At 48.9% G+C, this 115,343-nt stretch carries 81 protein-coding genes and 1 tRNA gene (2 of these 82 running past the window's edge); 44 read left to right on the top strand and 38 right to left on the bottom strand.

The window, feature by feature from the left end; translation table 11 throughout:
• The 5 genes in view from G8759_RS09010 to G8759_RS08990 are tightly spaced (at most 57 nt apart) and all read left to right on the top strand, a layout consistent with a single transcriptional unit that may run on beyond the window.
• Positions 1-1,098, top strand: partial view of an allantoate amidohydrolase gene (locus tag G8759_RS09010; protein WP_167207165.1) — the 3' portion only. 150 nt of this gene lie to the left of the window's left edge; only the last 1,098 of its 1,248 coding nucleotides appear in the window; the start codon falls outside the window, past its left edge; its stop codon occupies positions 1,096-1,098.
• Positions 1,099-1,132: 34 nt separating this feature from the next.
• Positions 1,133-1,879: a (S)-ureidoglycine aminohydrolase gene (gene allE, locus G8759_RS09005; RefSeq protein ID WP_167207163.1), complete on the top strand. Its 747-nt coding sequence runs from the start codon at positions 1,133-1,135 to the stop codon at positions 1,877-1,879.
• Positions 1,876-2,382 carry a 2-oxo-4-hydroxy-4-carboxy-5-ureidoimidazoline decarboxylase gene (uraD, locus tag G8759_RS09000; protein WP_167207161.1) on the top strand — a complete coding sequence of 169 codons (507 nt, stop codon included), beginning with the start codon at positions 1,876-1,878 and terminating at the stop codon, positions 2,380-2,382. The genes allE and uraD overlap by 4 nt, the downstream gene beginning before the upstream one ends.
• Complete coding sequence (gene uraH, locus G8759_RS08995) at positions 2,379-2,714, top strand: hydroxyisourate hydrolase (protein ID WP_167207159.1); 336 nt, start codon at positions 2,379-2,381, stop codon at positions 2,712-2,714. The genes uraD and uraH overlap by 4 nt, the downstream gene beginning before the upstream one ends.
• 57 nt (positions 2,715-2,771) lie before the next feature.
• A complete protein-coding gene (locus G8759_RS08990; protein WP_167207157.1) occupies positions 2,772-4,208 on the top strand; it encodes a DUF6986 family protein in 1,437 nt (478 codons plus the stop codon).
• A gap of 119 nt (positions 4,209-4,327) precedes the next feature.
• Here G8759_RS08990 and G8759_RS08985 read toward each other — a convergent pair whose 3' ends face one another.
• Positions 4,328-5,128, bottom strand: coding sequence for a CHRD domain-containing protein (locus tag G8759_RS08985; RefSeq protein ID WP_167207155.1), 801 nt, complete (start codon positions 5,126-5,128; stop codon positions 4,328-4,330).
• Positions 5,129-5,429: 301 nt separating this feature from the next.
• Positions 5,430-5,903 carry a CHRD domain-containing protein gene (locus tag G8759_RS08980; protein WP_167207153.1) on the bottom strand — a complete coding sequence of 158 codons (474 nt, stop codon included), beginning with the start codon at positions 5,901-5,903 and terminating at the stop codon, positions 5,430-5,432.
• Positions 5,904-6,199: 296 nt separating this feature from the next.
• Between G8759_RS08980 and G8759_RS08975 the strand changes: the two genes are divergently transcribed.
• Together G8759_RS08975 and G8759_RS08970 are read left to right on the top strand one after the other, a co-directional pair.
• Positions 6,200-8,467: an aconitate hydratase gene (locus G8759_RS08975; RefSeq protein ID WP_167207151.1), complete on the top strand. Its 2,268-nt coding sequence runs from the start codon at positions 6,200-6,202 to the stop codon at positions 8,465-8,467.
• 287 nt (positions 8,468-8,754) lie between these two features.
• Positions 8,755-9,366, top strand: coding sequence for a hypothetical protein (locus G8759_RS08970; RefSeq protein WP_167207149.1), 612 nt, complete (start codon positions 8,755-8,757; stop codon positions 9,364-9,366).
• A 114-nt stretch (positions 9,367-9,480) separates the two neighbouring features.
• Here G8759_RS08970 and G8759_RS08965 read toward each other — a convergent pair whose 3' ends face one another.
• The gene (locus G8759_RS08965) at positions 9,481-10,965 is read right to left on the bottom strand and encodes a helix-turn-helix domain-containing protein (protein WP_167207147.1); all 1,485 of its coding nucleotides are present in this window, start codon (positions 10,963-10,965) and stop codon (positions 9,481-9,483) included.
• 280 nt (positions 10,966-11,245) lie between these two features.
• Here G8759_RS08965 and G8759_RS08960 point away from each other — a divergent pair, with 280 nt between their 5' ends.
• Positions 11,246-11,578, top strand: coding sequence for a hypothetical protein (locus G8759_RS08960; protein WP_167207145.1), 333 nt, complete (start codon positions 11,246-11,248; stop codon positions 11,576-11,578).
• 182 nt (positions 11,579-11,760) lie between these two features.
• Here the strand turns inward: G8759_RS08960 and G8759_RS08955 are convergent, their stop codons facing one another.
• Both G8759_RS08955 and G8759_RS08950 read right to left on the bottom strand, forming a co-directional pair.
• Positions 11,761-13,062 carry an aminotransferase class V-fold PLP-dependent enzyme gene (locus G8759_RS08955; protein ID WP_167207143.1) on the bottom strand — a complete coding sequence of 434 codons (1,302 nt, stop codon included), beginning with the start codon at positions 13,060-13,062 and terminating at the stop codon, positions 11,761-11,763.
• Positions 13,063-13,134: 72 nt separating this feature from the next.
• The gene (locus G8759_RS08950; protein WP_167207141.1) at positions 13,135-14,469 is read right to left on the bottom strand and encodes an NAD(P)/FAD-dependent oxidoreductase; all 1,335 of its coding nucleotides are present in this window, start codon (positions 14,467-14,469) and stop codon (positions 13,135-13,137) included.
• 357 nt (positions 14,470-14,826) lie between these two features.
• Here G8759_RS08950 and G8759_RS08945 point away from each other — a divergent pair, with 357 nt between their 5' ends.
• Together G8759_RS08945 and G8759_RS08940 are read left to right on the top strand one after the other, a co-directional pair.
• A complete protein-coding gene (locus tag G8759_RS08945) occupies positions 14,827-15,636 on the top strand; it encodes an AraC family transcriptional regulator (protein WP_167207139.1) in 810 nt (269 codons plus the stop codon).
• A 71-nt stretch (positions 15,637-15,707) separates the two neighbouring features.
• Positions 15,708-17,141 carry an alpha/beta fold hydrolase gene (locus tag G8759_RS08940; protein WP_167207137.1) on the top strand — a complete coding sequence of 478 codons (1,434 nt, stop codon included), beginning with the start codon at positions 15,708-15,710 and terminating at the stop codon, positions 17,139-17,141.
• Between the two features lie 10 nt (positions 17,142-17,151).
• Here G8759_RS08940 and G8759_RS08935 read toward each other — a convergent pair whose 3' ends face one another.
• From G8759_RS08935 to G8759_RS08915, 5 genes are all read right to left on the bottom strand, one after another.
• Positions 17,152-17,493 (bottom strand): hypothetical protein, encoded by a 342-nt coding sequence (locus tag G8759_RS08935; RefSeq protein WP_232074185.1) that lies wholly within the window; start codon positions 17,491-17,493, stop codon positions 17,152-17,154.
• Between the two features lie 15 nt (positions 17,494-17,508).
• Positions 17,509-18,135 (bottom strand): hypothetical protein, encoded by a 627-nt coding sequence (locus tag G8759_RS08930; RefSeq protein ID WP_167207135.1) that lies wholly within the window; start codon positions 18,133-18,135, stop codon positions 17,509-17,511.
• A gap of 40 nt (positions 18,136-18,175) precedes the next feature.
• Entirely contained in the window at positions 18,176-18,538 is a 363-nt protein-coding gene (locus G8759_RS08925) for a hypothetical protein (protein ID WP_167207133.1), read from the bottom strand.
• Positions 18,539-18,786: 248 nt separating this feature from the next.
• The gene (locus G8759_RS08920) at positions 18,787-21,828 is read right to left on the bottom strand and encodes a ligand-binding sensor domain-containing protein (RefSeq protein WP_167207131.1); all 3,042 of its coding nucleotides are present in this window, start codon (positions 21,826-21,828) and stop codon (positions 18,787-18,789) included.
• Positions 21,825-22,592 (bottom strand): LytR/AlgR family response regulator transcription factor, encoded by a 768-nt coding sequence (locus G8759_RS08915; RefSeq protein ID WP_167207129.1) that lies wholly within the window; start codon positions 22,590-22,592, stop codon positions 21,825-21,827. The genes G8759_RS08920 and G8759_RS08915 overlap by 4 nt, the downstream gene beginning before the upstream one ends.
• Before the next feature lie 60 nt (positions 22,593-22,652).
• Here G8759_RS08915 and G8759_RS36160 point away from each other — a divergent pair, with 60 nt between their 5' ends.
• Positions 22,653-22,784 carry a hypothetical protein gene (locus G8759_RS36160; RefSeq protein WP_262890653.1) on the top strand — a complete coding sequence of 44 codons (132 nt, stop codon included), beginning with the start codon at positions 22,653-22,655 and terminating at the stop codon, positions 22,782-22,784.
• Between the two features lie 71 nt (positions 22,785-22,855).
• Complete coding sequence (locus G8759_RS08910) at positions 22,856-23,269, top strand: globin domain-containing protein (protein WP_232074184.1); 414 nt, start codon at positions 22,856-22,858, stop codon at positions 23,267-23,269.
• A 12-nt stretch (positions 23,270-23,281) separates the two neighbouring features.
• On the opposite strand, the gene G8759_RS08905 is transcribed toward G8759_RS08910, so the two are convergent.
• Positions 23,282-24,973, bottom strand: a complete 1,692-nt coding sequence (locus G8759_RS08905) for an AMP-binding protein (RefSeq protein WP_167207127.1) — start codon at positions 24,971-24,973, stop codon at positions 23,282-23,284.
• 337 nt (positions 24,974-25,310) lie between these two features.
• Here G8759_RS08905 and G8759_RS08900 point away from each other — a divergent pair, with 337 nt between their 5' ends.
• Complete coding sequence (locus tag G8759_RS08900; protein WP_167207126.1) at positions 25,311-26,585, top strand: thioredoxin family protein; 1,275 nt, start codon at positions 25,311-25,313, stop codon at positions 26,583-26,585.
• A 52-nt stretch (positions 26,586-26,637) separates the two neighbouring features.
• Here the strand turns inward: G8759_RS08900 and G8759_RS08895 are convergent, their stop codons facing one another.
• Entirely contained in the window at positions 26,638-27,696 is a 1,059-nt protein-coding gene (locus G8759_RS08895) for a PA0069 family radical SAM protein (RefSeq protein ID WP_167207124.1), read from the bottom strand.
• A gap of 154 nt (positions 27,697-27,850) precedes the next feature.
• Here G8759_RS08895 and G8759_RS08890 point away from each other — a divergent pair, with 154 nt between their 5' ends.
• Positions 27,851-28,636 carry a DUF3667 domain-containing protein gene (locus tag G8759_RS08890; RefSeq protein ID WP_167207122.1) on the top strand — a complete coding sequence of 262 codons (786 nt, stop codon included), beginning with the start codon at positions 27,851-27,853 and terminating at the stop codon, positions 28,634-28,636.
• A gap of 78 nt (positions 28,637-28,714) precedes the next feature.
• Here G8759_RS08890 and G8759_RS08885 read toward each other — a convergent pair whose 3' ends face one another.
• Entirely contained in the window at positions 28,715-30,706 is a 1,992-nt protein-coding gene (locus G8759_RS08885) for an ABC-F family ATP-binding cassette domain-containing protein (protein WP_167207120.1), read from the bottom strand.
• A gap of 125 nt (positions 30,707-30,831) precedes the next feature.
• On the opposite strand from G8759_RS08885, the gene G8759_RS08880 reads away from it, so the two are divergent.
• The 5 genes from G8759_RS08880 (at position 30,832) to G8759_RS08860 (ending at position 36,345) form a co-directional block, all read left to right on the top strand.
• Positions 30,832-30,907: transfer RNA gene (locus G8759_RS08880), tRNA-Thr, on the top strand.
• A 156-nt stretch (positions 30,908-31,063) separates the two neighbouring features.
• Positions 31,064-32,074: a bile acid:sodium symporter family protein gene (locus G8759_RS08875; RefSeq protein ID WP_167207118.1), complete on the top strand. Its 1,011-nt coding sequence runs from the start codon at positions 31,064-31,066 to the stop codon at positions 32,072-32,074.
• 530 nt (positions 32,075-32,604) lie between these two features.
• Entirely contained in the window at positions 32,605-32,997 is a 393-nt protein-coding gene (locus tag G8759_RS08870) for a hypothetical protein (RefSeq protein ID WP_167207116.1), read from the top strand.
• A gap of 132 nt (positions 32,998-33,129) precedes the next feature.
• Entirely contained in the window at positions 33,130-34,554 is a 1,425-nt protein-coding gene (locus tag G8759_RS08865) for a GH1 family beta-glucosidase (protein WP_197933110.1), read from the top strand.
• 261 nt (positions 34,555-34,815) lie between these two features.
• Complete coding sequence (locus tag G8759_RS08860) at positions 34,816-36,345, top strand: Gfo/Idh/MocA family protein (RefSeq protein ID WP_167207114.1); 1,530 nt, start codon at positions 34,816-34,818, stop codon at positions 36,343-36,345.
• A 65-nt stretch (positions 36,346-36,410) separates the two neighbouring features.
• Here G8759_RS08860 and G8759_RS08855 read toward each other — a convergent pair whose 3' ends face one another.
• Positions 36,411-36,812 (bottom strand): hypothetical protein, encoded by a 402-nt coding sequence (locus G8759_RS08855; RefSeq protein ID WP_167207112.1) that lies wholly within the window; start codon positions 36,810-36,812, stop codon positions 36,411-36,413.
• A 167-nt stretch (positions 36,813-36,979) separates the two neighbouring features.
• A complete protein-coding gene (locus tag G8759_RS08850) occupies positions 36,980-38,125 on the bottom strand; it encodes an FG-GAP repeat domain-containing protein (protein WP_167207110.1) in 1,146 nt (381 codons plus the stop codon).
• A gap of 72 nt (positions 38,126-38,197) precedes the next feature.
• On the opposite strand from G8759_RS08850, the gene G8759_RS08845 reads away from it, so the two are divergent.
• From G8759_RS08845 to G8759_RS08740, 21 genes are all read left to right on the top strand, one after another.
• The gene (locus G8759_RS08845) at positions 38,198-39,214 is read left to right on the top strand and encodes a glycoside hydrolase family 113 (RefSeq protein ID WP_167207108.1); all 1,017 of its coding nucleotides are present in this window, start codon (positions 38,198-38,200) and stop codon (positions 39,212-39,214) included.
• Positions 39,215-39,439: 225 nt separating this feature from the next.
• Entirely contained in the window at positions 39,440-41,374 is a 1,935-nt protein-coding gene (locus G8759_RS08840; RefSeq protein WP_167207107.1) for a tetratricopeptide repeat-containing sensor histidine kinase, read from the top strand.
• A 114-nt stretch (positions 41,375-41,488) separates the two neighbouring features.
• Positions 41,489-41,962, top strand: coding sequence for a DUF6252 family protein (locus G8759_RS08835; RefSeq protein ID WP_167207105.1), 474 nt, complete (start codon positions 41,489-41,491; stop codon positions 41,960-41,962).
• A gap of 4 nt (positions 41,963-41,966) precedes the next feature.
• Entirely contained in the window at positions 41,967-42,593 is a 627-nt protein-coding gene (locus G8759_RS08830; RefSeq protein WP_167207103.1) for a response regulator transcription factor, read from the top strand.
• Between the two features lie 236 nt (positions 42,594-42,829).
• Positions 42,830-43,444, top strand: a complete 615-nt coding sequence (locus tag G8759_RS08825) for a DUF3575 domain-containing protein (RefSeq protein WP_167207101.1) — start codon at positions 42,830-42,832, stop codon at positions 43,442-43,444.
• Between the two features lie 102 nt (positions 43,445-43,546).
• Complete coding sequence (locus G8759_RS08820; protein ID WP_167207099.1) at positions 43,547-44,302, top strand: hypothetical protein; 756 nt, start codon at positions 43,547-43,549, stop codon at positions 44,300-44,302.
• A gap of 314 nt (positions 44,303-44,616) precedes the next feature.
• Positions 44,617-46,311, top strand: a complete 1,695-nt coding sequence (locus G8759_RS08815; RefSeq protein WP_167207097.1) for a hypothetical protein — start codon at positions 44,617-44,619, stop codon at positions 46,309-46,311.
• 10 nt (positions 46,312-46,321) lie between these two features.
• Positions 46,322-54,055 carry a hypothetical protein gene (locus tag G8759_RS08810; RefSeq protein ID WP_167207095.1) on the top strand — a complete coding sequence of 2,578 codons (7,734 nt, stop codon included), beginning with the start codon at positions 46,322-46,324 and terminating at the stop codon, positions 54,053-54,055.
• Positions 54,052-56,058: a fibronectin type III domain-containing protein gene (locus G8759_RS08805; RefSeq protein ID WP_167207094.1), complete on the top strand. Its 2,007-nt coding sequence runs from the start codon at positions 54,052-54,054 to the stop codon at positions 56,056-56,058. The genes G8759_RS08810 and G8759_RS08805 overlap by 4 nt, the downstream gene beginning before the upstream one ends.
• Before the next feature lie 11 nt (positions 56,059-56,069).
• The gene (locus G8759_RS08800) at positions 56,070-58,910 is read left to right on the top strand and encodes a fibronectin type III domain-containing protein (protein WP_167207092.1); all 2,841 of its coding nucleotides are present in this window, start codon (positions 56,070-56,072) and stop codon (positions 58,908-58,910) included.
• Positions 58,907-59,347 carry a hypothetical protein gene (locus G8759_RS08795; RefSeq protein ID WP_167207090.1) on the top strand — a complete coding sequence of 147 codons (441 nt, stop codon included), beginning with the start codon at positions 58,907-58,909 and terminating at the stop codon, positions 59,345-59,347. Before G8759_RS08800 ends, G8759_RS08795 begins: the two co-directional genes overlap by 4 nt.
• 93 nt (positions 59,348-59,440) lie before the next feature.
• Positions 59,441-60,178 (top strand): IclR family transcriptional regulator, encoded by a 738-nt coding sequence (locus G8759_RS08790; RefSeq protein ID WP_167207088.1) that lies wholly within the window; start codon positions 59,441-59,443, stop codon positions 60,176-60,178.
• A gap of 192 nt (positions 60,179-60,370) precedes the next feature.
• On the top strand, positions 60,371-63,370 hold the full coding sequence (locus tag G8759_RS08785; protein ID WP_167207086.1) for a SusC/RagA family TonB-linked outer membrane protein: 3,000 nt from the start codon (positions 60,371-60,373) through the stop codon (positions 63,368-63,370).
• A gap of 102 nt (positions 63,371-63,472) precedes the next feature.
• Entirely contained in the window at positions 63,473-64,921 is a 1,449-nt protein-coding gene (locus G8759_RS08780) for a RagB/SusD family nutrient uptake outer membrane protein (RefSeq protein ID WP_167207084.1), read from the top strand.
• Between the two features lie 91 nt (positions 64,922-65,012).
• Positions 65,013-66,350, top strand: coding sequence for an endo-1,4-beta-xylanase (locus tag G8759_RS08775; RefSeq protein WP_167207082.1), 1,338 nt, complete (start codon positions 65,013-65,015; stop codon positions 66,348-66,350).
• Positions 66,350-67,543: an enolase C-terminal domain-like protein gene (locus G8759_RS08770; protein ID WP_167207080.1), complete on the top strand. Its 1,194-nt coding sequence runs from the start codon at positions 66,350-66,352 to the stop codon at positions 67,541-67,543. Before G8759_RS08775 ends, G8759_RS08770 begins: the two co-directional genes overlap by 1 nt.
• A 38-nt stretch (positions 67,544-67,581) precedes the next feature.
• Positions 67,582-68,370, top strand: coding sequence for an SDR family NAD(P)-dependent oxidoreductase (locus tag G8759_RS08765; protein WP_167207078.1), 789 nt, complete (start codon positions 67,582-67,584; stop codon positions 68,368-68,370).
• 12 nt (positions 68,371-68,382) lie between these two features.
• Entirely contained in the window at positions 68,383-71,256 is a 2,874-nt protein-coding gene (locus G8759_RS08760; RefSeq protein ID WP_167207076.1) for a glycoside hydrolase family 2 protein, read from the top strand.
• Complete coding sequence (locus tag G8759_RS08755) at positions 71,256-72,512, top strand: spinster family MFS transporter (protein WP_167207074.1); 1,257 nt, start codon at positions 71,256-71,258, stop codon at positions 72,510-72,512. The genes G8759_RS08760 and G8759_RS08755 overlap by 1 nt, the downstream gene beginning before the upstream one ends.
• Positions 72,509-74,164: an SMP-30/gluconolactonase/LRE family protein gene (locus tag G8759_RS35660; RefSeq protein WP_197933109.1), complete on the top strand. Its 1,656-nt coding sequence runs from the start codon at positions 72,509-72,511 to the stop codon at positions 74,162-74,164. The genes G8759_RS08755 and G8759_RS35660 overlap by 4 nt, the downstream gene beginning before the upstream one ends.
• Positions 74,165-74,196: 32 nt before the next feature.
• A complete protein-coding gene (locus G8759_RS08740; RefSeq protein ID WP_167207072.1) occupies positions 74,197-74,910 on the top strand; it encodes an RraA family protein in 714 nt (237 codons plus the stop codon).
• A gap of 107 nt (positions 74,911-75,017) precedes the next feature.
• On the opposite strand, the gene G8759_RS08735 is transcribed toward G8759_RS08740, so the two are convergent.
• The 17 genes from G8759_RS08735 to G8759_RS08655 all read right to left on the bottom strand — a co-directional run bounded on the left by G8759_RS08735 (position 75,018) and on the right by G8759_RS08655 (position 99,764).
• The gene (locus G8759_RS08735; RefSeq protein ID WP_167207070.1) at positions 75,018-75,995 is read right to left on the bottom strand and encodes a DUF4886 domain-containing protein; all 978 of its coding nucleotides are present in this window, start codon (positions 75,993-75,995) and stop codon (positions 75,018-75,020) included.
• Between the two features lie 168 nt (positions 75,996-76,163).
• Positions 76,164-77,180: a zinc-dependent alcohol dehydrogenase gene (locus G8759_RS08730; RefSeq protein WP_167207068.1), complete on the bottom strand. Its 1,017-nt coding sequence runs from the start codon at positions 77,178-77,180 to the stop codon at positions 76,164-76,166.
• An 11-nt stretch (positions 77,181-77,191) separates the two neighbouring features.
• The gene (locus G8759_RS08725; RefSeq protein WP_167207066.1) at positions 77,192-77,593 is read right to left on the bottom strand and encodes a VOC family protein; all 402 of its coding nucleotides are present in this window, start codon (positions 77,591-77,593) and stop codon (positions 77,192-77,194) included.
• Positions 77,590-79,683, bottom strand: coding sequence for a heparinase II/III domain-containing protein (locus G8759_RS08720; RefSeq protein WP_167207064.1), 2,094 nt, complete (start codon positions 79,681-79,683; stop codon positions 77,590-77,592). Before G8759_RS08720 ends, G8759_RS08725 begins: the two co-directional genes overlap by 4 nt.
• A complete protein-coding gene (locus G8759_RS08715) occupies positions 79,683-80,390 on the bottom strand; it encodes an RraA family protein (RefSeq protein WP_167207062.1) in 708 nt (235 codons plus the stop codon). Before G8759_RS08715 ends, G8759_RS08720 begins: the two co-directional genes overlap by 1 nt.
• Positions 80,390-81,091, bottom strand: a complete 702-nt coding sequence (locus G8759_RS08710) for an SDR family oxidoreductase (RefSeq protein WP_167207060.1) — start codon at positions 81,089-81,091, stop codon at positions 80,390-80,392. Before G8759_RS08710 ends, G8759_RS08715 begins: the two co-directional genes overlap by 1 nt.
• Before the next feature lie 9 nt (positions 81,092-81,100).
• Positions 81,101-82,804, bottom strand: a complete 1,704-nt coding sequence (locus G8759_RS08705) for a sodium:solute symporter family protein (protein WP_167207058.1) — start codon at positions 82,802-82,804, stop codon at positions 81,101-81,103.
• A gap of 13 nt (positions 82,805-82,817) precedes the next feature.
• Positions 82,818-84,332: a glycoside hydrolase family 28 protein gene (locus G8759_RS08700; RefSeq protein ID WP_167207056.1), complete on the bottom strand. Its 1,515-nt coding sequence runs from the start codon at positions 84,330-84,332 to the stop codon at positions 82,818-82,820.
• A gap of 109 nt (positions 84,333-84,441) precedes the next feature.
• Positions 84,442-85,950 (bottom strand): GH39 family glycosyl hydrolase, encoded by a 1,509-nt coding sequence (locus tag G8759_RS08695; RefSeq protein WP_167207053.1) that lies wholly within the window; start codon positions 85,948-85,950, stop codon positions 84,442-84,444.
• Between the two features lie 6 nt (positions 85,951-85,956).
• On the bottom strand, positions 85,957-87,108 hold the full coding sequence (locus tag G8759_RS08690) for a hypothetical protein (RefSeq protein WP_167207051.1): 1,152 nt from the start codon (positions 87,106-87,108) through the stop codon (positions 85,957-85,959).
• A gap of 71 nt (positions 87,109-87,179) precedes the next feature.
• Positions 87,180-88,112 (bottom strand): alpha/beta hydrolase, encoded by a 933-nt coding sequence (locus tag G8759_RS08685; protein ID WP_167207049.1) that lies wholly within the window; start codon positions 88,110-88,112, stop codon positions 87,180-87,182.
• A 9-nt stretch (positions 88,113-88,121) separates the two neighbouring features.
• Positions 88,122-90,923: a GH39 family glycosyl hydrolase gene (locus tag G8759_RS08680; protein WP_167207047.1), complete on the bottom strand. Its 2,802-nt coding sequence runs from the start codon at positions 90,921-90,923 to the stop codon at positions 88,122-88,124.
• Positions 90,920-91,621 carry an SGNH/GDSL hydrolase family protein gene (locus G8759_RS08675; protein WP_167207045.1) on the bottom strand — a complete coding sequence of 234 codons (702 nt, stop codon included), beginning with the start codon at positions 91,619-91,621 and terminating at the stop codon, positions 90,920-90,922. The genes G8759_RS08680 and G8759_RS08675 overlap by 4 nt, the downstream gene beginning before the upstream one ends.
• Positions 91,622-91,626: 5 nt before the next feature.
• Positions 91,627-93,039 carry a RagB/SusD family nutrient uptake outer membrane protein gene (locus G8759_RS08670; RefSeq protein ID WP_167207043.1) on the bottom strand — a complete coding sequence of 471 codons (1,413 nt, stop codon included), beginning with the start codon at positions 93,037-93,039 and terminating at the stop codon, positions 91,627-91,629.
• Between the two features lie 14 nt (positions 93,040-93,053).
• The gene (locus tag G8759_RS08665) at positions 93,054-96,179 is read right to left on the bottom strand and encodes a SusC/RagA family TonB-linked outer membrane protein (RefSeq protein ID WP_167207041.1); all 3,126 of its coding nucleotides are present in this window, start codon (positions 96,177-96,179) and stop codon (positions 93,054-93,056) included.
• 694 nt (positions 96,180-96,873) lie between these two features.
• A complete protein-coding gene (locus tag G8759_RS08660; protein WP_167207039.1) occupies positions 96,874-99,141 on the bottom strand; it encodes a GEVED domain-containing protein in 2,268 nt (755 codons plus the stop codon).
• A 446-nt stretch (positions 99,142-99,587) separates the two neighbouring features.
• A complete protein-coding gene (locus tag G8759_RS08655; RefSeq protein ID WP_167207037.1) occupies positions 99,588-99,764 on the bottom strand; it encodes a DUF1059 domain-containing protein in 177 nt (58 codons plus the stop codon).
• Between the two features lie 139 nt (positions 99,765-99,903).
• Here G8759_RS08655 and G8759_RS08650 point away from each other — a divergent pair, with 139 nt between their 5' ends.
• Both G8759_RS08650 and G8759_RS08645 read left to right on the top strand, forming a co-directional pair.
• Positions 99,904-103,080, top strand: coding sequence for a sensor histidine kinase (locus G8759_RS08650; protein ID WP_167207035.1), 3,177 nt, complete (start codon positions 99,904-99,906; stop codon positions 103,078-103,080).
• Positions 103,070-103,714, top strand: a complete 645-nt coding sequence (locus tag G8759_RS08645) for a response regulator (protein ID WP_167207032.1) — start codon at positions 103,070-103,072, stop codon at positions 103,712-103,714. Before G8759_RS08650 ends, G8759_RS08645 begins: the two co-directional genes overlap by 11 nt.
• 22 nt (positions 103,715-103,736) lie before the next feature.
• Here the strand turns inward: G8759_RS08645 and G8759_RS08640 are convergent, their stop codons facing one another.
• The 6 genes from G8759_RS08640 to G8759_RS08615 form a co-directional block, all read right to left on the bottom strand.
• Complete coding sequence (locus G8759_RS08640) at positions 103,737-105,509, bottom strand: hypothetical protein (RefSeq protein WP_167207030.1); 1,773 nt, start codon at positions 105,507-105,509, stop codon at positions 103,737-103,739.
• Between the two features lie 87 nt (positions 105,510-105,596).
• Positions 105,597-107,216: a RagB/SusD family nutrient uptake outer membrane protein gene (locus G8759_RS08635; RefSeq protein ID WP_167207028.1), complete on the bottom strand. Its 1,620-nt coding sequence runs from the start codon at positions 107,214-107,216 to the stop codon at positions 105,597-105,599.
• Between the two features lie 20 nt (positions 107,217-107,236).
• Positions 107,237-110,650, bottom strand: a complete 3,414-nt coding sequence (locus tag G8759_RS08630) for a SusC/RagA family TonB-linked outer membrane protein (RefSeq protein ID WP_197933108.1) — start codon at positions 110,648-110,650, stop codon at positions 107,237-107,239.
• A gap of 11 nt (positions 110,651-110,661) precedes the next feature.
• On the bottom strand, positions 110,662-111,642 hold the full coding sequence (locus G8759_RS08625; RefSeq protein WP_232074183.1) for a FecR family protein: 981 nt from the start codon (positions 111,640-111,642) through the stop codon (positions 110,662-110,664).
• 56 nt (positions 111,643-111,698) lie between these two features.
• Complete coding sequence (locus G8759_RS08620) at positions 111,699-112,385, bottom strand: RNA polymerase sigma-70 factor (RefSeq protein ID WP_167207024.1); 687 nt, start codon at positions 112,383-112,385, stop codon at positions 111,699-111,701.
• Positions 112,386-112,717: 332 nt separating this feature from the next.
• The gene (locus G8759_RS08615; RefSeq protein WP_167207022.1) at positions 112,718-113,566 is read right to left on the bottom strand and encodes a helix-turn-helix domain-containing protein; all 849 of its coding nucleotides are present in this window, start codon (positions 113,564-113,566) and stop codon (positions 112,718-112,720) included.
• Between the two features lie 178 nt (positions 113,567-113,744).
• Between G8759_RS08615 and msrA the strand changes: the two genes are divergently transcribed.
• Together msrA and G8759_RS08605 are read left to right on the top strand one after the other, a co-directional pair.
• Positions 113,745-114,404 carry a peptide-methionine (S)-S-oxide reductase MsrA gene (gene msrA, locus G8759_RS08610; protein WP_167207020.1) on the top strand — a complete coding sequence of 220 codons (660 nt, stop codon included), beginning with the start codon at positions 113,745-113,747 and terminating at the stop codon, positions 114,402-114,404.
• Positions 114,405-114,492: 88 nt separating this feature from the next.
• On the top strand, positions 114,493-115,343 hold the 5' portion of the coding sequence (locus G8759_RS08605; protein ID WP_167207018.1) for an MFS transporter. Its footprint extends 358 nt past the window's final position; only the first 851 of its 1,209 coding nucleotides appear in the window; it begins with the start codon at positions 114,493-114,495; the stop codon falls past the right edge of the window.

Here is a 115,343-nt window from a genome sequence, read left to right as displayed (position 1 = left end):
ATTGGCCTGGAAACGCGCGTTGATTCCATTGGCAATGTGAGAGGCCGATTGATCAGTCCTCAGGCGAATGCCAGAACGTTTGTCATTGCCTCGCACATGGATACGGTCGTGAACGCCGGTAAATTCGACGGGCCGATGGGTGTTATCATGGGCATAGACCTCATCGAACAGCTCATTCTGACGGGTAAACCACTGCCTTTTCACCTCGAACTGATCGCGTTTAGCGACGAAGAAGGCGTTCGCTTTCACACAACTTACCTTGGCAGTAAAGTCGTTGCCGGTTCATTTGACGAAGCCCTTCTCAACAAAAAAGATGAATCGGGTATAACACTAAAGGAAGCTATCCAGACAATTGGTGGGAATTCGGCTCAGCTACTCTCCGATTCGATTGCAGTTGCTAATTGGCTGGGTTATTTTGAAATTCATATTGAGCAGGGCCCCGTACTCTATGAACGTAACGTTCCGGTTGCCGTAGTAACTGATATTGTGGGGCAAAAACGCATAGAAATTACCTTTAGTGGTATGGCCGGCCATGCCGGAACCGTACCGATGACGATGCGTCAGGATGCACTTTGCGCTGCTGCTGAATTCATTCTGGTAGTCGAGCAATTGGCTGTTAGTGAGCCAGATCTGGTGGCTACAGTAGGCAAACTGAACGTAGTCAATTCGGCCAGCAATGTCATTCCCGGCGAAGTAAGCTGTAGTCTGGATGTACGAAGTAATAAGGCATCTACTCTGGCAGTGGCTTGCCAAACCTTGCACGATACATGTGCCGAAATCGGCCGGAAACGGGCAATTGGTACCAATTGGAAACTAATTCAGGAAACTGCATCGGTAGCCTGCGACCCGGTCATCAGTGACTTATTGGCAGAGGCTATAAGCGATTGTGGTTATGAAGTGATACGGCTGGTAAGTGGTGCCGGACACGATGGTGTACCGATCTCGCAGGTTTCGCCGGTTTCCATGCTGTTTGTGCGGTGCTTCAAAGGCATTAGCCACAATCCACTGGAAAACACAGAATTGGCCGATATGGCCGCTACCCTTCAGGTGGCCGATACCTTTATGAACCTCCTTATCGAAAAACAACTGATTATGTGATTTTTGTCAGCCTGACAAAACCTAATATAAACCTATGGAAATATCAGCACTTACCCGATCGGTTGTCAAACGCAATCATGCCATCATTAGCCCCGACGGCTACATTAATAGTCGTGTACCCGACTGGGATAACTGTACTGTCAACGTGATCATCAACGAGCAAATGGGTGCAAACCTGTGTCAGACGCTCATCACGACAACTAAAAATAGCAGGCTTAGGGGTACCACAAAAGCCGCGCAACTGTTTTTCTACGTCATAAGCGGTCAGTGCACAGCAACGGTAAGCGGAGACGAGCAGCCGTTAAAAACTGGCCAGTTTGTCTATATCCCAATCGGTAAAGAGTACCTGATCGAGAAAACAGAAGCCGGTACGCAACTGTTGACGTTCCATAAAGTCTACGAAAGGCTGGAAGGCCATACTATACCGCCCGTTATTTTTGGCGACGCTGCCACCGTAGCGGCTCCGGCCTACCTGGGCGATCCAGCTCTGCGTTTGCAAGTGTTACTCCCCGATGAGCTATCGTTCGATATGGCAGTCAATATTTTCACCTACGATTCGGGTGGTCATTTACCCCTGGTCGAAACGCACATCATGGAACACGGCCTTATTTACCTGCAGGGGCAGGGCGTGTATATGCTCGATCAGAACTGGTATCCTATCAAAAAAGGCGATTCGATCTGGATGGCTCCCTATTGTCAGCAGTGGTTCACGGCGATGGGAAAAGAACCCGCCGTCTATATTTATTACAAGAACGTAAACCGTTTTCCCACAACTGTATGAGCCTGCCCGAATTAAATCAGTTGCCGGTTAACCAGTTAAAAGAAGCCCTGGTTACGTGTTGTGGATCAATGGTCTGGGTGAACGAAATGGCCAGAATCTTTCCGGTCGAGAGCAAAGACAGCCTGTTCGAACAGGCTGAAATCAGCTGGTTTTCCCTGAACGAAAGCGACTGGCGGGAAGCATTTGACCATCATCCGAAAATTGGCGACATCAATTCGCTCCGGGAAAAGTTTGCTAATACAAGCGCCTGGGCTTCCGGTGAGCAATCGGGAGTGTCAACTGCATCACAACAGGTTTTAGAGGATTTATCGGAAGGAAATCGGCTATACGAAGCTAAATTCGGTTATATTTTTATCGTCTGCGCTACCGGCAAATCGGCCGATGAAATGCTGGAAATTCTAAATTCCAGACTACCCAATTCGCCCGAAGATGAAATCCTGATTGCGATGCAGGAGCAGAATAAAATTACCAAAATCCGTCTTGAAAAACTTCTGGTATCATGAGCCAACTAACCACGCATATTCTTGATACAACGCAAGGAAAACCAGCGGTAGCTGTTAGCGTAGTGTTGTATCAGCAGCAACGGGAATGGACAGAAATTGCCCGCGGAATCACCAATTCAGACGGGCGGATCAGTGATTTGTTGCCTAACGAAACCGTCTTACCAACCGGGACTTATAAGCTGCGGTTTGAAACCGGTGCTTATTTCGATATGCTTGACACACCAACGTTTTATCCGTATGTCGAGATTGCGTTCCAGCTCATTACGGGCGAGCATTACCATGTTCCCTTATTACTGAATCCGTTTGGCTATTCTACCTATCGCGGTTCCTGATCGTGAACCATTAAGATTATGCCTACACGACGCCATGTCCGAAAAAAACATATTATTATGAAGTTATCGATTCAGGAAAGCGACAAAAACCGACTACTTGATAGCCTAAAACCGGCCAATCTGGCGTTTCAGGCAACGTATCCCGGCGACAAACCCGACCGGCAGCCCGTTCATACGGTCTACGGTGGAGCCAATCTGTTTAAGTCGGACACCTGCATCCGAATGGGCGAAATCGCGTTGAAAAATCTGCAAACCTACTCACCCAATTTCGTTGTACTGGCGAATGTGCTTCAACTGGATGGGTATGACCGTTTGCCACACTTACGAAAAGACATTGCCGATCTGACCGATCGTTTAGACAGCCTGTCGGAAGCCGAACGCAGACAAGAATCGGCCTGGCTAGCCTATTCTGTTTACAACAAAATTGTCCAGAAACTCCAGACAGAAGCCGTGGAGGATTTTCGGATTGACTTTGAAGATGGCTTTGGCAATCGCCCCGACGACGAAGAAGATGCAACGGCCGTTCAGGCCGCTCTTGAAGTAGCGGAGGGCATGAAAAATAAAACGCTGTCGCCGTTCATAGGCATTCGCATCAAACCGTTTACCGAAGATTTAAAGTTTCGCGGGGTTCGTACGTTAGATATTTTCCTGTCGACGCTGCTCGAAAAAACCGGCGGTGTATTGCCCGATAATTTCGTCGTGATGCTCCCTAAAGTGACCATACCCGAACAGGTAATCACGATGGTGCGTTTGTTTGAAATTTTAGAGAAGGAGAACAATCTCGCCCCCAACACCCTGAAAATGGAAACAATGGTGGAGGCTACGCAGATTGTTATGGACGACGAAGGTCGCAATCCACTAATGCGCATTATCAAAGCCAGCGAAGGCCGGTGTATTGCCGCTCATTTTGGCACATACGACTATACAGCGTCCTGTGGTATTACGGCCAAATACCAGACAATGGATCATCCCGTTTGCGACTTTGCTCACCACGTAACAAAAGTCGCGCTGGGCGGCACCGGTATTTTTCTGTCCGATGGTGCCACCAATGTGATGCCCATCGGCCCACACCGGGGCGACGACCTGACATTCGAGCAATTGGCCGAAAATCGTACAGCCGTTCATAATGCGTGGAAAATTGGGTACAACCACACCATGCATTCACTGATCAATGGGTTTTATCAGGGTTGGGACCTGAATCCGGCTCAGTTGCCAATGCGGTATGCCGCTACGTATAATTTTTTCCTGAGCAGTTACGAAGACGCTGTATTCCGGCTGAAAACGTTTGTAGAGCGGGCGGCCATTTCGACGCTGACAAAAGACATTTTCGATGATGCAGCCACCGGACAGGGCTTACTCAATTTCTTCCTGAAAGCGATGAACTGCGGAGCAATATCAGAAGAGGAAGCGCTGGTAACGGGCTTGACAATAGACGAAATCCGCAGTCGTTCCTTTTACCGGATACTGGAGGGAAGACGAAATAATAACGGGTAATGTAGAATGGATGGTTCATACAGGCCTATCGCTGAGAAGCGTGCCACGGTTACTGATGTTGTTGCTAATAACCGTGGCACGCTTCTCAGCGATAGGCCCATATTCCGTAAAACCTACTGCTACTTAATATCACCCCGAATTTCGCCCGCTGGAAAAACAGCGGTGTGTAGGTTGGCGTAATAAAATCCGTTCAGCAAACTATCGACCCGCGTTGCGGTCGTCAGTGTAGTCGTACCTATAATTGGAGAGGTCAAACTCAAAAATGGAATTTCGACTGGCCCGGTACCATTAGCCGCATTGACTCGATGGAGGTGCCCCGCCACGGGACTTAACCCCGAATAGGTGACTGTGTAGCTCAATACACGTGTCGATGGATCGACCACGCCAACAAACGCACCGGTAGCTGCTGAAGCTACCGGTATGGGCTTTTCGGCAGCTCCGCTCAAAGCTGCCGTTAGTTTAATTGGGCCATCAACACGGACATTCCCCCGAATTTCGCCCGCCGGAAAGGCAGGCGTGTGTAGATTGGCATAGTAAAATCCATTAATTAAACTATCGACCCGCGTTGCCGTTGTCAGTGTCGTTGTGCCTATAATCGGGGAGGTCAGGCTCGCAAACGGAATTTCGACTGGCCCGGTGCCATTGGCCGAATTGATTCGGTGGAGGTGACCCGCTACGGGACTTAGCCCTGAATAGGTGACCGTATAGCTCAATACGCGGGTAGCACGATCAATTACACCAACAAACGAACCTGTACCCGCCGATGCAACAGGAATTGGTTTCTCTCCAGCTCCACTTAAGGTTGACACCAATCGAATTTTTGCATCGGGAGGAAACCCCTGGTGATCATTGCAATTCATCAGGAAAGCGCTTAGTGCCATGAAAACAGCCACTAACAGAAAGGTAGAGTTCTTTGTCATTTTCATTAATTGAGAAGTTAAGAGTTAGCGAAATCTTGTATTGATACGAACAGAATAAACGAGTAAGGCTTTTTAAACCTATGGCAAAATACGTTGTTGACAACAATTGTTCAGAAAAAATGGCTTTATCACGATACTGACCCCGTACACGTTGTTTTACTTGCATATACGTGCTTAAAGGTATAATTAGATTCCAAGAAACTATTGATTTCCTGTACGTTATCTTTATTTTTTTCTCTTTAATGAAAGAGGGGCAGCCTCATCTTGAGACTGCCCCTCTTTCATTACAATATAGCACTATTTACTGTTTCTTGATATCTCCGCGAATCTCACCAGCCGGATAGAGAGTCGTGTGTAAATTGGCGTAATAAAATCCGTTCAGCAAACTATCGACCCGCGTTGCGGTCGTCAGTGTCGTCGTACCACTAATTGGCGAAGTAAGGCTTGAAAACGGAATCTCGACAGGTCCAGTGCCATCTGCTTTATTAATGCGGTGCAAATGCCCCCCCGTCAGTGTTGATGAAAATGGCCCAGTATAAGTAAGCGTATAGCTAAGTACCCGCGTCGTTGTATTCAAATCGCCAACAAAGTTGCCTGTAGCCGTCGACGTTGTCGACGTCGGTTTTTCACCAGCCCCATTTAACGTCGCCACCAGACGTGTGGTTGTTGGCGTGGGTACAGTGGTTGTCGGATTCTCTTCGTCTTTACACGACATAAACGTCGTTCCAAGGGCCAATAAGGCCGCAACAGACAGGATTGCACTTTTCTTGTTCATAAAAATAGGCGTCTATGTGTACAACTGGGTTCAAAAATAGATTGAATTACCCAAAAAGTACGCAGTACTTACAGGTAGAATGGTGAAACAATCGGTTTATTGCTAAGCATACATCAAACCGAGGAAACGGTCGAACTGTTTACCTGCTCATAAGATCTCTAGCGACTCATTGTCAGATTATTTCCAAAACGCGGCAGAATCTTCTAATTTTGACCCGCGAACCGGAATCCATTTTGCGATTTCATTGGTTCTCTCTATAGAGTATACCTTTCAGTAACCCCGTTATCCTATTTGCTATGGCTTTTGATTTAGACATGATTCAGCGCGTTTACGCTAACCTCGGCGAACGCGTCGAAGCAGCCCGGCAGGCAGTGGGCAAACCGCTGACCTTGTCGGAGAAGGTTTTATACAGTCACCTCTTTGCCGGAACTCCGACTCAGGCGTTTGAGCGGGGTAAGGCTTATGTGGACTTTGCACCCGACCGGGTAGCCATGCAGGATGCAACGGCTCAAATGGCTTTGTTGCAGTTTATGCAGGCTGGCCGCCCCCAGGTAGCCGTTCCGTCAACGGTTCACTGCGATCACCTGATTCAGGCCGAGGTAGGGGCCGTTCAGGATCTGGACATCGCCAAGAGCAAGAACAAAGAAGTTTACGACTTCCTGTCGTCTATTTCTAACAAATATGGAATCGGCTTCTGGAAACCGGGCGCAGGTATTATTCACCAGGTGGTGATTGAAAACTACGCCTTTCCGGGCGGTATGATGATCGGTACCGACTCGCATACACCCAACGCGGGTGGCCTGGGCATGATTGCCATTGGCGTTGGCGGTGCCGATGCCTGCGACGTTATGGCTGGCCTGGCCTGGGAATTGAAAATGCCTAAACTCATTGGCGTAAAACTGACCGGCAAACTCAGTGGCTGGGCATCGGCCAAAGACGTTATTCTGCGGGTTGCCGGTATCCTGACCGTAAAAGGTGGTACGGGCTGCATTGTTGAATATTTCGGCGAAGGCGCAGAAAGTCTGTCGGCAACGGGTAAAGGCACGATCTGTAACATGGGTGCTGAGATAGGGGCTACTACCTCCATCTTTGCCTACGATGAGAAGATGGCGGACTACCTCCGGGCTACCAACCGGGCCGACATCGCCGAAGCTGCCGATGCCGTCAAAGCAAATCTTCGCTCAGATGAAGAAGTCTATGCTGATCCGGCATCGTACTTCGATCAACTCATCGAGATTGATCTCAATACGCTCGAACCGCACATCAACGGTCCGTTCACTCCTGATCTGGCCTGGCCACTATCGAACTTCGCCAAAGCGGTGAAAGAAAATAACTGGCCTGCTAAACTTGAAGTTGGTCTGATTGGTTCTTGCACCAATTCCAGCTACGAAGACATGACCCGCTCAGCGTCGGTAGCGGCTCAGGCAACGGCCAAGCACCTGAAAACCAAAGCTGAATTTACGGTAACCCCGGGTTCAGAATTGGTTCGATTCACGGCTGAACGCGATGGATTGCTCACTACATTCGAAGAAATCGGTGGTGTGGTATTGGCTAATGCCTGCGGACCCTGTATTGGGCAGTGGGCGCGCCATATGGATGATCCAACCCGTAAAAACTCCATCATCACGTCGTTCAACCGGAACTTCGCCAAGCGGAACGATGGGAACGCCAGCACCCACGCTTTCGTGGCTTCGCCCGAAATTGTGACGGCTCTTGCTATCGCCGGTGACCTGACGTTTAACCCAATGACGGATACGCTGACCAATGAAGATGGTGAGCAGGTGAAGCTCGACGAGCCGCAGGGTATCGAGCAGCCTATCAAAGGCTATGCGGTTGATGATGCCGGTTATCAGGCTCCTGCAGAAGATGGTTCAGGCGTTTCGGTCATCGTTAGCCCAACTTCCGATCGTCTGCAATTGCTGGCTCCGTTTAGCGCCTGGGAAGGTACCGACCTGACCGGCCTGAAATTGCTGATCAAAGCCAAAGGCAAGTGTACGACTGACCATATTTCGATGGCGGGTCCCTGGCTGAAATACCGTGGTCATCTGGACAACATCTCGAATAATATGCTGATTGGTGCGGTTAACTTCTATAACGAGAAGACCAACAGCGTGAAGAATCAACTCACGGGTGAGTATGGTGAAGTACCGGCTGTTCAACGGGCTTACAAAGCCGCTGGTATTGGCTCTATTGTGGTAGGAGACGAGAACTACGGTGAAGGTTCGTCGCGTGAGCACGCAGCCATGGAGCCCCGTTTCCTGGGTGTTCGGGCGATTCTGGTACGGTCCTTCGCCCGTATTCACGAAACGAACCTGAAAAAACAGGGGATGTTGGCCTTAACCTTTGCTAATCCTGCCGATTACGACAAGATTCAGGAAGACGACACGATCGACATCGAAGGATTGACCGAGTTTGCACCAGGTCGTCCGCTGGAAATCGTTCTGCATCATGCAGATGGCACAACCGACGAGTTTATGGTTAACCATACCTACAACGAAGGTCAGATCGAGTGGTTCAAGGCAGGTGCTGCCCTGAACATCATTCGGATGAAACAGAGTGCATAAATAGCTCAGACAGCTTGTCTGTTATATACTAAATCAACCCGGTTAACTGCTTCCAGCAAGGCAGTTATCCGGGTTGATTTTTTTATATACAATTACCATCAAATTAGACTAGTACTAATCTTTTAGTAAACTACTATCTCGTTTATAAGTTATTTTAACCATAAAAATAAAACACGTATTACCTTAAAGCGTTTTTCGATTAATCTCCACGACCATTAGTTGAATTTGTCATCGTTCTATCTGGCACATCCAGTTTCACCGGCAACCTACTTAAACAAGTATACTTTATGAAAAAGCTACAATCTACGTTCGCCATTCTTACTAGTGTATGTTTGTTTGTGCTGATTACCAATTCGGCGCTTGCACAATTTTCGGTTGGCATTAATGGCTCTGCGGCCTCTTCGGATGTTGAAGGCTCCGAAACATTCTATGGTGGCGGTTTGAATGCCAAAATTTTCCCCACGTCTAACTTTGCTATTGGACTGGGCATCAAAGCCTTTGGTGAATCCCGCAAGTTTAGTGCAGCAGGTCAAACTCTTGAGTACTCAGCGGGAATTATTCCAATTACGGCACTAGTCGACTATTATTTCACCGATGGTTTCTTACGTCCCTATATTGGTGCAGAAGTAGGCGTCTATGCTGTGGCGAGTTCCATTAAGTTTAATGGGCAGGAAAGCAGCAAAGTTAATTCGACGAATGGGGGCGTTGCTCCGAAAATAGGTCTATTACTCGCCATTGGCAACCTGGGTATTTTTGCCGAAGGCGCTTATAACATAATCTTTGGTAACAAAGATGGAAACGCGAATGTAGGCGGACTCAATAATGTCAACTTTGACAAGACCTCGAAGTTTTTTACCGTTAATGTCGGCTTACAAATTGGTATCCCTGGCGGAAAATAATCGCCTGATCGCTTTCAACCGGGTCTTGTAGTTGTCATTCTGGCGTAATAGCTAACCGCCGGAATGACAACTACAGCTTATGACCGGCATTCCGGGAAGGTAATGAATACGCTCCTATCGCAATTTCTCCATTGCCTTCTTCATTCCGGCAAACTGGCGTTTTTTCTGCAACACGGTTGGGGCCGCTACCCGCTCGCGACAATCGAAAATACCGCAACGCTCACAAGCTTCATTGACGATGCGAAACGGTAAATCGCCGGACGGGGAATTCATAAACTTCATTTTGCTTTTCAGGGCATCGTTCACGGCAAAACACATCGAGACACTGATGTTCTGCTGAGTTTGCGGCTGAAAGGGATGGGCAACCGAAATAATCAGGTATTGAAGTCCAGAATCGGCGTATTCAGACAGCTGCGCCCGACATAGAGTTCCGTCAAACTCTTTATTCTGCTGCAACGATTGAAGCTCCTGCAGAATAGTCCAGGCAATCCATCGGCGGCAAAAATGCTCATCGACAATACCGCGCGGCCCCTGTTGCCGCGACAGGTGCATTTCCTTCGTCAGTTGGAATGTTGTCTGGCCTGCAATGTGATTGAAGCGATAGAAAAATAATTGATCGATCCCGAAATGACTGGGTAATACGTTGCTAAGTCGATAGAAGAATCGCTCAGGAGTAGAGCCAAAATCGGTGATGAGTTGCAAAAAGGCTTCGTTGCTCCATGTATCACGAGCAAATAAATCAGTCAATTTTGCCACCAGTGCATCCCGCCGGATCAGGATAGCTCCGGCAAAATAAGATGCTTTATAGTTATTCAGAATCTGCTCGAATGACTCCGCTTCGACCCAGGAGTAAGTATAAGGCCTGTTCTTCAGACCCAGATACTGAAATCCAACCTCCCGTGCTAGAATAAAGGCCCGCTGTTCGGCCGTTAGTGCTGCATTGAGGTGCAATCGACGATGCTCTGGCCGATAAACCGACCGCAGGGATACTAGTTCAGGTTGCGTGAGAGGGTCAAACTGCTCAATGTGAATATCGTAACGTGTCTTAAGTAAGTTTATCAGCAACGCTTCGCCAACAGGCTGACCCTGCTGGGCAAATTCATTCAGGAAGCGTTCGGCATCCGTTTCAATTTCCGGAAAGTAGTTATCATGCATTTCCTGATACGACCGTAACATGGTCAGATACAGGCGTTCGACACTCATGTTGTAGCTCAGGGCAATATCCATGAACGTGCGAATCATGGCACTAACTTTAGCCGGAGCCTCGGCCAGCAATTCGAGAAGATCTGAGGGATCGATCCCAAAGAGTTCAAGTGGAATTTCGGTTAAGAACTTGGAGCGCAATAGATCGGATATTGGCTCCAGCTTCTTACTGAGTTTCAATGAAACAAGTGCATCATAATCTACCTGCATGGCATTGGCCAGGGCAGAAATCTTATCGGCCTTGGGGTATTTTCGCCCCTTTTCGATTTCTGTTACATAAGAGACAGACAAACCTGACTGCTGTGCCAGTTCACTGACTGACAAGCCCTTGTCGAGTCGCATTTGGCGCATTTTCAGGCCAAACAACAGGCGGATATGATCAGCGGGTAGATTCAACGGATACGTGAGTAGTTAATGAGATTATAAACCGTATGGCGTAACAACAGGATAAACGATATACTACAAAAGAATTGGTAAAACTACAAAACTGCCGTGAATGAACCTTATACTCTTAAAGCATCGGCCATATTATACTGAGCCATCGAACCCATGAATAGAACCCGATGGCTATGATTTGGCTAATACGACTACTAAATGCAAAAAACCATAAAAATATTCGCACCCTTTAAGTGACTTTTATTTAATCATAAAGTCAAATAGTAACAAGCCCACGATTATGGATGCCCAGGACGCCATCAGGTATAAATACGAAGAATTAAAATCTGCCAGTGGTTCTCAAGACCTGGAAACAATCAATGAAATAGTTGTTGATATTCTTTCACTTTTACACAAGCAATGGAGCAGTATGGCAGGTACCCGAAAAGATACCTACGAAGAGGCTTATTGCTTAGTCGATAATACATTCACAGCCCACCAGACAACAAAGCAGGACACAACCAATAGTTATTATCTAAACGAAATTGGCCTGCAAATTGGTCGTGATCTGCATCCGGTTCTAGCCACACCACCCCTAAGGCCCTCAAGAGCAAATAAAAGAATCGTGAGTTAATCAGGATACTCATTTTTAGGGCATTCAAGAACAACAAATCCCGCTATCATGCATGATGGCGGGATTTTTCAATTAAAGGGTTGTTTTTTTCGTAGTGATCGAACGAATTCAACGCCTGATTCGCGTTGTTAAATTCCAGCTTTAGGGCGCACCTAAGTAAAACTATTATTGACCAGGCCCGCTTAACTCTTTTTCTGCTTGCCTGCCATACTGGCAATAGCCGCAACCAGGCGATCGAGGTCTTTCGGTGTCGTGTATACATGAGGAGTTACGCGGACACCGTGAATATTCTCCCAGTCAATGCCAACAGCGTGAATCTTATGTGATCCGAATAACTGGCTATCGACTTCCGTCGATTTCATACCATCAACCGAGAACAGCGCGATAGCTCCTGCCCACTCAGGTTTGAGCGACGTATGCACATGTACACCCGGAAGGTCACGAACCCGTTCGGCCCAGTAGTTTTTGAGGTAATGTAATCGAGCCTGCTTCCGGGCCGACCCAATGGCCTGATGAAAATCGACGGCGGTTCCAATCGCCATTTCGGACGCAAACGACCGCGTCCCCAGCGACTCAAACTTCCGAATATCTGCCCCGTCGGGTTCAGTGTTCGATAGCAGCGCCCAAACGTTTTTTATTTTGTCTTTCCTGATGTAAAGCATACCGCTGCCGAATGGCGCACAGAGCCATTTATGGAGGCTGGTAGCATAATAATCGCAGCCGAGATCGGGAATTTTGTAGTCGAGGTGAGCATACGAATGTGCACCATCGCAAATAACCTCAATGCCTTTAGCATGAGCAGCATCGGCAATTTTTCGGACTGGCATTATCTGACCGATCCAATTGATGATGTGTGTAATATGAACCACCTTTGTGCGGGGAGTAAACGCTTTCACGTACTTCGCCACCAGTTCATCTTCGTTTTCGGAAGGCAATGTCAAATCAAGCCAGACCAGTTTGATACCATCCCGTTTCTCACGCTGTTTCCAGGCATTGATCATATTCGGATAGTCCTGTTTGGTCAATACGATTTCATCGCCCGGTTTGAGATTCAAGCCAAAAATTACGGTGTTCAGCCCTTCGGTCGAATTACGATTGATGGCCAGTTCATCGGGTAAGCACCCCGAAAGATCGGCCAGCTTTGACCGCAATGCTTCCCGCCCCTGATCCAGAACCCGCCACATGTAGAATGACGGCGCTTCGTTCGCGAATTGATAGAACCGAATGTGCGCATCCTGTACCGACTTCGGCTGCGGGCTAACTCCGCCATTATTAAGGTTGAGTACGTTTGGTGAAACCGTAAACTCAGTTTTAACCCATGCCCAGAAATCTTCGTCCTGTGCCCACTGTTGCGGTGATTTTAACGTCTCAGGAAACTGCTGTAATGACGTCAGCGTGTTTGTTTCAGACCAGTCGGGCAGGACCAATGGACTGGCGGCTGCCGCGCCAAGCTGTCGCATGAAGGATCGACGGGATTGAGGCATAGCGGAACGAGTTTACGAGTGAATAAAGAAGGCTATGCCAAGATACCAAACACGCGCCGAAATCACTAGCAATCAACCTTTAAACAAATTAAATAACCCTTTTTTTGCCTTTAACTTCAGCTCGCGACCTGGGTTTTCAGCATTGAACTGCGCTATTATCGCAGGCTCGTACTGCCGAAAAAACTCCGGATCGAAGTTAGCCTGAGGGAGGTGCTCCAGCACATAGCGTATGTCTTTACCCTCAACAATCCACTGCTGCCAAACTTCCTGCCGTTGCCGAATTCCGAAGGTGTTCATACCGACTACGGCTCCGCCAGTCTCCCGATAATTAATCCGTAAGGCAATTTTCCCGCTCAGATGTTCCCAATAAAACGATTGCTCGCCATCGGGAAGCTGATTAGAAACAGTACCATAGGTTTGATATTCAATATCGAAAAACTTCGCTGAGTTAAAGAAAACTCCTGGCTGATACGATGTTCGATTACCCAGAATTGTTCTGGCAACGGTTTCGCCCATCATGCGCCCCGTATACCAGATCTGCTCCACTGGCTTCCGACCCGGCGGGGGTGTTCGGTGCTGCACGCAATCACCAATAGCATACACGTCCGCCATGTTTGTTTCCAGATATGGACTGACCAGAATACCTCTGTCAGTTTCCAGAGGGGTATTTTTCAGGAAATCAATACTGGGACTAACGCCAACGGATATGCCCACAAACTGAGCCGGAATTTCGGTACCATCCTTCGTGATAACCGACTTAACCCGGCCCGTATCATCACCCTTCATTTCGGCCAGTTCCGTCTTGGTCTGGATATCGATGTGATGCTCCCGAATATGACGGGTCACTAACGCCGATTCTTCGGCGGGTAACACAGAGTTCCAGAAACTATCTTCGCGTACCAGAAACGAAACCTGAATCCCGCGCGAATTCAACATTTCGCAGAGTTCGATGCCAATTAACCCTCCTCCAACGATTACCGCCTGCCCGATCCCTTTTGTACTGGCCTCCATTTGGTCGAGATCAGGTTTCCCATATAGTCCCTGAACGCCCCTCAACTGCTGCCCCGGCCAACCGAAAAAATTTGGTTTAGAGCCAACCGCCAGAATCAATACATCATACGAAAGTGTCTGTCCATCAGAACATATAAGTCTCTTCTTGTCAAATTCCACACTTGTTACCTGTGCTCTTACCAGCTCGATCCGGTTTTTCGCCCAAAACCAATCCTCATAAGGCTTTGTATGGTGAAACTCCAGATGCCCCATATAAACGTACATCAGAGCGGTCCGGGAGAAGAAATGATCGGTTTCAGCAGAGACGACTGTAATACGGTCATCACTTTTTTTACGGATCTCACGGGCAGCGGTGATACCAGCAATGCCGTTACCAAGAATAGTGATATGGCGCATAAAAGATGAATCAGAATGTTGTTTTTAGGGCGCTGGCGCTGCTTCCAAACGTCCACTGCTAACCGGCAGATTCAACAAAATACGACATTATTCACCAAGCAGCTTAGTCTTCCGGGTGACAAATACGGAAAATACGAATTAAACGATTACTCAGTGACCTCTGATACGTTAACGGGTAATAGACAGTTGGCTTACTAGCTCGCAAAAAGAAAAGTCGGCAAAGAGAAGCCATCCGTATGAACATAACTGGTATCTCCTTAACTTAACCTCTGAAGTGCCAATGCAATCAATACGTTACGTAATCGGGGAATAACTGAATTGCCAATGGATCAGGCAGTAAACGCATGTCGACATCAAATGACCGAGATTTTCGATAATATTCGAAAGCTCTACCGATTCTACACACCCCGCCATGAACTCGCCAATTATATTGAGTTTTTCTCTGAATCATCGGCGGAAGAAACCTATCATCATGTCGGTGATAATCGATTCATCATCAAGATGTTTCCCAGCTGGACACCGACTTTCTATATCAATTTAGGGCAACCTTATCAGTTAGCTGTTGGCGCTAACCGCTTCCTGATTCAAAAGAGTACGGATGTACTTATCCTGAGAAATAATATCGTTGAACGGCATAATTTGCCAACAGATCACATTTTCACCATCAAGTTTTTTCCGGGCGGGCTCGAAGCGATACTGGGTATCAATCAGGTTCAGTTTTCCGACCAGGTGGTGAAATTAGAAACCGTTTTGCCTGAAGCCCTGATTCATCGGGTCAAACAATTAACTGATTTTGACCAGCGTATCGAATTGCTTGAGAATTTCTTTTTAAACCAATACAAGAAGAAAAAAGCCAGTGCGTATTACGTTGATGTCGTGCAAAAAGCCATTGAAATCCAGGCAGCCAGTAACATGGAATTTACGAGCAGCCAACTGGCTAGTGAGCTATTTGCGACCAACAAAACTCTTTATCGCTACTTTATTAGGGTGATCGGCACCACACCCAAACAGTATTTCGCTACCGTACGAGCCAGAATGGCCTTAGCTGGTTATGTAGCCAATAAAAAACTATTTTCTCCCGACGATTATGGCTATTACGATATGAGCCATTTCTACAAAGACGTCATCCGGTTCACTGGCAGTAAATTAATTGAGAACGTCGGTTGAAGATGTCCATTTTTTACTAAAAATCGGCCCCTCCCCTCTTTAGATTTGTCGAAAATTAGTTCATAAACAGTATGACTAACTCTTCGATACTGATAGGTCTGTTGACGCTATTTCTGCTACCCATTTCGAATGCCCAAAGCCAGCCGGGCGTTGTCCGTACGCTTGAGCCATGCGCTTGCCCGGTAGCGGTAGACACGAGCTTTCGCACCCGCTGTGCTTACCTGATTGTGCCCGAGAACCGGAAACTAAAGAATGGAAAAACCATTAAGCTGCCCTTTGTGCTGGTACAAAGTAAGAATCCCAATAAAAGGAAAGACCCGCTTCTGTTTACGGGCGGTGGGCCAGGAGGCAGTTCGCTGGGTTGGGCCAGGGGAGTTGCCCAAAGCCCAATCATCAACGACCGCGATTGCATTGCCTTTGAGCAGCGGGGCACGCGCTATGCTCTCCCTAATCTATGGAGCGGTGAATTAGATGATGCAATTAGAGAGTCTTACCGCAAAAATCTGAATAAAGACAGTATGATGGTTGTTGGCGTTAAACGCTACAAAAAGGCGCTGGAAGCAAAAGGAATTGACCTCTCAGGCTACAACACCGACGAAACCGTATCGGACATTCACGACCTGCTGGCCACTTTACAGATCGATTCCGTCAATCTGTCGGGTATCTCCTATAGTGGTGGGCTCATGCTGGCCGTGCTTCAGAAAGACCCTGCCCGGATTCGATCCTTGATTCTGGATTCACCGCTCCCAACGTTCGTTCCGATCGATGAAGATGAGCCAGCCAATTTTAACGAATCACTCACTGTCTTATTCCGCCATGTCGATAAAGATTCGACTAATAAAGCATTGTATAGCAATCTGAAAGAGAAATTCGAGCGCTATTTCACCTCCATCGATGGGAAATCATTTAATATTCCTTATGTGGAAAAGGGCACTACCGATACACTGCGTATTCAGTACACCAGAAGCGACTTATTAGGCGTTCTCGTGAACACGCGCATGAAACACATTCCTTATGTGATTACCGAAATGATAAAAGGGAATCACTATAATTACATTAAACGAACCCTTGATGGCATTTTTGAACACAATTCGGCTCCTTCAGGCATGAGAATTTCGGTTTATTGTGCCGACCAGACCGCTTATCACAGCGAGAAAGTAGGCCACCAACTCTATGATGCATACCCCTACTTAAAGGGTTATCACATTAACGATGTCTATAAAGAACTGTGTGATTGCTGGAAGGTTCCACCCATAAGACCGGAAACCAAGCAACCTTTCTATTCCAACAAACCGGCCTTATTAGCCGATGGCGAAATGGACAATGCCTGCCGACCTCTTTACATCGACATGATTCATCATTATATGCCGAATAGCCAGCGGTTGCTTTTCACCAATCATGCACATGGGGTTGGCGGTGACGATATGACTCGTTTTATGCAGTTATTCCTCGATAAGCCGTACCGGAAAATAGAATCGAATAAGAACGATATTATTGCCTATTGATGGCAACTGGTTATCGACCCGGTTCTCTGCCCGTATAAATGGTTATAAAATCATCGTCTATGCGAAAATAACCCTCACTGGTGACCTGATCGCGAACTACTTGCTCGCCAATAAACTGTAAGATAGCAGGCCGCTGCAAAAGGGGCGTTTTGGTAAGTTGCTGCCAGTATTGGGGCGTAGGGATGTTGATAATTGCCAGCGCGTTGCCGCCGGCAAACTCATACCACATGTCAAAAGAAGTCTCCTCACTCCTGAAATGAACGGTTCCACTACGTCCTTCGCTCGTGTAGAGTATGCGGGCGTTGGTCATAAACGACGAAGAATCACCAACCGGATTTTGTTTCTTTGCCATTGACAGTTTACTGGATTAGTTTTTGCCCTGAGTTGAGCTGATCGTTGTTATGCCTGATAACTCAATTTTGCCATTGTTCAGCACTTTTCCCGTTATGGCTTTGACGTACCTATGCGTTGTACCCGGAATTACCTTCCCATCGTCGTTGCACTCGCCACTCACTATCGAATCGGCCGAATAAATCGTGTAGTCTTTTCGGATCAGTAAGGTTTCTGTACAGCTAAACCCACAATCATCGCCACACGCACCGATAGCCAGTTGCCGCTCGCTGATTTTTTCGCCTGATTTGGTAAAGGTGCTTAGCATAACCCTATAGATTTCGGCTGGAGCCAGCCAGACAACCCGATAAACGGTAGCGGTGTCGGGCAGAATGCCGAAACATCGGTTGGGGGTATCGGGGTTGTTGATAAACAGTGTATCGGTAGAATTAGGGTCAGTAGCCGGAAAAATCTCGGGCGAAAAATCAGCCGTGCTTCTGATTTCCATTGGCAACGCTAAGACTCTGAATTTTTGCAGGAATTTATGAAATGCCTTTCCCTTCGCGGTTTCTGGTATCGATTTGGTTTGATCAGTGGAAGTATTTGTGGAGCAGGATGAGGTAAAAAACAGGCTCGTTAACACAATTATTCGTACGTAATTCATTGGTTTGTCGGTAAGAAGAAACGGTGAACGAGCGCCATTCCTAGACCTCAAACGGCAGTTCGTAATCCTTTGTAATGACTTTGGAACTACGCGTTTTTACGGATACCCTGGCCTTAAGGGGCGATTCATTCACCAGATAAAATTTAACGAACTGATCCTGGTAATACATCCAGGATTGGTCTTCCAGTAAATAGTCGGTTACTCCGGCCTTGGATGCCTGATAAGCCCATCGTTCGACATGTAAAGGTTCATAATTGATGATATTACCCATCGAATAAATCTGAAGGCCAGGGAGCGACTTGTTTCCCAGTTCAGTACAACTCACTACCGTGATATTTAGTGATGAACCGTCTTCGAGGTCGCGAACCGACCATTCGTCGATGGTAGTCTTTTCATTCGCCATTGAATTACAATCAGTTAAGTGGTTTTATACAAGCGCCACTCATTTCCATACAGACTTGTTGCCAAATCATCAGGTAGCGCTTCGTTCATGACAAAGGTGTTGGCCTCTGTCACTATGCCCAAAGATTTTAGCACGAATAGTATGGTTGGCCGAACGAATCGCGCAATGCAGCCTATGAGTTGTTAAGGCGGTTCAGACTCCTGCCAGGTGTGTTCTTGGGAAAAGGATATGACACCCGTTGGCCTGACTCAGAATAGTGGTACAATTACTGTAAAATGCGTTGCCGTTTCGTTTACTTCTACCTCACGCTTACTTAAATAATGGTAGAGTGATTTAAGACTGGCCAAACCCTGTTTATTCGAAGTTTCCACGAATAGTTTCCGCTGAAGGGTATTCCTGACAATCAGGCTTTCGGCTTCGGTATACACCTGAATGATGAGCGGATTCTCATCTTCGATGGTATTATGTTTGATGGCATTTTCAATCAGATTCTGAATTGTTACGGGCACAATCTGCCGCTCAAGCAATTGAGGATCCATCGTAAAACTCACCATAAGCCCCTCATCGAATCGTGACTTCTGGAGTTCAACATAATTCCGGGCAAAAGAGAGCTCATCGGCCAGGCTGATCACTTCCTTATCTTTATTTTGCAGGATATACCGGTAGATGGCCGACAACTTTCTCAAAAACAGCGATGCTTCTTTGGGCTTTGTCAGTATCAGGCTATTTAACGACGTCAGGCTATTGAACAGGAAGTGCGGATTCAGGTGATTGATCAGGTTCTGATAATGGATTTCGGCCTTATCGCGCTCCAGCCGGGTTGCCTGTAGGTTTAGGTGGTGTAGTTTCGCGGTTTGATACGCTTTTGATCGAATCGAGCGATACAGTAATCCCAGTACCATCAGGGCAATCAGTGCCCAGAACCACATCGATTTATAAAAGAGTGTATCGATATGAATAGCCAGGGTACTGACTGGCGTTTCGACCCCATTAATATCGACCGCTTTCACCTGAAATGCATAGTTGCCACCGGGCAGTTTACCGTATGAAATACTCCCCGGTGTAATTGCTTCCAGCCAGTTGTTGTCGTACCCTTCGAGTTTGTACAGGTAGCGATAGGGCGTTTCCTGAAGCTGCGCCAAGACAGAAAACTGAATTGAAAAAGTATTGTCAGTTGCCGCCAGGTGAATTTCATTGCCCGAACCCGGCAGCAGATACGTTGTGTCAGGCAGTACCATACTGCTGATCAGCACCGTCTCTTTTGTTGGTGGGCGATTAATTTTTTCGGGTTTAAGCTCAACCAGATACCCTTTTTGCGCCGAGAGAATATGCCCGTTTCGCAAAGGGAACAGATAGTTCTGGTATTCGATATTCGATTGGTTCAGTGGTAACGTAAAATTCAGAAAGCGATTCTTCGCAGTGGAAAACACCGAAAACTTATTGTGAGCACCTATCCAGATCGTACCCGAACGGTCCACCAGAACTGACTCGCAATAATCGTAGGAAAGTCCTTCATTCTCTGTCCAGCGGCTGACCTTTTTTTTATCAGGATCATACCGTATCAAACCGTATCCACCAGAGGCCATCCAGAAACTCCCCCTTTTATCCTCGGCAAACGAGGTAATTGTTTGCTCATGAGGTGTGTTCTGCGGTACATCGACCAGCGTAAACTGGCCATTCTGTTTCGAAAATCGGGCAAGCCCCTCCGGATATACTTCCAGCCAGAGATTTCCTTTCTGATCGATAAGGGAAAACCGCACCATAAATCTGGAGTCTTTCGATGGTGACAGGATCGGATAGCTTGTCCATTTTTTTTGAGTAAGCTGGTAGCAAAATGTTTGTTTGCTTTCTCCAAAAACCCACAAACTGTCGTGTTGCATTCGAAAGTTTCGGAGGTAACTATTCTTCTCCCGAATCACTGGTGGCAACGGTAGGCCGGAGAACGTTTTTCGGGATTTATCGAATACGAACAACGCATTTTGAGTTCCGATATATAATTCATTTCCGTAAGCCTGCAAACCAGTGATTGGCAAGCCATACGGATACTTCGGTGTTCCATCCGGTAGCCTATATACGTCGAGATGATTTGTTAAGGGAAAATAGTGCAGGAGCCCGCGGATTGAGGTGCCAAGCCACCAGGAACCATCAGCATCTTCCAGAAAGCTGATAATACCCCGCTCGTCTAGTAGTTCGGGAAACAATGTACCCAAGTCATATACATCATAAAAAGCCCGCTCTGGATTTGTGTAGGAAATACCATTGACGGTTCCCAGCCAGATTGTACCATCAGGATGTTGCCAGCCTGCCCAGAAAAAATCGGCTGCTATCGATGTATTCTTCGCATTCGTATGAGTTAGTTCTGTACACTGATAGGTCTGGGCTTCGATGTAAAACACGACATGATTCCAGGAACTGGTCCAGAGGTTATGTTGCCGATCCACAAAAATAGTGGCAATGTCAAATACGTCGCGTTGAGCCCGGCTAACCGGTGTAACTGTCCGCTCAATCTGCTGCGTGCGCAAATTGTAGACAACGATCCGGTGATCGATGTTGTCCGAGAAAATCAATCGCTCCGTACCATCCAACGTTAGCGCCGATGTATGATGTTGCGTAAAGATGGGTAATGCGCGGGGATTATGATGGCTATCGGTAAATTGTCGGCTGCTGATGTCAAAATAGCGCAGTCCCCTACCATCTGCTATCCAGAGTCCATTCTGATGAGGGTCCAGCAGCAGACCGTTTTTCACAATTCGGGTCGTTGTTCCCAACGGATCGTGAACAGGATCATACGGAAAAGCTTGAACCGTTCCTGGTGAAATCAGGTACCGAAACAAGCCCTGCCGATCACTTGTGAACCAAATATCACCCTTCCGATCACAGAGAATATTGTTGCACGAGCCGAGTGCACGACCGTTCATTGAATTGATGTACTGAAACTGCCTCGTTTTTTTTCCGTACCACCCAATTCCCCCTTCCAGGGCCATCCAGATGTTGCCATCAAGATCTTCGCAGAGGTCATGTACGGCGTTATTCAGTAGCCCATTCTGGTTGGTACGAAGGTATTTGAAGGTTGTAAAATGATTTCCATCGTAGCGATTTAAGCCATCGAATGTACCGACCCACAGGAAACCATCACGGTCGTGCAGAAAGCAACTGATAAAATTGAAACTTAACCCATCTTCCTCCTGCACGTGCCGAAACTCGAATGACACGGGTCGTTGCTGAGCATTAAGTAACCCCAGCCCGATCCAGCCGTATAGCATGGCCCCTAAAAAAAGAACGACTCTCATTTTTCGAGCCATTTTTTAAAGGAAGGGGCTTTATCGCGGCTGATTTCGATGTCAATTAAATGATTAGGGGCTTTAAGCTTCACAATGAGTTTAAGATTACTCATTCCTTTCACGCTCTGCACAGCCTCCAGGTTAACGATCGTGTGTCGATTGGTGCGGTAAAACTGGTCGGGGTTAAGCAGTGTTTCAATTTCGTCGAGCGAGTCATAATCCAGAATATACCGCTCACCCGTGTTAGTGACCATAAAATTCAATTGATCGCGGGTAAATAAAGAGACCTCCGCCACTTTAACGGGCACCCAGCTGTTGCGGGTATTTCCGAGAAAATGCTCTTTAAATACCGGCTTCACGGGTACATTCAGCGCGAGCATCAACTTTTGGATATCAACAGCTACATTACCCTGGGCTTTAGTCAGCGTACGGGCTTTGTTAATGGCATGTCGTAGCTCATCCCAGTCGACGGGTTTGAGCAGGTAATCGATTCCATTCACTTTAAAGGCCTGAATAGCATATTCATTATAAGCCGTCGTAAAAATGATCGGGCACGAAAGCTTAAATCGATCGAAGACCGTAAAACTCACACCATCAGCCAGTTGAACATCAGCAAAGATCACATCGGGTTCGGCATTTTCGGCAAACCAACGGAGCGCTGTTTTCACAGAGCCTACGGTTCCAATAATCTTAATACCCGGATCGACTTCAGCGATACTCGCCATCAGCTCAAGGGCAACTAACTTTTCGTCTTCAATGATGAGCGCGTTCATGAGAGATCATCTGACATAATCAGGGCTAAAATACTGGTAAATATTTCGCGCTCAGCCGATATGAACAATTTTTCAATCCTGAATCGTAGCGAACAGGCCACGAATGCCGCAAACGGACTCACGAATTGTTTGCAGGCCACTACCGATAGACCCACAACGGTTGGTACCCCAAAACTGACGATTCGTGACTAAAAAATTGGTTACCGGGGCGGATCATCGGTCTTTTATAGTGCGAAATCGCAACCTATATATATACCTAATCGATGAGAACGAAAATGACACCCCAGCAATTTATAGTTGTTAAGCAGAGCTGGAGGCTCCTTCGGGCTATTAACCCAGCTTTACTGGGAGAAGTGTTTTACGGGCAGTTATTTATGCGCTATCCCGCGTTGCGGCCCTTGTTCCCCGGCAAAATGGAAAGTCAATACCAAAAACTAGTTGATATGCTCAGCCTGATCATCACTCGTCTTGACCGCGAAACGGTAACCGAAGAAATTGCCCTGTTAGCCCAGCGCCACAAAGGCTATGGTGTTAAGTCCGAACATTTTGACGCGGTAGGACAATCTCTTTTATGGACGCTGGAACAAGGCTTAGGAAGAGACTGGAACGATACTGTTCGAACAGCCTGGGAAGCCTGCTACACGGATCTTCGTAACGCCATGCTGGAGAAAATGTAGCTCCTTCCCGATTTATTCTTCCCAGACTACCACTTCTTCCCGGCTAAACCAGGGTTCATAGTAGGTGCCGTAGTGGGCATCAATAATGTTACGTTTCATTTTCATGGTGGGCGTCATCAGATTATTTTCAACGGTCCAGGGTTCTTTTACAACAATGAGTTTCCTGACTCTTTCGTAGGTATGCACCCGCTGATTCAAGCCTGTAAGCGTTTTTTCCAGACTTTGCGTTATCGTCGGCCGATCTGTTTTTCGGGCGGCCTCCGAAAGAACAACCAGCGCTATCGGTTGCGGCAACTGCTGTCCCGTTACGCAGATCTGTTCGATGTTGTTATTATCAGCAAAGCCAAATTCAATCTGCGCAGGCGCAATGTATTCCCCTTTGGGACTCTTATACATTTCCTTAACCCGGCCGGTGATTTTCAGAAAACCATCCTCATCCAACTCACCCACATCGCCCGTATACAGCCAACCATCCTTCAGGGTTGCTGCCGTCAGGGCTGGTTCCCGATAATAACCGACCATATTCCACCGCGAACGTGTCATGATCTCACCAGTAATAGGGTCGGTACGCACCTCCATCCCCTCATTCACGCGTCCTACGGTCCCGTCTTTAATCTGGTCAGGAGGCATCATCGATACCGCCCCCAGGTTTTCGGTCATGCCATAAGCTTCCTGGATATGAATACCTAATCGCCGAAACCACAGGAGCAACGAGAGTGGCATGGGCGCAGCACCTGTTAGAATTATTTTTGCATCATCGAGGCCAATGCCCTTTCGAATCTTACGGGCAACAATGCCCGACAGAATTGGTATACGTAAGATCCAGTCTAATTTTTTCTGTGGCATCTTAGCCAGAACGCCCATCTGGAAACGTGTCCAGATTCGGGGTACGGCCAGAAAATGAGTCGGACGGGCAATCGCCAGATTTCGGGCAAAGGTTTCCAGCGATTCTGCAAAATATACGGTTCCGCCGGTAGCGATGCTGGTCGCTTCAACTATATTCCGCTCGGCAATATGGCATAACGGCAGGTACGAGAAAAAACGTGTTTCGGGTAGATCATGAGCCATCTGGCGATGGGTTTTATCGATTGCCTGCACCATGGCATTGTAGGTAATCATAACCCCTTTCGGATTGCCAGTTGTGCCAGATGTGTAGATAATCGTAAATAAATCCGCCAATGCCGGCACCGGATTGCTTTTCATGGGCGCATAATTCGCCATGACATCATTCCATTGAGTAGCTTCGCTATCGACTGACGGCTTGTCCGGTGAATAGGATGGAAAAGCAATTTTATGGACGTTATCATCAACACCAGTTTTCATAGACGCCCAATCGTCCAGTTTGCCAACAAACAAGACCTTGCATTCGCTGTGGTCAAGCACCTGCCCTAATTGCGGGCCGGTCAATGTCGGATAAAAAGGCACTGATACGTGTCCACTCATCAGAATCGCCATATCGGCGATAAGCCAATGTGCACAATTCTTGGAAACGAGTCCTATATTACTCCTGGGCGGCAAACCGAGCGAGTTCAGATAGGTGGACATTATCCGTACCTGCCGACCGGCTTCTCCCCAGGTAATATCGATAAAATGATCACCTACCGGTTGGCGCAGAAAGACTTTATAGGGCTGTGATCGTTCCCATTCATAGAAGAAATGTACAAGCGTTTTGTAGGGCTGGTCTTGAAGTACAGTTGTTTCCATGACGTGTTGAAAAAATCAATCAAATATAACTTTATTAGAAATAGTAAAACATTTTCCAATAAAATACCAACTATGGACTGAGCTTCGATCTTTTTCTGAAGCTATACACTGATTGGGAGCTAATCGAACAGACAGGCATCACTTTTGCAGAGTCAGGAGAAATTGATATACTTACTATCATTGGATTTTCGCCAAAAGCCGTGCCACCGCAACCGCGAACGGTGGTTTGATTTAGCCTGATAGGTAACCGGGCACGGCTTTTGGCGAAAGGCCTGTATCAATAGCTAGTTTAGCTCTGTAAAAACCTGTTCTGATTATTCATTTTACATTCCTGTTCATGGTACACCAATCCATACCACTTCACCGATTCTTCATCATTTGTTTTTGGGCAGCATGGCTCAGTTTCGGGAGTGCTTATAGTCAATCTGCCAAAGAAGTTCAGCCAGGGATTCGCTTTCTGAATGGAACCTTTCAGCAGGCGGTTGCCGCTGCCAAAACGGCTCATAAGCCTTTATTTATAGAAATCTATCTGACCGGTTGCCCGCACTGCGAAGCGCTGGCTCCAATTTTAACTGAAAAGCAGGTAGGTGATTTTTTCAATCCTAATTTTATCAGCTGGAAAGCAGAAGCCAATTCTCCGGAATCGAAAATTGTACAAAAAGAAAAAGGCCTTACATACCCCGAGTTTCCCGTTTTGCTTTTTCTGGATATGAATGGCAAACTTATGCACGTTGCAATGCCCGCCGAACGTCCTACTAAAGCAGAGTTTATTGATGAAGTAATTCAACACGGTCGAACAGCCCTCGATCCGAAGCAAAATACATCGGGTTATGCGGCACGATTTCAGGCAGGTGACCGCGATCTGGGCTTTCTGACCAACTTTGGCAAATACACCAAAACAACCAAAGACACAGCCCAATTACATCAGGTGAACGATGCGCTGGCTAAGCTGCTGGTTCTACCACAGGATATTACAAGCCAGGCTGGTTTCTATGTTCTGCAACGGCTCACCGACGATATCGACAATCCACTGGCAACCTATTTCTTTGGTCATCTCACCGAATTTTCAGCGAAATATCCGGCGAAGGACGTAAAAGAAGCGGGCGAAGGCATTATTTTCCGAGCCTTATACGGCGCAAAGGGTGATAGTTATTCGGCTGCCAAGGTTATCCAGATGCGGGAATATATGGTTGGATTAGGCGTACCCGCCACCGAAGCCTCAGCCCGTACGTTGCTAAAAGAACTGGATGCTCATTTACGAGCCCGAAATACGGCGGCTGCCGTCCAGCGCTTCAATGAGTACCGAAAACAGTCACCCCGAATCAGCCTGGCCGATTATGCCTACCTGATGCACTATTTCAACGAGAAAGCTACCGACGATTCCTACCTTCCCCTGATGCCTGTTTGGGCAACTGATGGTATCAAACTGGTCATGCCTGCCCAACAAAATACCCAACAGGTAGCTGACCTGTATTATGAACTAGCCCTAGCTTATCAGAAAATGGGCCAGAAATCCGAAGCGCGGAGTAATGCTCAGAAAGGGTTAAGCATTGCCCGGATTGCAAAGCTGGACACAAAACGTTACGAAGCACAAGTCGCGAAATTGAAGTAAAAAAGGAGGACGGAAGAGTTGTGGCAATTCGTAATGAGTGCCCGAATACGAATTACTCAAACAAATTAATCTGGCCGGCTGGTCGAAATAAAGTCGTCGTCAGTTGGGGTGGTCTGCGTCCGGCAAGGTACTTCTGGCAGGCAATTCGATGCAGTTGCGCAATGTGTTGTGCATATTGCCCTTCACCCGACATACGTACACTGAAGCGTGAATCGTTGAGCTGCCCTCCGTGACAATCAGCAATCTGATTGAGAATACGATCGGCACGATCGGGAAAAGTCTGTTTGACCCAATCTGTAAACAACGGCCCAAGTGCCCCATTAAGCCGCACAACTGTATAAGCAGCCCAACAAGCACCCCGTTCAGCCGCCTGCTCCACAAGCTTAGGTATCTCATGATCGTTTAGGCTGGGAATAATCGGTGCGGTCATAACGCCCACGGGTATCCCCGATTTATGCAACGTATTCAGTGTACGCATCCGCTGCGAACCGGTAACTGTACGCGGTTCCATCAATAGGCGCAGGTCTTCATTTAGCGTTGTAATCGATATGGCTACACTGATCAGATTCAGTTCAGCAAGCGGCTTCAGAATATCCAGATCGCGAAGAATCAGGGCATTTTTAGTAATGATCGACACCGGATTTCGGTAGTGCAAACAAAGTTGAAGCATCTGCCGAGTCAACTGATAAGCCCGTTCAGCGGGCTGATAACAGTCCGTATTTCCCGAAAAATGGATCACTACTGGCTTATACGAACGGGCCTGAAATTGTTTTTCGAGCAGCTTAGGTGCGTTTTTTTTCACCATTATTTTGCTTTCAAAATCCAATCCGGCCGAAAAACCCCAGTATTCATGCGTTGGGCGGGCATAGCAATATATGCAACCGTGTTCGCACCCCTGGTACGGATTTATTGAAGCAACAAAGCCAATATCCGGGCTTTTAGGGCGGCTAATAATTTGCTTCGGGGTTTCCTCAAAAAACGTCGTTTTGAGAACAGATTTAGGCAAATCGTCGTCTATCCAGCTTAGCTCATCCGGCTCATACTGGTGAGTTGAAAATGAATTTGCTGTATTGAACTGCGCTCCTCGCCCCTTTTTGTAGTCGCCCTTCATAATACAAATAAAATATAATTATATTATAGATATACTATATAGATAAAATTTTATTTGTTTCATCGTCATCAATGAGAACAGTGGGGAATTGACTAACTCATTAATTTAGCCCAGATTGCAGAAAACTAGGAGCTTATAAGCCAACCTGTCATGCATGGAGAAGTGCCCAAATTGCTCGACTGATCTGGAAAATCATTTTATCCATTGTCCAACCTGTGGTCAGACGGCGCATTTGCCCCGCTTTAAGCTTCTACATATTCTCGACGAGTTTTTTCAGGCCATTTTCAGCGTTGATAAAAGTGTTCTCTCGCTGATCAAAAATCTGACGATTCAGCCGGGTGTTACGGCCCGAGAATACATACTGGAGAAGAAGCGTAAAAAGTACTTTAATCCGTTCTCGTTTCTCTTACTGGTGCTGGGGCTCAATTTATCCGTCAATATTCTGATAAAACCCTATACGATCAATTATCCGGATAAGCGACAAACGACGCAACAGCTAAAGCCAACTGTCACTAAAGAGCGATTACCTTATGTGATGCGCCGTCGGCAGGCCGTGCTTTTCATCGAAGAAAACATCAACATCGTTGGTCTAGCCGCCATACCACTTTTTGCATTCGTTTTCTGGCTCTATTTCCGAAGAACCGGCATCAACTATGCCGAGCATTTAGTCGCTCAGGTTTTCTTTTCGAGTTTTTTCTCGCTATTCAGTATTGTTTTGACCTTAGCACTGGGACTGCTTTTCAGGGACTATTTACCTTATTTAAATAGGTCGTTACTGTTGTTTCAACTAATCTACTTAACGGTTGCCTATTACCAGTTCCTGAACTACCAAAAGCCAGTCAACTACCTTAAAACCAGCGCGGCTACCCTGCTGGCACTTATCAGTTGGGTAATTGTTTCCGGTGGCGCTTTCTTTTTATATGTGAGGTTCGGCGCTTAGTTCCACACGATATAAAGCAACAGCCGGAAAGTTGATCCTTCCGGCTGTTGTTGCATAAAACCAATATAAGTTAGCGGGTTACGCCAGTTTCTTTTCCCATTCTTCAGCTTCCAGCATGGCTAATTCCCATTCGTCCTGGAGTTGGTTGATTTGGGCAATTATGTGCCGATACTCGTCATTTTTGGCCTGCATCAGCTTATCGTCGCCATAAGTGGCTGGATTGGCAAGCTCGGTTTCAAGCCATTTTTTTCGATCTTCCAGCTGAGCAATTTTAGTTTCCGACTCCTGAGCCTGACGATTCAGATTCTTGAGCGTCTTCTGCCATTCTTTCCGTTCCTCCTCCGAAACCCGCCCATTGGTAGCTGACTTGCCATTTCCATTGAGCGCATGGCCGTTTGTAGCCGGTGCCGGACTGGCTACTGGCAGTGTTTTTGACGTGTCAACGGGTTGTTTCGTTGTTGGTAAGCCCTGCGCTTTGCGTTCTTCCTGCCACCACTCGTATTCGTCGTAGGTGCCAGGGTATTCTTTAATCTGTTCGTCTTCGATATACCAGATTTTGTTGGCAATCTGCGACACGAAATATCGGTCGTGTGAAACAACTACGTACGTACCTTCGTACTGCTGCAACGCCTGAATCAGAATGTTTACCGACTGCATATCAAGGTGGTTGGTCGGTTCGTCAAGCAGCAGGAAATTGGCTTGTGAGAGCAACACCTTTGCCAAAGCCACCCGCGATTTTTCGCCCCCCGACAGCACTTTGATTTTCTTGAAAACGTCATCGCCCGAAAACAGAAAGCATCCCAGTACACCACGCAGTTCGCCGTCCGATTTGGTTGGGTTTGCCTGCTTGAGTTCGTCCAGCATCGAATCCTCTACCCGTAGTGATTCAAGCTGGTGCTGGGCATAGAAACTAAACGAGACATTGTAGCCAAGAACCCGCTCTCCCTCAATGGGTTCTGAACCCGAAATGATCCGCAGCAGCGTTGACTTTCCGCGTCCATTTGCGCCAATCAAGGCAACTTTATCACCCCGTTCGAGCCGAGCGGTGGAATGGGTCAGAATTCGTTTTTCGCCGTAAGCTTTCGAAATATCATCTAAGTGCAAGATATGACGGCCCGGTTGCTGCGAGAAGTTAAATTTAAAGTTTACCCGGGCATTGCTGTCGATCACATCGTCGACAAGCTCCATCCGTTCGAGTTGTTTAACCCGGCTTTGTGCCTGTTTGGCCTTTGATGCCTTCGCTTTAAACCGTTCGATAAACCGCTCCGTTTGCCGGATTTTTGCCTGTTGGTTTTCAAAAGCGCCCTTCTGGATCTCATTTCGCAGCGCCTTTTCCTCCATATAATAGGAGTAGTCACCGGCATAATAATTTAATTTTGCACCCGATACTTCAACAATGGTATCGACCACATTATCAATAAATTCGCGGTCGTGAGAAACCACGATCACGGCTCCTTCGTAATTCTGAACGTATTTTTCGACCCATTGAATCGAGGGTAAGTCCAGGTGGTTGGTTGGCTCATCAAGCATCAGCAGCGACGGCTTTTGCAAGAGCAGTTTAGCGAGCATAACCCGCATTCGCCAGCCACCCGAAAACAACTTTAACGGTTTATGTAAATCGTCGGTCGAGAAGCCTAGCCCTTCCAGGATTTCTTCGGCTCTGGACTGAATCGTATAACCATCCAGAGCGTCGAACTCTTCCTGTACTTTACCCAGTTTATCGACCAGTTCATCGCGATAGTTGGTTTCCATTTCGTGGAGCAACTCGTCGATCTGTTTTTGCAATTCATTCTGACGGGCAAATGCCTGCATGGCTACCGACAGGATCGAATCATCCGTCTGATATGATAGCAGATCCTGGTTCAGGAAGCCGATTGTTACATCACCTGCTTTAGAAATAACACCCCCATCGGCCTGATATTCACCGTTGATAATACGGAGCAATGTCGACTTACCAGTACCATTCAGGCCAATCAGGCCGATTTTCTGGTTGGGTTTGATGTGGAGCGAGGCATTTTCATAGAGAGCCCGGCTACCCAAATAATACGAGAGGTTCGTAATGGAAATCATGCTGCAAATTTACCAAAAATAGAACGGATAGTTGCGTTATTAAATTCCGGCCTGTTATATTTGCACCCGATAAAAAAATGAATAATGTCAATTGGCAATAAATTATTCATTGTTCATTAAACATTGCCTCCTTAGCTCAGCTGGTAGAGCGACGCATTCGTAATGCGTAGGTCGCAGGTTCGAATCCCGTAGGAGGCTCCAGTTTCACAGAAAGGCTAATCAGTTTACGAGCGTAAAACCTCTAAATCAACTGATTAGCCTTTTTTCTTTATCCAGCCTTATTGAACTTTTTCCAGATAGGCAAAACGAAGTGGCTTGACAGAAACGAAACCGGCTTTAAGCCAGTTACCAATCTGTATGGCAAAAAATTCGTTAGGCACACTCCTGGCCCGCGTCGGGCTCGATTGGTTTATACTTGCTTTATTGGCAATGATCGGGCTGGCGAAGCTTTGGCCTGGCCCCGGCATTCAGGAAGGCCCGTTCTCGTTATCATCGCTCGCAAACTATGGCGTCTCGATGATCTTTTTTTTCTACGGTCTGCGCCTGAATTTCGATCAGCTACGAGCTGGCCTTCGTAATTACCGGCTTCACCTGGTCATTCACGTAACCACGTTTATTGTTTTTCCTGCGGTTGTCTTAACGGCACGATCGCTCCTGATGACGCCCGACACCGAGTTATTGTGGCTCGGCATCTTCTACGTCGCTGCGTTACCGTCTACGGTTTCGTCGTCGGTCGTGATGGTGTCGATCGCGGGGGGTAATATTCCGGCGGCTATTTTCAATGCCAGCATTTCCAGCCTGATCGGTGTATTTATTACGCCTGTCTGGATGAGTTTTCTGCTGACCAGCACAACTGGTCAATATGATCTGGCTGGTGTTATCTGGAAACTAACCTTACAGGTGATTGTACCCGTTATACTGGGTCTGTTGCTCAACCGTCGACTGGGATGGTTTGCCGAACGGAATAAGTTCTATCTACGGTATTTCGATCAGTTCACCATTTTGCTTATTGTATACACGGCCTTCTGCGAATCCTTTTCCCTCAACCTGTTCGCCAACTATTCGGTAAGCGATCTGCTCTGGCTGGCAGCTCTTCTGCTCGGGCTATTTTTTCTCATCTTCGGGCTTATCACCTTACTGAGCAAATCACTCAATTTTAGCCGTGAAGACCGCATCACGGCCTTATTCTGCGGATCAAAAAAATCGCTGGTGCAGGGCAGCGTAATGGCGAATGTTCTTTTCCCGGGCAATATAGCGGGTGTAGCCTTGCTCCCCATTATGATGTACCATGCGCTCCAACTCATTGTGGCCAGTATTATCGCACAGGCCATGGCACATCGAAAACGGCAGGAATCTAATCCTGTTTAGCGGAGTTTGATTCACAAAAAAGGGTGATTATCAGGACACGAATGGGAAATTACCCGTTGCTTTCCGGACAGCCAACAGCCTAAATTTACAGTACGGTAAACTTACCTATCCACACTATCTTTCATTTGTAATCTGATGTACGCTTAACGCATCACCCTGCTCAATAGGATTTTCTTCTATCTACACATCTCAAAACAGTGCTAAAAGCCTGTCTCGCTGCCGACCATCTGCTCCACCTATTGGGAGCAGATAGGCAAAAAATTATAAAGGCCATGATCAACCCTCCGAATACGCATACTAGAGCGGCAAGCCCGATCCAGCTTCCCAATACGATTGCCAATAAGTGAGGAAATAGCGTTTTGGCGAAGTATTTAAGTTGACCGACTATACCCAACAGGGATTCAGAAACGGCTTCGGGCGATTCAGCAATCTAAAAACGGCATTCATCCAGAAGTGCCTATAGGTCCATTAAACGCAGGGCCCTGATTAGCTTCTAAGAATCAGTAACGCACAAAAAACACTTACTGACCATGAAAAAGACAATCGCAGCCGCCCTTACTTTCTTCGCCCTTTCGACCGGTGTAACCCTGGCTCAACGCGTATATTCAAAACCTTTTGACAACCGTGCTCCTCAATACGGAGGCACTCGTTACGATAGAGACCAATATCAGGACGATCTGAAAATTGATCGTATCGACGCTATAGTCGGATTATCGCGTCGTCAGGAAAAGCAGTTGCATAAAATCGAAGATAATTACGATCGTATGATGACCACCTCTCGTCTGACACCCGACGGTCTTCGCCAGCTTCAGCTTCGTAAACGTCAGGACATGCTGGCCGTATTAACGTCGGCTCAACGCGACCGGTTATTTGCCCAACAACAATCCGGTCCTCGCAATGCGCCCTATGGTCGTCGCGGCTAGTTATAACCTTTAATTGATCACACGCCCATCCGATTAATTTGTTAATCTGATGGGCGTGTTTTATTACCGGCTAACCGCTAATTTTGGCATGGCCTCTGCCTTTGCCCAAAATTTTAAGTACGTACCAATCTATTGCACCAATTGACCGATTATTCGGGTTTCGATCGCCATACCTTCGGCCCTGATTTTGTTTGGGGAACCGCTACGGCCGCCTATCAGATTGAAGGAGCTGTTGACCGCGATGGCCGTTCGCCAAGCGTCTGGGATACGTTCAGTCGACAGAAAGGAAAAATCAAAACCGGCGAAACAGCTGATACTGCCTGTGAGTTCTACGACCGCTACGAATCCGATTTGTGGTTACACAAAGAATTAGGTTTCGACGCTTTTCGATTTTCACTATCATGGTCACGCATTCTACCCGATGGTGTTGGACCTAGCCAGGGGGGGCGCTTAAACGAAGCGGGACTGGCCTTTTATGGTCGACTGATCGATCATTGCCTGGCCCTCGATATAACACCCTGGATTACGCTCTACCACTGGGATTTACCGCAGGCTCTTGAAAACAAGGGAGGATGGCCAAACCGCAGTGTTGTGGACTGGTTCGGCGAATTTGTGGACATTTGCACCAAAGCTTTTGGTCATAAAGTCAGGCACTGGATTATCCTGAACGAACCATTGGCCTTCTCCGTTCTGGGTTACTTTACGGGTCAGCACGCGCCCGGTCGGCGTAGTTTCCGGAATCTGCTTCCTGTTATTCATCATACAGCATTGGCACAGGCCGAAGGAGGTCGCATCGTTCGGCGAAACGTGCCGGGAGCGCACGTAGGCACCACCTTTTCATGTTCACCTATCGATCCGTTTACGAACTCGGCCCGCGACGTGGCCGCAGCCGCCCGTGTTGATGCCCTCCTGAACCGGCTCTTCATCGAACCGGCTCTTGGCCTGGGCTACCCAGACAAAGAACTCCCGTTTCTGGCTGGTATTACCAAAAAAGTAGCTAAACCCGGCGATATGGAGCGGCTCGCATTTGACTTCGATTTTATTGGCCTGCAACATTATTTCCGGGCTGTGGTCGAGCATTCTTATTTTATGCCCTACCTGTGGGCTTCTCAGGTATCGCCCCTCCGGCGCAGCGTGCCAACGATCACAGAAATGGGCTGGGAAGTGTATCCTGAAAGTATGTACCGGATTATTCAGCAGTTCGGACGTTATGAGGGAGTCAAAAAAATCTACATTACTGAAAGTGGCGCGGCTTTTTATGATACGGTCCAGAATGGTGCCGTAAACGATTTGGCCCGGCTGGAGTACCACCAGAATTACCTCCAACAGGTATTGCAGGCTAAACGTGACGGCTTACCGGTAGCCGGGTATTTTGCCTGGACATTTCTCGACAATTTTGAATGGGCCGAAGGCTATCGCCCTCGTTTCGGACTGGTCTATGTCGATTTCCGGACTCAGAAACGAATCATAAAAGCATCGGGGCGGTGGTTCCAGCACTTGTTAACCGCTCCCTTACCAGCTGCTCCTAATCTGAATCATTCAAAAAAACGATTTTAGCTGGAGGATCACAGGTTGTGCCATTTTTCATTAGTAAGTGGCCGTTATTCATTGAGCAAACTTTGTGCATGTGCCTACGCCCTGCTCACTGCGAAGACCTTGAACGTTATACATTTAAACGATTTGAGCGGTTGTGGTAAAAATGGATTAATTAGTGTTGATCGATGCTTGCCGTGATTTAACCAAAAAAACACATTGCGTTGGGGGTATAAAAAGGAGTCGATTCGCTTTTGTAAAATGGATCAGTTCAATACTCATTTTATGAATCAACCAGACAACTCAACGCCCGGCCAGATTGCCGGTGCGGTGGATTCGCCAACTCCAGATAAAGGGGGTACGTCACGGCGTCAATTCATTCAGGCCGGCGCTTTGGCCGCCACCAGCTTCCTGATTGTTCCCCGTCATGTATTGGGCGGCAAGGGCTTTATCGCTCCCAGCGACAAGCTCAACATTGCGGGTGTTGGTTTCGGCGGTAAAGGGTTTAGCGATACCAACAATTCCTATAACAACGGTGCCAATAACATTGTAGCCCTTTGCGATGTAGACTGGGGACTGGCCCGCGTTAAAGAAAATTTCACGAAGCACCCCAACGCGAAACGTTATAAGGACTTCCGCGAAATGCTCGATAAAGAAGGCAAAACCATTGATGCCGTAACCGTTTCGACAGCCGACCATACACACGCAGTTGTGGCCATGGCAGCGATGCAGCGTGGAAAACACGTATACGTGCAGAAGCCCCTGACACACAACATTTATGAAGCCCGGATGCTAACCGAAGCGGCCCGTAAATACAAAGTCGTTACGCAGATGGGTAATCAGGGCTCGTCGAACCCACAGCAGAAACAAATGGTGGAGTGGTTCGACAAAGGGCTCCTGGGAACGGTGCATACCGTTAATCTCTGGACAAACCGTCCAGTCTGGCCTCAGGGCATTCCGGTGCCACAGCCAGCTGGCGAAACCCCCGTTGATCTGGATTGGGATCTCTGGCTCGGACCAGCTCAAAAAGTGGGTTACACCCCTGCCTATCACCCATTCAAATGGCGCGGCTGGTGGAATTTTGGCGCAGGTGCGCTGGGCGACATCGGTTGCCACATCATGGATACACCTTTCCGCGTTCTCGGACTTGGCTACCCAACCGAGGTTGAAACCAGTATCGGTCAGGTATTCCTGAAAGACTGGACACCGGAGTATATTCCGGAAGGATGTCCGCCATCGTCGCACGTGGAATTAAAATTCCCGGCAACGGCCAAAAATAAATCGGTCGTAAAAATGATCTGGGAAGATGGTGGTATTCGTCCGTTCCGCCCCGATATGCTGCCCGAGGGCGAACCGATGCCCGAAAATGGCGAAAACGGTGTGCTCATCCACGGCGATAAAGGCTTACTGATTTGTGGCATGTATGGTGAAGATCCAAAACTCTACACCAAAGATGGCCAGAAAATAGTAGGCGATCCGAAACCCAAACCAGCCGATGGAAGCAAGCCTCTGCCCGAAAACGGTCACCAGGTGCTGTGGACAGAAGCCTGCAAAGCCGGTTTCAATAGCAAAGAGCACAAAGCACTTACCTCTTCGTTCGATTTTTCGGGTCCGCTTACGGAATCGGTTCTGATGGGTAACCTGGCCATTCGCAGCTATACGCTTCGTCAGGCCAGAGCCGACGGAAAAGGCTTTACGTATCCTGGCCGTAAGAAACTGATGTGGGATGGTAAAAACATGAAAATTACCAACCTCGACGAAGCCAACCAGTTTGTAAAACGCGAATACCGCGAAGGCTGGTCGCTGACAGCCTAATAAAAGTGATTGAGTAAATGGGTAACTGAGCGGAAACATTCTGCTTAGTTACCCATTTCTCATTCTTACCCTCTCACAAACAAAGACTGCACCATTGTCCGAAGGCGACCGTTGGCAACGTACGCCCAGATCAGGAGCATGTACATTGAAAAATCCTGATAGGATACCGGCAATGGCGTGCTGTTGACATAATACTGTGTTGACGTAAAATCGAGCGTTGGCGTAAAACCCAGCAGGTTTTCATAACCCAGCACGAACGTCAGTCCCAGGGCGTAGAATAAGTACTGTGGCTTTCGAAATGCCCACAGAATACCCGCCAGAGCCGTTGCTCCAAAACCAAGATAATGCTTCCAGGTGAGTGATAAATCGGTGGTCGTAGCCACATAAACGGAATAAATCTGGACGGCTGCTAACACAATCAGGATTAGACCATAGCCATAGAATTCTTTCAATTGAGCACGCTGCATAAGCCAATACGTTTCTGAAGAGGAGTTTTCTAAACCTCAGAAGATTGGCTCGCAAGGGTTCCACAATCCAGTCAATCGTAAATCGCGGAACGGTGGCAAGCCAGCCTTCTGAACTATACGAATGATAAAAATACAATAAACTCCAATACAGATAGATTAAATATAGCTTATTTTTTTCGAGCACTTTCATTAAAAAATACTACTAATCCGTCTTTTCCGGCCACGACGATGTCATTTCGGCCGTTTTTGTGCAAATCGGCAACGGCGAAATAAATACCCGTTCCCTTGCCAACACCGGCCTCTCCAAAGGCAATATCATGTTTCACGAATTGCTTGCGGCCATTGTCCCAGGTAAAATAATAGAGGCCAACGGGATCATAGCTGCCCGGATCGTTGTCATTATGCGCCCGGAAACGCTTACCCGTAACCAGATCAGGACGACCATCGCCCGTAATATCGATCCATTCGAGGCAGTGATACTGTGAGTTTTTATCGTCAATCAGGTGTTTGGTCCAACTGCGCTGCCCTTTTCCATCCTTAGCTTGCTCGTACCAATGCAGGCCGTAGCCGTGCCCCTGTCCAACAATGAGGTCGTTAAGCCGGTCGCCGTTCACGTCAGCGACAATTATGGGTACACTAGCCGTACCGAGGGCAAACTCCTTGTGTAATGTCCAGGGGCCGCTTTCCCGGTCAGCGGGTGCTTCGAGCCAGCCATCGCTCACAATAAAGTCGCCCCGGCCGTCGGCATTGATATCACCAAATCCCAGGCCGTGGCCCTGCGTTGGGGCAATCGTCACCATTTTGAATACGCCCGGACTCGTTAATTTGACGTATTTCAAGGGGTGATTCGGGTTATTAGGCACAATTTCAACGGTGCCATCGCCATCGATATCCCAGGCACGCGTTGTTTCAACGTTGCCCACTTTACCGATCTCATGCAACGGCCAGGTGGGATTGCCTTTAACAGGTCCCGGATTTTCGACCCAGCGAAGCGTTTGATCAAACCAGCCACCCGTCACAAAATCGATCCGGCCATCGGCGTTTACATCGATTGGAATGGTCGAAAAATCGTCGTAATACTGATCTTTTCGTGGTTCGTTACCAATCAGATGACGGCGTCGGAAATTGGGACCTTCGTACCAGAAATCACCGGAAACAAGGTCGAGTGTATCATTTTTATCGACATCAAAAACGCCCACGGATTCGTAACTTTCGGCAGCTACAAAATAGCGTTTGAAGTGGGTAGGTGGTTCTGGCGCAACAGAACCACCAATAATAAAGAGGACAAGCAGGCTAATGGCAATTCGTTGCATACTCGAATGTAGTTGACGGGTAGTTAGGAATAAGATAAATCCTTTTTCCGATGTAATTTACTTGCCTCTCCTATGGTCAATCGCTTCTTTTTGATTTTATGCGCTCTTATAAGCTGCCAGACTCAGCCGCCCTTTCAGTATGCTGGCCATAAATTCAAAGGGGTCAATCTGGTCGCTCCTCCACGCCAACCCGACTCGCTGGCACTGGCACCCGTTAGGGCTATTGGTGGCGAATGGGTTGCGATTGTGCCGTATGGTTTCTGCAAAAAAAATGATCCACATTTTTTCTTCAGCGAAAACAGGAAGGAACAGAGCAAGTGGCAATGGTGGGGTGAAACAACGGCGGGCGTAGCCGGAACGGTGCAGATGGCCCGGAAGCAGGGGCTGAAAACGATGCTTAAGCCACACGTCTGGATGCAGGGCGGCTCTCACCTCGATCTTGAGTTTTCGACAGAAGCCGACTGGCAAAGTTTCGAGCACGATTATGCGCAGTACATTTTGCATTTCGCCAAAATTGCGGACTCCTTACACATTGACTTGTACTGCATCACAACCGAGCTTGACCGTTTCGCCGTTGCCCGGCCTGCCTTCTGGCAAGGCCTGATCAAGCAGGTACGACAGATTTACAAAGGACAGTTGACCTACGCAGCCAACTGGGACCGATACGAACAGATTCCATTTTGGCAACAGCTGGATTTCATTGGTGTAGACGCCTATTTCCCGATTTCCGATAAGCGGGAACCATCGATAGGTGAATTGACCAGAGGCTGGAAAAAACACCTCACCGTATTGCAGCAAATGAGCAGTCAATGGCAGAAACCGATTCTATTTACGGAATTCGGCTATCGAAGCTGCGATCACACAGCCCAACGTCCGTGGGAGTCTGAGACTGACTGTAAGGCTAATCCAGCAGCTCAGGCCAACGCCTACGCAGCCATGCTCGAAGCGGTCTGGCCACAACCGTGGTTTGCAGGTGGTTTTCTGTGGAAATGGTTTCTGGAGATTGAGCCACGTCACCGGGAGCGCGACCAATACAGCCCCCAAGGCAAGCCAGCGGAACAGGTGTTAACGAAAAACTGGCAGAAGTAGAACCCTTAATATATTCGTTTCCAAAACCGGAATGATTTCCTGTTGATTACCTGCAAAGGAATCGATAAGTGATCTAAACGGAGTAGGCACTGTGTTTTTGCGATCTTATTTACACAATTACCCCAAACAAGTTAGTTCAGTTTAGTCCAAATGACCGATACCTAAATGAATTTTTAATTGTCTGATAATTCATTAATATTTAGTGTTTTGACTCTATAGAACAAGATGAAACACGGCTACTTGATTGCTGTATTACTGGTTGGTTTACAGATCAGTGGACTACCTGATGCCTTTGCACAGGTGCCGCAGACACTTGATTCGGTTGTCGTTTATTTAAAACACCACACCAGTAAAGACACAAATTATGTTCGTGCGTTGAATGTAATGGGCCGCGAACTTCATTCGGGCGCCAATCCTGACTATACAAAAGCGGACTCCGTATTGCAGGTATCGGAACACTTAGCCACTCAGCTTCAATACGGTATGGGATTAGCCAAAGCCTATACCAATCGGGCGTCGATATACTACCTGACGGGTCGACACCAGCAGGCACTGGACTATTTTCAGAGAGCGCTGACAGCAGCCGAAAACTATAAACTAAACCCACGTTTTATTTGTGGTGCCATATCAAACGTAGCCGCAGCGTTGAGCAAACTACAGCAATATGATCAGGTAGTTGCGACGGAACTTCGCTCATTGCGCCTTCAGGAACAGTATAATGTACAGCCACGGATTGCCACTACGTATGGGGGCATTGGCAACGCTTATCGAGATCTAAATAAGCCCAGAGAGGCCCTTTCTTACTATCAACAGGCGCTGGCGTTGATGCATGTGGAAAAAAATACCAGTGGTATGGCTATTATCGAGAATAACATTGGTGTTTGTTATGATGGACTGGAACGGTATGATAAGTCGCTGACTTACTATAAACTGGCTTTGAAGCATGCTACAGAAATTCAGTTTGCCCTACTCCAGGCCGATATTCTGGTTAATATTGGCCTGGCTCTCAAATTAGCAAAACGCCCTCAGGAAGGCCTTCCCTTTGTGGAACGATCTTTAGCTATCGCCCAAAAACAACAGAATAAAGCGAGTATGGCCACCGCTTATTTTAATCTGGGGCAGATTTATGAAGAACTAAAGCAGTACACACCTGCCGAGAAGCACCTGAAAAAAGCGCTAGACCTAGCCACCGAGATCGGTAACAAAAAGAGGATTGCCGATTATACGCAGGGGCTGGCCGACCTCTATGGCGGGATGAAAAATTTTCAGCAGGCTTACGTCTTCCAACTCGAAAAGAATAAACAGATTGACTCGACTACTGCCGTTCGTACCAGCGCCGAAGTTCAGCGGCTTGTTGCCCAATACAAAGCCGAAAAGAAAGAACAACAAATCAAACTGCTTCATCAGCAGGCACAGCTTCGCGAAAAAGAACTGATCAATAAGCGATTGCAAACCAACGGATTACTGATTGGCGGTGCCTTGCTTTTATTATTAGGTGCGGCCATAAGCGCGTGGTTACTGAATCGGGCCCGTCTCCACCGGCTGGAAGAAGCTCAGCGTTTACGGAAACAAATTGCCCACGATTTACACGATGAAGTGGGCAGCACACTGAGCAGTATCTCTCTGTTAAGCGGCATGGTCAATAGCCTCATCGCCCAAAAACGTCCCGAATCGGTTGAGCGGGCAGTTCAGAAAATCAATACCGACGCCCGACAGATTCTGGAGGCTATGGACGAGATTATCTGGACTATAAACCCAGGCAATGACTCCTTACAACGGATCGCTTTACGGCTACAGGAGTACGCGCAACCTTTGATGGAGTCGAAGAATATTCGATTTTCGTTCGTAACAGACCCGGCTTTATATGCCGTACCGATTTCGATGGAGGTTCGACGGAGTTTGTACCTGATTGGTAAAGAAGCGATTAATAACCTGATTAAATACTCAGAAGCCACCGAGGCTACTGTCCGGTTTGAGCGGAAAAACAACCAGCTTCAAGTCCTGATTGAGGATAACGGCCGGGGATTCGATCCGGCCCAGCCAAGCCAGCGTACTGGCCAGAGCAGCATGAAGCAGCGGGCCGAAGCGATGGGCGGTATATTGAAAATACACTCATCGCCAGGACAGGGAACTCGTCTGCAACTGGTCGTTGATCAGTGAGAGTCATACATTTATCCGATTTACCCGCATTAGTGGGCACGGTATTTTTGTCAGATAAGCAACGACGGTCAAACAGGCTGTTCGTGTCGCTTTTCAGACAAATTTTTCTACCTTATGAAATCGCTCAAAATCACCTGTATACTTTGTTTAGCCATTGTTTTGCTGTCTTGTAGTAAAAAAGACGATGCTGTTACGCCAGCCAGTACGAGCGTTATGACAGCTCAGGTCGATGGGCAAGCGTTTACGTCGGAACAGGCGACAGCAACCTATAACAAAGCCACTAAAGACCTGACTCTGGTTGGATATAACAGTGTCCACATGATGGGTTTCACGCTGGTAAATTTCACCGGAACGAGCACCATAATGCTGGTAGACATTAGTAAAACGGGTAGTACAGGGAATTACATTGACGTAAAAACAAACACCACATTTGCCAATAAAGAGGGGCGAACGGGCACGGTAACTGTTACAAAATTTGATGGAACTGTCCTTGAAGGAACCTTCTCGATGAAGACCTACAACACACAGCAAAAACGGGAAGTTGTCGTGACAAATGGCACATTTAAAGTAAATGTAGAAACTATATAACTCTATGATTCGCGTCTCAATTTTCGACGACAATGACTCCCTTCGTGAAACGCTGGCGCTGGTCTTCGATGCAACCGACGACCTGATTGTGACTGGTCAATACCCCAACGCACTTACGGCCGTTGAAGACGTTTTATACAATCAGCCGGATGTCATTTTGATGGACATCGACATGCCCGGTCGCACTGGAATTGAGGCCGTTAAACTCATCCGGCAACAGACAACACGCCCTAAAATACTTATGTTAACCGTTTTTGAGGATGTTGAACGAATTTTTGCTGCCATTTCGGCGGGGGCCGTTGGCTATCTGTTAAAGAAAACACCCGCCGATAAAATCATTGAATCCATTCGGGAAGTGATAAATGGAGGAGCAGCCATGACGCCTTCCATTGCGCTGAAGGTACTGGAAGCCTTTCGGCAACCCAAGACCGATGCATTTCTGCTGACCGACAAAGAAAACGAGGTACTCCGGCGACTGGTGGAAGGCGATAGCTATAAACTTATCGCGCACCATTGTAACATCAGCATGGGTACGGTTCGCACGCACATTGTCAACATCTACGAAAAACTCCACGTCAACTCAAAGTCCGAAGCAGTAGCGAAAGCATTGAAAACAGGCCTGTTCAAGTAAACGGGTTATTCCTGAATTACCTGAATGAATCTCCCGATTTTCTTCCTCGTTTTAGATGATTTATACAGTGACATGCTGACAGAAGCGCATCCTGTCAAGAACCGGCGGTATTGCCAATCTCAACGAAGCGCTTAAACAAGTGATGATGGAGATGGCTAGAATAAAAACCAAGTGAATCAGGACTTTCTTAGAGAAGCCCACAAATTGGAACCACACCACCTTCCTTCCCATCGACTATGCATTTTACTATAATCCGCCTGTTGCTCCTGTTGTGTAGTCTTTCGCCTGCTTTTGTCCCGGTTCTGGCTCAGGACTCAACCCGGCTATGGAGCCGTCCGAACGTTCTGAAAACGAACTTCCTGGCTCCTATTTCCGTATTTTACGAGCGGGCATTGACCCCGCGTTTTGCCCTCCGTACCAGTATTCGGTGGTGGCAGTTTGGCATTGTTTCGAAGGATGAACAGTTTGTCAATGCCACTATAGAAGGTAAATTTTATACGGCGAAACTGTCAAGACTAATGGCTAAAGAGCACCCAAGCGGCTTTTTTATCAATCCGTATCTAAAAGTCCGGTCGTTGCGGTACGTTAATGAAATTGGGGCTGGGCCTAATAAAACCAGTGAACTTGATGAAATCAGAGTTAAATCCATCGGCTTTGGGTTAACTGTTGGGTATATGTGGGTATTAAAACGAGGTTTTGTTTTGGAGCTGGTTCATGGTGGAGGTTTCATGCCGGATGCGCTGACCAGCTTTCAACATACAATGCGCTATAGTGCTGTAACGTCCGATTCTGGCCGGGATTACCTGATGCTGGACCTCCGAACGGGGGTTAGTCTGGGCTATGCTTTCTGAAGATTTTCGCGCTTCATTTCCGACATCCGTTCTTAACATGTCGCTGTTCTGAAGGCCTTTGCCCCCATCTGATGAATCTATTTCCTTACCATAAAACCGCTTATGCCTCTCCGATCTCTACAACTGTTTTTGCTACTGAGTGCTGCTTTAACAGCCTGCCAGTCGAAACGATCAACAACCGATCAGGCGGCCAAACAACCGCAGGTCGATTCGCAGGCAGTGGTCTCTCCTCAACCCAATAATCCCGATCAGGGCTTAGCCGACGACTTTTTAATCGTACCCGGCAAACAGGTTGGCCCCATCCGACCGTCGACCTCCGAAGCCGAACTGCTCCGCCTTCTTGGGCCATCCGTCGTTACGGTAGGCGATACATTATACGGGGCTGAAGGCGAAGAGTTTTTGGGCGCTACGCTTTATAAAGGTACAGCCGATGAAGTACAGGTTATTTTTACTGATAATGAGAAGCGAACCCGCCCCCAAACCGTTCTTATTCGCCCGAAACGGTTCGACGATGAAGGGCTGCCTATTCCAGACGTTGCCCCCACGCGCTGGGTCACTGCCAGCGGGTTACGCATTGGCACGACGTTAAAAGAGTTGGAAAAACGAAACGGTAAACCCTTCAAAATCTGGGGCTTCGAATGGGATTACGGCGGTATGGTATCCAGTTGGCAAGGGGGAAAACTGACGTCGTCAGATAAGAAATCGTTTCTATCTATTTCGCTGGCAGCCCCGGTTACCAAAACTCCGGCACAGGAGAAAGCGTATAACGAACTAATGGGTGATAGTGAATTCCTTTCTTCGTCGGCGGCCATGCAACTGCTCAATCCATCGGTGCAGGGTATGCAGGTGAGTTTTTAACCGCTGTTGAATCACCTGAATTCATTCAGATATAGGTCCAGATGAACAGCCATTTCCAGTGATCAACCTATAGTATGATTATTCAGGAATAGCTGCGTGCCTGCTATCCGCAGGAAACCTTTGGGTAAAACTACGTACCAGCTAAAACAAAGGTCTGTTTATTCATCTTTCAGCCACCTAACAATCAGCACGTTACAAATAAATTATAGCCGTACGTAGTTTCCCTATCATACATTTATCCGATTGATGGGCGTTCGGGCTGTAGGTAGTTTTGACACAGGTTTTCGATACTACACTCAACCCTGTGTCAGGCAATGCGCTCAACTTTACTACTTGTCCTTTGCGGGTTTTGGCTGAGTTTTCCAACCCTGGCTCAGACCTATTTACCAACTTCCAAATCAGTACCGGTAAAGGTATCGGGCGGCCTGAATGCTTATACAGGTTTCTATATGGCCAGCGGAATTGCTGCCCGAAACCAAACCTCGCCCTTCGGCCTGAGCGGTTCCGTAACCGTCGCATTGCCGGGCGGCATATCATTACCGTTTTCGGCGGTGCTGGGCAATCAGGGCAATAGCTTTCGACAGCCTTTTAATCAATTCGGTGTTTCACCAACTTACAAATGGGTCACTGCCCATGCGGGTTACCGCAATGTTAGTTTCTCGCCTTTTACGCTGGCCGGGCATACTTTTCTGGGGGGTGGGGTTGAACTCAATCCTGGCAAGCTACGACTGGGGGCCGTTTATGGTCGATTCAACAAAGCGATCTCTACAAATCTGGCTGAGCCCGATATTATTTCGGCCTATCAACGTACAGGCTATGCCGTGAAGGTAGGCTATGGCACTTCCGGCAACTACGTTGACCTGATCATGCTTCGCGCAAAGGACGATTCGGCCTCCATTGTATCAGCACCACAGTCGGTTTCTCAAACCGTTGCACCCGCCGAAAATATGGTGGTCGGTATCACAACCCGGATGTTGATTCTCAAACATATTACGGTTGAGTTAGATGGCGCCCTGAGCGCCTATACCCGTGATGTACGGAGTACAGAAGTATCGGCGGAAGGCCGAAATTCGATTGTGCGGTTCTTTGGTAACCTGTTCACTCCCCGACTGTCGACTCAACTTACCCAGGCGACTCAGGCGACCATTGGTTACCGAACAAAAAACGCCGGAATCAAACTACAGTATAAGCGGATCGACCCCAATTTCCAGACCATGGGGGCCTACTATTTCCAGAGTGATATTGAAAGCTACGCGATTGTGCCTAGCCTTACTTTACTGGATGGAAAATTGCGGCTTTCGGGCAGTTACGGTATCCAGTATGACAACCTGGCCAATAACAAAAACGCACGCACAGGCCGAACAATTGGGTCGCTGGTAGTCGCCTACAACCCGGCTACGGCCTTTGGCCTCGACGTTCAGCTGTCAAATTACGGAATCAGTCAGCAAGCCGGTCTTCGGCCAGTTATTGACACAGTTCGGCTGGCGCAAAACAATTTTTCGGCAACGATCAATACCCGATACACGATTCAAAACGAAGACGTTGTCAATCTGTTTACGCTCTCGGCGACACGCCAGCAACTTAGCGATCTCAACCAGCGGACAGCCGCCTTCACCAACAACACGAATACAAACCTGAATCTGGGCTATTTCTACCAGCATGTCAAAAACGGACTGGGCGGTAACCTGATGCTTTCGTATACGCAGGCCAATCTGGCTCAGGGTATGTCAACAAAATTTTACGGCCCCACTCTGGGCATCACCAAAAGCTTTCTTGACAATAAAGTAAGCGCATCGGCCACTGCCAGCTACCTGATCAACCAGCAGCCCGACCTCACCGGCCAAATCGTGAATGGGCAAGTCATTAATGCCTCGGCTAATGCTGGTTATCAGATCGCGAAACGCCAGAATCTGAACCTGCAATTGCTGTATCTAAAATCAAACACAGGTGTTGCCGAGCAACGCTATAACGAACTTCGGGGGACTTTAGGCTATGGTATCTCTTTCTAACCACATCCCTATGCGGCTTTTGAAGCCTGGCAAACACCTTTGCCTGGTGATTGGTATGCTTATCGGGTTTACCCAGATCATACGGGCGCAAACGCAGGTGCAGGTAACCATTAACGTGATGCCTCCCTATAGTTCCTATTTGCAGGATTATGCCGGAGCAGGTCAGCAGCTTCAGGTACTGATCCGCAACCTGACCCTGACAGCGCTTGATGTTCGGTTACAGGGGCGCGTGGAAGGCGACAATGGCGTTCTGATTCAGACCCTGCCTAATTTCCGACCTACCCGTCCGCTGAAACTAGCCCCAGGCGAAACCCGGATTCTGTCCCGCGCCGATCTGGAAGGCTCATTCGACCTCAACCAGATTAGCGTAGAAGGAGTTAGCAAAGATTTGCTGTATCAGGGAAAACCGTTGCCCGAAGGTAACTATCAGGTTTGTGTACAGGTATTTGACAACCGTACCAGCCAACCACTTTCGTCGGGATTCCCGTTGGGTTGTTCGCCCCCGTTTTCGATCCGAACGATCGAACCGCCTATTCTGATTTCGCCCCTGTGTGACACCGACATAACACCGACAACGCCACAGGCTACCGTTTTCACGTGGGCTCCTCCGGCGGGAATTCTGCCCACACAGGTCAGCTACATTCTGCGAATCATTGAATTACCGCTGGACAACGTTGACCCCAACGTCTTTATTGATGCTGTAGCGTTGCCACCTTCCGGCGTTGAAGTGAAGAACCTGATGACCAGCACATTTTTGTATGGCCCACAGTATCTGCCGCTTAAAGTGGGGAAACGGTATGCCTGGCGTGTTCAGGCGGTGGACAGGCTCGGGAAACTGAACCTGCTCAACGACGGCAAAAGTCCGGTTTGTGCGTTCCGATATGGGCAACCCATAGTTGCCGATTCGCTCGGCTTGCCCATGACTGATTACCTGGTATTTATCAAACCGGGTGAGCCGACCGGAAAAAAGCTGCCCGAGTTGAGTGTTGGCTACGGAAATCCATTGTACCTGAACTGGGGACTATCCTCCAAGATGGCGACTCAACTGGCCATGATTTTTCCCCAGGCCAATCTGATGCAGCAAAGCAATACGCTTTACTCGATTCCGGGCAGTTCGCTGCAAAAACCGAATCAGCAAATAGCCTTGCCTAATCAGAATAACAATGAACAGACGTATCTCAAATCGCTGGATTTAACCAAAACGAACCTGAGTTATCGAGTCCGTATCAGACCGGTGGATAAGTCGGGTAAAACTGGCGCGGTAGTGCTCGACCGGCAGGTAAAAACGGCGTACCTCAGTGCCGAGCAGGCCGATCTTCCCCCTGGCATTGTTGCACAGGCACCCTATGGACCTGAAAAAAATTATCAGGCCGAAGTCGAACTGGTCGGTCTGACAGCTGCCCAGATCAAGCAGTTGAATCTGCCAGCAGGAAACCTGACGGCTGAACCCCGCAAGTTTTCGCTTGTACGAAAAAATACGGGCAACCAGTCCGATACGGTCTATGTGAAGGGGTTGCTGGTATACAAATACCCCGGCGAAACGGGCTCAGGTCATATCATGCCCAATACGATGGTTACGCTGAAACGCGTAGAAGCCAGCGGTTATGAAAACAACATGGGGTATGCAACCACTAACAGCGCCGGTGAATTCACGGTAGGTCTGCCCCGCTGGCAGGTGTCGCCGACAGATACAATCATTAGCGACAAAAAAGTAGCGGTCAGTGGCTCTTTCAATAATACCGGCAGTTCGACCGTAACCAAAACAGTAAAGGACACGTCGTATTACAACGCGGGCTACCGGATCGTACCGAACAATATCTACCTGATGCCCGCCGAACTTACCTTTTCCCTATCGCCAAAACAGGTTGGAACGTTCGACGCCGGCACCATTCCGGTAGTAGCCAAAGCATATACTGTACGCATCACAGCTCGCCAGGCCTACAAAGACTGGCCTGGGGCTCCAACTATTAATCTGGCCGGCAAACGGTTGGTTATCTTCCGTAAGCCAAACAAACAGGTAGACACCTACAAGTTACCCGTTGAAGGCCAGATGGACAGAGGCACTTCATCAGCACAGGCGAAAAGCGGGAGCAAACCCGCATCAGCATCGGAGACGGCTGCGCAAACGGAAGTAGAAAAGGCGGGGTACGTGTTTGTCGGAACCACGCTGCTGCTTGCCGACGGAAATGCTTACCAGGCTAATCTGGAGCGGTTCCTGTACGCTTATAATCCATTGGATCGCTACGCTATCTATTGCCCCGACTGCGGCCAGAAACCCGATGATGCCGAAACCTTCCGGTTCGATCTGCCGAAGCAGCCTCTCTCAGCCACAGTAGCCCGCACCGAAAGCTACACCTTTAATGTACAGACGACCGAAGCGCCAGTAATGACCTTTTCCGGCAAGCTGACGTATAAGTATGCCGACAAAGGCCTTGAGGGCGCACAGGTTAAACCGCTCAGCAATACACGCGTTCGTTTACAGGTCGTCTATACCATAAAAGGCAAGAATGCGTACACGACCGTCATACCAAGCTTCCCGGAACTAACCAGTTTTCACGAAAAATTCAGCACGCTGCTGGACACGAAAGTAACGGGTGACGATGGCTCCTTTACATTCTCTGCCAAGCTACCCGGCCCGCTACAATTGGGCGAATTACCGCCTACAGTCAGTACAAAAACAGGTGAGTTTGGCATGGGATCAACGGTATACATCCGGGCATTGCGTGTCGTTGTCGATAACCCTTACTACACCAGTCCGTCGGCGACGTTTGGCGATGACGCAAAAGAGCAGATGCTGCCCCAGGGATCGTATGACTTTGGTACTATTACGGCAGTAGTACGAAGCTATAGCCTGATTACCCAGATTCGTTCCGACGTTACGGGCGAAAAAGGGGGAAATCAACAGGTGAATGGCATCAAACAATCGCTATCTGGGGTAAAAGTATACGCGATTCGAGAGAACCGGAAAGGGTACTTTCCCTTAAGCCCCATTACGGGACCACCGCTCGATGAAGGCCAGGGACTGACCGATAAAAAAGCATTTGGAGAGAGTTCAATCAACTATATCGTTGTCGCTCAGGGCGTATCAAATGCCGAAGGAACGGTCATATTCCCCCGCATGGTCATGGCCGATGGAAAAGACGACACCTATCTGATAGCAACAGAGGCTTCAGTCGATGGAATCAACGCCTACCAGATGAATGGTAAACCCAAACGAATTCTGGTCAGTGAAGACTATGGCGATCTGTATTCAAAAACAGCAACCGAAAGCGAGAAAAAACTGGCAGAATCAAAGAATAAAGTATTAACTGTTGATGGGGATAAATGCAAAACCGTATGGCACGTTTATATTAAGCAGCCGGGTGGTTCAACGGTGGAGTATACATACGATGAGTCCATCCCGAACCAGGCCAAAATTCTGGATGGCTATCGTCAGATGGCCAAGACAGATCCGGACGTCTCGGTCAGTCCACAAACAACCTGCGACAAAGTAAAATCCTACTGGATTGGCTCAGGTTTGGGTGATCGGGCTATTAACAATAAAGTCCTGCTATCGTCAGCTCCTGAGTTTGCCGACGATTACAAACCATTCCTGTCCGATACGGTCAAGCGGTTTCTCAATCCAGCGAATCCTATTATCAATGTTCGCGTCATCGACAAAACGAACCCAACCCAGGGTATTGCCAATGCCGATATTCGATTAACGTACATCCAGGCGAATGGAAATGCCTATGCCGAATGGAGAAAAACGGATGCAAATGGCTGGATCGCTGAGCCTTTTATGGTCAATCCCGGCACTAAGGCAACCTTAAAAGTCCTCGCCGATGGCTACATTTTCTCCGGCTATGTCGATCCGGCGAAGGGTGATCCTGAGAAAGAAAATGCGCCTATTGCCCCCGTAGATGCCAAACAAACCATTGACATCGGCTCCCTGATGCTTGGCCAGAATCTCTATTATTCGCGGATGCTGATGCAGCCCAACACGCGCTATACCGGCTACACCGTCGATCAGGATGCTTTAGAACTGGACCCCAAGGCAAAAAATGCCACAGTGGAGGCCTATGTGCAGATTGGCAATGGGAATTACAACAAAACGACCTACTCGGATGCCGTTCATGCTCACCGCTTTAATAATGTATATGGGGCTGGTGGCAACGGTGATTCACTGAAAATATACCCGGTCGACATCAGCTACTTTAATGAATCACGGGCCATCAGTCTGTTGCCGAAACCGGAAAAAAGCGATGAAGGAGCTGGCATGTTTATCGTTAAGGTGGGCAAACTGCCTATCTATCAGCGCGATCACCGGATTCTTTTCAACCTGCTGGCTCTGCACGACAACAAATGGGGACCTGTAAAAAGCGGTACGGTAAAGCTGTTTGGCCGCGACGAAAAAGGCTTTGTTTTTGGTCCAGGCAATGCGCAGGGTTTGGTAGAGGCCAGGTTCAAGAATGTTTCCGTCGAGAATCTGTTCGTGGAAGTATCGGCTCCCGGTTACGTGACAAAAACGCAGTCGGTAACGAATGTTGAGTCGAAATCGTCGAAAACGCAGCAGGTGTTTCTGGAAGAAGCCAATCTGATCCAGGGGAAAGTTGTGGTCAAAACGGCTGATGGCAAAGAAATACCGCTCGCTGGTGCCGATGTGTTCGTGGCCGGGGGCAGTAATGTGCAAACGCCTTACAGCACTAAATCAGTCGCAGGTGGTTCCTTCACGCTGGCTGTTGGGAAGCAGCTCAGTTCTGTCACGGTACAGGCTACCTATCAGAATGAAGGTGGTACTGTCGGGGGAGGATCCGTAAGTATCAATGGAGCCGACGTTAAAGTGGGTAGTGTAGTCATTCCGGCAGAAAGTTATGTAGGGGCTTCCAGTAAGCAATCGCTTCCGCAGGCAGCCAAAGAATCGCTCAAACTGACGCTGACCACATTCGAAAAATACAAAATCACTACGATCTGGGGCTTCCCGGTTAAAGTAGAATCTCTGACTGCGCTGGCCAATGGAGCGGTGAAAGCATCGGGTGAGGTCAACTTACGCGACAATCGATTTGGGCCGTTTGCCATTCTCGATCCCGAGCTCCGGGTGCGTTTCGAAAATGTTGTTTTCATACCGGGCAATAACGGTACAGGCGTGCCCGCATCGGCTACCGTCTCACTAAAAACAGGCATTCTGGATAATCTGGGCTATTACAATAAGCCTACCTATAAATCGGGCGATGTACCACTTTACAACATTCGCCTGTCGGGTACGGGTAATTCGTCGTCGGGTGGTAATCTGCAAATTGTGCAGTCGCCGGGCAAAACGACGGGTAAAATTATGGCCCAGGCTCAGATTATCGACAACTCGTTCAAGTTCTCGGAAAACCTGCTCAGCTATAAAAAAGGCCAGTTTTCTCTCTACGATCCAGACAAGGCAATTCAGGGAAACATACCACTGGTTGTGGCCTTCGACGCCAGTGATGAACCAAAAAAACGGACCAACTTTGGTCTTTGCAACCAGAAAGGAGAGCCAATTGAACTGGAATTGCTAGCCTTCAAGGCAATCAGCACCCTGGAAGGATCGCGGCTGGTTGGCGACGAAATTCACCTGAATCCGATTCTGAGCTGTACCGTTAAAAATGCCAACACCGGCAATCTGACCGATAAGAGCAGCCTGACGATCAACGTAGGCGATCTGGTGCTTAAGAACAATACGATCGATAGTAAGTCGGGACAAACACCCCTTACATTCGGTCTTGCGGGCAAATGGAGCGTAGAGGTTCGTAATTGGGTACTCGATTACAAACAGGGGGGCTTCTACGCAACTGAGGGTGTGGTAAAAACCGGTAAGATCGACGTACCAATCTCGCTGTTCAACCTCCGGGCCGACTTCTTCAAACTCGAAGCCAACAACATACCGAACCTCGATCTGGCAGGCATCGCGAAGGTAAAAATCGGTGGTAAGGCGTTCTTTGGCTATGATGAAGCCACCGGAAACGACATGAAAGGGCACTGGTCGCTGGTGGTAGTGCCCGATGGTAAGAATCAGGCGGGTGTTGTTTCCAGTAATCCCCAGGCGAACCCTAAACTGCCTGGCTTAAACAGCGACCTGGCCTTCGAAACCATTTCACTGCTTGATAATGGCCAGGATGTGTTCTCGTTCAGTGCCAAAAGTCAGGAGCTGAACTACTACAAGGGTGTGATGACGATCCGGCCTAAAACCATCGAGACCGGAGACGATTATTTCGCCTTCGATGCAGGCATGTCTACCTCCATTCCGAATGCGCCCAAGGATGTACCGATGCGCCTGACTTATTACAAACCGGGCGGAACCGGGCCGATTACGCTTAAAACCGTTGTAGCCAGCGATTACGTCATCGATACCAAAGGGCAGGTGCAGTTTGTAGCGGGTCAATACAAGGCGGCTGATAACTCCATGAAGACTGCGTTTTACTTCGCCGATGGTGTCATGGCGATCCGGGGTATAGCGAAGGAAACCGGTAAACTGCTATTGGGTAACCCATCCGATTTACCCACCGACAACGAAAAAGCGGCCGGTGTGATGCTGGTTCATTCGACAGCCGATGCGGGTAAAACCTTTTCAACCTACCTCACCCACGATCGGAGCCTCGATCTGAACAAGGAGAGTAACGTGTCGCTCCTGTCGAAAAAACCAGCGAATACCGACTACTATAAACCACTGAAGATCGATCTGGGCAACAAGTCCTTCAGTACCGTTTACTGCGATCAGACCGTTACCAATGGGCAGTGGAATCTGCTTACTTTCTCAGGTATTCCGGCGAATTACACCATGATTCCCGCAACGGAAGAGAATCGGCTGGCCTTTACGAACTATGGTGGCATTACGGCCAGCAATCAGAAAATCAAGGCCGATGGATTAGGTGGTAAAGATGGAATTCCCGGTGTAAGTCTGGAGTACGACATGGCAAACAGTCGGTTTACAGGTACCGTTACGCTGCCGCCTGGCCTGCCCCTACCGCCAACGATGAGTGTTGAGTATGGGGTAGCGCAGATTCGCATCGATGGCAACGGGTTTTACCTGGCCTCGGCGGCTACCGTCCGGGATGTGCCCCTGATCATTCCGGTAACCATGAAAGCAGGGCTTCTCCTGGGTTATTACGACAGCCCGGACATTAAAGACGCCGAACCCGTACTGTTTGGAAATACACACCGTAAATCGCTGCCCTGTGCCTTTCATAAGTCATTCAAAGGGGTGTTTGTCAACGGAGAATTGCCGATTCCCCTCATTGATAATTTTGAGTACAAGCAAAGTTTTGGCGTGGGCGAAGTCAAAATGGGGTTGAACGCCTATGTCGATGGCTATTCGTACGCCGATTACAATGCCGGGTCGTTCAAATTTGGCTCAGGTCTGGGCGCGGGCGTACATTTCTACGCTTACGGGCAGGTGCTGAATGTAGCCGCATCGGGTTCGGTGGATGTAGATGGCTCGCAGGATTTTGGCCTGACCATAACGGGCAACCCGCTAAAGGCAATGAGCGAACCGGTTACTGTATCGGTCAATGCAAACATGCAGTTTTCAGCCAAATTCAATGCCAAGCTCTATGTCGATCTGGGCATCGATTCCTACACAACCAGCGAATCCCTTGGCTTCTGTCTGGGCCTGACTATTCCGAACATATCCTACACGACGGGCGGCTTAGGCAGCATCAACGTAGCCACCCCCAAGTTTACCTGCAATTTTAACGCCTGCGACGAAACCAGTTGCCAATCTACCACCCAGAATCAATGAAAATGTTCATCGCCAAACTCATTGGCCTCCTGCTGTTAAGCTTATCGGCTCAGGCCCAGTACCCACTGATTCAGGCAGGTCGCTATGGGGTATTTATCCAGGTCGACCGCCTGTTGCATGGCCCTCGCTTTGCGCTGGAACGGCTCGAAGCGGGTACCCGCGACTGGAAACGAATTTATACGAATGAAGACGCTCCCCGTTCGGCACAGGCGCTCAAAAATCGACTGATCCTGATCGCACCCAAAAACCCATTGTATGAACTACCCTCCGACACCCTGGCCGCTGTTTTATTCAGTCAGTTTATAGTAGCACCAACAACTGATTCGCTGGCTACTTATGGGCGGCATCCGCAGATGCTGGAGGCACTGGGCGTTGGCTATCTCGATACGGCTGTCGTGGCCGGGCGTCGGTATGATTACCGCATTCAACTGGTTGACGAACCAGCCGGAGCACCTGTTCGTACGACCCGGACAGTCGTAATGCCCGAAGCCAGTTCCATGAAGGCTCAGTTGGCCACAACGGCTCGATCGGTCCAATCCGAAGCAGATGGCCGCTCGGTTCGGATCACCTATCAACTCAAAAAAGGAACACCCACCCTGAGCGGTCTACGTGTTATGCGGGCAACCTATGCACAAACCGGTTTTGCCGAAATCGGGGCGGAATGGGGGTTTATTAAAGGCCAGAAAGACAGTGTATTTGCCTTTTTCGTCGATCGGAATGCCCGGCAGAAAATGATTTATCAGTATATGGTAATCCCTATCGATGTGCTGGGCAATGAAGGCCAGCCATCCGATACGTTAACCATAACCAATTTGCGTGACGGGGATGCACTGCCTTTAATTACGGCTTTAAAAACAAGCAGCGACGAAAAAAATGGGGCAATTCGGCTATCCTGGAGGCTATCGGCCACCAAAGACCTGCGTTCGGTTGAAATCTGGCGCAGCAATCGCTACGACGATGGCTATGCACGTCTTGCGTCGGCCCAGCCTGCTGATACGACCTATCTCGATAGTCAGGTTGAACCGGTAGAAAGTTACTACTATCAAATTCGTCCGAATGGTACCTATGGCCAGCTAACGGCCTCGGTGAAGGTGTCGGGAATGGTGAATGCCTATCGCAAAGCCACGATCGCTCCATCATTTCTGCGCATGTCGACAGTGAATGATACACTGCATTTCACCTGGCAACGGGCCGATTTCGATACGCGGGGCTATTATCTGTATGTTTCTTCTGAACCGCGTGGCGATATGCAACAGTATTCTCCCCTGATTGAATCGCGAAATTCGGAGATCCATTATGCCGTACCCATTAAAAACCTCCCGATTGGAACCAGCCACCGCTGGGCAGTGGCCGCGCTCAATACAAGCTACAATCTTAGCCCCAAAAGTAATGAGGTGTATTCGACGATGCGCTTACCCGACCGTGTCGCCACTCCGCTCAATCCAGTTGTACTGCGTCAGGAGAAAGGTGTACTGGTGATTTGGGACAATATGAAAGAAATAGATCCGTATATAACCGGCTATGCGGTGTATCGATTGGAGGACCAGCAGAAAGAGATACTCCTGCACCGCCAGACGCAGGAAGCGCAGGCACAGAATGCGTTTGCCGATTCTACGGTTCAGGCTGGACATCATTACACCTACCGGATAAAGGCATTTCGGTCAGACAGCCAAGAGAGTGCCTTCAGCACGACCACCGCCGATTATTTCCGCCCTTTATCACCCGTACTGCCCATTCGCGGCATGAAGGTATTTGCCGACGGTAAAGGGGTTCAGGTCGTCTGGGATTCGCCATTAGACCAGACCCTGGATAAAATCCTGGTGTATCGTTACACCGATAAAACCGACAAGCCCAGGCTGGTCGGAACGGTGCTGGGTCGTCAAACGGATTTCCTCGATCGTGAGGCTACACCTGGTATTTCCTATTTCTACACACTGGTTGCCGTTCAATCTGACAAACGCGAAAGTACGCCAACCGATCCGATCGGAGTAGAATGGCGCTAATCAACAAAGTCATGAAAAACTACCTCTTCCTGCTGTTTCTGGGGTTAGTGTCTACGCGGATACAAGCCCAGTCCAACGCGCCTTCGAACTTACAGGCATCATCCGTCACATATAATCAGGTCAACCTGACCTGGAACGACAATTCATCCAACGAAACAAAGTTTGAAATTGAACGTCAGGGATTTACGGGCACATTTTCAAAAATTGGTGAAGCTTCAGCCAATTCGCCTTCGTATCAGGATAAGACCGTAACCAGTCTAAACACCTATAGTTACCGGGTTCGGGCAGTGTTTGTCACGAATTCGTCGGTTTACTCCAATACACTTACGGTTAATACTACCCAGGAGACGCCCGGCGTTCCAACTGGCCTAACGGCAATTCCTCAGAGTAGTAACAGTATTAAATTAACCTGGACTAACGGGTCGGGTAGTGCACCAACCGACTACCGGATTGAACGCGGAACAACCGCCAATGGCACATTTACGCTACTGCAAACCGTTGCCTACAGCCGCACCCCCACCTTCACTGATAACGGCGTATCGGGCGGCCAACCGTATTGTTACCGGATAAGGTCGCAGATAGGTAGCCTGGTGTCCGATTTCACAGCGGCCGTCTGTGCTACCCCCCCGCTGGCTCCTACCAATGTCAATAACCTGAAAGCAACAGCGCTCAGTAGCAGTTCCATCAAGCTGACCTGGGATCGGTATGGGAAAGAAAATTCGATCAGCATTGAGCGACGTATAGGGCAGACCGGTAACTGGTCGAAAGTTTCAGCGACAACATCGGATCTGGCCGAATTTACAGACAATGGCTTAAACGGAGGAACAGAATACTGTTACCGGATCGCCGAAGACGGTCACGATTATTCAGGTACGGCCTGTGCCACTACCCAGCAGAGTGCGCCCAAAGCGCCCGGCCGATTGACAGCCAATACGGTGTCGAGCAGCCAGATTGACCTGCAATGGGCCGATTTATCCGATAATGAAACCGGCTTTCAGGTCGAGCGGGCCAGTAGCCCAACGGCATCGTTCAGCAAGATCGCGGACCTGGGAGCGAATACGACGACCTATACGGATCAAAGCCTGCAGGCCAGCACTCCGTATTGCTACCGCGTTCGGGCCGTAAACAATACAGGAGCAAGTGATTATACGGATGTCCAGTGCGCTGCCACGCAGGCCCCACCCGTGGGTGCGCCACAGAATTTAGCCGCTACGGTGGCTTCTACTACCCAGATCAATTTGACCTGGACAGGCGTATCAGGAACAACCACCTACCAGCTTGAACGCAGCCCCAATGGGAATGACAACTGGGCAAAAATTGCTGATCCAGTCGGAAACGCGACAAGTTATACGGACACCGGTTTAACCCCCAACACGAGCTATTATTATCGGCTTCGGGCTGTTATTGGGGGCAATACGGGGCCATATAGTAACGTAGCCAATGCCAGTACGCCCGATGTACCACCGGCTGCTCCGGCCCGACTCTCAGCAACTGTGATCTCTTTCAGCCAGATTAATCTGCAATGGGCCGATCTATCGGGCAACGAGGCTGGCTTTCAGCTTGAACGAAGTCCAAACGGCGTAGATTCGTGGACGAAAATCACCGATCTGGGCACTGATGTAACAAGCTATAGCGATCAGGTGCTCAGCCCCCAAACGCATTATTATTACCGGGTTCGGGCTGTCAATGCCGCCGGACCGTCACCTTACAGCAATACCGCTGACGCTACGACACCAGTAGGGCCACCGGGTACGCCACAGAATTTAGTCACTTCGGCAGTTTCCATAACGCAGATCAACCTGACCTGGAATACGGTGTCTACAGCGGTTAACGTACTGATTGAACGCAGCCTAACGGGTAACGACGGCTGGACCCAGATTGCCAGTGTTTCGGGCGATGCGACGGCCTATGAAGACAAGAACCTGACGCAGAACACGCGTTATTATTACCGGATTCGCGGTACCAACGCATCGGGTACCGGACCGTACAGCACGATCGCCAATGCCAGCACTCCTGATTCTCCGCCCGCAGCTCCGGCCCGCCTGACGGCTATGGCGATCTCAACAAACCAGATTAACCTGACCTGGGCTGACTTATCGACCAACGAAGGCAGCTTTGAGATCGAGCGGGGCACTACTGCGACGGGTAACTTTACCAAAATTGCTGATGCACCCACCAATGCGACGACCTATGAAGACAGGAATCTGACGGACAATACGCCATATTGCTATCGGATTCGGGCGAAAAATGCAGCGGGTCCGTCGGCCTATACCGATGCTGCCTGCGCTACTACGCCTTTAGCTCCGCCCGCTACGCCAACCAATCTGGTCGCTCAGGTATCTGATTATGACCAGATTCGGCTAAACTGGAACGCGCCGGGTGTCACCGCCGTGACAGTAAGTATCGAGCGATCCACGAGCCCAGCTGGCCCTTTTGTCGAAATCAAACAACAACCCGCTACACAGACAACCTATACGGATGCTGGCTTGCTGGAGTTTACGACCTATTACTACCGTATCCGGGCAATTAACCAGGCCGGAAATTCGGGCGCTTCGAACGTTGCGCAGGCACGTATTGAAGAGATCATTATTGCCGTAGAAGACGAGTGGATCACCCAGACTCAGGTTTTTGTCGTAGACCGCACGCTGCATATTCAAACCGATTGGCATCAGTCCAGTCAGGCCCAGATTCAACTTCACTCTATGAGTGGCCGTGTCGATCTGACCGATACCCGACGTGTTACGCCAGCTACGGCCTGGTCCTATTCACTGGCCGGGTTACCAACGGGTTTATATGTAGTGGCTATTGTGGCCGAAGGACGGATTTTTTCCAAACGAATTCTATTACCATGAAAAAACAGCTTTGCTTACTCCTCGTTCTGGCCTGTTTCGGAGGCTGCCGACCTAAATCCGTAGCGCCCATCACCAACCAGATCAGTAAAATCTGGAAAGCCAATATGGTTACAGAAGCGAACGTACTGGTTTTTACGCTGGGGACTACAACGAACATCAAACCTGGTTATAGTAATTTTGTGCTTGACCTGAGCCAGGCTGATAAAGCGTCCTTAACCGACGTCGACGGACGGCTTACAACGGGCACGTGGACCGTTTCGACGGATAACAAACGGCTAATCCTGAACAATCTGACCCCGAAACCGTCGAACACGGGCGGAATCATTGAGTATTATATTCTAACGGCTCCGGATGGTTCATCACTAAAACTTGAACGCACTGCCGATAGCCGCAAAACGGGTAACACAGTCAACCAGTACGATCTAATTCCACGTTAGAATCATTTGTCAGCTTCAGTGCATCAGTCTAGGAATTAGCATTTGCGATTTACAATTAATAAGGTAAGTTTTGTATTATAAAATTAATACAAGATGATTCAAGTTATTAATCGCGCCCTGGACTTGCTGGAACAAATTGCCAATGACCCTGAACGACCCAAAGCCTTAGGTGATCTGGCCGACAGTCTCAATCTGAACCACGGAACCTGCGCCAATATTTTGAAGACCCTGGTCGCTCGTGGCTATGTTGAACAGATCGGAACAAAGAAGGGCTATATTCTGGGTTCGCAATCCTATACGTTAACGGCAAATGAAGCCTATCGCAAAGACCTGCTGGAAGCATCCCGGGAAGAAATGGACGCCCTAACCCAGGCGATTAATGAAAACTGTCTTTTGGCTGTTCTCAAAGATAATCAACGGATTGCGATTTACAGAACCTTTGCTGAACAGGATTTACAGGTACGCACAACCGACATTAAGCCGATCTACGATTCGGCATCGGGTCGTTTGTTGTTAGCCATGCTTCCCAAAGAAAAAATACAGCGCTTTATAGCCAAATATGGCCTTCCTTCTGACGAATCCTGGCCAGAAGTACAGTCCGAAACACAACTACTCGACTCCCTGGCTCTCATGCGCCGGGAGGAGCTGGCCTTACAAACCATTGCCAACAGGCATGTGATGGGTCTTGCCGTACCGATCTATAAAAATGGATTGGTTGTTGCCAGTCTGAGCATTTATTTGCCCGAATACCGATATATGGCTATGGACAAGCAAAAACTCATCGCTTCACTTCGGCAATGTGCCAAAAATATTCACAAGCGACTGAATTAAAGCTCGTTACCTAATGATATAACCAGGGCTCCGGCCCTTATTTTTTTGCGAATGGCGCATCCACGACCTACTGCAAATCATTATTTTTTTATAAAAAGACAGGAAAAATTTGGAGGTAATCGATTTTATAGACTACAATTGTAATGAAATAAAATTTAATTTTATATTATAAAAATTATTATCCTAAGCCTCATGAAACAACATGTCCACAAATGGCTTGTTATCTGCCTGACGACCCTTCTGGGCTGCTCAACAGGTTGGGCTCAATCGGTCGCCATAACAGGTCAGGTAACAGCAGCAGGCGATAAAGCACCTCTACCAGGCACTACGGTATCATTGAAAGGAACAACCACGGGAACAACCACGGACGCCAGCGGCAACTATCGAATTTCAGTAACAAACAGGGAAAATGCTATACTGGTCTTCTCGTCGGTTGGTTACCTTGGTCAGGAAATAACGGTGGGTAATCAATCGGTCATCAATGTTGACCTCGTTGTTGATTCCCGCCAGCTCGATGAGGTAGTGGTGGTAGGGTATGGCACCGTTAAAAAATCCGATCTGACGGGTTCACTGGCTCAGGTAAAAGCGAAAGAATTAAATGCATTTCCGGCCACTAACGTCCTTCAGGCACTCTCTGGGCGCGCTACGGGCGTGCAGGTGATCCAGAACAACGGTTCGCCCGGTGGGAGTGTCAGCGTTCGGATTCGGGGCACAAGCTCCATACAGGGCAGTAATGAGCCGCTCTACGTAATCGATGGATTTCCCATTAACGGCAGCAATCCGACCCAGCTAAATAACGCCGACATCGAGAGTATGGAAATCCTCAAAGATGCCAGTGCAACCGCTATTTATGGCTCACGTGGTGCAAATGGCGTGGTTCTAATTACAACCAAACGCGGAAAAGCAGGCCGTACGCAGGTAAGTTACGATGGCAGCTATAGCGTCCAGACGTTGCGCAAAAAACTGGATCTGATGAACGCCAGAGAATTTGCTACGTTCTACAATGAACAGGCTGTCAATGACAAAGTAACGCCCTATTTTACGCAGGACCAGATCAACGCCCTGGGCAACGGCTACGACTGGCAGGATCTGGTATTCCGGAAAGCACCGATGCAAAACCATTCGCTCAACATCAGTGGGGGTTCCGATAAAACGCAGTTTTCCATTGGAGGCAGCGTGTTTAAGCAAGATGGTATTATCAAAAGCTCCGATTACAACCGGTACTCGCTGCGGGCGAACGTAAACAGCGAAATCAGCCGGAAATTATCGTTCAATTTATCAACAATGCTCACCCGAGTGATCACCAACCAGCAGAATTCGGGAGGAGGAAACCGGGGCGGCACCTTGATCTCAGCCGTCATTACGGCTTACCCCACCCTAACTCCGTACAACGATGATGGCACCTATCGCAATCTTGCTACGGCCTACCCCTGGGGATCGAATGTATTGACGAACCCACTTAATTTCCTGAATGAACAAACGGCCCGAACACTCTCGAATAAGCAACTGGCAAACGCAGCGCTGATTTACAAACCTATTCCGGCTTTATCCATCAAGATTTCGGGTGGTATTGAAAACAACGACGACCGGTCAGACTCGTACACAACGCGCAATTTTGTCAACTCTCAGGGATCTGCCAGTGTCAGCACGACCCAATTCACGAGCTTGTTGAGCGAAAATACGGTGACTTACAACAAGTCATTCGGTAAACATACGGTATCGGCACTGGCCGGGTTTACATATCAGGATTTTCTAACGACAACCCTTGGAGCCAGTGGAACGGGCTTTATCAGCGATGCCAGCCAGACCTACGACATCGGATCAGCCGGTACGCCGGGCATTCCAGCATCGAGCTATTCGAAAGCCTCCCTCCTGTCGTATCTGGGACGGGTCAATTATAATTTTGGCGACCGGTATCTGGCAACGGTTAGCTTCCGGGCCGATGGGTCATCGCGGTATAGCGACGGGAACAAGTGGGGCTACTTTCCGTCAGGAGCTCTGGCCTGGCGGGTATCAAACGAGGATTTTTTCAAGGACATTCGGTTCATGAGCGATCTCAAACTGCGTGTCGGTTATGGGGCAACGGGCAGTCAGGCCATTAGCCCCTACTCCACACTGAATCAGTTAGGTTCCGGCAAAACAGTTTTCGACGATGCCCTCTACACCTACTACGCCCCCGGCACCCGCCTGCCCGGCAATTTGAAGTGGGAGACCACCGAACAAACCGACATTGGGCTGGATGCGGCTTTTCTGAACAACCGACTCCGGCTAACGGCTGATTACTACATTAAAAATACCCGCGATTTGTTGAACACCGTACAATTGCCTTCGTCGCTGGGCTTTACCAATACCATTCAGAATGTGGGCAAGATCCAGAACAAAGGGGTTGAACTCGGTCTGGATGGTGACCTGCTGACGGGGCCTTTCCGGTGGTCGGTATCGGGCAATATTTCGTTCAACCGCAACAAAGTCGTGAAGCTATACGGTGGCCAGGATATTCTGGGCTCGGCGATCAATACCAGCGCAGTCAACGATTATGTCAATATTCTGCGCGAAGGTCAACCAGTCGGTCAGTTCTATGGCTACGTAGAAGATGGCTATGACGATAAGGGCAAGATCAAATACAAAGATCTGGACGGCGATGGCACCATTTCGGCGAAAGACAAAACCTATATCGGCAATCCAAACCCCAGGTTTATTTACGGATTCAACTCGACCATGTCGTATAAAAACTTCGATTTCACCTTCTTTTTTCAGGGATCGCAGGGTAACGACATTTTCAATATCAGTTCAATCGGCCTGCTCGATTATGGTTTCGGCCTGAACATGACCAGGGATGTGTACAATAACCACTGGTCAACAACGAATCCGAATCCCAGCGCCAAATACCCGATCATTAGCCGGACAACATCGGTCAATATCTCAAACCGGTTCGTGGAAAATGGATCGTACCTGCGCCTGCGTACGGTGCAGCTGGCCTACAACATTCCATTCCAGAAACTCAATGTAAGCTGGATCAGCAACGCCCAGATTTACGTCAGTGGCCAGAACCTGCTCACCTTCACCAAATACTCGTGGTGGGACCCCGAAATTAATTCGTTGGGAGGGTCCAACTCCATTACACAGGGTATCGATTTCTACAGTTATCCAACGGCTAAAACCGTTACCGTGGGCATTCGGGCCGGATTTTAAACGAAAGAGCAAAAGAATGAATGAGTGAAAGAGTGGATCATAGCGAGTTTATTTTCGCCCTTTCACTCATTTATTCTTTCGCTCTTTACAACCACTAAACTCATGAAAAAGAGCCTATTCCTTTTCCCATTTCTTTGCCTGTTTGCCTGTCAGGAGGAACTCATCGAACAACCGAAATCGCTGGCTGTCGAAACCTATTACAATACCGCAGCCGAAGTTGAATCGGCGGTGAATGCTATTTATTCACCACTACGTAACGACAACTGTCTCGGGGGGCTATATCCAGCCCAGCTCGAAGCCTACACCGATTATAGCTATGGTCGGGGTAGCTACGGACCGCTTAGTGATTTTCAGGGCCTTAACTCAACCAACATTACCCGCGTCGGGCAAATATGGGATTTGCTGTATCTGGCCATTCGCAATGCTAATCTGGTGATCAGTAATGCGCCAAAGGGAAAAAGCATCAGTGCGCCCGATATTAGCCGCTACGTAGCCGAAGCCAAATTTCTGCGGGCATTTACGTACTTCACGCTGGTCAGAAACTGGAGTGGTGTACCGATCCGGACAGAGGCTAACATGACCGAACAGAACATCAAACGAAACACGGCCGCCGAAGTTTATGCACTCATTCAGGCTGATCTGGCCGACGCCGAAACCAACCTGCCCGACAAGCCTGCCCAAACGGGTCGTCCGTCGAAGTGGGCGGCCAAGACGTTGCTGGCCGATGTAAATTTCTATCAGGGAAAATACGCCGAAGCGCGTGACAAGGCCGATGAAGTAATTAAATCGGGCAAGTATTCTTTAGTATCGGTAACGGTACCTGACGATTTCAACAAGATTTTTGGGCCCGATGTGATCACAACGACCGAGGAGATTTTCTACCTGAAATTTACCCGTCAGAACGGGCAGGGCTTCAATCTGGTAATGTTTGCGCATCATCCAGGCTCGAAACTGATGGGTGCCGGTGGATTCTATGCACACTATACCGATGCGCAAACCAACAACGTATACAAAAACTGGGACAACGCCGATCTGCGAAAAACGGCATTCTGGTATAAATGGGATATTGGGCTGGGAGCGAACAGTTATCTGAACAAAAAATTCATTGACCCACTGGCCCCCGGCGCATCGGGTGCTGGCAACGACGATCCTATTTATCGTTATGCTGATATTCTGCTACTTTATGCCGAAGCAGCCAACCGGGCTGGTAATGGGCCAACTGCCGCGGCCGTAGAAGCGCTCAATCAAGTGCATCGGCGGGCCTTTGGCAAAAACCCAACCGTAGCCTCGTCGGTCGATTTCAAATTAGCAGACTATACGACCCAGACATTTAATGATTTGGTTTTGCAGGAACGGGGTTACGAAACTCAGTATGAGGGCAAACGCTGGTTCGATCTAAAACGGCTGGGGGCCGACAAGCTCAAGGCCGTTATCAAAGCGGGAGTAGGTAAAGACGTGCTCGATAAAATGCTGCTCTGGCCCATTCCGGTATCCGAATTAAACTATAACATAGCGCTGGATGCGGTTAAAGACCAGAATCCCGGCTATTAATAAACTTGTAATCATAGGTTTAAATAAAATCAGTCAGGCAGTTGGCCATGCAGACTGCCTGATTCCAATCTACTCTCAATTTCAACTGATTATGCGTTGTCTCTCTCTTCTCTTTGTACTTGTCACCCTCCAGACTTTTGGGCAATCAGCCCGTTACGATTCGCTTTGGAACGACCCAGCCGTTGAAGCCCTAATTCGCGAAGGCATTGAAACCAACCGAAAAGGCGATTTCACCCTCGTGGTAACCGACCGGCAGGGAAAGCCCATCCGCAATGCCTCCATCGAAATCCGCCAGATAAAGCACACGTTTTTATTCGGTGCCAATATTTTCATGCTCAATGGCTTCAAAACCGCCGAGCAGAATCGTCAGTACGAAGCTGCCTTTACAACACTCTTCAACAGTGCCGTAATTCCTTATTACTGGAAACCCCTCGAACCACAGGAGGGCAAAATTCGATTTGCCGCCGGTAGTGAAGAAATCTATCGCAGACCCCCGCCCGACGTGGTCCTGGATTTTTGCCAGAAGAATGGCCTGACGCCTAAAGGGCATACCCTGGTTTGGGATAACCTGACCTGGAGTTATCCAACCTGGTTCCCCAAGGATACGGCTAAGATGCAACCCCTCATTGATCGGCGTATCAGGCAAATTGCCGAACGCTATGGTCAGTCGATCAAGATCTGGGATGTGGTCAATGAGACGATCATCAACAGCCCCAAAGCCCCGTTGCCAGAAGATTACGCGCTGAAAGCGTTTAAAACGGCCGCGTCGGTCTACCCGAAAGATACCCGCCTGATTCTGAACGAAGCTACCCACATCTGGGAAAATTACCATCGGGAATACAGTCCGTTTTACATGCTCATTGAAAACCTCAAAGCCAAAGGAGCGGATATTCGGGGGCTAGGGCTTCAGTTTCATTTTTTCAGCGAACCGCTCTTTGCTAAAACCCTGGCGGGAAATGCCATGACACCCGCCGAACTGTTCCGGACACTGGATCTGTATTCGCGGTTTAAGTTGCCGATCCAAATCTCTGAAATTACGATTCCGACCCTACCCGCTGGCCCACAGGGTGAACAGATTCAGGCCAGATTAACCCGTAATTACTATCGTTTGTGGTTCAGCTACCCGTCCGTCGAGGCCATTTACTGGTGGAATCTGGCCGATGGTTCGGCAGCACCCGGTGAGGATAAGTGGGGCGGTGGCTTTTTGAAAGAAGACCTGAGTCCAAAACCCGCTTATGTCGTACTCAACGATCTCATCAATAAGGAATGGAAAACGTCGATCAGTACAACCACCAAAGACAGTAACACAGTGGCTTTCAGAGGATTTTACGGTGAATACGTCGCAAAGATTACGGTCGGCAAAAAAGTAATCGAAAAAAACTTCAACCTGATTAAGGGACAGACGAACACCCTTAAAATTGAATTGTAATGAAAATCATTGACTTACGAACCCGTTGCGTTGCCATTCCGCTCAACGCCCAATTACGCCACAATACAGGGGTACATCCTGGTTATTTCCTCCGGACGATTCTTGAAGTCATCACTGACGAAGGCATTATCGGCCTGGGCGAAGTAGGTGGTGGTGATCAGCGGGGCGCCTTGCAAAAACTGAAGCCACGCATCATCGGCGAAGACCCATTTCACCTGGAAGTCATCAAGATGAAAGTGCTGCGTAGCATTTATTACCTCTCGAACGCCCGGCTCTATGCAGCCATCGAAATGGCGTGCCTCGACATTCAGGGAAAGGTGTTGAATCGGCCGCTGAGTGATTTGCTGGGCGGCCGCGTTCGCGATGAAGTCCCGTTTATTGCCTATCTCTTCTGGCGGTACGACCGGCCAGGTGATGGAAAACAGGACGAAACCGCCGAAGACCTGGCCGACTTCTGTGAAGAACTCCATGAAACGCTGGGAGTAAACGCAATGAAGCTGAAAGCAGGCGTCATGAAACCGAAAGAGGAAGTTCGTGTGCTGGAACTCTGCCGCGACCGGCTGGGCGATGATTTCGGCCTTCGGATCGACCCCAATGGTTTATGGTCAGTCACAACGGCGGTGCAGATGGGCCACCGGATGGAGGATCTGAACATCGAATATTTTGAAGACCCCTCCTGGGGTCTGGAAGGAAATGCGTCTGTTCGGAAGCAGGTTCGTATTCCGATTGCAACGAATATGTATCCGGCCAAATTCGATGATCTCGGTCCGGCGATTCGGATGGGAGCCGTCGACATTGTGCTGACCGACATCCATTATTGGGAAGGTCCTCGGGGCGTCAAAGACCTTGTGGCCGTTTGCAACACCTTCAATATGGGCGTTGCCATGCACTCGGGAGCCGAATTTGGTATCGAACTGGCAGCGATGATTCACACCGCTTCGACCATTCCAACCATGACCTTCGCCGGTGATGCCCACTATCATTACCTCACCGACGACATCATTGAAGGGGGCTTGATGAAGTACGAAAATGGCTGCATCAAAGTCCCAACCGGGCCGGGTCTGGGCGTAACACTCGATGAGGACAAGATGAAGCATTACGAAAAGTATTACGAAGAAAAAGGGGATTACTACGCCCGCTTCCACCAGGATCCCTATCGCCCAGACTGGTATCCAACGGTTGGGGGCATGTAGGCGAAGTGAATACAGAATCATGTAAATGAGTACATCGGATGCGGTTGACAGGTAAAATAGCATTAGTAACGGGGGCATCCCGTGGAATCGGAAAAGCCATTGCGCTCCGGTTGGCTGACGAAGGCTGTGAGGTGGTTGTTCATTTTCACGAAAACCGCGAAGAAGCGGAGGCCGTCGGTACTGCGATTCGGCAACGGGGTTGTGTGGCGCATCTGCTACAGGCTGATTTACTGGATAGTACGCAGGTCATCCGGCTTGGTCAACAGGCGTGGGATATAGCCGGGCGGATAGACATTCTGGTCAACAACGCGGGTGTATCTTACAAAAAACACTTTCTGGATGTCACAGAAGCTGATTTTGAGCAATTCAATGCTGTCAACTTTAAAAGCACGACGTTTCTGACCCAGGCCATTGCCCGAAACATGGTGAAACATGATCTGGAAGGTAGTATCTGGACCATTACGTCGGTCAATGGCATTCGGCCCGGTCTTGGTCTAAGCCTTTACGGAGCGACCAAAGGCGCGCTTGAAACCCTGATGAAAGGGGTTGCGATGGAGTTGGCTCCCCACCATATCCGGGTCAACACGCTGGCCATTGGCGCTATCCAGACTGACATCAACCGCGCCGTGTGGGAAAACCCGGCCTTGCTTCAGGACGTGAATCAGGGAATTCCAATGGGCCGACTAGGGCAGCCTGAGGAAATAGCGGCCATTCTGGTCGATCTGATCACCTCTGGAAGCTACATGACCGGCTCAACGATCACCATTGACGGAGGCTTGTTGCTGATGCGCGGCTACGGCAAACCTGGCCGCTATGAAGACTCCTAACCCGGACTTACTATGAAAAAACTTACTCTTTGCTTACTTAGTGTATTCGCGTTAATCAATTCGGTTTCAGCCCAGTCGGATACTACCGCCCGGAAACTCTGGCAGCCCTATCGAATCAGCCCGCGAATGGGGGCACAGCATATTGATTTGTCAGGTAGCGGCTGGGAGTTGTCGTATGCTGACCAACCAGTCAAAGATGTAAAGCAAGCCCGTAAGGATGCGTTCCAGACCACGGTACCCAATTCGGTACACTGGTCGTACTACAAAGCGGGGAAGCTGCCTCACCCCTACTATCACAAAAACTCGACGCAGTACCGGTGGATCGAAGAAAAGGCCTGGTATTACAAAAAGTCCGTCACCCTACCAACCTCAGCTCAGGGATCGCTCCTGTTTCTGTGCTTCGATGGGGTCGATTATTTTTCGAAAGTCTGGGTGAACGATAGCCTGGTGGGTGTTCATGAAGGCATGTTTGGCGGGCCTTCGGTAGAAATCAGTCGCTACGTAAAAGCGGGTCAGGCAAACGACATTACGGTTGAAGTGCGAGCCGGAAACTGGGGTAACAAAGCTCCCGATTATGAAAACCTGCCCCGGAATAGCAACGGCGAATTCGTGACATCGAAACGTACTGGTTTTAATCCACGCGCCAGCGGTCGCATCATTAAACCCTGGGTTATTTCGGGCGGTTCGGGTGGCGAAGCTTTTTTTACGGTCGGGATGTGGCAGGGCGTTCGGCTGGAAATCGTTCCGGCGTTTCACCTCGAGCGACCTTATCTGATTACTAAATCTGTTACCAGTGGAAAGGCCGACCTGCACCTTTCGGCTGAGGTATTTGCCAACACGCATTCGTTGCAGCAGCAATTGCACCCCTGGAACAATACCCAGATTAATCACCCAAATGAAAAGGGAACGATTTTCAAGACTGTCGGCGAGAAACTAAGCGTTTTAGTCGAATTGATATCCGCAAAAAACACGGTTTTCTCCAGAGAATATCCGCTGACTATCTACGAAGGTCGTAACTGGTTCGAACAAGATCTAACACTTCCGAATCCTAAACTCTGGCAACCAAATGGCCTCGGCGACCCCAATCTGTATACGGTCAGGCTAACTCTAAAACGAACCGGAAAACCAACAGATGCCCTCCAGTTCGACTATGGTATTCGATCCATCGAGCGCATCGCCACCGCCGGACCCCGTACTGCCGATCGGTGGGAAAACTGGCAGTTCGTCGTCAATGGGCGGAAGATTTTTGTAAAGGGCATGAACTTCACACCACAGGACATTTTGCTCGATCTGCCCAAAGAGCGCTACCGCTGGACACTCGAAGCGGCTAAGAAAATGGGCGTACAACTGATCCGGATCTGGGGCGGTGGCCTGCTCGAATCCGACTATCTCTACGAAATCTGTGATGAACTGGGTATCATGGTCTGGCAGGACTTCCCGATTGGCAACCAGGATACGCCCGATTACCCGCAGGACATTTGGGAGGCTCAGGTAGTGCAGAACATTGTCCGATTGCGCAACCATCCATCACTGGCAATCTGGTGCGGAGGCAATGAGTTCAATCCGTACTCGTCGGGCAATGCAAAATCCATGGGCATTCTGGAACGTAATCTTGACATTTTTGACAAATCCGTAGCAACGTCCGCCCGATTATTCGTTCGTACCACTCCCGATGATGGGGCCATGCATGCCTACCCGGATATGGACCCAACCTGGTATAACCGCAGCTATAAGTTTGAGCCCTGGGTATCCGAAACCGGGATGCACAGTATTCCGGAAGCGAGCCTGTTTTACGAAACCGTTGATAACAAAGAATTTACGGGACTCGGAAAAATGTGGGAGACCAGTTTTGGCCCGGCTCACCCGGAATTTATTCACCACTTTACGGAATATGGCCCCAGTCGGGTGCCACGTATGCTGAGTCGGGCATCACACATCAGCGACATGGCCGACCCAACCATCGAATCGATTTCGGAAGCCTCCCAGGTTGGGGCAGGCGAATTTTATCAGGTTCTTTCCGAAAAGATGCAGGGCAATTATCCGGTTACGTCGGGCCTGATGCCGTGGGTGTTCAAACGCCACTGGCCCGTCATTGCCATTCAGATGATGGACTGGTATGGCAATGCCGGAGCACCGTATTATTTCCTCAAACGTACCTACGAACCTACCCACATTGCCATCGACCTGCCGCGTCTGCTCTGGAAACCCGGCGAACGCATCAGCCTGCCCGTGAAGGTAACTCATGCCTTACCACAGGCTATTCCCGGAACCAGGGTGTCGGTACGTATTTTCGACGATACCTTCAATCAGCTCTGGCAACAGGAGCGCTCGTTGAACGTAACGGCCGGTACATCGGTGAGCGACCTCAAACTGGACGAATACACCATTCCGGCCAATTACCGCGACCGTTTTTTATTCATTCTGGCCGAACTGCGTGACGCATCGGGCAAGTTCCTATCCCGCTCGTTTTATTTCCCGCGCAGCCTTTCCATGCTGGAAGACAATGCCTTTTATCAGAAATACATCAGCGAGCCCATTCCCTGGCCTGCGCTGGACAAAGGTCCCTTTCTAAAGTCAACTGTTGGCCAAACTACCACAACGCTAATGGTAAGCACACTGGCCAACGCATCGACCGCAAAAGACCAGAGTCACCTCCGTGTTAAAGTGACCAATACCGGTAAAGTTCCCGCGTTTATGACCAAAGTCGATGTTGTCGGGACCAAACGGGCCATTGTTGCGTCGGACAATTTCACTTGGCTGGCTCCCGGCGAAAGTCAGGAATTTACACTCGACGTGATTTGGCGCGAACCCGAAACACGTCCCAAAGCCACGCTCTCGGTAAGCGCCTGGAATGCTGCTATCACAACCGCTAAACTCCCCCTCTAATGGTTGACTCTGCCCCCCCTATTACCCGCAAACCAACCGGCTATCGCTGGGAGTTGCTGTTGCTGCTTTGGCTGGCATTTTTCCTGAATCAGGCCGACCGGCAGATTTTCAGCGTGGTGTTGCCCCTCATCCGGGACGATCTGGGATTGACCGACGCCGAACTGGGCCTTATCGCTTCGGCATTAGTCTGGACGTATGGCTTACTCGTACCCATAGCCGGTTTCATCGGCGACCGGTTTTCGCGCCGGAATATCCTGGGCTTTTGCCTCTTGTTCTGGTCATTTGCCACGCTGATGACGGGTTTCTGTTCAACCGTTTTTCAATTCATTTTGCTACGGGGTGTAGCAACTGGTGGTGGCGAAGCGTTCTATGCCCCATCGGCCAATGCGCTCCTGGGTGAGACCTATCGGGAGAATCGATCCTTTGCCCTTTCGATTCACCAGACCGCCGTTTACTTCGGCATAATTTTAAGCGGTCTTATTGCAGGGTACATTGGGGAGCGATACGGCTGGCAAAACGCTTTCTATTTGTTCGGTAGCCTCGGCATTGTGCTGGCTGTCGTGTTTTTCAGCCGGATTCCGAAGGACATCGCAACGCCCGCAACCCGTTCACAACAGCCCTTATTGGCAGAGATCGGCGAAACGGCACGTATTGTGATTCGAAAACCAACGGTCATCATGCTGACGCTGGGTTTCGGCTGCATGGTTTTTGTCAACGTTGGCTATCTGACCTGGATGCCCTCATTCCTGGTCGATAAGTTTGGAATGAGCCTGACCGATGCGGGTTTTTCGGCCTTGTTCTATCATCACCTCGGGGCCTTTTTGGGCGTGCTATCAGGTGCTAAAATCGCTGACCATTACGCAAAAACGAATCCCCGAAGCCGTCTGGTCGTGCAGGCATTGGGCTTATTGCTGGGTGCGCCCTTTATCTACTGGATCAGCATGAGTCAGACCCAGATCATGACCTACATAGCCTTATTTCTGTTTGGCATTTTTCGGGGCTGGTATGATTCCAACATTGTCGCTTCGCTCTATGAAGTGGTTTCGCCGAAAATACGGTCGTCGGCTTACGGGCTTGTACTTGCCTGCGCCTTCCTGATTGGAGCCTCGGCCCCTTATCTGCTGGGTGTGCTGAAACCTACACTTGGCCTGACAGCGGGTCTGGCGAGTTTATCGGGGGTTTATGTGCTGGGTAGCCTGTTCATCGGTAGCGGGGCCATCTGGTTTTTCGATAAAGACAGAGAACTCAGCGTATGAACAGACGGACTTTTTTAACGAATACAACTCTACTCAGCGGTATGATGATGACCAACTCTACTGACGCGTTTTCGCTTCAATCAGATCTGCGTTCAATACCCAATCTGTTGTGTCTATGGGATTTTTCGGGGAAGCAGCCGTTACAGGCCAGCGGAAAATATGCGTATGTATTGCAGGAGCCAACCGGTCCGATTCCGGTCATAAAAGGTGGTGTTCTGTCTGGTTATTCGCTCGACATCAAAGAGCATGAATACCTGACCATTCCCCGAGCCGAATGCCCCGGCCTGAACATTCGTGGCAAAAACGCGCAGGTAACCGTGCTGGCCTGGGTAAAACGGCAACCCAAAAGTAACGGCAGCTCCGAATGTGAAGCCATTGCTGGCCTCTGGAACGAAACCCAGAAAAAACGCCAGTACTGCCTGTTTTTAAACATTCGCCTTCATGAAAGTGGCGAACAGGTTTGTGGCCATATTTCGGGCGTAGGCGGTCCAACCCCCGGCGAAAAATGGTGCATCGATGTGGCCATTGGTCAAACGCCTGTTCTGTTCGATGAATGGACGTTTGTGGCCATGATCTACGATGGGCAGCAAATCAAATCGTACCGCAACGGTACGTTCGACGGACGGGCGAATCGCAACCCGTATCCGTATGCCGAAGGAATTTTCGACGGAGGTGACGATGGCGCTGATTTCACCGTTGGGGCGGTTCATCGATTAGGCCGGATAGGCAATGATTTTGTTGGGCAACTCGGTGGTTTAGCCATTTTCGATCGGGCGCTATCCGAGCAGGAAATCCAACAGATTCACCAGAAATATCCCCTCAACAATCCGGGCCGACTAAGCACGCTGGCTACAGGACTAAACTTCCCCGAAGGCCCGGCCTTTGCGCCCGATGGCAGTCTGTGGGCCGTTGAGTTAAAAGGCGAAAGTCTGGTTCAGTATCACAATGGAAACCTGAAGCGCTTTCGGGTGGGTGGTGGCCCCAACGGTATGGCCATTGATGGACAGGGAAAAATCTGGTATTGCGATTCTGCCCAGCGAGCCATTCGCCGTTTCGACCCCGAAACAGAAAAGACCGAAACCATCCTCGATCAGATCGACGGCGAGCCGCTCAATAAACCCAACGATCTAGCCTTCGATTCGGCCGGTAATCTGGTCTTTACATGCCCCGGCGAATCGCGTCAGGAACCAACGGGCTACGTTGCCGTTCGGACGCGCGACGGAACAGTCAAAAAGATCACAACCGGTAAATACTTCCCGAATGGACTGGCATTCAGTGCAGATGGAAAAACGCTGATTCTGGCTGAAACCTACCGACACCGACTCTGGAAAGGAGCCTGGAATGCTGAAACCGGCGACTGGACCGATGCAGCCGTATGGGCAACCGTACAGGGCCCACAGGGACCAGGCGGGCCAGATGGTATGGCCTTCGGCGAAGAGGGTAATCTCTACGTAGCCGTTTACGGGACGGGTAAAATTCACGTCATCAATAAACACGGTGCCGTTGTCCATCAGATTGACCTGCCGGGCCAAAATCCCACCAACTGTGCATTCGATCCGTCGGGTCGCCTGGGCCTGGTCATTACGGAAGCAGAAAAAGGCCATTTAATCGCCTACAAAACACCTTTGAAAGGTAGTCTCAAAATTCTATAAACTGATTAAGAACACACTAAACAACTGGTAGTATGGAAGTTATCACGAATTCGTATCCTATTCGGAAAGTAGAGGTAAATTATGATTGGCAGGAAATTCAGACCCGATACCTCCGATTGTATGCGGGACTCGTATCCGACGCACTCGAACATCTTGGTTATCATCAACAATGCATGGCCAGTGGCATTTACCCACTCACCAACGTAATGAAAGTCGCTGGCCCTGCTTTTACGGCTCACGGCATTGCCACCCCCAGCCGCGACGAGAAAGTCCACGACATTCGGTTGGGCATGTTCAAAAGTATGATGCCGGGCATTGTGCAGATACGGGATACGCAGGGAGATATGTCATGTGGGCATTTTGGTGAAATCTCGGCTACGGCTGCGGCCGCTCATGGATGCGTGGGAGCAGTAATAGACGGATCAACCCGCGACTCCAACTATCTGATCGACATGAACTTCCCTACATTCTGCCGGTTTCGAAATCCAGTCGAAGCATTCGGCCGATTCATGGTCGTTGATTACCAGATTCCAATTTTCGTTAAAGGGATGGATGGTTTATTGAAAGTAAATCCGGGCGACTATATTTTCGGTGATAACGATGGCGTTGTCGTGGTTCCTCAGGACCTGACGATTCAAGTGCTGGAACTGGCCGAAGAATGGTTTGCCAGCGAATCGCAGAGTCGTCAGGCTATGGCTACCGGTCGAGATCCTTTTGATGTCTATAAAGAATTTGGCCGTTTTTAACGATAACACCCGTTGTTCGAGCCCTGGGAATAAACCCCGTGCCACGGTTTTGAACCGTGGCACGGGGTTTATTCCCAGGGCTCGAACAAAAAACCTTAACTTTGATGTTACTTTTCGGCATCGGCCAGTACGTAAGCCGACGTTTTTCGTTCTTTTTTCACTGTTGACCAGGCCGTTTTTCGCAGCTGCTTCGCAAAATCTGGCGCAATTCCTTCAGGGCAAAAGGTCAGTTTAACCGGCGATTCGTCAAATAGGAAACCGTACCAAACCAGGGCGCCAAGGTAACAACCAGCCTCATTTGCGTGATGAGAGTCAAAAGCCAGTTTGTCTTTATCCCAGCGATAGCCCATATGCAAGGAATGAGTCTGGTCGGGAAGGGCGGGTGATTGCGGCTGACGATAATTAAACGCATTGTCTTTTTGATAAGCCCATTTAGCCGTCGAATTGATCCGCCAGAACGCGTCGCCATTCGGAATGATCGGAATGCCTAATTCATTGGCCATAGTGTGATAAGCCGCTCTCGATTTTTCCCACATTTGCTCTGCGCTCCGGGCAGAATCTCTGGCTGCAATCTGGCTAAAATCTTTTGAATCAGTTCGATATGCCCAGGTCTGATGAAAAACAACCGTAGCATTAGGCTGTAGTTTTTTGACGTACTCATACAGCTTTCGCGCGTAGGGCCGATAGGTTTCCACATCACCGGAAAGGATGGAAGCCTGCTGAATGGTAACGACATCCCAGACTCCTTCCGACAACAGCATCTTCAGGGATTTCCCTCCATATGGTTTGCCTTTCGGGTCATCCGGATTCTGTTCGGCGGCTTCTGCATGATCCCAGTGCCTTTGCAGCGAGCTACCCCCAATTTCGGCGCGCCCAATGACGAGATCATGCCCCCCTTCTTTGCTTAACTGGGGCAGGTATCTGGTCGCATTTTGCGAAAAACTATTTCCGATAAGAAATAAGCGTAAGGGGTGCTTTCCACCATTGCCAGCTGATGATGTGGGCTGCGAAAAGGCCGCTTCAACAGTAAAAAGCAGGAAGAAAAGTAGTGCTCGATTCTTTCTAACGTATCTGAGGTAAATCATTTTTAAAGACGGCTGACGTAAAGTTTCAGTATACCTAAATAAATGCGCAGAAAGCTATTTTCTCCCCATTACAACCACAAACGTTTTAAAATACTGATTTAAGCAGATGTTGCTGGCCTTCACTATCGCCGACTAATTGTTAGCTCGATAAAAGCGGGGAGCCCGCTATCATTCAGCACATTTGAGCAAATATTTCATTCCGGCTGGATTGTTGTCAATTGTTTCAAATACGCGCTGAATCTCGTCCAGGGGCGAAATTTGTGTAACAAGCTGATCAAGGGGTAATTTTCCGGACGCAGCCAGTTCAATCGCTTCGTCGAAATCTTCCGGTTCGTAGACGCGTGCTCCGATGAGTTGCAATTCCCGCCAGAAAAAGCGAAATAGATCGATCGTTTTCGGTTCACTGTGAATCGCTACCATCACAATTCGCCCCCGCGCCCGAACCAGTTGTGTCATGGTTTGTACGCCAGCGGCCACGCCCGATACCTCAAAGACAACATCAGCCATTGCCCCATTGGTAAACACTTCGACTTCCTTCGCCAGATCATCGTCCAGCGGATTAACTGCCGGAATGGCCAACGACCGGCACAACGCCAGACGGATCGGGTTTGGCTCTGAAATCAGGATGTTGGCTCCTCTATTTCGGGCCACTAATGCAATCAGCAGGCCAATTGGCCCACCCCCAATAATGACAGCGTTTTCGCCCGATTTCAACTGGCTCATCCGAACATCATGACAAGCTACAGCCAGCGGTTCAGCAAGTGCTCCCAGTTGCAGGGATAAATTATCGGGCAACCGGTGAAGCGTATACGCAGGCACATTCCAATACGCCTGCATCCCACCCGATGTATCGATGCCAATAAATTTCAGGTTCTTGCCGATGTGTCGCTGGCCATTGTCAGACGGATCTTCGATGCCCGGCTGCAAAGGCCGAACGGCCACCCGATCACCAACCTGCCAGCCAGTGACCCCCGCTCCGATCTCCGCAATCTCACCCGAAACCTCATGCCCAATAACCTGAGGCATTCGTACCCGCTGATCCATTTTGCCATGATATATATGGACATCCGTTCCGCAAACGCCACAATAAGCGACGTTCAGCCGAACCATACCTGGATTTAGTGGTTCGGGGGTGGTTTCTTTGACTATAAACTGCTGATTTCCGGTGTAATAAGCCGCTTTCATAGGAGTAAGAGTTAATAGGATTGAATCGGTAAGGGGCGTTCCAGAATCTGAAGCATGTTGCCATCCGGATCAAAAAAATTGCGGACACGACCTCCGCCAATGGCATTCGTCAACTCACCGCCCCAGACAATGCCATGTTCATTTAAATGGGCAATGGCGCTGTCAATATTGGTTACCCGCAGTGCCACATGCGACCAGCCGGGTGTCCAGGTTGTGCGCTCAGGTCGGGCCGTTTGGTCTTTCGGCATAATTTCTAACAGAGTCTGGTCGGGGGCTAACAGCATCCAGACTGGCTTTTGATGACGAAACCAGCGTTGATAGCCCAATACACGGCAATACCAATCGGCCAGCGCTTCCACATCGTTGGCGGCTACAGCAGGATGGTCTACACCCAGAAATAAAGAATCGGTCATAAGTTGGTTGTCAATTCGCAGTCCCTGATTGAATAGATAGTTCCATTACTTTCCAGGGCGAGCGATAATGTGTCATCATACGTACCGGACAGATGAATGGTTATGTCAGGCTTACTAATTTCCAAGGTCTGTTCTGTTTTCGTCACCGTCCAGCCATCGATAGCGGCCACATCATCTGCCACAATAACATGCAGTCCACTGATAGACGTCGCCTTTTTCGCAGCAGTATGGCGAAACAGTAAACCGCTGCCGGATCGTCCCTCTCCTGGCTGGGCGGGTTCGGGATGGTAAGCATCATGCAGAAAGGCATATACCGGTCCGGCCAGCGTTGCCTCTCCCATATGCCACAGCTTCAACCCGGCCTGATGCCGGCCTATCGTCAGGGTATTGCCTTCGATCTGACTGACCGATTGACCATCCCGGTTATTGATCAGCCAGTTCCAGACGGTGCGTACGGGATCGCTGGCCCGAATTCGGTCAAACACGAGCGTAACGTGTGCGCCCACCTGAATCCAGCTCCTCGTAAACTCCTGAATGGGTTTTCCGTAAGCGTTGGCAACTTCCGAGATAACCAGCGATACCTCCCCTTTCCGCTGAACAGTCACCAGACGGCCTCCCCGCTCCACCGGCATGCCCAACGTTCCATCGGCATGAATGACTCGCCGGGACAATACATTTCGTTGTTCCAGCAGTTTAATTTTTGCCAGATCTTCCTGCAAGCCCAATGTATCCTGTTCGATCAGAAACGTACAGGTGTTATGGGTCTGACTGGCACTCTCCAGGCCATGAGTCAGGTTTCGGTAACAGCTATGGCCTGGGTCGACCAGCAGCCGTTCCTGATTATAAGCCAATACAAAGCTGTTTAGATCACCCTGCAAGTGACCAGGAGCATATACGCCATCATTATTACCCGCCTGAATGGCCAGCACTGATTTCCCAGCCCAGGCATCCCGCACGAAGGTATTCCCATTTGAATAGCTAACCGTCAGCGGCAACTTAGCCACTGAAGGAGAAAGGGGGGCACAGGCTTTTGCCAGCAAGGGGAGCGTCAGGAAACCCCAGTCGTTGAGCATACCAAATGTTGCCAGATCATGCGGTCCCTGTGTTGGGGAAGGTTCGTAATATTTCTGGAATAACCAGCGGGCAAGTCCAGCTTGTGCAGGATCGTCATATCGGGCAGCAACATGGAGTAGCAGGTCGCCGGAAGGCCGAAACAAAGCTGCCGAATCATTGAAGTTTACGGATCTGGCCCTTGGTTCTTCTCCCCAAGAGTATCCTGAAGCAGAGCCTTCACTCCGATTAGCCATTGGTTTCCGATACAGCATACTTTGAGCCATCCAGGCCATTCCCCGCCCGTAAGCATCAATAGTCAGTTGCCGGGTATAGGCCGGGTATTTCCGAATCAGCGATTCGTAGGTCAGCATCAGGGCGTTGGCCAGGTAGTTTCCATACTGCAATGACTCGCCGTATGAACCATCAGGTTGAAAAGCCTGCGCCATTCGAGCCACTTCGGGCGTAAACTCCGCGATCAATTCGTCATTATCCAGAGCCGCCGATGCAACGACTGCACCAGACGCCATAATACCCCGCCAATTGCCCAGATGACTATTTTTCCGAAGCCAGCGACGGCATAATACCACGCCTTTTTCGTACAGATTCGCCCGAAGTTCGGCTAGTTCACTGACCGTAAAAATATCAGGAGCCAGGCTTACTACGGCGGACATTCCCCAGCAAATGTGCGCTGTTTCCAGGTGCCCGGTAAACGGTTTTGTATGATCCCGAAACCACGGCCCCACCCAGTCGGAGGTGGGCAGGCGGGCAATGTGCAGCGTCGTATTGCGAAGCCAGGTCGCCACTGTATCGGTTGGTTCAAGGGCATACAGCATCGCGGCATCCGACAAGTGTTCCGCACAGGGATACCACCATCCCAAAACGGGATTTTCAGCCTGAAGGCCAGTTGTGCGCAATCGCTTGGTAACCCGCAATCGCAGGGCCTCTCGAAAGGCGAGCAACACCGGGTCCTGGCTCGTTATGATGGCTTCTTTTTCGGCATCCGTCAGGAACAGACTTGATGTTTCAACGGCCTCCATCAGAAATAGCCACCATTTTTGACCACATCCGTTGGCTTCATGCCGCTCTCGACCATTTCTTTGATACCGGCTTCTTTAAAGACGATCTTTTCGGCCGCGACCAGCACATCGTAGGCGATGGCCTGCGGAATCGCAATGGCCCCGTCAATATCCCCAAATACCCAGTCGCCGGGCTGAATGATCACTTCGCCAATCTGGATGGGTTTCTGATAGTAATACATCCGGAACCGACCGAGCATCCCTGTACTTGTTTTGTATTTATAGAACACCGGAAAGTCAAGATCCACAATCGCCTGCGTATCCCGGATACCGTTGACCAGTGCTCCCCGGCAACCCGCCCGAACGGCAGCCATCGTCATCACTTCACCCCATTGTGAGGTTACAGTGTCGCCCGTACAATCCCAAACGACAACTGAATTTTCATGCAGATCTTCGAGCATTTGCGCCCGCATTTCAAATTCACCATCGGTCGTAATATCAGGGCCACCTTTAACCGTGAAAGCCATACCCGCCATTTTCATTTTCTCCCGAAGGGGAGCATAACAGGATGGCAGGCTGGCAGAATGCATCTTATAGTTGAACCGCAATACGTCGTTCACGGCTCCGGTGTAGAGTTGCAGATAGCGCTCCCGCATTTCCGATACTGGAATTGGGAAAGGCGGAGTGGGCAGTTGCCTGTCTATGTGGTGTTTTCCGTTCGAGTTCATTATTGTGCCAGAAATTTCATGTTATCAAAATTGATTTCCCGAATGATGATGTACTCTGGTTGGTTGAGCACAAATACAATGACGCGAGCCACGTCCTCAACCTTCAGAAACTTCTCGCGGGCCACTTTCCGGTCGCCCCAGTAGTTGCTGTCCGTTGGACCCGGATTCACATCCGTTACCCGAATCCCCTCTTTCAATACCTGATCGGCTAAGCCACTGCTCAATCCGCGCGCGCCGAACTTGGATGCGCAGTAGACGGGAGCCGTGGGGTTGGTGCGTTGACCGCCCATAGAAATGACCGTTACGATATGGCCGGTCTGGCGGGGTTTCATCAGCTTAAGGGCTTCCCGATTACACAGAAAAACGCCCCGCACATTGATGTTCATCATTTGCTCAAAAGCATCAAGTTCCGCTACCGACAGATCTGGCGTTGTGAGGCCAATACCCGCGTTGTTAATCAGCACATCGACGTTTCCGAAGGCAGCTATGCAAGCCGCAAACCCTGCCTGTACGTCAGCTTCCTGGCTAACATCGCCCCGAAATGACCGCAGGCTTTCATGGCTGATTTCGTCGGCCAGTTGATGGGTACGGCTAAAGTCAAACACCTTCGCCCCCTCTTCGAGCAGCGCCAGCGCCGTCGCTTTACCAATGCCCCCCGATGCACCGGTTATGAAAATAATTTTATCTTGAAGGTTGTTCATAGCTGGATTTTAGTTTTCAATAATTTGCTTGGTTTTGTTGAATTCAACGGGCTCAGAAAAGGGCGTTATTTTCCGGGTTCGATACCACATTAATCCAGAAAGTAAAAGGCAAAGAAGTCCGGCACCTAAAGCCACACGACCACTGGTTTCATCAATGGAGGGCAAGCTCATCACCATGAATAATGCCCCCGTTACAACCAGGGCCACTGCATACAATCGATTCATAATCTGCATGAATACGGGATTTTCGGTGGGTTTCTCGGCTTCGGTTAATGGCGTACTTAACCGCCGGAAGAATGTTTCGACCCGTTGACGGTAACCCTCGGTTGGGGAAATCAGCGCCCCCGAAAGCAGGAAAACGAGCACACAGGCAATGATTTCAATAAGGGTCGCCCATTCCCACGATACCTGGGGCATGGTGTTTAAAATGAGGCCCAATCCCATTCCTACCAGCAACGTAGCCAAAGCCCCCCAGGGTTGCGGGCGTTTCAGGACAATGCCCAGCACCAGTGGTAGCGTCATTGGAATGGCAAACAGCCCGGTAAACAGCTTATTGGCTTCAAAAGCCCCGCCAAAACCACCTACATACAACGCCCCGATCGTTACCAGTGCACCCAATACCAGGGTCATCAACCGACCCACCCAGAGCATTTCTTTGTCGGCCGCATTCGCGTTAAACAGTCGCTGGTAAATATCGCGGGTCAAAACGCCCGCTGTTACGTTGTATTCGCCACTCAGCACAGACATCGTAGCCGCAAACATGGCCGCTACCATCAGGCCCATAATCCCTTCCGGCAACAGCTTCAGGCAGACGCTAACGTAAGCCATTTCCGGGTTTTCCAGATTGGGAATCAGGGCTTTGGCGGCAATGGATGGGAATAGAAAAATGATCGGAAACAAAAAGAAGAAAACAGCGGTCAACAGCCCTTGTTTCTGGCTCGCACGCTCATCGCGAACGCTATAAAAGCGCTGGATAAACGTCCAGTTGCCGCTGTATTTGACCAGAATCATCAGGTAATACACCATCAGATACAACGGCATCCCTTTCGGTCCGTTAAACCAGGTAAAGTGCTCCGGAATGGTCGCGATCATCCGGGGCAGTCCACCAGCGGCCTGAATCGTTAGCGGCACCAGAATCAGTGTAGCAACGATCAGGATAATGAATTGAACCACATCGGTAACCACGACCGCCCATAAACCACCTACTACGGTGTATAAAGCGACAATAATTCCACAGGCCAGAATGGAGGTTTCCAGCGAAAGACCCGTTGCGGCTTTGACGAACAGACCGAGCGCATACAACCGCACCATGTTATCCAGAATCTTGAAGAGTACGCCCATCCAGGAAAACGTCTGACGAACCGGCGCGTTGAAACGGGTTTCCAGAAACTCCATAGGGGTCATTATGCCCGCCCGGCGCCAGCGTTTGGCAAAAATGACCACGCCCAGCAATGCAGGCAGCACCGTACTCCAGATGAGGGTCAGGGCAACAAAACCGTGCTGGTACGCAATTCCGGCATAGGCGACGAAGATGAACGTACTGAACTTGGTCATAAAGTTGCTGATCGCTCCCGACACCCACGGAATGGCATTGCCCCCTTTGAAATAATCGCCGATATTCTTGACAAACTTGCCCAGAAACAGCCCGATGCCCGCCATCAGCAGCATATAAATAGCAATGGCCCAGTAGTCTAATTGTTGAAGGGTTTGCACGAGTCAGTTGAGTTTAATTTTTCACAAAAACTGGAATATCAGTGGATGGCCGACTGTTGGTAATCAATTGATTCCTGGTATTTAGCATTCGAATCAACGCCGGGGTTTTTGTACTGCTTTGCGCGGTGAAATGATCAATTACAACCTGATCGACATCATCAAAGACAAGGGCTGGGCGCTGGTCCTCGTTGGTAAATCGCAATTGAACCTGATCGAACGAAATGTTTTTGACATGACGAACGTAGAATCCGTAAGCGGGTAAAATCTGGCCAAACATCGTGCCGACCGGGTAGGCATCTGTTTTTTCCGGAACGACCATCGGCTGACTGTCGGTGATCCCGCCGTCGAACTCGAAATTCAGATTACGCAGAACTACATTCTCAAGTGGATACTCGGCCAATCCGGTTATTGAACAGCCCAGAGCAGCCAGCCGACTCCCCTGAACATCCGTAATAAGAATGTCCTGTAAAGCAGGTTTGTTGACAACAGTGCTGTTGCCATATTTCTTGTTTCGGGTGTTTAGCCGGATAAAGATCCCGGCACGTTTTATATTTCTCAGACTAATGCCTGAAATCGTAACCCGTTTAATCTGAGCGCCATCAACAGTCATAATCGCCAGTCCATCGCCCCACGTATCGAATACCGTACAGTTTTGAACCACGATGTCCTCGAAACGGCCGGCGGTTTCTGTACCTATCTTTATGCCACTGGCGCCCGAACTGATCAGGCAATTGGTAATGGTGATATTCCGGGAAGCTTTATCGGGCGAGAAACTTTTGATACAAATTCCATCGTCGCCACTTGTTATGAAGCAGTTGGTTACCCGAACAAATTCGCAGTCAACCAAATCCATTCCATCCGTATTCCGATGCCGAACGGCATGTTCACGGTTCGGATTATCGACATCTTTGTTTTCACGGCTATCGACCGTAATCCCATCAATAACCAGATTCCTGCACGACTGATAGGTCTGAACCCAGGACGCTGAATTTTGCAGCGTTACGCCTTTTATCTGTACATTCTCGCAGCCACGCAAATGAATGATGCGCGGACGGTACTTAAATGATGGTCTGAGGTAAGGATCGTTTAGCCCTCGTTTGTCGATCTCGCTCCCCCGTCCGTCAATGGTGCCTCGCCCTTCAATCGTTATGTTCCGGGCATTTTCAGCATAAATAAAGGATTTGCTCGTGAGTGGATTTTCGTCGTAGGTAGGATATTCTGACGCCTGATCCGGATAATCGGCAGCCTGATTACTGCCGAGTAACGTGGCCCCCGCTTCTACTTCCAGCGTTACGTGACTTTTCAGATAAATTGTCCCGGAAAGAAATTGACCGTTGTGTAAATAGACTTTCCCACCACCCGCTCCGTGGCATTGATCAATGGCCGTTTGAATCGATCTGGTATCCATCGTTTTACCATCCCCCTTCGCTCCAAAGGCAAATACATCCCAAACGCCGGTGTTTTTCTGAGCGAAGACGCTGGTTATCAAAAGCAACCAGGCGAAAAGAATTGTGAGCAGGCGATTCATTTTTGTCGATTGGGGTTTATTATGGCCCGCTGATTTTCAGGATGGTTATGATGCTAATATGTCGGGCAAAAAAATCACAACCATCCTGAAAATCAGCGACATATTACGATCATACCACTTTACTCTTTTCCATAATCAGCATTGGATAATCGTGTAGCGGCAGTTGACGAAAAATCTGGGCTTCGGCACCAACCCGCCATTTGTCGTCGTCGAACATCTTTTGCTGGTCTGGTAATTCAAGAATTTCGCCGGATAGCAGATCGACCAGAACAGGCTCTTTAAAGCCGCGATCCTCCCAGTCCCAGAGGAATAGATGAACGCTGTCGGCAGGTGGATTATCGGATGCCTTTTGATCGGACCAGTAGGCAAGAACGAGGCCATTATCGGTGTTCAGTGTGGCCGTACAGATACCCTCAAGGCTCTTTTTTGTCCCGTTCCCAAACGCCTGGTATTCCCTCTCAGTAGCTGGCTCCTTCCCGGCCAGCGCGTGAACAATGGCACTACGCGTATGCACCTCACCATGAACCAGACTACCCAGATGTTGCAGCGCCTTGTAAGCGATCTTGGGCTTTATTTCGGGTTTCTGCCGCAGGATACCCTTGTAATTCGTATTGCCCGACCCTTTCGGATAATCGTGCAGATCGACGATCAGGAACCACAACGTCATCGGCAGATTCAGCGAGCAATCAGTCAGCAACCGACGCAGCATGACTTTAGCCTGAATGGTTTCTGTCCAGGGGCCTTCACCCGAAAAACCAGTGCTGTTCGGATCGGAGGGAAATCCATTTTCGCCCTGCCAGATTTTGATTTTCGGGTTATAGCGATCTATTAGTTGTCGCAGGCCTTTCGTACGTTCGGTGTAGGCTTCGGGTAGGGTCGTGTATGGGTGGAAGGAAAAAATATCAATCAAATCCCCTAATCCTTCTTTAAACAATTCCTGAATGTATAGAATTGGCATTCGCGAAACCACGCCCCCCACGATGAGCGCATCGGGATTGTTTTTCCGAATTAACGGAGCGGTTTCCCGCACCAGTTGAACGTATTTTTTAGGGTCCGGCTTATCCGGTTTCCAGAAGCCAGACAGATTGGGTTCGTTCCAGATTTCGTAGTGCTGAACCTTACCTTTGTAGCGTTTGGCTACAGCTGTTACGAACTTCTGCCAGGCGTCATTAGCCACCGGATTGCTCATCGAGGGGTAAAAGCCGACTTCTCCTTCCTGATAATTTGTATTGCCGTATCCAACATTGAAAAAAGGCTTTACGCCCCGGCTCACCAGCCCATCCACGCTTTCGTCCAGCCATGCCCAGTCGTATTTTCCTTTTTCCCGTTCGACCCGTGCCCAGCCAGTTTGCAACCGCCCCCACTTTACTGGCAGGTTATCAATCCAAGGATACACTTCTTTGGGTTTCCACAAGTCGCGGTCGAGGGTTTCGCAACCGATTCCGAAAGGCGAGCTTTTGATTTCAGTCGGCTTTTTCATGCGTACTGAACCAATTTTTTTCAACTCAATAGGGGGCGAAGCGATCGGTACGGGCAAATCCGGTTCCAAAGGGTTCAGCGAAGCCGATAGCGGTAGTATCGACAGGGTTTTCAGGAAGTTTCGGCGATTGTTTTCCATAGTTGATTAATAGCTGGCCAGCGGCTCGTTGAAAACATTGCAGACGTGCAGCGAATGACTGTTGAAATGATAGGGTCCTTCATAGCCCGTATCGCCAAGTAAATGACTGACCAGAGCAATCGAGAGTGGGTAGAACCAGGAGCCAAGCATGATATGTGTTCGGTTGGGGTCTTCATCGCGGAGTTCAGCGGTGGCCGTTGTTTCACCTTCTTTCCAGATCCAGTGCGGACGCGGAACCCAATCGGCGGGTTGGCTATCCCGGCGGTGCAGCAGCCAACCCACACCATCGGGGCTCTCGTGCTGAAGGGCGTGGGCCAGATACCGTCGGCAGGCTTTCTCAACATCCTCCCGACGGTAATCGGTCAGCGTGGCCAGATTGGCTAATTGATAGGCTCCATCGAAGTCGGGGCAATCGGAACCACCGGGCCAGAATGAGCCATCGGACAATTGACAGGCCAGCGTAGAGTCAATAGACCGTTCCAGGTGGCGGAGGGGCCAGCCTAACGCGAAATAGATGGGAACAACGTGAATCGTGCCGAAAAGCCCATTGGGTAAATCAGCCCCGAATTGGGTACCCCAGAAACCCGTTTTGGCATCCTGCAATTCTTCCAGGGCAGGATAAACCGTCTTTTCCATCAGGGCGTCTACGTCAGATGCGCCAAACCAGTCCCGCAGAGCGAACAAGGCCGTTGCTGCCGCCAGCACCTGATTACCAGCCGACCATGAATTGCGCCAGTCGTAATGTTTCACCCAACGGTAGAGCTGGTCGGCATGAAGCAGCGGCTCCAAAAAACGCAGCTCACGTTCGGGTCGGCGGTTGAGCATTCGTAACGCCCAGATATTACCCCGTGTGTAATGCCAGACAGGCTCCAGTTCGTCGATCGTTCGGATGCGACCGAACTCCGAGGATTTTCCAGAAAAATAACCCTGCTCGGTTTGCCGACGCTGGAACTGTTCAGCCCAGATATCCAGATCAGCCGCCGGGCGATTTTGCAGTTCACCGAATAGATCCAGAACGTGAGCAGCATGATAGGAACCGTAAAAACTCTCTCCTTCGCCCGGTTCTTTGCGATAAACACCAGGCTTATCGCCAATTTTCATGGCGTTTACAAAGTTCAGCGATGTCTGTTTAATGCGTTGATAACCGGTAGTTTCCATTGACTTTTCGTTTGTGCGTTGGGTATAATTTGATTACGTCTTTGTCTTTTATTTCTTTTCATGCGGCTCGTTCAGGATCGGTTTAGAAAGCCGCGATTACATAGCCAGATTTCGAGCTGGCTCATCCACGAATCGGTTATCTCGGGTTTGATACCAAAACCGTGGCCCCCTTTTTCGTACAGGTGTAATTCGGCCGGTACGCCCACCTTTTTCAGTCGCTGATAAAACTGGATGCTGTTGGCAAACGCTACTGTAGGATCATCGCCCGCATGCACCAGAAATGTGGGCGGTGTTGTGGCCGTAACCTGTTCATCGGGCGAATAATCAGCCAGTTGCTGTACTGTTGGATGCTCACCCAGTAGGTTTTTCACCGAACCCTGGTGAGCGATTCCCAACCGAAAACTGATAACGGGCCAGGCCAGTACCAGAAAGTCGGGGCGTAGTCCGGTTGTGTCTTTTCCGGGTTCGAATGCCTTCGTGAAGTGGGTTGCCGCCATAGCCGCCAGATGCCCACCCGCCGAAGAACCCCACAAACCGATTCGATTCGGACGTATTCCCCACTCGGCCGCCCGTTGTCGAACCAACCGGAACGCTTGCTGGGCATCCTGCATGCTACCGGTTGTCTGATCCTGCATCAACCCATCGGCGGGTAACCGATACACCAGCACGAACGCAGTGACGCCCCACTGGTTCAGTCGTTGAGCAATGAACCGGACGTTTTCGATATTCAGATTTTTATAGCCTCCACCCGGACAGATAATCAGCCCGGTTCCATTCGGGACCGCCGGGCGAAATACCAGAAGTCTCGGAATAATGATAGTCGACAAGGCAGTTAATTTTCCCGATGAGTCATACGTTCGGCGCTCCGGCAACGAACTGGCTACAGAATTTGGAACGCCATTGGGATATAAGGGCACCTCCAGCTCTGGCTGAGCCAGAACAGACTGACCTAACAGGAAGTTAGTCATAATCAGACCGATCATACGCGCCCATTTTGTGCTCATCGTCTCGCGTTATTGATTGGCTGACAGCGTTATGATCGATCGATCGGCAATCAGGATGGGCGAATCATACAGCGGAATTTGCCGAAACAGATGTTCTTTCTGAAGCCAGTTGTCCTTAGGAATTTCATATACGGACCCGGCGATCAAATCGACCCAGACCGGGTTTTTAAACCGGGCATTGGCAAAGGTAAAATCACACAGAATCTGGTCGTTGTTATCGGAAGGAACATTATCTTTTAGCCAGACCGTTACGGCCTGGAGCTGGCTGGACTTATCCGCATAGGCATACAACGACAACGTGTTGGCATCTGCCTTTTTTGCCGAATAAGGATAGGTATGCAGACGCTCCAGTCGATCATCGAACACTGAAATCAGATTCTGAAAAGCGAAATAGGCTGGTTTGGCATACGCTACGGTCTGATCTTCATTTGCTTTCAGTAACCCCTTATGATTCCACTCCTGCGTGGTTTTGGCATCCATGATGGTAAAGCAGCACGACTCTTTATCATGCCCCAGATCGGTCAATAACCGGCGAAGAATATGCTTCGATTGTGTTAGCTCTGTCCAGGGGTATTTGTTCAGGGCGAAATTGTTGCTCCACTCCGACGGGCAGCCTGCTTCGCCCTGACGAATCCGAATGTTCCTGTTGTATTTGGCAACCACCTTTTCCAGTTCTTCCTCCGCCGAACGGTTATCGGGATTCGGAATATGCCGGTGATGGGTAATTTCGTCGATCAAGCCAAGTTTGCCTTTCTCCTGAATGAGTTTCAAGGCACTGTCGGCAAATTTATAATCGACGCCACTTCCCAACGCAAAGGCAATGATCCGGGCATCCGGCTGAACCGATTTAATAGTTTCGGCACTGGTAATGAAGAAGTTCACATAATCGGGAATGGAAACTTTATAATTCGGCTCATTCCAGATTTCCCATTCGGTTACCTTTTCGCCATAGCGCGCAACAATGGCCGACACGTATTTTTTCCAGCCTTCCAGCGCTTCGCCCGAATAGGGAAGAGCCGCATTCAATGTTGTGCCGCCACCACCTGAATAAACAGGATTACCGTAGGACAGGTTGACCCAGGGAGTCACTCCCTGTTTCTTCATATCAACAATAATCTCATCCAGCCAGGCAAAGTCATACTGCCCTTTCACCTTCTCGCACTTGGCCCAGCCGGATTGAATCCGGGCTTTTTTAACCCCAAGTTTACCCAGATATTCTTTCCAGTTGGCATAGGTTGTCCAGTCCCGATCCATGTATTCGGCACCGACCGACCAGTTTGAGGAGCGAATATCTCTGGACTGTTTCGGCGCGATTTTACCCAGGTATTTGAAGGATGGATTGGCCGATTGACCCGTGGGTGTCAGCAAATGCAGGGCGGCTTTTTCGGCGATCACTACCGGATAATCCGGCACTGGAATCGCAGTAAATGTGTAACCACCAGTACCCGATTTTTTCCACTGGCTTTTCGGAATCTCATAGACTTTACCCGAAATCAGATCCACAAAAACCGGCTGAATGAATTTACCTTCGATGGTTACGTCAGTTGGTTTCGGATCGTAGGTTTCGGCGGGTCGCGCTTCGCCACTCCAGAGCGTCACCAGTTGGCCTCCGTTCTGGCGATGACGATACTGAAAGGCCGCAACTGTCGTCTGGCTGGCCGTTGGTTTGGCTTTGTCGAGTAATTCGATCTGATCATCGAACGTAGCGAATACATGCTGGGCGGCTTTGTAGGCCAGTTTAGGCCGATCAATGGTTTTGTCAGGATTGGTTTTCAGCAAGCCTTTCGTATTGACACCCGTCATGTGGTCACCAGCTGCGTAGTGAATATCGCTGATGGTGAAGAGGTTAGTGGCTATACCGCGTCCGTGATCGCCGAGCATCCGCCGTAAATCCCATTTGGCCTGGCTCAGTTCGGTCCAATCATATTGCCGCAATGCGCCAATGGTCACAGCACTGGGTGTAGACGGAGCCCCATTTTCGCCCTGCATAAACGTGATTTTCGGATTATAACTCCAGACCAGTTGCCGCATCTCCTCAATCTTCGGATAAGACGTATCGGGATTGGGCGCATAGCCGTGATACGTCAGAATATCGACCAGATCGAGCGCATTTTCTTTTTTCAGGTGATCAAGAAAAGGACGCATGAACCCGGCGGCCGGCACTCCGGCGACTCCGAGCGCAATGAGTCTGGCATTCGGTTGAATAGACCGTACCAGTTTCGCGGTTCGGATGTAGAAAACGCCCACTTCCTCGCCCGTATTCAACTTGTTAAGGTCTGGCTCATTCCAGATTTCCCATTCGGTTACCTGATTTTTGTACCGGTTCACCATAGCCCGAACCCAGTTGTCCCAGGCGGCCAGCCCTTCTTCCGAAGTTGGAATTCGACCTCCTAGTTTGGGTTCACCACCACCCGCATAAATTGGGTTACCATACGACAATTCAACCCAGGGCGCTACACCCCGCAAATACGCATCGGGAATGACCGCATCCAGCCAGGCAAAATCATACTGCCCTTTCACCTTCTCGCATTTGGCCCAACCACCCTGCAACCGAATCCGTTTGGCACCTAACGGACCAAGAAGCCCTCTATACGATTGATAATCCGTATAATCCCGGTCGAGGGTTTCGCCCCCAATAGACCAGGTAGACGACTTGATTTCTTTGGCTGAACGCGGACGCAATTGTCCGACTTCCCGGAAGCCCCTTGGTTCGGAAACGGTTTGGCTGACAGACACCGTTTGGCCCAGGGCAGTAGTGATGCTGATGCCAAGCAGACTGAATGACCGAAAAGAATGGAGGAATACGCTCATTTTCTTTTTTGAATTAAGGGAATTTGGTCCTGTAAAAACCCGGCAATGTAAGCTGCCTGCAGTTGCATGGCGGGGTCGTCGTAATGGACGTGATCGACAAAATGCTCACTGCCCAGACTCCGGGTAAACGTATACAGATCGATGATCGGAACACCATGCCTGTGCATTACCTCATCGGCAATAGCGTTATACACATCCAGATCACGGGCATATCGCTTGAAGGCTTTCGAGCGACTGTTGTGCCGTTCGTCTTCCACGGCAGTCGTTCGCATCCAGATCAGCCGGATAGATCGTTTGTGCAACAGTTGATAAATCGCTTCCAGATTTTTCCGGTAACTGACCGAATCAACCTGAATGGCATTTGTTTCCGGCTGCCGTTTGATATCGTGCAGGCCGCAATTCAGCAGCAATACATCCGGCTGAAACGATTTATCAGGCGCTTTTAACTTCAGGTATTCGAGCACCATGCGCGAATCGCCCCCATTGGCGCCAACGGGTACATCCAGATTTTTAGCCGCCTGTCCGTCATCACTTTTCCGGTCGTACTGCCAGACACCCTGCACGTATTTTTCCAGAAACAGGCCATAGCGCATCGAAATACTGTCACCAATGACGTACAGCTTCGGCAACGACGGAGCCGCACTGATCAGCACAAAAGCGATCAGCAGCAGTAGTAAAGCGGAGGTCGTTTTTTTCATAGTGCTCAATAGCCTGGGTTCTGAACCAGATTCTTGTTTAAACTGATTTCCCGCTGCGGAATGAGGTATAGGATATTGAAGGCTTTAACGGTCAGCCCTTTCGCATTCATAACCGTGACATAACGACCCGTGCGGACCAGATCGAACCAGCGTTGGTTCTCAAAGGCAAATTCCACCCGGCGTTCCTGTTCAATGGCTAGTCGGAAACTATTTTGATCCGTCGCTTTTGTGGCCGCAAGTCCTGCCCGTGTTCGCACCTGATTAAGGGATTTCACCGCTTCGGTATCGAACCCGATTTCATTCAGCGCTTCGGCGTACATCAGGAGCACATCCGCATACCGAAGAACGGGAAAGTCGATGTCCGAATCGCCGGAAAGGGCCCCAAATTGCACGTATTTGCTCACATAGCGCTGGTTGATGGCTTGCCCGTTGGCATCGATGTACGATGATTTCATGGAGAAACTCTTCCGAAGGTCGCCGGGCTCGTAGGCAGCATCCATATCGGCGGTCGGATACCGCATGCTACCCCCTGTAATTCTGGCTCCTTCGCTGGCCTGTACCGGGCCAAAACCGCTCCCCTGGCCGGTATTGCCCGATTTATACTGAACGTTGAACAGAATTTCTGCATTTGTCGGTGTAGCAAAACTGAATGCATCAGCGTATTTGGGCAGCAATTGAAATTTGCCCGATGTGATCACTTCTTTCAGTTTGGTGGCCGCTTTATCCCACTCTTTCCGGGTTAAATAGACTTTTCCGAGCAACGCTTTGGCCGCTCCCTGTGGCACACGTCCAGCATCAGTTGTACCATACGAAACGGGAAGGCTCTGTTCGGCACCCTGCAAGTCACTGATAATTAATTGATAAACGGCATCAGCAGGTGTTCGGATCAGGCTATTAGCCCCATCGGCGGTGGTTATTTCCGAGGTTACCAAAGGCACATCGCCAAACATTCGAACCAGATCAAAGTAAAACAAGGCCCGTAAAAACTGGGCTTCGCCTTTGTACTGCATTTTCAGGTTATCGGCAATACCAGCCGTTTCGATTCGGGTCAGAATGGCATTTGCGCGACTGATACCAATATAATGATCCCGCCAGGAGGCATAAATAATGTCGTTGAGCGATGTATAGGTATGATCGACAAACTGGAAGTTATCGACGTTGACTGCCTGCCGGGTCGTTACACCAAAATCCGTGTTGTCGGTCGATACCTCGCCCATCCAGTACAGAGACGTATTGTACACGCCCGACAGTTTAAGTGCCGCATACGTCCCAACTACAGCATTGTTAAAATCGGCCGCTGTTTTATAAAAATTCAGCGTGTTTCGGTCGGTTTGGGGCGAAAGTCCCAGAAAATCGTCCTGACAACTGGCCAGAACAAGGAGACCCAGCAGAGAAAGGAAAATACGTTTAGCTTTCATGAGGAGTAGTCTGATCAGAAGGTTAAACTTAAACCAAGCGTGTAGGAACGGGCGGGCGGGTACCCCAGATAATCGATGCCAGCAGCCAGCATATTGTCGCCGGAGTTGCTGATTTCAGGATCATAACCGGGGTATTTCGTAAACGTGTAGAGGTTATTGCTGGTCAGGTAAACCCGTCCACCCTGCATACCAAGCCGTTTGGCCAGTTTCTGAGACAAATTGTAGTTCAGCGTCACATTACGAACACGCAGATACGAACCGTCGAAGTTGAAGAATGAACTGTACCGCAGGTTGTTGTTCAGCGCACCCCGAATGATCCGGGGAGACTGGCCATCGCCAGGCTGCGAGGGTGATTTGTAGTAATTCCCGATTACCTCGGCCAGATTATTCTGTACGCCATGATAACCACGCACAAACACGGCTCCTGCCCAGAACACATCGCGTCCCTGTACGCCGTTAAGCAGGATGTTTAACGACCAGTTTTTATACGTAAAGGTGTTGTTGAAGCCATAATACGCTTTTGCCTGCGGATTACCCAGAATCGTTCGGTCAGCATCGGAGATTACACCATTGCCATCCACATCTTTATACATGAAATCGCCCAGCTTAGCCCCCGCCTGGGTAGCGTGTGTAGCCAGTTGCTCCTGTGTCGTGAAAATTCCCTCGACGAGATGCCCGTAAAAACTCCCGATGGGTTGTCCTACCTGGGTAATGCTCACATCCCCGCGTCCTCCGTCGGAGAATAGCTGCTCGCCCTCCGAACCAAGCCGCAGTACTTTATTGCGGTTGAAGGTAATATTGAAACTGCTTGTCCATTGCAAATTACTCGTAGCCAGCGGCTTGCCAGAAAGAGCCAGTTCTATTCCTTTGTTTTCAAGTTCACCGATGTTTACCCAGGCCGAGGTGTAACCCGTTACAGATGGAATGGCTTTGTTGAGCAACATATCCGTATTCCGACGATTGTAATAGTCGCCCGTGAATTGCAGTCGTCCGTTGAAGAACGCCAGATCCAGTCCAATATCGACCTGCTTGCTGGTTTCCCATCCCAAATTATTGTTGGTAAAACTGCCTTGCGAAAGTCCCGGAACCTGGGTGTTACCCAACACGTAATTAGTAGCCGAAAGAAGCCCTAAATACCGATAATTGCCAATGGCATTGTTGCCCGAAAGTCCGTATCCAGCCCGGATTTTGAAGTCATCGAACAGGTTAAGATTTTTGAAGAAAGGCTCCTCCGACAATCGCCAGCCAGCCGAGAACGACGGAAACGTACCCCAGCGATTGGCCGACCCGAAGCGCGATGAGCCGTCTGTCCGAATGGTCGCCGTGAACAGATAACGATCATTGTAGGCATAATTGACCCGACCCAGATAAGACAGTAAAGACCATTGCCCAACCGTATAGCTCCCGCCTGTAATTTGCCCACCGTTGATGTTTTCAAGCAGATCATCCGCAAAATTAGTCGCTGAGGTTGTGGTCGAGGTTGTCGTTGATTTCTGAATGGTAAACCCAGCCAGGGCGTCAATCGAATGGGCATTGACTGTACGTCGGTAATTCAATGTATTCTCATTCAACCAGTTAATGTCCGACGTATTGTTGATGCTGGACGTAGCAGGCGACACCGAAGCGCTTGTCGACAGTGTAGAGGGCTTGAAGGTGTTGGTGTTGTAATAGTTGATATCGCTACCGACACTCACTTTTAGCTTCAGACCATTTAGCAGCTCGTATTCGCCAAATAGATTGCCCAATATCCGGAACTGTGCATTCGTGCTTTTATATTCATTAGCGACCTTAACCGGATTCGGAATCGCACCCATACCTAGATTCGTTAAGTCGAACGTATTGCCGTATGAACCGTCGGGGTTATACACCGGAATCATGGGAGGCATGGAGAGGGCTCCGGCAACGATATTGTAATCTCCATAATGCCCTGTTGAGGGTACGTTGTCGGTGCTGGTATAGGTCGGAGCCAGATTCATGCTCACCTTCAGTCGTTTGGTAAGCTGACCATCGAGGTTCAGCCGGGCAGAAAACCGCTCAAAGCCCGAACTGATGAGGATTCCTTTCTGATTAAAATAACCGCCCGAAAGCGCATACCTCATTTTTTCATTGCCTCCTACGGCGCTGATCTGGTAGTTCTGGATGGGCGCCGTACGGAAGATTACCTTTTGCCAGTCGGTGTCAACTTTGGGCAGATTGTTCAGATCCTGCCAGGCCTCCGGAATCCGATAGGATGTCGAACGGACACTGTTTGGGTCTGTAATTTTGGCGTTGGGACCACCGTTGTCGAGCCAGCCGTTATTATGCCCTTCTATGACGAATTCGGCAAACTGCCGGGTGTTCATCATCTTCAGGAGAAGGGCGGGTTCCTGAATGCCGGTATACGCATCGACCGTAATCTGAGCCTGACCTGATTTGCCCCGTTTGGTGGTTACAATAATTACCCCGTTGGAACCCCGTGAGCCATAGATAGCCGTAGCCGATGCATCTTTCAGGACCTCAATGGATTCAATGTCACCTGGATTGATCATATTCAGCGGGTTGCCAACACCGGCGTTATTAACCGGAAATCCATCGATCACAAACAAAGGATCATTCCCACCGGAAACGGAGCCAATCCCCCGAACGAGGATATTTGTATTGCCTCCCGGTGCACCGGATGTAGACGAAATCTGCAACCCTGATACCTGACCCTGCAACGCCTGATCCAGCCCGGATACCGGTAGCCGTTGAATGTCTTTTGACGAAACGGATGCCACAGCACCGGTCAAATCGCGTTTCTGCTGCGTTCCGTAACCAACGACAACCACTTCATTCAGGGCTTTATTATCAAGAGCTAACCGAACATCGATTACAGAGCGCTTATTGATGCTGATCTCCTGGCTTGCATAACCTACATAAGAAACAATCAATACATCGTTGCCCACCGGGACCGACAGGCGATACGCACCTTTAGCATCCGTCGTAGTTCCATTACTGGTATTTTTAACCAATACCGTAACACCAGGTAACGGCTGGCCCGTTTCGTCGGCTATTTGCCCAGTAATCAAATTAGTAGACTGAGCTACTAATTGACTCATTGTCAATAGCCATACCCATCCCAATAGCCAGGCCTTGCTTCGATAGAGTGAAAGGTTATCCATAAGGGTTTAGTAATTTTATTTATCATAGATAAATTACAATTCAACATTACAATACTATAGGGTTAAACATAAATTGTCAAATTTTTTCACTTATTAATTTTTTTATAGAACTATTTCAACTTCACCAGCTAATCAAATAATTATACAAAATCGTATCTCTTTAACCCTTAGCATCTTTCGATCTAAAAAAAGTACAAATGATGATTTTCTACGAAAAGACAGTTCCTGTAATTTTATTCTAATACAGTAGCCTTAATCATACTATAACATCGTGATAGTATTGCCCTAACTTACGCTCTCGTCTTACCAGGTGAATCGAAAAGGTGTGAAGGATGGTAACCGAGAGGTAGCGTAAACAGGACGATAGACTAAAACAGTTGCTTCAGCTTTGCTGAGGTTTGTAACTTGTATCGGCGAACAGGACAAAAGAAGATGCGGATAGTTATCCGACTAACTATCCGCACGATGGCCTATACTGTATGGAGAAATAACGTTTTATTGGCCAAATGCCTTGACGTACCCGTATCAGAGACACGGTATTATGAATAATCTAACTGATTCTGCTCAGCCGAAGCTGTGCACTCGTATCCCAATTATAAATTCAGTACGGAAATGTGCCAGATGAATCGACAATTCGTATGCTACAGATACAAAAACCGTTTGATTTACTCCGAATTTTCTGCCCTTTAAGAGATCATTCTATGAATATCTTGTTCATAGTCTGCTGCTTTTCCGAAATACTTCTAATAAAATATACCCCAGCCGGATTACCCAATAAGTTTAACTGGAAATGATGATGAGTAACTGGAGTTTCAGCTTTATACACTTGAATCACTCGCCCATAGCTATCAATAAGCTGTAGGGTTGCTGTAGACGGAGCTACTAGCTGAAAAATCACCTGCATTTGATTTTTCCCTGGATTTGGGAATATCTCTACTACCATATTTCCAACAGTAACTGGCTCAACTGTTGTAATCAGATTAACGGTAATTCCATCGGATGTAGCGGTACAGCTTCTTCTGGCGACCACTACAGTATACGTACCTGCCTGATTGGCCTGATACGTACTGCTGGTAGCTCCGGCAATAGCGGTACGATTCAAGTTCCATTGATAGTTTACTTCCGCCCCTGTGCTGGCGCTGAGGGTTACACTACCCATTGGCAATAGATCCAGGTTGCCCTGAGCGGTAATACGTGCTTCTGGAACTTGGATCGCTAGTACATCAACAATCGCTTTCGACACGCACCCTTTGGTGTCTGTTACTGATATACCATAATTACCTGTGGCGGCTGCTGTAAGTGTAGCGCTGCTGGTGCCAGTTGCACTGCCATTTAAAGTCCAGACGTAGGTTAAATTGCCTTGCCCGCCCGATGTCATAACGCTGAGTAATGTACTGTTGCCCTGACATAGCGTTGTGCTTCCGGTAATAGTCGTGCTCAATTGACAGATTAAATTGCTTATGTCAACTAAATAATCTTCTGTTTCCCCATCAATTTGTTCGCAGGCCGTTTCAAGGTTTCCCGTAAAGACGGGCGTGCCAATCCTGATTCGCATACGGGTTAATCCTGACTTTGCCGATGCCGGAATGATGAACTGATTTTCAAGGAGGGGATTCGGGTAATCTCCAGAAAGGTCCGTTATCGTGCTATTCCAGCGAAGGGGAGATAGGTAGAGCCGTTCGTCGGTAGAAAAAACCTGATCCTGATTTAAGTCAATCCAGATGTTGATTCGTGTTCGGTAAATGGCTCCCTTTGACTGACCACCCTGAATCCGCATCGATTCCACCTGAAACGGGTACGATACGTCAGTGGTAAGTTTTATGGCTGGGCGATTCGTCAGGTCAGAGTATGCATTTCCGTCCTGGCTGCAAACCCCTTTAGAGGACAGCAGGACAGCCGTTTTTCCGGGCGACCAGATGGTCAACGACTCTAAACCAATTGTACCCTCAGCAGACGTACAACTGTAGACGTCCCGGTGTACAGGCAAACAATATCCTGGCTTCCCATTCTGTACATTGCTATAGTTTAATGAATTCGACGCTTTCACCCGATAATAATAATTAATGCCTGTTGTCCCCGAAGTGTCGAACCACTGGCTGCTGTTAGGGGCAACCCCATCGACAGCAACAAACCCGTCGACCGGACTGGTAGAACGCTCGATAATAAACCCGGTTTCATTATCCGATTTATCCTGCCAGATTAGCTTTAAGGGTCCAATGCTGGTAACAATTGATAGTAAGGGGGGCGTTACATCACTGGCGGGCGCGTTGAGCGAATACTGGTTACGAGGGTTGATTCTTCCGGCAATACCTACTGTTTTAAGTCGTTCATACTGACCACTCGTAAAAGTATAAGGCGGACAAAACCAGTAACTCATTATATTATTCAGTAGAGGGTTGTAAAGCTCACCATTCGCATCTTTGATGTCATAAGTGTACTGGCAAGTAATTGGTTGTTGCCCTACAGGCACCCTAACCAAGTCAAAAGGATCAGCAGGTGTATCGCAAACCTGATCGGATGCAATAGCACAATTCGATCCATTTACCAACTCTCTGGGTCCTCCAATAAGGTTATCGTGAGGGTGATATAGGCCAATATAATGCCCCATCTCATGAGGGAGTGTAAGTTTGTTCGTTAGGTAATGGTAATCGATAACAATCCAGTTACTTTCTACACTAGTGGCAGGGAGGGGTGCCTGGCCAGCAAAAACGGGGTTGATAATGTCTTTGCCTGAATTTACTACAAACACGTTAATGGCATTAGGCAACATAAGAGAATAAATCTCTGCTGCTGTTTCGCTGGTGTTTATATCGTATAGCCGATCGCTATTAACCTCTTTTAAGCCATTGGGAGCTATGTAAAATTGTATACCAGACGGCAGGAAAAGGCCGTTCAGTTGTGCAAATCCAGCGTTAATACTACCCAAATCGGCCCCACCGCTCCCATCCGATTTTCGAATCATTAGGAATCGAACGGGCAGATAAATAATCCCAGCTGTTTCTCTGGCACTCTTTGTACTTTTCGCAAACTCGCGGTATATCTGCTCGGCTTGTTTTAGTTGCTCTCTTGTCGGTGCAGCCGTTCCACAGGGCAAATTATCTGGTTGTTGCTGGGCCAGACACTTAACGGATAGAAGCAGGACCAGTAAAAGTTTTTTTCATAAGAGGATGATTCGCCAGAGGGTGACATAAAAATTCGGGATGCAACTGGATATATCTTTGACAATCAACAATATACATCAATCGATAATGTGCAGCCTGGGTAAACCTGTTGCTTTAACTGTTTTGCAAAATCCTGACCTGGAACGTTAACCATATAACGCATTCTGACAGATGATAAAAAGACCGTGATACGTACCCGTGACGCCGGCTAAACAAAGCAAAGGTTGATCCAGGAACTCGATTTGCTTCAATAGGCTTCATCACAGATAAGTCTCTTAATCCGTTCGACCAGTTCTGGGGTAAGCTTTACCTGATGTACGAGCTCGGCATGTTGAGCTAGCAGCTCCAGAATGTCGCTTTCATGTTGAGCACGGATAATACCAGCGCAATCGAACCCAACATCCTGGCAGTGTAAAACTTTCATGATAGCTGTGATTGGTTTGAATAGAGTCTTATGCTGGTAAAGGTCTAATCGGGATGTTTGCCGCGCTATACCACTTTTGTGGTATTTTTATTGTATTGCCTGACGCCTTACTTTGCGGTGCCTCTTCCAGGTTGCATTTATGATTGATATTTTCCTACGTATCAGCTGGTTAGTTAAATTTTGGTCATGCCGACTGCTTTTTATAGCCGGATGGGTAGCTAATCTTTCCCTGGGAGAGGGACGAGGGCAATCGCATTTAATTTATCCGGTTATTCCACCCGAAAACATCAATTGGGTACGCTTGACCACAATTACTCAGGATCAACAGGGTTATATCTGGTTAGGCGGTATGGGCTTATACCGGTTTGACGGCCATCGCTATACGGCTTACCTACACGATCCTACCAACCCGAACTCATTGGGAGGAGATAAAGCTGAAGTGGTGTACTGCGACCGGCAGGGGTATGTTTGGATCGGCCTGATGGGTGAAGGACTCGACCGATTTGATCCGGCTACTGGTACTTTCAAGCACTATCGGCATAATCCACGCAACTCAACCAGTCTCAGCCATGACGAAGTAACGACCATTCTCGAAGACAAGAAAGGGCATCTCTGGATCGGTACCCACGGAGGACTGAATCGGATGGACCGTCGTACGGGTCAGTTCACTCGCTATCAACACAATCCATCTAACCCGACTTCGCTGAGCAATGATCAGGTCAGGGTTTTGTATGAAGACCGAAATGAAGTAATTTGGATCGGTACGGGTAGTGAATGGGGACAAACATCGGTCAATGCGGGTGGGCTCAATAAATTTGATCCGGTTTCTAAGACATTTATGCGTTTCTTTCATCAGGCTGACAACCCGAGCAGTCTGGCCGACAATAAGGTTCGCGCCATTTACGAAGATAGCCGGGGCACCTTTTGGGTAGGCACGTACGGAGATGGATTACATACAATGGACCGCAAACGTGGCCACTTTACCCGGTATCCATATGATGCCAAACGGCCGGACCGTTTAAGTCGACCTTTTCTAAAAAACAAAGCCGCCCGCGAACCCGATGGCGTTTCCTTTATTCAGGAAGATTCGAAGGGGGATATCTGGATTGGCGCCTACAAGAACGGCCTGAACCGATACGATCCAGTCCTGCGCCAGGTGCAGCATATGGAAGCACAGCCCGGTCAAGCCAATTCGTTTCAGGAAAATGGACCCTGGGCATTTTTCACGTCAGCAGACGGCGTTCACTGGGTCAGCACCTTTGATGGAGGTTTATACAGAATCGTTCCAACGCAATCAACGATCGGCTTTACGCATCTTGGAACAACTGCGCATGCTTTCTGGCAGGATCGCTCCGGTAAACTATGGATTGGTACCGCCACCGGTCTACAGTATCAGGATCGTATAACCGGGGCTGGGGGGTGGTTTAAACATAACCCTGCTCAACCAACCAATTTAGGTTCAGATGATGTCAGAGAGGTATATCAGGATCGAAAGGGTACCATCTGGATTGGCACCAAAGGGGCTGGACTGAATCGGTATGATTCGACAACCCAAACATTTTATCAGTTTCCTCACAGTCGAAAAGACATTCCTTCGTTGATTACCGACAACGTGCATGTGATTCGCGAAGATCGGTATGGTAAGCTTTGGCTAGGGACCACTCAGGGTCTGGATGAGTTTGATCCTGCAACAGGCCACTTTATCCATCATCAGCACAATCCACTTGACTCGACGACGCTGAGCGACAATGGTATTCCTATTTTGCTCGAAGATCATACTGGTACGCTCTGGGCAGGTGGTTACTTCAAAGGGGGCGTTAATCGCTATAATCACGCTACTCGTTCATTTCGCCGATACCTGCCTGGTTTGCGGGTAACGGGCATGGTTGAGGATCATCAGGGCATAATCTGGGTGAGTGGCGTCGGTGGTCTTTTTCGCTATGACCGGTCTACCGATCACTTTCAGCCTGCTTTTCCTACTGATCTGAATAAACCCACAAATATTACCAGCGTTCAACTTGATACGGATAACGGATTATGGATCAGTGACCTGTCGGGGATTTTAAACTTCATACCGAATCGAAATATAGTCAACCGCTATGGGCACTTGCAGGGCGTTAATGGGCGTACGATGTGGGAGTTCTCAGGCTATAAGGCCCCCGATGGGCAAATATTCTTTGGCGATCGCATGGGTTATTATGCTTTCTACCCAAATCGTATCCAGCATCGGGTACGGCTCGCTAAAACGGTAATTACTCACATTCGTGTCAATGGCCAGACGGCCCAGCCCAGCGCCAACCCACAGGATGGATCAAAGCAGAGATTTGTTCATCCACTAAAACTGGCCTACAATCAGAATGACCTTTCGTTTGGGTTCACCTACATGGATTATCAGAGCCCGGAGACGAATCGTCACCAATTTAAGCTGGACGGCTTTGATCAGCGTTGGCATGTTGCCGGGCCTGATCACCTTGCTTCATATCTACATGTGCCACCAGGTACCTATACATTTCGTGTACGGGGGGCTAATTCGGATGGTCCCTGGGTTGAACAACAGCTTGGCATTATTATCCAGCCACCCTGGTGGGAAACAACTTGGTTTCGCCTGACTTCCCTAATGGGTTTACTGCTGCTGACTATCTTTTCGATTCGTCGTTATACACACACTAAATTAAAGCGACAAAAGGCCGACCTACAACGTGTTCTTAAGGTGCAGGAAGAAGAACGGCAACGGTTGGCCGCAGATCTGCACGATGACCTTGGCGGTACGCTGGCTACTATTAAAGGGCAGTTGGAAATGAGGGCCTACGCCACGAATGGATTACAAAATCCCATCAATCTACTGGAAAAGGCCATTCGTGATTTACGATTGATCTCCCATAATCTGATGCCGCCTGAGTTCCGCAAACTTGGCTTAACCGAAATCCTCCGTGAGGCAATTCAACGGTTGGATGGCAGTAGTCCTACGCGCTTTTTGTTTGTTACCTTCGGGGAAGAATGTCGACTTGACCCTGAAAACGAACTGATTATCTACCGCATCGCTATTGAGCTCGTAACTAATGCGCTCAAGCACGCCCAAGCCTCAGCCATAACGGTTCAATTGCTTTTTCATCCCAAGTACCTATCTTTAATGATCGAAGATAATGGACGGGGTAATCGTACGAAGGAGAATCAACTGGATGGCCTTGGCTTGCGAAATGTTCGCTCACGGGCCAATTATCTCAACGCCGAGTTACTGGTTGACGCGGGTATAAACGGGACAACCATTACCCTGACTGTTCCTAATGGGCAGCCGGCAGAAAACTATGCTAAATAAGGTCGTTTCAACAACTGTTCTCATCGCCGATGATCATCAATTGTTCAGCGATGGGTTACGGACTTTATTAACAACAGCCAGCACATGCTATACTGTCATTGGTCAGGTATACGACGGTCGTGATGTGATTCCGGTTATCCATAAGCTTCAGCCCGATCTGGTTCTCCTTGACATCAACCTACCGCATCGCAATGGAATTGAAATCGCTCGCCAAATCAGGCTTGAGTTTCCTAAAGTGCGCATAGTGATCGTTACGATGTACAGTTACCAGAAGCTAATCGAGGAACTACAAACGGTAGGTGTAGCCGGTTACCTGCTCAAGAGTGCTTCCCCGGATAAATTATTAGCCTGTCTGGAAAGTGTGATCAGCGGAAGGCCGTATTTTGATAAACCCATTAATGATCAGATCATGAACCTGTATGAAACGGACAAGTTCATCAAACAGTTTAATTTAACCCCACGCGAACTCGAAATTATCAACTTGATACGCAATAGTTTATCAACTAGTCAGATTGCTGATCAACTCTTTCTATCGGAGCAAACCGTTAAAACCCATCGCAAGAACATTTACTACAAGTTAGGCATCAATAAACTATCTGAATTGATTCAGTTTGCCAATGAACAGGGCTTATAGGCAGGAAGCACATATCCGCATTCTATCCTACAACAATCGTATGCAAAAACGGCGTAATGCCAGTAAGGAAGACATGCATACCGTCTGTTCGCAAACTTCCGAAATGAGAGCTGTACATCTCCCCTTCAAGTCCACTAAGACTGGCGTGTTTGAAGACGCCCGGCCCGAATTTTATCGAATCGTTACCATAGCGATATTCACCGGAGCCACTTTCCAACGAATAATTATCTGAGCCACCTTCTATTTTTTTTAGTCCGGTCAGCGTTCCGCCTTCTTTAAAGCAAAACTCAATTACTACATGCACCCCCTCTGTGCCTTCTACACTGAAGTTCAGTTCATTCGACCCGTTTTTTTCTTCGACACTGATCGTAGTTTCTAAGGTATTTATATTGCTCTGCGGCCTATGCTGAAAATCCATCTTATTCCAGAATCGGCCATCCGTACTTTGCGAATGGGTATAATTGCCATCCGCCCGTTTAAATTTATCCGGTAAAGGCTGGTAATAAGGTGCTTCTATTTTTTGGTGTAACACATACTTACCCGCCGAATGAACAATTCCCTGACTATGGAAATAGCCAGTATTGAAAAAATCTGTTGAAAAGCGCATGTATTTCAGAATGGCCTCCCCTTTTCTGAACGCAAAAAAATTGGGGCTATTTGCCCGGCCAGAAGCAATAATGATCGGGAAATCAGTTCCACCAAAAAGCGTGGTGGTTATGTCGTTCCGCCTGATTCGGACCAGGTTTGTCCCTTTAAAAAACTTTTCAAAAGTAGCCGGAGGTGCTTTCGGTTCAGGAAGCGTTTTTTTATAGAGCGGTTCTTCTAAAAAATAAACCAGTAAATCCGTTAGAACTCTGTCGTTGAACCCATTAAGTGTTTCGATATACTTTGCAATGGCCGAAAATTCGGGGTTATTATCCCGGATAGCCAGATAGTAGAAGTCATGATAAAAATTCAGAATACTTACGGATGAGAACTGATCCTGTCTTCGTGAATCGTTCGTTACTAAATCGCCGTTGGGTTCTGCATGAAAGTAAACCAGGCCAAGGTTTTTACGAACGGGCTCAAACAAGGCTGGCAGGGGAAGCAATCGTCCAATCGTAATCAACGATCGATCGATCACGGCCGAATAATTCATGCTTCGTTCCAGAAAATTACCGTCGCTATCACAATAAACACCTTCTGAAAGCCATTCGTGAATCCGATTTACATAGCCTGGCTTGGGGAATAGGGCATTTATTTTTGCCAGTGCCGCCGACACTACCCAACGATGATTGGGCGTATGCAAGCCACCTGTCCGGAGGGCTTCTCCGGCTTTCACAATAAATTCCCGGAGTAGCCCTTTTACTTCGTTTAACGCAGCCGTATTGTTCGATTTCAGAATGGTGGCTGCCGCACAAAGAGGTTCTAAAATAAAAGCGGTATCGGGTGGTGAGGCTAAATTCCCAAAATCCAGCGTTCCGTCGGCATGCTGGGCTTTCAGTAAAGCGCGAGCCATCTTTGTCAGGTAGGGGATCAACTCCGCCGACTGGTAGTATTGCGATGTTGGTTCACAAAAAGCAGCGGCAACATTAGCCAGATCGTATCCCAACCGTCGTCTGACCTGCGTAATATCGGTCGCCAGCAGTTGTACCACTCGGGCAACCTCTTTTGCATTGGCAAGAACTAGCTTCTGATAGAAATCATCGTCCATTCTTTTTTCGTTCCATGCCTGTGCTGCGAACGGAGAAAAGCTAATGGCTGTACCAAACCATAGGCATTGCTGTAAAAATGATTTTCTTGAAATAGCTTCCATTTTATTGAGTCTATATTAGTCAAATTGCGGACTAGCTGACTGAGCACTTCTGCCTAGTCAGCTAGTCCGCAATTAATTTCGTATCTACTAATACCCCGGATTTTGGGTCAGGGCCGGGTTCACGGTAAAAGCAGAGGTTGGTATTGGGAAAATGCGGTGGTTGACGTCGGCATCCGTTTTGAAGCCCCATTTCCCTTCATATTTCCCAAAGCGAATCATATCGTTACGATGCCAGCTTTCCCAGGCAAATTCGCGGCACCGTTCAGTATAGATACCTTCCAGCGTTATGCTCGACAAGGCAGCCGTTGTAGTGCGATTAGCTCGTAACTGGTTGACCAGCGAAAGAGCAGTTTGGCCCTGGGTTGGTGTGCCCCCGCGAAGAATGGCTTCGGCTTTCATCAGGATAATGTCCGAATAGCGAAAAACCGGAATGTCGTTATTCTGATTCCGCGATGTAGACGAAGCATCGGGGTAGAACTTAATGTTGCGGTAGCCCATATTCCAGGCGATTTCGTCATTCCCGCAATCATACGTGGCTACGTCCTGCCGAAGCACAATATCGGGCGTCAGATTCACCTGGTAGGTGTATGCAGCAGCCCCGTCGGCACCCGTATACGTCTGGTCGTACCCTTTTTTGGTCGTGGTTACGGTTACGGGCGTAACGCCATCGTTCATAAACTGCAAACCTGTGAGCCATTGGCCATTCCGTATATCGTTGGCATCGTTGAAGTTCACGTAATATTCGGGCAATGTACTTTCGGGCGCGCTGGGCGTAAAAGGCAGATTGAATTTCTTTGTTTCCGACCGAGGCACATCATAACGGGCGTGATACATCATACCATTGGTACCCGTCATTGCCCCGGCGGCCGGATCATATGGAATGGCAAATATGAATTCCTTCATCTGCGGGCCGTTGTTCGGATAAAACATCTGGAGGTACGATGATCTGGGTTCCAGCGCGTACAGTCCCGAATTGATCACACTATCGCAGGCAACGATGGCATCATTATAGCGTTGAGTGCCCGTATAGTATTCGGCATTCAGATACATTTTAGCCAGTAAACTAAAGCCCGTGAATTTATTCGCCCGCCCATAAGTAGCCTGACCGGAAACGCGGCTCAAATAAGGCATTGCTGCTTTTACTTCCTTTTCAATAAAGCTGAATACCTGCGCCCGCGGCACATTCGGGTGCGGTGTAAAATCACCGTAAGTCGTGTCGATAGGCACATTGCCATACAGATCCATCATCATGAAATAAGCCAGCGCCCGTACCATTTTCAACTCGGCCAGGTTCGTTGGTTTCGATGCGGTGGCCGCTGGTATGGTTTGATTCAAAATAGACAAAGCCTGATTAGACGTACCAATCACAGTCGATAACCAACTCCAGGCACCATTGGTCCAGCCGTGGTCTTTGGTCCAGTTGTGGTAATGCAGCATCCGATAGTTTTGGTTGTCGAACCAGTTTCCACCGCGGGCGGGCAGGATAGCTTCATCGCTGCTGAGCGACTGCATGAACCAATAATCCAGGGCGAAATTACCCCGCAAAGCTGCGTAAGGAGGGCCTGATGCCTGAATAAACTGCGACGAATTCTGGGGGAAAATATCAGGTGTCAGCTCCGTATCGACAGGAACATTTATATCGTGACAGGCCGTAGTCAGGTAAACAAGCAGTACCAGAAACGCGCCGGAAGTGAGTAGCTTTTTCATTGTTTTTGTCTGCTATGATGTTAGAATGACGCGTTTAGGCCCACCAGAATGGTGCGGGTTTTTGGGTAGAAGTTATTGGCGTCTACGCCCGGCGCAATGCCTCCCTGGTTGATTTCAGGGTCAATTCCTTTATAGCCGGTTATAACGAACGCATTATTGACGGACGCATAGACCCGGATGGTTTTTACATACTGGCCCAGTTTTTTGAAATTATAGCCCAGCGTCGCGTTGTCCAGTCGCACATAACTACCATCTTCAATGAACCGGCTGGAGTACTTGAACGAGTTGACATCAGTGGCTTTTTCGTCCGCTACATCGACCAGAATATTGGTAAACTGCGCGGTGCTGGGCCGGAACAGATCGGCACGGGTAGCGTTGAAAATTTTATTCCCAAAAACACCCCGGAAAAACACGTTGAAATCGAAGTTGCCATAGCGAAGTGTATTCGTCCAGCCTACAAGTAGTTTCGGCTGCGGGCTTCCCAGGTACTTATAATCAGTACCAATCGTCGGCGTTGTGGTGAGATCACCTTTCTGACTCACATACTGCGAAACACCTTTGTCATTTTTGCCCGCGTACTGAAGCGTGAAGAATTGACCCAACGGCATTCCCGCCTTTAAAATCTGCAAGGTGCTGCCCGTTTGCCCATTGCCTTCTGGCTGAGTGGTCCGAACGGAATCGCCACCCACAAAAAGTGGATTCGTTAAGCTGGTAATTTTGTTGGTATTATGCGCCAGATTGAGGCCCGTTGTCCAGCTAAATTTAGACGTGCTGACCGGAGTAGCGCTTAAACTAAACTCGACCCCTTTGTTGCTCATACTCCCCCCGTTGGCAATAATGCTACCGACCGGCACCAGAATGGGATCAACGCGATACGAATAAATCATACCGGTCGTATTCTTGTCATACCATTCGAGTGTACCGCTCAATTTACCTTTAAGGACCGTAAAGTCGAGGCCAATATTGGTTGTGGCCGTTTTCTCCCACTGCAAATTGGGGTTGGCAGCCTGAGTTGGGCCGTAGGCAGCCGTTTGAACACCATTGTAATAATACGTACCGAGGCTACCCGATATGAATTGAGCAGTGTAGGCATTGAATCCCGACGAGTTCCCGGTAACGCCGTAGCTGGCCCGTAATTTCAGGTCATTAAACAGGTTTTGGTTCTGCATAAATCCTTCCTGATTAATGCGCCAGGCAGCACCGACCGCCGGGAAGTAACCCCATTGATTGTTAGCTCCAAATACCGAGCTACCATCGCGCCGAATCGATCCCTGCACCAGATACCGGTCCTTGTAGTTGTAGTTCAGGCGGGCAAAATCAGAAATCAACCGTGTTTCCTGATAAATACCGTCGACACCGAAATTCACCCGATAAGAGGACACCGCATAGGGGTTACTGAGAGCGAAATTATTGTAGCCAATGTTATCGACGGGGAAGTTGGTACTCGATGTCTGAAAGCCATCGCCCGAAACGTTACCCTGCCACGAATAACCCAATACGGCGTTTATGGAGTGATCACCAAATTCTTTGTTCCAGGTAAAAAAGGTTTCCAGCACCTTGCGCGTGGTTTGGTACGTGTTTCTGAGCGCCGATCCATTCGTCCCGAAATTCAGCAGGCTGTGGACCAGTGGCGGATCAGGATTGTTGTAGAAGTTGGCACTGTTGTACTGGGTGAAATAGCTGTCGTAGGATTCGCCATGCAGGGATGTCGAATTCTGGTACGAAAGATTCAGATCATACGAGAATCCCAACGGAAGCTGTACATGGGTTGTTAATGACCCCACCAGATTATTGAATTTCGTATTGTCCTTCGCATGATTAATCATAGCGGCCGGATTGAAGTAGCCCGTATTCTGAAAATTTTCAAAATAGCTGCCATCCGGGTTTGTTATAGGCGATACGGGCAAGTGATTGATCATCTGCAACAGCACATTATTACGCAGGGGCGTATTGTTGGCATTGCTGTTCGAATTGGTCACGTTCAGACCAAATTTCACTTTATCGTTAAAGGCATACTGCTCAACCGCCAGCCGGGCAATGACCCGGTTCAGCGAGCTACCCTGCAAAATTCCCTGCTTATCGAGGTAATTGATACTGGCGCTGTAGGTGCTATGATCGGTGCCGCCACTAATCGAAACGTTGTGGTTTTGCGAAATGGCCGAACTCCGCTCAACGGCATCCTGCCAGTTTGTATTCGCTCCTTTATCGTCGGCCGGTGAAAACGATTGCCCATTCTGCGTCAGAAAGGCCCGCAGCTGATCGGCATTCATCATGTTCAATTTGCTGGATACCTTTTCAATCCCGACATAACCGCTATAGGTGATCTGCGCCTGGCCTTTTTTGCCCCGCTTCGTCGTGACCATAATTACCCCATTGGCCGCCCGGTTTCCGTAAATGGCAGTGGCAGCCGCATCTTTCAGCACATCGATGGAAGCAATATCATCGGGCGCAATGATCGAAATATCGGCACCAGGCACGCCGTCAATGACATAGAACGGCCCCTGCGAACTGTTAATCGTCGATGCGCCCCGCAAGACAACCGCTGCCGGACTGTTCGGATCACCATTGGCCGAAATATTCAGGCCCGGCACTTTACCCTGCAACAATTGCCCTACATCGCTGATGGCCCCCCGGTTCAGTTCTTCGGGTTTAATGGTACTGATAGCGCTGGTGAGGTTTTTGCGGGATTGCGTACCATAACCGACAACCACAACTTCATTCAATGATTTGTTATCCGGCAGCAGTTTGATATCCACTGTGGTACGGTTACCTACAACAACCTCCTGGGTGGCATAACCCACAAAGCTGAAAACCAGTGTCGTTTCGGCATTGGGAACGCTCAATTGATAGCGGCCTTCGGCATCTGTATTGGTGCCCCGAACAGCACCCTTGATCACGACATTGACACCGGGCAACCCATCCCCGTTTTCGCCAATTACACGGCCACTTACACGGATGTCGGCAACTGTCGCCATGGGTAATGTAGTCCCAAGCGCCTGTATGGTCGAAACCCCACCTTCTATAGACGGTCTAAGAGCCGCTTCGGTCTGACTGGTACTCCCTGCCGAGCGACTGTCTTTGGTTGGTGTTTTGATAATGTAATACGCCTGATCGTTGATTTTTTTGACAGTTAAGCCATACGGTTTCAACAGGGCCTGGAGCTGTTTGGCTAACGTACCCGAGCGAAGCTGTGCATCGGCCGGAATCGTGATTCCCTGCACGGTCGTTTCTTCAAACAAAATACTAACCTGATGCTGGCGGCTCAAAGTTGTGAGTACTTCTTTCAGCTTTTGGCTCTCTGCGGGTAATACCTGGAGTGTATGTACGGTTTTACTTTGCTGATGGGCCAGCGCGACCGATTGCGCTAAAGCTAATTGCTGGTAGAGTAAACCGAATAAGACCAGCCCTATTTTGGGTATATGTAAATACGACATGATTCGTTTGGTCAGTTAAGTGTTCTTAATTCAATATGACGCCGGGTTCTCACTACGTCCAGATTCAGTAATTCCGACAAAATTTGCAGCAAATCATCCGCCTTTTCGGCCTTGAAATTGCCCGCAATACGCCGTTGGGCGAGTTCAGGATCAGCAATTACCACATCCACCCCGAACCGCTCCTGAATTTGCCGGGCAATCTCGGCCAGTGTTGTGTTGTCGAAATAAAACCAATGATCTTTCCAGGCCAGATAATGACGCGCAGGTGACGATTGTGTTAGCTGGTAGCGCCCCGAATTAGCCACTGTCACGACGTTGCCGGGTTTCATATAAAGCTGTTGTCCCTGAGGTAACTGGAGTTTAACTTTACCCTTGTTGAGAAAAACACGCTCTCCCCGTTTTCGGGCGTAAACAACGAATTCGGTGCCTAATACTTCTACCTGAAGGTTAGCCGGTGTTTGAACAACAAACCGCTGATTCGTTATAGTATGGGTAACCTTGAACTCGCCCTCGCCTTCCAGTAATACCCGACGTGTATCGCTCCCAAAACCAAACCGGGGCACCGTTAGCCTGGAATTGGCATTCAGCATAACCCGTGTCCCATCCGATAGTTGAAACGTAGCCGTCTGGCCATAGGCTGTCTGGTAGGACTTGTTCAATAATTCGGAACGGAACAGAAAAGCACCCAGAAGGCCCACAAGCAGCAATGAAGCCGCGATACTCCACCCTAGCCAATGTTGTGTCCAGACTGTCGGATCAGGTTTTAAGATTCGCTGCGGAAAAGCAGGAGGATGGGTATCTTGTAAAATCTGCTGATACGAATCCAGCGCTTTATCGGCATCCAGGGCAAATTGGGGCCGCTGACTTTCCCACTCATCGAGATACTGGTAGTATGTTTCCTGGTTAGCTTCGTCAGCCAGCCAGGCTTCGATGTATTTTCGTTGGATAGCCGTGGCTTTTCCATCAAAAAAATCAAAAACTATATTTTTCATAAGCGAAGGTTCCATAGCTCATTTCTGATTTGCCAGTTAGACAAGTTGTGCACACATTACCTCACCCACCCTAAAGCATGGCCAATAGACAGCCACATGACCAGTGATATAAACCACTCTGTTTTCAGCTCCTGACGGAGTTTGCTTAGGGCACGGATGAGCAGCTTTTCGACGGCGCTGCTACTGATTTGCATATCCTGCGCTATTTCGGCGTATTTCTTACCCTCAATGCGGCTCAGCAGAAAAGCCCGCTGGCATTGGGGAGGCAGGGATTGAATAACCGAGTCGATTTTCTGGTGAAGCTCGCTGTAATGCAGCACCTGGTCGGGTTGCAGCGATGCAGGAATGGATTGATCGTCAGCCAGTTCCAATGAATCCGATTTGCGTAATTCCCAGCGGAGATAATTGTAAGCCTTATGCCGAACGGCTTTGTAGAGATAGGCCCGGTACGATGTAGTAATGTGTTCAAAAATCCGGTCCTGCCAGAATAATGTAAACACCTCGGCTACTAAATCTTCGGCTACCTCCTTTGAATAGACGAAACGAACAGCATGATTGACCAGATTCGTATAATACCGCCTAAACAGGAACGCACAGCCTTTCTTTGCATCCTGTGCAAATAATTGCCGAAGTATTAATTCATCATCCGTCACTTTGGTTGTGATTTCGGATTGATAGCTAACCAACAGAGGAAGTATGCTGTCGGATTGGTGCTGGTCATTAACTAAAGGTACTGACTGCATACAAACTTGTCTATGATAAGCGGGTAGTACTTAACATAGACAAGTTTGGACTTGCTTACCTCACATAGATAATAAAATATTTTTATAGGTCTACTTTGTTACAGCAAATCGTTTAATATGAGCAACAACATTTCTAGCTAAAATCTTAACTCTCAGTGCACTACATATTCCAGTAAATTTATAGACAATACTATTAGCCTTTCGTCAGGAGCCTGAAGCCGTGCCACGGCTTGTTCGCGCATCATGAGTAACCGTGGCACGGCTTCAGGCTCCTGACGAAAGCGCAATTACCGGATTACAGTACTCACGGCGAATAGTCTATTTTTCTGATTCTACCCAATCAGTGCCTTTCGATAAGCGCTCGGTGTCTGGCCAGTTACGGCGCGAAATGTTTTGTTAAAATGGGACAGGTTGTTGAACCCGACGGCAAAGCCTACATCAGCCACAGTACGGGATGACTGAAGCATCCGGCGAGCCTGATTGACACGGTATTCGTTCACAAAATCGGTGAAGGTCAGATGCGTCATTCGCTTGAAATAACGACAAAACGCTGGAACTGTAAGGCTCGCAAGGTCGGCAACCTCCCGAACATCAACGGGTTGAGTATAATGTTGCTCCACATACTGACAAACTCGATTTATGCGCTCCTGCTCTTTGGGGTTCAGGTCAAACCGAACACCGTCGGCGTGGAGTGGCTCGACATCCGACGCATCGGCCAGTTGCTGTAACACCCGCAGGAGAGTCAGTAATCGCTCAAATGGTGACTGGTCGGGCAGCTGCGCCAGCCAGGAGCCCACCTTTTGCTTGGTATCACCACCAAATGTAAGCCCCCTGTGCGCCCGCTCAAACAATCGCTGAACGCCTTTTAATTCGGGCTTTTGCAGGAATGCCTCGCCCAGAAAGTTATCACGCATCTGCACCACAATTTCCTCGAATTGACCTTCCTGACCATAGCTAAAATTCAGGTGAGGCAGGTTTGGCCCAATAAATACCAGTTCTCCCCCTTCATAGCGCGACACGTTAGTGCCAACCCGGCGCTGACCATCACCGCTGGGAATAAAAACAATCTCATATTCAGGGTGATAATGCCAGTATACCCGGCAGGTTTCCGGCTCTGTATTATGCACAACCCGGAACGAACTACCCGCTTCGGGTTCAATTTTTTCGAATTGGAGTTTCATATCGAAGGAAACGTGTAATGAAGGCCAAGAGAGATTGAGTGCCGATTTCTTTCCCTTTAAGTTCTCTGCTTTCTTTCTTCTTCAATTTAACTGATTTTGTTATCCAGACGACACATAAAAGAAACCGCAACCTGTTTTTAAACGTTTATTAACCAACAAAATGCCAATCATAAACAGCATGACACGAATTCAGTTATTGGCGCTCAATATACTCTTACTGGCGGGTTGCGCACAAGGCCAGTCTAAAGATTATACACCGGCTAAACTGCCTACTCCAAAAGCGGGTGAAGCGGTGGCAACATTCGCGGGCGGATGCTTCTGGGCTTTGGATGAAGGCATGAACCAACTTAAAGGGGTAAACGAGGTCATCTCCGGTTACGCCGGTGGCACCGTTAAAAATCCGACGTACGAACAGGTTTCTACGGATGAAACGGGTCACGCTGAATCCGTACAGGTTTATTATGACCCTAAAGTCATTACGTATTCACAGTTGCTCGATGCGTTTTTTGCTGGTCATGACCCCACCACACTCAATCGCCAGGGACCAGACGTAGGCCGCGATTACCGGTCGATGGTTTTCTACCGGACACCCGCCGAAAAAGCTGACATTGAAGCCGCCATCAAGCGAGTTAACGAGTCGAAACATTACAGTGGTAAAGTTGTAACGGAGGTTGAATCGTTTAAGGTTTTCTATCCTGCCGAAAATTACCACCAGAATTATTTTTCCCTGCATCCCGACCAGCCTTACATCCAGCGGGTCTCGTTGCCAAAGGTCGAAAAACTACGTAAAGCGATGGCAGGCCACCTTAAAAATAATACCGGGTTGACAATGAATTAACCCTTTTTGAACTGAAACAGGTAATGTACCATCAGTTACGGATAATAGATTAATAAAATAGCCAGCAATCGCTGGCTATTTTTGCAATATGAATACAACGATTTCTATCGATAAGCCGCACCGGAATCCATTCGTCCGCAACCTGTTGACGTTTTTTCTGAATCGGCACGCCCTGGCGATTGGACTGGTCTTCGCTTCCGACAGTATTCTGTTCGGTAGCTGGGTCGCTCATATACCGCATGTAAAAGAAAAATTACACCTCTCTGACTCCGAACTGGGCTTAACGCTCTTTGCCATGCCAGTTGGCTTACTGATTATGAATCCTCTGACCGGTTGGGTTATTTCCAGGTTAGGCGAAGCGAAAGCATGTTTCTGGTCGGCGGTGGGTTTGACAGTAGCAGTTCTGATTCCGCTCAATGCACCAAATCCGGCCATTTTGGCTATCGGTTTGTTTCTGATGGGTCTTAACGCAGCCCTGATTAACGTGGCCATGAATACCAGTGCAACCAACCTCGAACGATCACAGGGCATCGTCATCATGTCGTCCTGTCATGGTATGTGGAGCTTGGGGGGTCTGCTCGGCTCGGGCATCGCCGGGGCCGTTATTGCCTTGCACGTGTCGCCTTCGGTACACGTAGCGATCATGTCGGGGCTGATCCTGATCCTGACATTCGTGCTTCAGCCGCTGCTGGCTCAGATTCCGTCGAGCAGTCGGACCGAAACCGGCGAAAAAACGGGATCATCTTTCGTACGGCCCAATCTGGATCTGCTCCTGATGATTCTGATCGGTCTGGCAGTGGCCATGGGCGAAGGGGCCGCCTTTGACTGGAGTGCGGTGTATCTGCGCGAAACCCTTGGGGCCAGCAGTCAGATTGCGGCTCTGGGCTTTGGCAGTTTTTCACTGATGATGACCAGTTTACGGTTTCTGGGCGATGCCAT

The sequence above is a fragment of the Spirosoma aureum genome (genome assembly GCF_011604685.1).
Classification (GTDB): domain Bacteria; phylum Bacteroidota; class Bacteroidia; order Cytophagales; family Spirosomataceae; genus Spirosoma; species Spirosoma aureum.
Note: the sequence above shows the minus strand (reverse complement) of the source record. Positions and strands in the feature narration are given on the sequence as shown.

What these genes read in the sequence shown, in the direction of transcription:
- allE (WP_167207163.1), top strand. Translation starts at nt 1,133, where the DNA reads ATGGAAATATCAGCACTTACCCGATCGGTTGTCAAACGCAATCATGCC.
- uraD (WP_167207161.1), top strand. Translation starts at nt 1,876, where the DNA reads ATGAGCCTGCCCGAATTAAATCAGTTGCCGGTTAACCAGTTAAAAGAA.
- uraH (WP_167207159.1), top strand. Translation starts at nt 2,379, where the DNA reads ATGAGCCAACTAACCACGCATATTCTTGATACAACGCAAGGAAAACCA.
- G8759_RS08990 (WP_167207157.1), top strand. Translation starts at nt 2,772, where the DNA reads ATGAAGTTATCGATTCAGGAAAGCGACAAAAACCGACTACTTGATAGC.
- G8759_RS08985 (WP_167207155.1), bottom strand. Translation starts at nt 5,128, where the DNA reads ATGACAAAGAACTCTACCTTTCTGTTAGTGGCTGTTTTCATGGCACTA.
- G8759_RS08980 (WP_167207153.1), bottom strand. Translation starts at nt 5,903, where the DNA reads ATGAACAAGAAAAGTGCAATCCTGTCTGTTGCGGCCTTATTGGCCCTT.
- G8759_RS08975 (WP_167207151.1), top strand. Translation starts at nt 6,200, where the DNA reads ATGGCTTTTGATTTAGACATGATTCAGCGCGTTTACGCTAACCTCGGC.
- G8759_RS08970 (WP_167207149.1), top strand. Translation starts at nt 8,755, where the DNA reads ATGAAAAAGCTACAATCTACGTTCGCCATTCTTACTAGTGTATGTTTG.
- G8759_RS08960 (WP_167207145.1), top strand. Translation starts at nt 11,246, where the DNA reads ATGGATGCCCAGGACGCCATCAGGTATAAATACGAAGAATTAAAATCT.
- G8759_RS08955 (WP_167207143.1), bottom strand. Translation starts at nt 13,062, where the DNA reads ATGCCTCAATCCCGTCGATCCTTCATGCGACAGCTTGGCGCGGCAGCC.
- G8759_RS08950 (WP_167207141.1), bottom strand. Translation starts at nt 14,469, where the DNA reads ATGCGCCATATCACTATTCTTGGTAACGGCATTGCTGGTATCACCGCT.
- G8759_RS08945 (WP_167207139.1), top strand. Translation starts at nt 14,827, where the DNA reads ATGACCGAGATTTTCGATAATATTCGAAAGCTCTACCGATTCTACACA.
- G8759_RS08940 (WP_167207137.1), top strand. Translation starts at nt 15,708, where the DNA reads ATGACTAACTCTTCGATACTGATAGGTCTGTTGACGCTATTTCTGCTA.
- G8759_RS08935 (WP_232074185.1), bottom strand. Translation starts at nt 17,493, where the DNA reads ATGGCAAAGAAACAAAATCCGGTTGGTGATTCTTCGTCGTTTATGACC.
- G8759_RS08930 (WP_167207135.1), bottom strand. Translation starts at nt 18,135, where the DNA reads ATGAATTACGTACGAATAATTGTGTTAACGAGCCTGTTTTTTACCTCA.
- G8759_RS08925 (WP_167207133.1), bottom strand. Translation starts at nt 18,538, where the DNA reads ATGGCGAATGAAAAGACTACCATCGACGAATGGTCGGTTCGCGACCTC.
- G8759_RS08920 (WP_167207131.1), bottom strand. Translation starts at nt 21,828, where the DNA reads ATGAGAGTCGTTCTTTTTTTAGGGGCCATGCTATACGGCTGGATCGGG.
- G8759_RS08915 (WP_167207129.1), bottom strand. Translation starts at nt 22,592, where the DNA reads ATGAACGCGCTCATCATTGAAGACGAAAAGTTAGTTGCCCTTGAGCTG.
- G8759_RS36160 (WP_262890653.1), top strand. Translation starts at nt 22,653, where the DNA reads ATGAACAATTTTTCAATCCTGAATCGTAGCGAACAGGCCACGAATGCC.
- G8759_RS08910 (WP_232074184.1), top strand. Translation starts at nt 22,856, where the DNA reads ATGAGAACGAAAATGACACCCCAGCAATTTATAGTTGTTAAGCAGAGC.
- G8759_RS08905 (WP_167207127.1), bottom strand. Translation starts at nt 24,973, where the DNA reads ATGGAAACAACTGTACTTCAAGACCAGCCCTACAAAACGCTTGTACAT.
- G8759_RS08900 (WP_167207126.1), top strand. Translation starts at nt 25,311, where the DNA reads ATGGTACACCAATCCATACCACTTCACCGATTCTTCATCATTTGTTTT.
- G8759_RS08895 (WP_167207124.1), bottom strand. Translation starts at nt 27,696, where the DNA reads ATGAAGGGCGACTACAAAAAGGGGCGAGGAGCGCAGTTCAATACAGCA.
- G8759_RS08890 (WP_167207122.1), top strand. Translation starts at nt 27,851, where the DNA reads ATGGAGAAGTGCCCAAATTGCTCGACTGATCTGGAAAATCATTTTATC.
- G8759_RS08885 (WP_167207120.1), bottom strand. Translation starts at nt 30,706, where the DNA reads ATGATTTCCATTACGAACCTCTCGTATTATTTGGGTAGCCGGGCTCTC.
- G8759_RS08875 (WP_167207118.1), top strand. Translation starts at nt 31,064, where the DNA reads ATGGCAAAAAATTCGTTAGGCACACTCCTGGCCCGCGTCGGGCTCGAT.
- G8759_RS08870 (WP_167207116.1), top strand. Translation starts at nt 32,605, where the DNA reads ATGAAAAAGACAATCGCAGCCGCCCTTACTTTCTTCGCCCTTTCGACC.
- G8759_RS08860 (WP_167207114.1), top strand. Translation starts at nt 34,816, where the DNA reads ATGAATCAACCAGACAACTCAACGCCCGGCCAGATTGCCGGTGCGGTG.
- G8759_RS08855 (WP_167207112.1), bottom strand. Translation starts at nt 36,812, where the DNA reads ATGCAGCGTGCTCAATTGAAAGAATTCTATGGCTATGGTCTAATCCTG.
- G8759_RS08850 (WP_167207110.1), bottom strand. Translation starts at nt 38,125, where the DNA reads ATGCAACGAATTGCCATTAGCCTGCTTGTCCTCTTTATTATTGGTGGT.
- G8759_RS08845 (WP_167207108.1), top strand. Translation starts at nt 38,198, where the DNA reads ATGGTCAATCGCTTCTTTTTGATTTTATGCGCTCTTATAAGCTGCCAG.
- G8759_RS08840 (WP_167207107.1), top strand. Translation starts at nt 39,440, where the DNA reads ATGAAACACGGCTACTTGATTGCTGTATTACTGGTTGGTTTACAGATC.
- G8759_RS08835 (WP_167207105.1), top strand. Translation starts at nt 41,489, where the DNA reads ATGAAATCGCTCAAAATCACCTGTATACTTTGTTTAGCCATTGTTTTG.
- G8759_RS08830 (WP_167207103.1), top strand. Translation starts at nt 41,967, where the DNA reads ATGATTCGCGTCTCAATTTTCGACGACAATGACTCCCTTCGTGAAACG.
- G8759_RS08825 (WP_167207101.1), top strand. Translation starts at nt 42,830, where the DNA reads ATGCATTTTACTATAATCCGCCTGTTGCTCCTGTTGTGTAGTCTTTCG.
- G8759_RS08820 (WP_167207099.1), top strand. Translation starts at nt 43,547, where the DNA reads ATGCCTCTCCGATCTCTACAACTGTTTTTGCTACTGAGTGCTGCTTTA.
- G8759_RS08815 (WP_167207097.1), top strand. Translation starts at nt 44,617, where the DNA reads ATGCGCTCAACTTTACTACTTGTCCTTTGCGGGTTTTGGCTGAGTTTT.
- G8759_RS08810 (WP_167207095.1), top strand. Translation starts at nt 46,322, where the DNA reads ATGCGGCTTTTGAAGCCTGGCAAACACCTTTGCCTGGTGATTGGTATG.
- G8759_RS08805 (WP_167207094.1), top strand. Translation starts at nt 54,052, where the DNA reads ATGAAAATGTTCATCGCCAAACTCATTGGCCTCCTGCTGTTAAGCTTA.
- G8759_RS08800 (WP_167207092.1), top strand. Translation starts at nt 56,070, where the DNA reads ATGAAAAACTACCTCTTCCTGCTGTTTCTGGGGTTAGTGTCTACGCGG.
- G8759_RS08795 (WP_167207090.1), top strand. Translation starts at nt 58,907, where the DNA reads ATGAAAAAACAGCTTTGCTTACTCCTCGTTCTGGCCTGTTTCGGAGGC.
- G8759_RS08790 (WP_167207088.1), top strand. Translation starts at nt 59,441, where the DNA reads ATGATTCAAGTTATTAATCGCGCCCTGGACTTGCTGGAACAAATTGCC.
- G8759_RS08785 (WP_167207086.1), top strand. Translation starts at nt 60,371, where the DNA reads ATGAAACAACATGTCCACAAATGGCTTGTTATCTGCCTGACGACCCTT.
- G8759_RS08780 (WP_167207084.1), top strand. Translation starts at nt 63,473, where the DNA reads ATGAAAAAGAGCCTATTCCTTTTCCCATTTCTTTGCCTGTTTGCCTGT.
- G8759_RS08775 (WP_167207082.1), top strand. Translation starts at nt 65,013, where the DNA reads ATGCGTTGTCTCTCTCTTCTCTTTGTACTTGTCACCCTCCAGACTTTT.
- G8759_RS08770 (WP_167207080.1), top strand. Translation starts at nt 66,350, where the DNA reads ATGAAAATCATTGACTTACGAACCCGTTGCGTTGCCATTCCGCTCAAC.
- G8759_RS08765 (WP_167207078.1), top strand. Translation starts at nt 67,582, where the DNA reads ATGCGGTTGACAGGTAAAATAGCATTAGTAACGGGGGCATCCCGTGGA.
- G8759_RS08760 (WP_167207076.1), top strand. Translation starts at nt 68,383, where the DNA reads ATGAAAAAACTTACTCTTTGCTTACTTAGTGTATTCGCGTTAATCAAT.
- G8759_RS08755 (WP_167207074.1), top strand. Translation starts at nt 71,256, where the DNA reads ATGGTTGACTCTGCCCCCCCTATTACCCGCAAACCAACCGGCTATCGC.
- G8759_RS35660 (WP_197933109.1), top strand. Translation starts at nt 72,509, where the DNA reads ATGAACAGACGGACTTTTTTAACGAATACAACTCTACTCAGCGGTATG.
- G8759_RS08740 (WP_167207072.1), top strand. Translation starts at nt 74,197, where the DNA reads ATGGAAGTTATCACGAATTCGTATCCTATTCGGAAAGTAGAGGTAAAT.
- G8759_RS08735 (WP_167207070.1), bottom strand. Translation starts at nt 75,995, where the DNA reads ATGATTTACCTCAGATACGTTAGAAAGAATCGAGCACTACTTTTCTTC.
- G8759_RS08730 (WP_167207068.1), bottom strand. Translation starts at nt 77,180, where the DNA reads ATGAAAGCGGCTTATTACACCGGAAATCAGCAGTTTATAGTCAAAGAA.
- G8759_RS08725 (WP_167207066.1), bottom strand. Translation starts at nt 77,593, where the DNA reads ATGACCGATTCTTTATTTCTGGGTGTAGACCATCCTGCTGTAGCCGCC.
- G8759_RS08720 (WP_167207064.1), bottom strand. Translation starts at nt 79,683, where the DNA reads ATGGAGGCCGTTGAAACATCAAGTCTGTTCCTGACGGATGCCGAAAAA.
- G8759_RS08715 (WP_167207062.1), bottom strand. Translation starts at nt 80,390, where the DNA reads ATGAACTCGAACGGAAAACACCACATAGACAGGCAACTGCCCACTCCG.
- G8759_RS08710 (WP_167207060.1), bottom strand. Translation starts at nt 81,091, where the DNA reads ATGAACAACCTTCAAGATAAAATTATTTTCATAACCGGTGCATCGGGG.
- G8759_RS08700 (WP_167207056.1), bottom strand. Translation starts at nt 84,332, where the DNA reads ATGAATCGCCTGCTCACAATTCTTTTCGCCTGGTTGCTTTTGATAACC.
- G8759_RS08695 (WP_167207053.1), bottom strand. Translation starts at nt 85,950, where the DNA reads ATGGAAAACAATCGCCGAAACTTCCTGAAAACCCTGTCGATACTACCG.
- G8759_RS08690 (WP_167207051.1), bottom strand. Translation starts at nt 87,108, where the DNA reads ATGGAAACTACCGGTTATCAACGCATTAAACAGACATCGCTGAACTTT.
- G8759_RS08685 (WP_167207049.1), bottom strand. Translation starts at nt 88,112, where the DNA reads ATGAGCACAAAATGGGCGCGTATGATCGGTCTGATTATGACTAACTTC.
- G8759_RS08680 (WP_167207047.1), bottom strand. Translation starts at nt 90,923, where the DNA reads ATGAGCGTATTCCTCCATTCTTTTCGGTCATTCAGTCTGCTTGGCATC.
- G8759_RS08675 (WP_167207045.1), bottom strand. Translation starts at nt 91,621, where the DNA reads ATGAAAAAAACGACCTCCGCTTTACTACTGCTGCTGATCGCTTTTGTG.
- G8759_RS08670 (WP_167207043.1), bottom strand. Translation starts at nt 93,039, where the DNA reads ATGAAAGCTAAACGTATTTTCCTTTCTCTGCTGGGTCTCCTTGTTCTG.
- G8759_RS08665 (WP_167207041.1), bottom strand. Translation starts at nt 96,179, where the DNA reads ATGGATAACCTTTCACTCTATCGAAGCAAGGCCTGGCTATTGGGATGG.
- G8759_RS08660 (WP_167207039.1), bottom strand. Translation starts at nt 99,141, where the DNA reads ATGATTCGAAAATCGGATGGGAGCGGTGGGGCCGATTTGGGTAGTATT.
- G8759_RS08655 (WP_167207037.1), bottom strand. Translation starts at nt 99,764, where the DNA reads ATGAAAGTTTTACACTGCCAGGATGTTGGGTTCGATTGCGCTGGTATT.
- G8759_RS08650 (WP_167207035.1), top strand. Translation starts at nt 99,904, where the DNA reads ATGATTGATATTTTCCTACGTATCAGCTGGTTAGTTAAATTTTGGTCA.
- G8759_RS08645 (WP_167207032.1), top strand. Translation starts at nt 103,070, where the DNA reads ATGCTAAATAAGGTCGTTTCAACAACTGTTCTCATCGCCGATGATCAT.
- G8759_RS08640 (WP_167207030.1), bottom strand. Translation starts at nt 105,509, where the DNA reads ATGGAAGCTATTTCAAGAAAATCATTTTTACAGCAATGCCTATGGTTT.
- G8759_RS08635 (WP_167207028.1), bottom strand. Translation starts at nt 107,216, where the DNA reads ATGAAAAAGCTACTCACTTCCGGCGCGTTTCTGGTACTGCTTGTTTAC.
- G8759_RS08630 (WP_197933108.1), bottom strand. Translation starts at nt 110,650, where the DNA reads ATGTCGTATTTACATATACCCAAAATAGGGCTGGTCTTATTCGGTTTA.
- G8759_RS08625 (WP_232074183.1), bottom strand. Translation starts at nt 111,642, where the DNA reads ATGAAAAATATAGTTTTTGATTTTTTTGATGGAAAAGCCACGGCTATC.
- G8759_RS08620 (WP_167207024.1), bottom strand. Translation starts at nt 112,385, where the DNA reads ATGCAGTCAGTACCTTTAGTTAATGACCAGCACCAATCCGACAGCATA.
- G8759_RS08615 (WP_167207022.1), bottom strand. Translation starts at nt 113,566, where the DNA reads ATGAAACTCCAATTCGAAAAAATTGAACCCGAAGCGGGTAGTTCGTTC.
- msrA (WP_167207020.1), top strand. Translation starts at nt 113,745, where the DNA reads ATGACACGAATTCAGTTATTGGCGCTCAATATACTCTTACTGGCGGGT.